Source organism: Ruegeria sp. CL5 (assembly GCF_056536485.1).
In genome coordinates this window covers 336,481-451,823 of sequence record NZ_JBQFPS010000001.1, presented here as the reverse complement: position 1 = coordinate 451,823, position 115,343 = coordinate 336,481, and the positions used below count along the sequence as shown (strand labels likewise).

Below are 115,343 nucleotides of genomic sequence, written 5' to 3'. Positions count from 1 at the left end.
AAATGGCCGCCAAAGTGGAAAGGCATGAAAGCGACACCGGCACCAACCCTGTTGGTCAGCATCGCCATCACCTTGACCTTGCCACCCTCAGGACCTTCAACCCAGACCTGCGATCCGTCGCGAATGCCAAGGTTGTTGGCATCGCGAGGATTGATCTCGACGAACATGTCCTGCTGCAACTCGGCCAGCCACGGGTTCGACCGTGTCTCATCTCCGCCGCCTTCATATTCGACCAGACGACCAGACGTGAGGATTATCGGGTAATCCTTTGAAAAGTCGTTCTTTTGGATCGAAGCATAAAGCGTGGGCAGGCGATATGCATGCCGGTCCTCGTAGGTCGGATAGTCCGCCACCAGATCGCGACGCGGCGTGTAAAGCGGCTCGCGATGCAGTGGGATCGGATCCGGGAAGGTCCAGACAACCGCGCGGGCTTTGGCATTCCCGAAGGGCGCACAGCCATGGGCAATTGCAACCCGCTGGATGCCGCCGCTAAGGTCGGTCTTCCAGTTGGTTTTCTCACCTGCTACGGCGTCGATGGCCGCGCGTTCTTCTGCGGTCAAATCTCCGTCCCAGCCAAGATCCATCAGCATCTGCATCGTGAACTCAGGGTATCCATCCTGAATTTCCGATCCAGCGCTATAGACCCCTTCGGCCAGCAGGTTGTCGCCGTCACGTTCCACGCCGAATCTGGCGCGGAAGGTCAGGCCGCCTTCGGCCACCGGTTTGGACATGTCATAGAGGTTTGGTGTCCCTGTATGACCCATCTCGGCGGTTCCCCAGCAGGGCCACGGTAGACCGTAATACTCGCCGTCGTTTGGTCCACCAATAGCTTGCAGTGTGGTCCTGTCGAAGGTGTGCTGGTTGGCCATATGGCTTTTCAGACGTTCCGGCGATTGACCGGTATAGCCGATGGTCCAGAGGCCGCTGTTGAACTCACGCGTGATGCTTTCAACATTCGGGGTCTCGGGGTCTTCCATCTCGATATTGCGGAAGAACCGGTCTGCCCAGCCAAACTTGTTGGCGAACTTGGCCATGATGACCTCGTCCGGCAGGCTTTCGAACAACGGATCAACCACCTTGTCGCGCCACTGCAACGACCGGTTCGATGCCGTGACCGAGCCACGGGTTTCGAACTGCGTGCAAGCAGGCAACAGATAGACGCCGTCAGTACGGTCATGCAGAACGGCCGAAACTGTTGGATACGGGTCGATCACGACCAGCATGTCCAGCTTCTCCATCGCCGTCTTCATTTCCGTCATCCGGGTCTGCGAGTTGGGCGCGTGGCCCCACAGAACCATGGCGCGGACATTGTTGTCCTGGTCCATGTTGGCCGGGTCTTCCAGAACACCGTCGATCCAACGAGAGACGGGGATGCCACGCTCATTCTGGAGCGGTTTATCCTTGCCTTCCTTGTCCTTGATCGTGGCGAATTGGCCTGCGAGCCATTCGGGCTCTTCACCCCAGACACGAGCCCAGTGACCCCATGCGCCTTTCGACAGACCATAATAGCCGGGCAGGGTGTGGGACAGAACACCAAGATCCGTCGCGCCTTGCACGTTGTCATGTCCACGGAAGATGTTGGTGCCACCACCCGTGGTGCCCATGTTTCCAAGTGCCAGCTGAAGCACACAGTAGGCGCGGGTGTTGTTGTTGCCGTTGGTGTGCTGAGTACCACCCATGCACCAGACGACTGTACCTGGACGGTTGTTCGCCATTGTGCGGGCAACGCGCTTCAATTGCGATCCCGGAGTTCCAGTAACGCGTTCCACCTCATCCGGGTTCCAATTAGCAACCTCTTCGCGGATCTGGTCCATGCCCCAGACACGGGTGCGGATGAACTCTTTGTCTTCCCAACCGTTGTCGAAGATGTGCCACAGGATTCCCCAGATCAGCGCAACGTCTGTACCGGGGCGGAAGCGGACATACTCATCCGCATGCGCTGCCGTGCGTGTAAAGCGCGGATCGCAGACGATCAGAGGGGCGTTATTCTGCTCTTTCGCGCGCAGAATATGCAGCAGTGAGACAGGGTGTGCCTCGGCCGGGTTGCCGCCGATGATGAAGATCGCCTTGCTATTGTGCATGTCATTGTACGAATTGGTCATGGCGCCATAGCCCCATGTATTCGCAACACCCGCAACAGTGGTTGAGTGGCAGATACGGGCCTGGTGATCCACGTTGTTCGTGCCCCAGTAGGCAGCGAACTTGCGGAACAGATAGGCCTGTTCGTTGTTATGCTTCGCAGAACCCAACCAGTATACGCTATCCGGTCCGGATTCTTCGCGGATGCTCATCATGCCGTCGCCGATCTCGTTGATCGCCTCTTCCCAGCTGATGCGCTTCCACTCGCCGCCTTCCTTTTTCATCGGATACTTGAGGCGGCGCTCGCCATGGGCGTGCTCGCGGACCGAGGCCCCCTTGGCGCAGTGTGCGCCCAGATTGAACGGGCTGTCCCAGCCGGGTTCCTGCCCGATCCAGACGCCGTTCTGTACCTCGGCTACGACCGTGCAGCCCACCGAGCAGTGAGTGCATACGGATTTGATATTCTCAACGGCGGTGTTTGCCGCTGTCTGGGCGCTGGCAGGCGTCACGGTTCCACCCGTGGCGCTGATCGCGGCAAGGCCGCCGATCGTCAGGCCCGAGCCACGCAGGAATGCGCGGCGATCGACGGTTTTCTCGCCGACCTGGGACAGGATACTTGTCCGCTGGGGGCGTCTCGCAACCCCGTTGGTCTTTTTCCTAAGCATTTCTTTCCTCCCTTGCGCGCCGTGTAAGCCACGGCTGGCTTGGTACTGCTGATCCTGACGTCAGGGCCAATCGCAACCGTCTGTCAGGTATGAAAACGTCCAGTCCTAGAACCGGGTGCTTTCGATGTATGCGCGCGTATGCGCGGTATCCTGCATCCGGGTGTCGTCCGTTGGCAGCTCGGCTGCTTCGGCCTGTCCGGTCAGGCTGGCTGCGGCAACAGCAGCAGGGGCTGCGGTTCCGGCCAGTTTCAGGAAGTCGCGGCGGGTTGCGCCTTCTTCCTTTGTCTTGCTCATGGGCTCCTCCTGTCCCAATTGCGGTTTGGCGCTGCAAAGCACCGGCGAGTGGCGGATTAATCCGCCGTCATTCGGAAGGCTTCGCGCTCGATCTCCATGAACACCCGACCGGCGGTGCCGACCGAGGCATAGAGAACCGAGTTCTCAGCGCCTTCCAAATCTGAATAGAAATGTGCGGCCCAAGGGCCGATGTGTTTACTCCAGAACGCCTTCTGGTCTTCCAGCGAGGCAGGCGCGCCGAAACGCCCGACGATCATGCCCGCCATCATCTCCATCAGAGAGGCAATGTTGTCTTCGGGTTCGTAAACATTTTGCGCCCTCGTGATACCGCGTGCTGCCATATCATTGCGAAGCTGGGCCAGCGGTTTTTCGTTCAGAAAACCGGTCAGATAGAAGCTGGCATAAGGCAACAATTCACCACGCCCCAATCCGATGAAAAGCGCATTGAACTCACGCTCGGCAGCGGCGGGCTTAGTGACCTTTGCCACGCGCGCCATCGCCTCTATGGCCTGACCCAGATCAGAGGCGTCACCGCTCAGCCCTGCCATCTGGTCCAGCAGCAACTGATCGGGCGGACCAGCCAGAAGCAAACCCAGAAAATTGTAGAAATCCGCGCGCAGACGATCCTCGGCCGAGATATCAATGGTTTGCGCGTTGTCTGCGGTCATAGAGTTATCCTCCGAATTCAAATTTCATGCGGCGCGGAGCAGGGGGGACTTCAAGCTCCTCTGGTTCTTCCACATTAGCCACGGTCATGGGTTCCGGCGCAGGTTCTTCGGCCTTGGCCGGTTCTTCACGCGCCTCGATCACATCAAGCGTATCTGTCTCTGGATCGCATTCTTGCTCTTCAGCCTCGGCAGCGAGCACTTCGACATGAGCCAACATGCCCTTGCCTACCTGATACGCGGTCTGAAGGTTCTCAATCACGCAGGCTGCGTCGGTGTAGTCCTCGCCGTAGTCGACCAGCCCGTCGACATTGGCCAGAACAGGGTTCAGCCGCCATAGGCGCCGCAAGGCGCGGCGGCGCAGGCGGTCAGGCACGGCTTTGGCCATGAAGCCCGAGACATCATCACCTGCTTGCAGCGTATCGGGATCGGGCAGATCAAACTCGGACAGAATTTCGGCGTCGCTTTTTTCTTCCATCTCAGCTTGCCGCGTTGTGATGATCTGTTCCTTTGCGGCCAAAGCTTCTGCTTCGGTCTCGGCCTGAACGGCGGCCTTGCGGCGGGACCAGAAATCGCGCGCTTGGGTCATTGCAGCACCCGACGCGGTGCGCGGTAGACATCCGTGTCCTGACGGATGCGAGCGTCGCCTTTTCCGTCCTCAACCAAATCTATGCGCTTCTTATCCCGACGGCGCTTTACGAACACTTCGTCCCGATGATGCTGCAGCGTGAAATCGCGCACCCAAGCGATTAGACCTTCTGTCATCGGGATCTTCTCGACAATCTCCTCGCCGGTATCAGCGTAGTCCTGACCTTCAAACGGAGAGGCCGTGACCAGCACTGCATTCAAGGGAGTTTCACCTTTCAACTCATCCCGAAGCACCAGGTAAAGCGAGGGCTGTCCGTCCGACAGGTTCACCATATAGGCCTCTGTTTCGTCAGCCCAGAGTGATAGAGGCAGTGTGGCAGCGTGATATTCGACGGTATCGCCTTCGCGTCGCAGCTCTTGCCAATCCGCAGGTCCGGCGCCAGGCAACAAAGCGACTGCGCGCCAGCTCCAGCGGGCCCAACGTGTGACCCCGGGTGTTTTGCGCACGATGACGCCAACCGGCATTTCAATCTGGCTTGCGGCCTTGGCCACTGGCTCCTCCCCGGAAGGCTCTCCCCTGCCTTCCCTATGATGTACTATGGTACATAAATTGGCGCGGTGCCAAGTCCACTTGCATTGATCAGGTCGTTTTCTTCGATAATTTATTCGTTATTGGCCTGAGCGGCTCGTGGATGGCTTGGGGGTCGATGAAAAATAGTGCACAAATCTGCCATTCTGCCCGGTGCCGCATTGCCACGGTGCGGATTAGGTTTAGTGTGAATTGGGGCAGCCAACAGTTCGGGAGGAGATATGACCAGCAGGCTTTTGTTGTGTGATTGCGAGGGGACGCAATCAATTGACGCGGATCGCATATCCTTGGCCTGTGAACTGAGCTGTTCAAAGGTCCATACTGCGCTTTGTACCCGAGAACTTGGCGTGGTGGCTGAAATGCTTCAGACCGACGATCAGGTCGTGATTGCCTGCGGGCAAGAGACTGTCGTGTTTTCTGACCTTGCAGATGATCTGGGTGTGGATCAGCCGGGATGCGTTGACCTCAGAGACCGTGCTGGCTGGTCGGAGCAGGGCGGAAATGCAGCGCCAAAAATGGCAGCGTTGGCAGCTGAAGCGATGTTGCCGCAGCCGATCACTTCTGCAGTTGATGTTATCAGCGAAGGCACTTGCTGTATCATCGGGTCGGGCGAGATCGCTTATGATCTGGCTGAACAATTATCGGACAGCTTGGCCGTAACGGTTTTGGTCACAGATGAGGTTCAACCGCTGAGCCGTGCTTTTGATGTTATTCGTGCCAAGGTGCGGAACCTGTCGGGCGCACTGGGTGGGTTCACGTGGCATCTGGATCAAGTGCAGCAACTAGAACCCGGCGGGCGTGGTGACTTTGCGTGGAGCGCGCCGAGGGATCGGGCCACATCGCGCTGTGATATTGTCGTTGATCTGACTGGAGGTACGGCTTTAGTTGCGGCCCCGGATAAGCGCGAAGGCTACCTGCGCGCCGATCCTCGTGATGCGGTGGCAGTTGCGCACCTGGCCTTCGATGCGCTGCAACTGGTCGGTACCTTTGAAAAGCCTCTTTACGTGCGACTGGATGAAGCGCTTTGTGCCCATTCACGCGCAGGACAGACCGGGTGTTCGAACTGTTTGGACATATGTCCGACCGGTGCCATCACATCAGCGACAGATCATGTGGCAATCGACCCCATGATTTGCGCCGGGTGTGGTGAGTGTTCTGCCCTATGTCCGTCTACAGCCATTACTTACGAGGACCCACCGGTATCTGCCATCCTCTCTAGGATGCACATACTAGCGCGAACTTTTCGTCGGGCAGGGGGTACTGCGCCGCGTTTGCTGGTGCACGATGCCCACGGGGCGCAGATGATCCGAATGGTTGCCCGGTTTGGCCGAGGTCTTCCAGCGGATGTCATTCCACTAGAATTGCACGTGGTTTCAGGTTTTGGTCATGCCGAGATGCTGGCCGGGTTGGCACACGGATTCGCCCGCGTCGACGTCCTGTTGGGGCCCAAAGTCGAACGGGACGCGCTGGATCGGGAACTGGACTTGGCGCAGGCCATCGCGGGGCAGGGTGCCCTGAGCCTGATTGACGAAGTTGACCCGGATGCGTTTGCTGATCTGCTTTATGCGCAAGAGGTGCCGCTACCATTGACCGATCCGGTTCTTCCATTGGGGAACCGGCGACAAATCACCCGTCTGGCGGCGCAAGCGCTGAATGCCAAGACCGAAGCACCGTTGGCCTTGCCAGATGGCGCTCCATATGGCGCCGTTGTAGTAAACACTGACACCTGCACCTTGTGCCTCAGTTGTGTATCATTGTGCCCCTCAGGTGCGCTGATCGACAATCCAGACAAGCCGCAGTTGAACTTTCAGCAGGATGCCTGCCTGCAATGCGGTATCTGTCGCACGATCTGTCCTGAACACGCCATTGATCTGGTGCCGCAGCTTGACCTAAGCGACAAGGCCCTGTCGCAGCAGGTTCTTAATGAGGAAGAGCCGTTCGAATGCATCGAATGTGGTGCGGCCTTTGGTGTCAGGTCGACGGTCGAGCGCATAATGGACAAACTGTCCGGAACACATCCGATGTTTGCAACTTCGGATCAGGCAAGGCTGATCCAGATGTGTGATGATTGCAGGGTAAATGCTCAGTTCCACAGCACCGACAATCCGTTCCAGTCATCTCCCAGACCCCGTGTCGTGACGACGGATGACTATTTTTCAAAGCGTAAGGATCACTGAAGTTGCAGCGGTGCGCCCAGATCGGCGGCGCTGATGGCGGCGACAAAGGCCAAAATGGCTTCGAGATCATCCAGACTTATTTCCACCGGATGGATCGGCGATGGACGCTCGGGCGGGAAGGGCTCGGTTACGCCCTCAATCTGGGTGAAGGCGGGATGCGGGTTCAGGGCAAAAAAAGCCTGAAACCGCTCGGACCAATCAGGCATCGCGCGCAAGACGGCGAAAGACGGCGTGGAACCCAATCCGTTCATGCGGTTTTGCGGCCCGATCACATGGCACCGGCCGCAGTGAGTAAACGACAAATCCTGACCCAAAGCAGCATCTCCGTCGATTTTAGCGTCTTCGACAACATCTGCGATTTCGAAGTTCGCGTTAAATGGCCCACCTTCAGCGGGAACAAAGCTTTCGATCGTACGTTTCCCAATGTCGGACAACAGCCAGTCTCGGAACTTGATTTCCTTTGCGCTGGCATTAATGCGCAGGTGATAGACTGTTTCGTCACGGGCAAAAACCGGATCGCCAGGAGGTGCCGGAGCAAGAGCCATTACACCATCATTGTCTGCGACAACGCGAACCCCGGACTTGAGAGAGAAGCGCGGAAGGATATGTTGCAGAAGACCCGAGTTTGAAATCTCATCTGGCGCTGCGAGTCCAATTGCCTCTTGTGACCAAGAGGGGGTGGCGGTGAGCGTCAGGCTCAGGCACAACAGGACAAAGCGCATGGCCAAACTTAGCGGTGTCAGGCCAATTGCGTCAAATGAACGAAAAGAGACGGAGTATCATGCAATGAGCGGCGACCGCAATCAGTCGACACGCAAGGCCCTAATCGAAGGGTGGATAACGGAGGTGGTAGCATGAGCATCCGTGACGCCGTACTGGCGAACCTAAAGAAGATCACTGATCCTGTTTCCGGGCAGGATATTGTCAGCGCAGGTATTGTGCGCGCACTGAATGTCGAGGGGGATACGGTGCGCTTTGTACTTGAGATCGATCCCAAACAGGCCGAGAAAATGGAGCCCGTGCGCGCCACAGCCGAGAAAGCGGCGCAGATGGTGGACGGCGTGTCCAACGTCTCGGCCATGATGACCGCGCATTCGGACAAGGCCCCACCCGATTTGAAGCCCAAGCCTAAGCCTTCGCAAACCGGACCGCAGGCGGTGCCGGGTGTGGACCGGATCATCGCGGTGGCGTCTGGTAAAGGGGGCGTCGGCAAGTCCACCGTGTCGGCCAACCTTGCCTGCGCGCTAGCCGCAGAAGGACGTCGCGTGGGTCTTTTGGATGCAGATGTCTACGGGCCGTCGCAACCCCGGATGCTGGGCGTCTCGGGTCGTCCGGCCAGCCCTGATGGCAAGACGATTCTGCCTTTGCGCAATCACGGTGTTACCATGATGTCGATGGGGTTGATGACCAACGAAGGACAGGCGGTTGTCTGGCGTGGCCCGATGCTGATGGGCGCATTGCAGCAGATGATGGGTCAGGTACAATGGGGCGCGCTCGATGTGCTGATCGTTGACCTGCCTCCTGGCACGGGTGATGTGCAGCTTACGTTGAGCCAGAAGTTTAAGGTGGATGGCGCCATCGTTGTTTCAACCCCACAAGACGTGGCTTTGATCGATGCTCGCAAGGGGATCGACATGTTTAATCAGCTCAAAACACCCATCGTTGGGATGATTGAAAATATGTCGACTCATATCTGTTCGAATTGTGGACACGAAGAGCACGTATTCGGTCATGGCGGTGTGGCGTCAGAAGCCGAGGCATTGGGAGTGCCACTGCTGGGTGAGATACCACTGCATCTGGATATCCGCGTGGCAGCAGACGGGGGGGCGCCGATCGTAGTCAGCAAACCCGACAGCCCACAAGCAGAAGCCTTCCGCAAGATCGCTCGCGACATGATTGCCAAGGGGAATGCATGAGCCACCCGGTCTTTCCCCCATTGCTCAGCGGGCATCCTGCCAAGGCCGGAGAGGATCCGTTCGAAAAGGCTCAGGCCATGGCGGCGCTAGGCTGTGATGGGGGAACCGTGGTCTATAGTATTCAGGCGGATCGTCTGCGCGTTGCCATCGTCTTTGCCCCCGAGGTGCCGCTGCAGGATGCAATAGCAATGTTGCCGCTATGTGCCGTCGGTTTCCAGAACGCCCTGGGCGCACTGGCTCCTCCAGAAGTTGCTGTGCATCTAGGCTGGGACGGCGTAATCTGCGTGAATGGCGCAACATGCGGGACGATGAAGGTTGCGGCCTCGTCTGCCGAGGCAGGCGAGATTCCTAATTGGCTTGTCGTCGGTTGGGAGCTTGCATTGCTGTCGACCAGCGACGCCCCCGGGGAAACGCCGGATGTAACTGCGCTTTATGATGAAGGTTGTGCTGACGTGTCGGCGACGCAACTGGTCGAAAGCTGGTCGCGCCACATGCTGACATGGCTCAACCGCTGGCAAGAAGAGGGCAACGCGCCGCTCCATGCCGAATGGATGGGGCTACTGCGAGGGGTTGGAGAACCCATCGCGGACTCCGGTGTATTTCTCGGCACCGACGAACGGTTTGGCATGCTGATCCGCGAGGGCGCAGACACCCAAATACGCCCGCTGACAGAACTGTTGGAGACCGTCTGATGAATCTCGCCCGAGCAATCCATTTTGATGAAAGCGACATGAACGTGTTCCATTCACCAGCACGAACCGGTGAGTGGTGCATCCCGGGTGGTTTCGAGTTTTCGAATTGGGGAGAGGCCGACTTAGAAGGCAAGGCACGTCAGGCCTTTGCCAATGGTTGGCTGGGGCTTGAGACGTTTGGGCGCGTGACATTCGTTGCGGTTACGCAAATTGAGCAGGCCGAAATAGACCAACTGACACAGAATCTGGCTGAGCATTTTGTGCAGTTATACGGTGCACCATCGGTCGAGGCGGCGATGGATGTCGCGCAGACCGAAATCGCGCACATGACCGAGATGTGCGAGGATCATGCCCCGAACACGTTGCTGACAGTGGCCCGGGAATTGACAGGGGCAGGGGTGCACGAGGCGTTTCGCGTGATCACGCCGCAAGAAACGCAGCTTGAAGCATTGGCCGTCCACGGATCGCTGGACGACTAGATCAAATCTGCGAAACCACCAAACTGGCCGCGTTTAAAGATCAATCCTTGACCGGGGCGGTGCATGACTTTCTCGACATGGCCAACAAGAATCAGGTGATCACCTGCCGCGTGACGCGCCGACAAGCGACAGTCGAAGCGGGCCAGACATTCAGCAAGACGGGGACGCCCTGCATCATCTTCCTGCCAGTCGGCATGAGAAAAATCGAACCCGTTACGCGCAAATTGTAGGGCCTGATCGTGCTGGTCCTGCGCCATCACATGTATCGCGTAATGCTCGCAGGTGCTGAAGGCGTCATACCGGTTCGAGTTCCGGTCGAGGCACCATAAAACCAAAGGTGGGTCCAGAGATACGGATGCGAACGAGTTCACCGTGATCGCGGCGGGTCCTTCGGCGGTGCTGGTAGTGACAACGGTGACTCCGGTGCCGAAACAGCCCAACGCCTCGCGAAAGGCAAGATTGTCCTCAGGGCCAGGAATGAATGTTTTTTCCGTCATCACGCGCTCGTTCAAGGGGCCTGTCTCAGGTGCCATGTGGCGCAGGGATTGTCCACGAAAAGCTGCGGTGAATTGAGGATTTTCCGGCTAGTTCAGATCCTCCAGCAACCGCCCGTGTTTACGGGTTTCCGCGATTACGTCGCCAAAGGTTGTCATGCCGCGTGCCTTAAGCATTGGCAACATTCGGACCAGAGCCTCGGCAGTGGCAACCGCATCGCCCAGAGCAGTATGGCGTAGGGTTTCAGGTATGGTTACACCCAGCCGATCACAAACCGCATCCAGTGTGTGGGTTTCGCTTGCTCCGAACAGAACAGCCGACAGCAGAACCGTGTCAAGAATGGGGTGGGACCAGTCTACCTCCATACGGCCAGCATGACGGCGTAGGAAAGCCATGTCGAATGGTGCGTTATGGGCGACAATCACAGCGTCACGGGCGAATTGGTGAAAGCTTTGCCCGGCCCCGGCGATGTCGGGCGCACCCTGCACCATCCTGTCGTTAACCTTATGGACTTTGGTCGAGGCTGGCGGGATCGGTATACCCGGATCGACAAGTGTGTCGAACTTCTCACCCTCGACAATCTTGCCCTTTACCACCCGCACGGCTCCAATCTGAACGATCTCGTCTTTATGAGGCAACAAGCCGGTCGTTTCAGTGTCAAAGACCACGAAACACAGGTCCGACAGGCTGCGTTCCTCAAAGACGTCATCCCCGGGCGTGTCGAGCAGCTCGAAATCATAGACCAGAGGGCGGGCATCCTCGGGCGGAATGCGGGCAACGCTGCCTTCAAAGACCAGCATATAACCCGGAGCGTCACCCAGCGGTTTCATCCGCGCGGTATAGGTTTGCCGCCCATCAACGCTGGACAAAGTGCAATAGACATCCATGCCGGTCTTGCACATCTCTTTGTAGGCATCGGTGAGGCCAGTGCTTTCAAGATAGTCAAACAAAGATGCGTTCAGGCGGGGGTGGGCGATCTGGGCCAGTACCCCGGCGGCCTGCGCGTCATACAGAACGATCTGATGCTTGGGGCTTGCCAGAAGCATGGCGACGGGTATCTCGGTCAGCAGGGCGGTGAGGCGTTTTTTCTCAGCCGCCAGATGGGCGGTTTCCGCTGCGACGGCCTGGGCGGTGGTCATGGCGTTTTCGGCCAGCTGTTCTGCTAGCCCCGCGGCCGCTGGGGCAAGATCACCCAGATACCGCGCAGCTTCCAAATCGAGATCTGTGCTGACCCCTGCATGGGCGCGGGCCCGAAGTTGCGCGGAAAGACGTTCGATCGGTTTAGCCACGTTATCATCGAACAACAGCCAGACACCTGCGACCAGTCCGAGCAAACCGAAGGCGATCAACGCATCCGCGAAGATAAATGCATTGATCAGTGCCGGGTCGGCCGCACGTTCATAGCTAATCCACAAGACCACTGTGCTAACAAGTATCCCGCCCAAGGCCAGCAGACAAAAAAACAGGAAGATGCGCAGGCGTAGGCTTAGCTTGTGCAGCATGGTCAGACTCCGCAAGTCGCCTCGATGATCGGATCTCCGGTCTCGGCCTTGAACCATGTTGCGTTTGTCAGGCTGCCATCGGTTGCAAATTCTGCACCGTCAACCAAATTGGCGCGACTATTCTCGGCACAATTGACTGCAATCGGCAGTTTTGAAACCGGTGCCCAGCGGCCGAAGAAGTAGAGATCCACAAGACGTTGATCAGGGACACTTTCGTTTGTGCGAACAGATACGGTATCGATGGCTGCGAAGCGATCGACGAAGGGCACCGCATATGTCCAAGGTCTATAAATCGCGCGGCTTTCGATCTCTTCGACAATTGCTAGCCCATCGGGCAGTTGACCACGCGTGCGATCATACCAGGAATATTCGCTTGAGATCGTCATGGCGATCATCCCAACGCCTGCCGCGACCGGAGCGACCCATTTTGGCAACCGGCCACCGGTTAGTTTGTTCAGCACCATGACAACGCCGGCAAAGGCAAAACCTGCAAAGACCGTGCCTATCAATTCCAGAAACATATTGTCTCTCCGTTATTCAGGCCTGAATTAGCCCAGCATACCTTTGCCATGACCAACCGCCGATTGCATCGTTTTTACCACGACGAAGGCATCGCGAAGATGACTTCGCTCAAAGTCCGAAAGGGCGGTTGGGGGCAGATAATTGTCCGGCGCGTCACCGGATTTCACTAATCTGACCTGATGTTCCAGCCGCGTCTCGGCAATCAGATCATAGGCGTCCAAAAGATCGCGCGCACCGGATGCACTCAGGACATCTGCTGCCTGGGCAGCACTCAGACGGGCGCGTGTGTTGGCCTCGGATAACTGACCCTGAAGGCTGTAGATGCGTGCCAGATCAACCACAGGCACGACGCCATTGTGCTTGAGGTCCAGCGTATTGCGGTGTTCACCCGACCGGATCGTTGCAAAACCGCGCAGCAGCCCCAATGGTGGCGTGTGTTTCAGCGAATTCGAGATCATGTGCGCCACGAAGATCGAGTTTGCGCTGGCATTGGCCAAAGTCTCGGACTGCAGATCAGTGAATAGGTCGAAATTGCCCCCGATTGGGCGCAGATCGAACATGACTGAGGCCAGCATCTGTGCCTCAGGGTTCGGCCTGTCAATCCATCCTTTGAAGTAATCGCGCCAGACCCTGACTGGTTGGCACCAACGCGGATTTGTCGCCATCATGTCGCCGGGGCAATAGAAATACCCGCAGGTGTCCAGCCCGTCCGATACGAACTTGGCCAGATCTGCGAAGTACGCCATGTCGTCTTCGGTTACGCTGTCATCCAGCATCAGGCAATTGTCTTGATCCGAAACACCGGTCTGCTCCTGCCGTCCTTGCGAGCCGCAGGCCAGCCACAGGTATGGCACGGGAGGTGCCCCAAGCTCGGCCTCGGCCAGTGCCAGCAAGCGCCGTGTTGCGGTGTCAGCAATGTCGGTGATCAGTCGTGTCACGATCTCGTGCCGGTTGCCGCCTGCAACGAGTTGAACTAGCAGTTGGGGTATCTCGGCAGTGACTGTAGCCATCTCATCAGCAGTATTGGCGCGGGCGATCCGGCCCACCAACTCGGCAGAATTGACCGCCTGATAACGGGTGAGGTCGGTTTGAGTGACAATGCCAACCAACCGCCCGGCCTCGGAAATTGGGATATGCCCGATACCACGTTCCATCATCACATGCAGCACGTCCGAGCCGATATCGGTTGGGGATAGCGTGATCGGGTTGGTGGTCATGATGGCTGAAACCGCAGTGTCTGCTGGCATCGACTCGGCGACGAATTTGCCCGAGATATCGCGCAGGGTCGCTATGCCCAGCAACTTTTCACCCTCGGTCACGCAGAGTGATGAGATATGTCGGTCGCGCATGATCTGCGCGGCGTTTTGAACCGGAGTATCGGGCGGGCAGGTGGCAGGGTCGCGCGCCATCAAAATGTCAATTGCACTGGTGGCCAGGCTTTGCGGCCCGCTGCGTCCACCGCGTGTGCGGTTGAAGAATTTGGACACCACGTCGTGCCCGTCGATCAGGTTTTTCACCAAATCTGGTGGCAGCACGATCAGCACCGTCGGCGTGTGGGCCCGCGCATGGGTTGCGGCCTTGCCATCCTTCAGCAATCCGCGCTCACCAAAAGAATTGCGCAGTCCCAGATGCGAGACGACAGCGCCATTCTCATCTGTAATCTCCACCTGTCCTTCGTAGATCACAAAAACGCCGGGCAGAGCATTGCCCAACTGGTAAATACTGCCATCGGCATCGACCTCGCGCACTTCGATCTGCTGGGCCAACTCGTCCAGCGCATCGTGGGGCAGGGCGTCATAGGGGTGCACAGATTTCAGAAACCGGGTGATTTCGTCAAGGGACAGGGGCATTTACGCTCTCCGGAGTTCCGAATAAAAATCCCGCCCGGTGGTGTGCCGGGCGGGAACAGTAAGTCGAAAGACGCGATCGAAGACAAGAGCCACCGACCGCATCACACTCAGTGATCCTGAGCTGCGCCCGCACCACGGGGAATGCGAATGCTTTCGACCATATCTTTGATCTCCTGCGGAGTCTCTTTGGTTGCGCCTGCTACAAAGTAGGCGACCGCAAAGTTGATCATCGCACCGATGGCGCCGAACGAGGTCGACTTGATCGGACCCAGAAGCGGGTCAGCATCGGTGAACGAGTTGGTGCCCGGAATGAACAGCCAGCCCTTATGCAGGAAGATGTAGACCAGAGTTACGGTAAGACCAGCCAGCATACCCGCAACCGCGCCGGTGTTGTTGATGCGGGTCGAGAAGATCCCCATCATCAGCGCCGGGAAGATCGAGGCAGCCGCCAGACCGAAAGCCAATGCAACCGTCTGCGCCGCAAAGCCCGGAGGGTTGAGACCCAGATAGGTTGCAACAACGATGGCTACAGCCATGGCAATCCGCGCCGCCAGAAGTTCACCCTTTTCAGAGATCGACGGGTTGATTGCGCCTTTGACGAGGTCGTGGGACACGGCCGACGAGATCGCCAGCAGCAGACCCGCAGCGGTAGACAGAGCAGCCGCAAGACCACCGGCAGCGACCAGACCGATCACCCAACCTGGAAGGTTGGCGATTTCGGGGTTGGCCAGAACCAGGATGTCGCGGTTGAACTTGGTCAGCTCGTTTCCGACCCAGCCTTTTTCCTCGGCAAGCGCCTGCATGTCGGCATTCTTGTCGTTGTAGTACTGAATCTTGCCGTCGCCGTTCTTGTCTTCCCAATCCAACAGACCGGTTTTCTGCCAAGTAGCCATCCAATCATAGCGCGGATCGTTGTCGATATCTTCGACCGAGACAGCGCCACCTTCGATGCCGCCATTGGGCCACATCATGTCACTGATGTTCAGACGCGCCATGGCACCAACCGCAGGGGCGGTCAGGTACAGCAGAGCGATGAAGACCAATGCCCAGCCAGCCGACCAACGTGCGTCAGATACCTTAGGAACGGTGAAGAAGCGCATGATGACGTGCGGCAGACCCGCTGTACCGATCATCAGCGATAGGGTGAACAGCACCATGTTCAGCGTGTTCGAGTGGTGGGCCGTGTACTCATTGAAGCCCAGCTCGGTCACGATAGCGTCCAGCTTGGTCAGCAAGGGTTCACCGCTTGCGGTGTCACCAAACAGACCCAGCGCCGGAACCGGCGTACCGGTCAGCTGCAACGAGATGAAGATGGCCGGGATAGTATAGGCGGTGATCAGCACGCAGTACTGAGCGACCTGAGTGTAGGTCACGCCCTTCATCCCGCCAAACACTGCGTAGGCAAACACAACAGCGGCACCGATTAGCAGACCCGATGTGTTGGACACTTCGAGGAAGCGGCCGAAGGCCACGCCCACGCCAGTCATCTGACCAATCACATAGGTCACCGAGGCAACGATCAGGCAAATCACGGCAACGATGCGAGCTGTCTGGCTGTAGAAGCGGTCGCCGATGAATTCCGACACGGTGTATTTGCCGAACTTACGCAGATAAGGCGCAAGCAGCAGAGCCAGCAGCACGTAGCCACCGGTCCAACCCATCAGAAAGGTTGAGTTGTCATAGCCGGTAAAGGCAATCAGACCCGCCATCGAGATGAACGAGGCCGCAGACATCCAGTCTGCCGCTGTCGCCATACCGTTGGTGACCGGGTGAATGCCGCGACCGGCGGCATAGAATTCGGATGTGGAACCCGCACGGGCCCAGATTGCGATGCCGATGTAAAGCGCAAAGGACGCGCCCACAAACAGCAGGTTGATGGTAAACTGATCCATGGCTCTTACTCCTCGTCCACGCCGTGTTCAGCGTCGAGCTTGTTCATGCGCCAGGCGTAGTTGAAGATCAGCACCAGAAAGACCAGGATCGATCCTTGCTGAGCGAACCAAAAGCCCAGATCTGTACCGCCAACAGCGATGCCAGACAGCAGCGGACGCAGCAGAATGCCGAATCCAAACGACACCAGCGCCCAAATCGCGAGGCTGATGTAGATGAGGCGCAGGTTGGCCTGCCAATAGCCCTTGTCGGCTTCGGCAGTCTGCGCGGAGTTTGTTGAATGATCCGCCATCGCGGGTTCCTCCTTCGCTTCCCTCATTGGCGGCCCGTTGCCCAACTCCTCCAGTGCCGTGGGCCGCTTCTCGAAATTGCCAGATGCCGGATGGCGTCAGGCATAGCTTCTCCGGTCTGCCGAGGCAGTTCCATTGAAGTATTCTGTTTTTGGATCAAGGCCCTAGGGCTTATCTGCTCCCCTTAGTCCATGACTTCGCCGACAATCCCGTGAAGGTTTCGCGCGATGTCGTCGATCTGACCCATGGCATCGATGCCTTTCAGCACGCCCTGGGCTAGATAGTAGTCAATCAATGGTGCGGTTTGCGCGTGATAGGCGGTGAGCCGCGAGGCGACCGTCTCGGCATTGTCATCAGCGCGGCGCTTGAATTCGGTGTGGCCGCACTTGTCACATTTGTCGTCTTCGACGGGTTGTTTGTACGTGTCGTGATAGCCTTCACCGCATCCGGCGCACGTGTATCGACCCGAAATCCGGGTAACCATTTCGGCGTCTTCAACCTCAAGGCTGATGGCCGCGTTGATCTTCTGATCTGACGACGCGAGTAAACCATCAAGCGCTTCGGCCTGAACCGTAGTGCGCGGGAACCCATCAAGAATGACGCCCTTGGAGCAGTCCGGTTCCGCCATGCGGTCGCGCAGGATCGCGATGACGATCCCGTCGCTGACAAGATCACCGGCCTCCATTACCGCTTTGGCCGCATTTCCGGCATCGGTGCCTCCCGCAACCGCGTCGCGCAGCAGATCACCGGTGCTGAGCTGCACCAGTCCGAACTTGTCTTCCAGCATGCGTGCCTGCGTTCCCTTCCCGGCGCCCGGAGGGCCGAGAAGGATCAGAACAGCGGGGGTCGTGGTAGTGGCAACGTCCATCACACCCTCACTTATTCGCACGGTTTTCAATCAGGTCTTCGACAACCGACGGATCGGCCAGCGTAGACGTATCGCCCAGCGAGCCGAAATCGTTCTCGGCAATCTTGCGCAGGATACGACGCATGATCTTGCCCGAGCGGGTCTTGGGCAGCCCCGGTGCCCACTGGATCACATCCGGGGATGCAATCGGGCCGATCTCGGTCCGGACCCATGTGCGCAGCTCTTTCAGCAGATCATCCGAAGGTTCGCGATCATTCATCAAAGTGACATAGCAATAGATGCCTTGCCCTTTGATTTCATGGGGATATCCCACAACGGCGGCCTCGGCGACAGCTGCATGGGCAACCAGCGCGCTTTCCACCTCGGCGGTACCCATCCGGTGACCCGAGACGTTGATCACGTCATCCACACGGCCCGTGATCCAGTAGTCGCCATCCTCATCCCGACGGCAACCGTCGCCGGTGAAGTAGTAACCTTTGTAGTCCGAGAAATAGGTCTTTTCGAACCGCTCATGATCGCCCCAGACCGTGCGCATCTGACCGGGCCAGCTGTCTTTGATGCACAGAACGCCTTCGACACCATTGCCTTCGATCTCAACACCGGACTGAGGGTCCAGAACCACGGGCTGAATGCCGAAGAAGGGTTTCATCGCCGAGCCGGGCTTCATCGCGTGAGCACCTGGCAGGGGGGTCATCAAGTGACCGCCAGTTTCGGTCTGCCACCAGGTGTCAACGATCGGGCAACGTCCACCGCCGACCACTTCGTTGTACCAGTTCCAGGCCTCCGGATTGATCGGCTCGCCGACCGTGCCCAACGTGCGCAGGTCGCTCAGGTCGCACTTCTCGACCCACTCGTTGCCTTGCCCCATCAGAGCGCGCAACGCAGTTGGGGCGGTATAGAACTGGTTCACCTTGTGCTTTGCGCAAACTTGCCAGAAGCGTGAAGCATCCGGGTAGGTGGGTACACCTTCGAACATCAGCGTGGTCGCACCGTTGGCCAATGGGCCATAGACGATATAGCTGTGGCCAGTGACCCAGCCCACATCCGCAGTGCACCAGTAAATGTCGCCTTCGTGATAATCGAACGTGATCTCATGCGTCATGGCCGCATAGACCAAATAGCCACCGGTCGTATGAACAACGCCCTTGGGCTGACCTGTCGAACCGGAGGTATAGAGGATGAACAGCGGGTCTTCCGCGTTCATCTCAGCGGGTGCACAATAGTCGTCCGCCTCAAGCGCCATTTCGTTGTAATCGTAGTCACGACCGTCAATCCACGTGGTTTGCCCGCCAGTGCGTTTAACAACCAAGCATTTCACTGTGTCCTTACAGTGCAGCAATGCAGCGTCTGCGTTCGACTTCAGCGGGGTCTTGCGGCCACCACGGGGTGCCTCGTCGGCAGTGATGACGACTTTGGCGTCGCAGCCGTTGATACGTGCCGCCAACGCATCGGGTGAAAATCCGGCAAATACAATCGAATGAATCGCTCCGATCCGTGCACAAGCCAGCATCGCGTAAGCAGCTTCGGGGATCATTGGTAGATAGATGACAACGCGGTCGCCTTTGCGGACACCCATCGACTCAAGGATGTTGGCCATCCGGCAAGTGCGGCGATGCAGTTCGGCATAAGTAATATACTGAGCCGTGTCGTTCGGATCATCTGGCTCCCAGATAATGGCTGTCTGATCGCCACGCGTCTTCAAATGACGGTCCAAGCAGTTGGCCGAGACGTTCAGCGTACCGTCCGCATACCAATTTATGCCAACCGAACCAAATTCATAGCTGACGTCTTTGACCTGAGTGTAGGGCTTGATCCAGTCAACGCGCTTGCCTTGCTCATCCCAAAACGCCTCTGGGTTGTTGATCGACGCAGCATACATATCTGCGTATTTGTCGGCGTCGACATGGGCGCGGGCGACGGTTTCTGCGGATGGCGGATATGTCTTGGCATCTGCCTGGGCAGCGGTGGTCATTTTTGAGGCTCCTCCCTCTGGACTGGATTGCATGGGACCGATATTGCCAGCCGATCAGACAATGTCGATCCATTTCCTCCCCGAGTTGAATAATACGGAGATCAGAAAAGAAATAAATAAATTGCGATAATCCTTGAACTTCTTTGTAAATAAGTTTCAGAATAATCGCGTTACTTGTAAACAAATATGAAATTACTAGTAATTGTATAATAATAACAATAATGTATCTGTAACATACAAAATGCTCACCGGATCGGTTCTGGAATATTAGTGTATCGCCCCATTTTGTTGAGCTGAATTGATTGCGGTAACACCGCTTATCCAAGCAGGGGTTGGCAGATTCCAGACTAGGCGCTAGCTTCTCTTTCAAGCGCCTCGATAGGGAGCGCATCTATGGGAGAGATCACAATGAATAAGATACTGAGTGGCGCGGCCTTTGCCGCCCTGAGCGTGGCGTTTGTCACCGAGGCAGCCGCGACCGAATGGAATGCCTCGGTCTGGGGTAAACGTCGTGCCTTTACCGAACATGTTGAAAAACTGGCTGAACTGGTGAACGAGAAAACCGGCGGCGATTTCACCATCAATGTCAGCTATGGTGGCCTGTCGAAGCCCAAGGAAAATCTGGATGGGATCGAGATTGGTGCGTTTGAGATGGCGCAGTTCTGCGCGGGCTACCACCGCGACAAGAACCGCGCGATCACTGTTCTGGAACTGCCCTTCCTGGGTGTGAACACACTGGATGAAGAGGTGGCCGTCAGCCACGCGGTTTATGATCATCCGGCGGTCAAGGATGAGATGGCGCAATGGAACGCGCGTATCATCATGACCTCGCCGATGCCTCAATATAACCTTGTTGGCACCGGTGACCCTCGTGATGAACTTGCCGAATTCGACGGGATGCGTGTTCGTGCCACCGGTGGTTTGGGGCAAGCATTTGAAGCGGTTGGCGGAGTACCTACGTCCGTGCCCGCGACAGAAGCTTACAATGCGATGGAATCGGGCGTAGTCGATACAGTGGCCTTCGCTCAGCATGCACATCTGTCGTTTGGAACCATCAACGAAGCCGACTGGTGGACAGCGAACCTCAATCCGGGAACCGTGAATTGCCCAGTTGTGGTAAATATAGACGCCTATGAAGCCCTGCCAGCGGAACACCGTGAGGCGTTTGATAGCTCGATTGATGAGGCGATCGCACATTATTTAGCCAACTACGGTGGACTGCTTGAAAAGTGGGACGGCGTTCTGGAAGAAAAGGGCGTTGAAAAGGTCGAGATTGACGGCGCAGTTCTTGAAGAGTTCCGCGCTAAGGCCGCCGATCCAATCCGCGCAAAATGGATTGAAGACATGACGGCTCAGGGTTTGCCAGCGCAGGACCTGTACGATCTAGTGCAGGCAACACTGCAACAGCAACGCGGCGGTAATTAATCGCCCTTCGCCGGGTGTCATTGGGCACCCGGCCTTTCCTACAATCAAAGGATTGCTGAGATGGCAGGACATGCCACGGTGCTTGAGGATGGCAGTCTTCTAAGTCGGCTGGATCATCGATTGTTGCGATTGGAGCGCTTTATGGCGCTGATCAGTGGATTTGCGGTCTTCGGACTGATGGTGCTGGCTGTTGTGTCAGTCAGCGGCCGAAACGCCTTGAACGCGCCGTTGCCTGGCTATGTTGACTGGATCGAACAGGCGATGCCCCTGATCGCATTTCTGGGCATTTCGTTTGTGCAACGCGATGGCGGGCACATTCGAATGGATATCGTGATCTCGCGCCTGAAAGGGCGGGCGCTGTGGTTGTTCGAACTGATCTCGGTCCTGTTGATCCTTCTGCTGATGCTGGCGCTGGTTTGGGGCAGTTGGTCCCATTTCGACCGCTCCTTTGATTTTGGCGTCCCGATGTGGAGCCGCGATAGCTCGATTGACATCGGGATTCCTATTTGGCCAGCCAAGCTGTTGGCGCCCGTTGCTTTTTTGGTTCTTTGTGCCCGGCTGATCTTGCAGGTCTGGGGCTATGGACGCGCGTTTATGCTGGGGCTCGAAACTCCGGTGGCCGTACCGCTGATACAGGATGCCGCTGCACAGGCTGCAGCCGAGGCCGAACAATTCGAAGGACGTAACTGACCCATGGATACGATTGATATCGGCCTTTGGGTCACTGCTGGTCTGCTGATTCTGGTCGTCACGGGCATGCGGGTGGCATTCGCCGCTGGTTTGGCAGGCTTGATTGGCCTTATTTGGATATTCTGGGCCAAGTTTGGCTATGATCCCGGGCGATTTGGCAAAGCGCTGACGGTCGCAGTCAAAACAGCCGGGCAGGTGCCGCACTCTAAGGTGGCATCTCATACACTCAGCCTGATCCCAACATTCATACTGATTGGCTATCTTGCCTATTACGCCGGGCTGACGCGCGCCCTGTTCGAGGCGGCAAAACGCTGGGTGGCTTGGGTGCCGGGCGGGCTGGCCGTTTCAACAATCTTTGCGACCGCCGGTTTTGCAGCGGTCTCAGGTGCCTCGGTCGCCACATCGGCTGTCTTTGCGCGCATCGCCATCCCCGAGATGCTGGCCGTAGGCTACAACAAGCGTTTCGCCGCCGGAGTGGTGGCCGCTGGTGGGACCTTAGCTTCGCTCATCCCTCCATCCGCGATTCTTGTGATTTATGCAATCATCGTCGAGCAGGATGTAGGAAAACTGCTGCTTGCGGGATTCATACCCGGTGCGTTCTCGGCGGTGATTTATGGGTTGTTGATCGTTGGCATCGCCGTGATTTTCAAATCCGTCGGGCCGCCTGTGACAGGATTTACCTGGAAACAACGATTTGCGGCGCTTCCGGGCGCATTGCCCATCGTGGCGGTGATCCTCATCATAATCTGCTTTGTTTACAACCCTTTCGGCGACAAGGCCTGGGGCACCCCGACCGAGGGCGGAGCCATCGGTGCCTTCATCGTGTTCTGCTTTGCCCTGATCCACGGGATGCGCTGGCCAGAGTTCAAGTCGGCCTTGCTTGAAACCGCCAAACTAACCGCCATGATCTTCGCAATCATCTGGGGCGTGCTGATCTATGTGCGGTTTCTGGGATTTGCTGATCTGCCCGGAGCGTTTTCCGACTGGATCACCTCGCTCGAGATGTCGCCGATGCTGATCCTCATCTGTATTTTGCTGGCCTACGCCGTGCTGGGCATGTTCATGGATGCAATCGGCATGCTGCTTTTGACACTGCCGGTCGTGTATCCCGCCGTTATGGCCCTGAACGGGGGCGAGGCTGTCAGCGCGGCAGACAGCGCCTTTGGTATGTCCGGACCAATGTGTGCAATCTGGTTTGGTATATTGGTGGTGAAAATGGCCGAGTTCTGCCTGATCACACCACCCATTGGCCTGAATTGCTTTGTCGTTGCCGGGGTGCGGCCTGACCTTAGTGTTCAGGATGTGTTCAAGGGTGTGACGCCTTTCTTCATTGCAGATGCTCTGACCATCGCGCTGCTGGTGGCTTTTCCGGGGATCGTTCTATACTTGCCATCGCTGGCCGGATAAGAAAAAGCCCCGGCCAAAGGCCGGGGCACAGTTATTGATGTGCGGGTTCTTTATCCTGCCCGCATCAACATCCCAAACAAGTCCCTTGGGTCGTCAGGGTCTGCGAGCATATCCAATGCTTCATAGAAATCAGTGCCTTCAATTGCACTTTTGATGTATCGTAGTGCCGAAAAATCTTCGATTGCGAAACCTACACTGTCAAACAACGTGATCTGTCGATCGTCGGTGCGGCCTTTGGCCTGTCCGGTCATCACTTCCCACATCTCGGTGACCGGGTGATCATCCTCCAGAGCCTGTATTTCACCTTCGACCCGCGTTTGCTCGGGGTATTCTACAAAGATATCCGAGCGCAGAAGGATATCGCGGTGCAGTTCGGTTTTGCCGGGGCAATCGCCTCCAATCGCGTTGATGTGGACGCCGGGGCCGACCATATTGTCTGTCAGGATGGTGGCGTATTTCTTGTCAGCGGTGCAGGTCGTTATGATCTGAGCGCCTTCGATCGCCTCTTCTGGCGTTTTGCAGGGCACGATTGTCAGCCCTTTGCCCTGCAGATTGGCAGCACATTTCGCCGTCGCGTTCGTATCGGTGTCGTAGAGCCGGACAGTATCGATCCCGCACATGGCTTTGAATGCGAGACACTGGAACTCGGATTGCGCTCCGTTTCCGATCATCGCCATCGTCGTCGCCGATTTGGGTGCGAGGTACTTGCCAACCAGCGCCGAGGTTGCCGCCGTCCGCAGTGCGGTCAGCATAGTCATTTCGGTCAATAATGTCGGGTAACCGGTATAAACATCAGCCAGCAGGCCAAACGCTGTAACGGTTTGCAGGCCCTCAGACGTGTTCTTGGGGTGACCGTTTACGTATTTGAACCCGTAAGCCTCACCATCCGAGGTTGGCATCAATTCAATTACGCCGTGCGGTGAGTGAGCCGGGATGCGGGGCGTTTTATCAAAACTCTCCCAGCGTTTGAAATCAGCTTCGATCTGCGTAGCAATCTGTGTGATCATCTGTTCGACCCCGACGTGGTGAACCAGACGCATCATGTTGTCGACGGATACAAACGGCACGAGGGCCTTATCAGAGGGTTGCATCAAAGACTCCTATCGGCGGGAAAGATGGATACCAGCGATCATACAACGTACGGATCCACCGGCTGTTTCAATTGTGGGAACCGAGAGCGGCAGCGGAGTTGCGCTTGCTTCGATAACCGCGACTTGAGCGGGCGTAAGAGCCTTTAGCGCACGGCTGGACAGCGCCAGAACAAGACCATCGTTGCCGCTAAGCTCAATCGCGTTTCCTGCAAAATCTGCGATCTGTTCATGAGACAGATCGATGACAGTACGACCAGACTCCTCAAGCCGTGCCCGAACTGTTGCCCGACGTTCTGGGTCGGAAATCATGTCCAAACAGATCAGCGCGTAGTGCGTCCCGATCCCCATCAGAACATTGGTGTGATAGACATCGCGTCCTTCGGCATCCTTTGCATCGAACGCGATCGGCTCATAGTTGAAATGCGTACAGAAACGTTCCAACAACACCGGATCAGCGCGATTGGATCGAACGGTGTAGGCAATACGGCCCACGTGATCCAGAACCATTGCGCCCGTACCCTCAAGCGCCAGGTCGTCCTGTTCGAGGCCGGAATAATCGATGACGTCCTGCACTCGATATTCCCGCTTCAGCAACTCGATTACATCTGAGCGTCTCTCGCGTCGACGCGATGGTACGAACATCGGATATACGGCGACATGACCGCCGGGGTGGGTCGAAAACCAGTTGTTCGGGAACACGCTGTCGGGTGTATCGCGCTCACCTTCATCGTCAAACACATGAACGGTCACACCAGCAGCGTGAAGCTTTTCTACTGCTTTGTCATGCTCATCCCGCGCAGCCGCTGAAGTCGCTGCGGCAGATCGATTTGCCAGCGTTTGAAACGCATTGTCGTCTCGGGTTTCTGGATTCGACGCGAATGCATGGGGGCGCACCATCACTACAACCGAAGGAGATTGAAGAGATATCATCAGAAGCTCCGGGTTGGGCGATCGAAGATGCGACGCCCCATAAGCGAGGCTGCAAGATCGACCATCAGTTTTGCGGTCCGGCCGCGCTCATCAAGGAACGGGTTCAACTCGACGAGGTCCAGCGAACAAACGAGGCCGCTTTCGTGCAGGAGTTCCATGACCAGATGCGCCTCACGCTCGGTCGCGCCTCCGGGGACTGTGGTGCCAACTGCTGGTGCGATCGAGGGGTCAAGGAAATCCACATCCAACGAGACATGCAGGATGCCGTTGGCCTCGCGTACTTTGTCGAGAAAGGCCAGAAGTGGGGTCTTGATGCCGTGTTCATCGATGCTGCGCATATCGGCCAGCATCGCGTCATCCTTTTCCAGCGCCGCGCGTTCGGCTGGATCAACCGAGCGCAATCCTATCATCCCAACGCGATTGGTTGGGATTGGAGTGGTTACAGGAGGAAAGGGCTCAAACCCCGGTTGACCGGTGAAATAGGCGACGGGTGTTCCATGTAAATTGCCGCTATCTGTGCTGCGCGGTGTATGAAAATCACTGTGTGCATCCAACCAAAGAACAAAGAGCGGGCGCCCGATTTTATCCGCATGTGCCGCCATCCCTGTCACCGTCCCCATCGACAGCGCGTGATCGCCGCCCATGAAGATCGGCAAACCTTGCTCTGCGACTTCATTCGCAGTCCGGCTCAACGCCTGTGTCCAGCCCACGCATTCCGGAAGCGAGAACAGATGGGCGTCTTCTGGCACATCTACCTGATCCGGGTGAGTATCGCCGATGTCGGTCACGGTATGTCCCAGGTCAGACAGCGCTTGTTCAAGCCCGGCAACACGGTAGGCGTCGGGCCCCATTCGGCAGCCCTGACGATGTTTGCCAGCATCCATCGGAACCCCGGCGAGAATGATGTTCTGTTTGCTCATAAGTCTATCTATCGATACGATATGAGTTGAGAGAAGAGGGCAAATTGATCAAACTGGATCAACAAAATTCTATTTGGTAAATACGTATGGACGAACTGGATAATAGGTTGCTGAATGCCCTGCATAGGGACGCACGCGCATCGCTGTCAGAGTTGGCCGAAATGCTTGGCGTAACCCGAACGACTGTGCGCAGCCGGCTGCAGCGTCTCAAGCAATCTGGCGAAATCGTGGGGTTCACTGTGGTGACCCGGCAGGGTGTGTCGGAAAGCCCCGTACGTGGATTGATGATGCTTGGAATCGAAGGTCGCGGGACCGAGCGGATCCGGTCCCGGCTGGCTGCGATGCGGCAAGTTCGGGCAGTACACTCGACCAATGGCAGTTGGGATCTTATAGCCGAGATCGGCACAGATACTCTGGACGAGCTTGATGAAGTGTTGTTCCAGATCAGGCGGATGGAAGGCATCACGCGGTCCGAGACAAACCTGTTGCTTTCTACGCGCAAGGGCCGTTCGTAACTGGCTGTTCAAGCCACTTTGACGGATTCGAGAATCGTGCAAAGCTTTGAATTAACACTGATCTGAAGATCATAGGGCAGGGACGTACAGTATGACCACAGAGGCGAGCACCAATGAGACGCGCGTGGCAAATTTAGCCGAGCGCGTAACAGGGTTGTTGGAAAAGCCATTGGTCAAGATTGCGGTTCCGCTACTGATCACCGGAATAGCACTCGCGGTTCTGCACGACCTGTCTGCACATGTGAAATGGTCAGATATCCAAAGTGATATCGCGGCGAAGCCTGGGAAGTTCATGTTCTTCGCGCTGTGTTGGACGGCGTTCAGTTTTCTGTCTCTATCATTCTATGATGTCCTTGCCGTGCAGAGCGTGGCTGGTGGAAAGGTGCCTTTGCCCGTTGCCGGAATGGCTGGGGCGAGCGGTTACGCGGTGTCGAATTGCCTTGGATTCTCTTACATCACCGGCACCGCGATCCGATATCGGATCTATGCCTCGCTCGGGCTGGATTTGGGGCGCGTTGCGGGGGTGATCGCGACCTCGTGGGTGGCGTTCTGGATGGGGCTGGTTCTGCTTCTGGGCCTGCTGCTGACCATCCATCCTGACGGTATTTCCAAGGTCCTGCCCATCAGTGAGACAATGGAAACTGTGATAGGCCTCTGCATGCTTGCGGGGCTGATTGTTCTGTTTGTTTGGCTTTCAAGCGGTGGGCGGCGATTGGCGTATGGCGGCTTTGGGTTCAACCTGCCGGGTGGTAAGCTGGCCAGCTTGCTGACAGTCGCCGCAGTTGGCGATCTGTTCGGCGCGTCCATGGCGCTTTGGGTATTGATGCCTGACGATTTGGGTGTTGGCTATCCATATTTCTTCGCGGTCTATATCGGTGCGATCGCGGTGGGTATCCTCAGCCATGCACCGGGTGGGATAGGCGTGTTCGAAGCGACCCTGATTGCAGGCCTCGGGGCATCGGGCCGGTCTGATGTCATTGCTGCACTTCTGCTGTACCGGCTGATCTATACTTTTTTGCCATTTGCCATTGCCAGCCTGTCGATTGCGGTCGCATCGGCAATGACTCAGCGCCAACGCATCGGGGGCGCGATGACCTGGGTTTATCGCGCAATCCGCCCCATTGTCCCGATGGTGGCTGCAGGCGTTGCGGCAGTGGCTGGGGTGATCTTGCTGGTCTCGGGTGCCTTACCCTCCAGTTCCCAAAACCTTGGCGTACTGCGTGCAGTGCTACCTTTGTCGTTTGTCGAGGCCTCACACCTCGCAGGCAGCGCAGTGGGCGTTTTACTGCTGTTGGTATCGCGTGGACTATTCCGCAAACTCTATCGCGCATGGGTGGTGGCCATGTTGTTGATGGCGGCTGGTTTCTTTGCCTCGCTCGCCAAGGGGCTGGATACACACGAAGCCCTGTCCTTGCTGTTTACGATTGGCCTTCTGGCGATGTTTCGGGGGGCTTTCTACCGGGTTAGTGGTGCGTCGATCTTTCGGCTGAATATCCCATGGCTGGTCAGCGTAGTTGCATTGCTGGCAGTCATTTTCTGGATCGGGTTGTTCGCTTATTCCCATGTTGAATACGAGAACGCCTTGTGGTGGGATTTTGCCTGGAGCGGCGATGCCTCACGTTTCCTACGCTCAAGCCTTGTTGTCGCTGTGATCCTTGGCATTGTGGCGGTGAACTCTCTGTTTGGGAGAGAAATTCCGGCTCCGGTTCGCACTGAAATTCCCGAAGTCGTTGAACGGCTTGTGATGGAAAGCGAAGACACCGAGTCTCAGATTTCGCTTACGGGCGACAAGCAATTCCTGATTTCACCCGACGAAACCGCATTCCTCGCTTATGCCGATACTGGCAACGCGCTCATCACCAAGGGTGAGCCGGTGGGAGATGAAAAGGCAGGGCAACAACTGATCTGGCAATTGCGAGAAATGGCCGATCGCGAAGGCAAGCTTTGTGCCTTTTACAGTGTCTCGACCAAGTATTTGCCGACGTTCCTGGACCTCGGTCTGTCGATTTTGAAGATCGGAGAAGTGGCCCGCGTGCCGCTGCAGGATTTCTCTCTGGATGGAAAGTCGCGCAAACGGTTCCGGCAGGCCAAGAACAGGGCTGAACGTGAAGGGTACAAGTTTGAAATCATCCCCAAGGAACAGCTTGCTCCGGTGTTGCCCGAGCTTCGTCAGATCTCGGACGACTGGTTGGCGCAGAAGGCGGGTGAAGAAAAGGGCTTTGCCTTGGGTGGGTTCGACGATGACTATTTGTCTTATTTTGACCACGCCGTTCTGCGGGATGTGACAGGCAAGATCATGGCTTTCGCCAACCTATTTCAAGGCGGAAACAAATCCGAATTGTCTCTGGACCTGATGCGTTACGAACCGGACAGCCCTAGCTTCGTCATGGACGCACTGTTCGCCGAGATGATGGTCTGGGGTTCCGAGCAGGGATTCCACTGGTTCTCGCTGGGCGCTGCTCCGTTCTCAGGGATTGAGAACCGGCAGTTGGCCTCGCTTTGGAATCGGATCGGTGGGTTCGTTTATGAACATGGCGAGCAGTTCTACCACTTCGAAGGCCTGCGCGCCTTCAAGCAGAAATTCGATCCGGAATGGAGCCCCAACTATCTGGCCAGCCCCGGCGGATTGGCGGCGCCACGTATCCTCTACGAAGTTAACATCCTGATCTCGGGTGGCCTGCGCGGGTTGACGAAATAGCGTTTAGTTCAGGCTGGCGCGTGTTGGCGCTTTCTCAAGCAGATCACCCCAATCGGTGCGATAGGCCATTTCGGCCAGAACAGTCTCGGGTAGGAACTCCTGATTCTGACGGATCTGCCAGCCGCCACCCAAACCTTTGTAGATCGCGACCAGATTGGACGAGACTTCTTGCCGCGCCTCGATCAAGTTTGCTTGTGAACGGAGCAGGGCAGTCTGTGTATTCAAGATACGGGAATAGCTGGCGATGCCATCGCGGTATTGATCAACGGCTATGTCAGCAGCTTTGCGCGATGCTTCAACGCTACGCTGATAAAAGGTGACCTGTTTGCGCGCCTGTGCATAGGCGACCATCGCACTTTCAACCTCTGAATAGGCGGTCAGCACAGTGTTCTGGTAATTTGCGATCAACGCCTGATAAGCCGCATCCTGAGCGCGGACGTTGTTCTTGATGCGGCCATAGTTCAGGACATTCCAGACAACGCCTGCACTGGCCAATCCCGTGGCACTATTGGTACTGAACAGATCGCGCCCGCCCGACGCTTGTAAGCCGATCGAACCAGACAGGATGAATTGCGGATAGAGATCAGCCAAAGCGATCCCCACCTGCGCCGACTGGGTGGCTGCCGCAAGTTCGGCGGCGCGGACGTCGGGCCGCCGCCGTAGCAATTCGGCAGGGACTCCCACAGCTACGTTGCTGCGCCCTGTTGGAATGCGGCCCGAATTTCCAATCAGGCCCGCCATCTGGGAAGGGGTTTTGCCCAAAAGAACTGCCAGCGCGTTCTTGGCCTGTTGGATATCGCTTTCCAGCTCGGGCACTAGCGCCTTCGTGTTGTTGAGCAGAGCAGTTGATTCCTGCACATCCAGCTCGGTCGTCACGCCGTTGTTAAAGCGTAACTGGGTGAGGTCTGCCGATTCCTGCTGGATCGTGATGTTCTCCTGCGCGATGCGCAGAGCCTCCTGCAACGAACGGATGTTGATATAGAGCGCTGCAACGTCCCCGGTAAGCGTGACTAGAGCGTCGTCATAATTGGCGACCTGTAGTGCAAGGTTAGACCGTGCGGCCTGTACGCCGCGACGTTGTTGGCCCCAAACGTCCAGTTCCCATTGCGCATCAAAACCGACTTGCGAGGTTGAGAATTCGGTGTCCAAAGGGATGATACGCCGTATATCCGAAATCGGCCCAAGGCTGTCGCTGATCTGTCGGCGTTGCAGCGAACCGCCCACGGCCTGCGACTGCGGGTACAGCTCTCCAAATGCGATACCAAGTTGCGCACGAGCCTGAAGTACTCGGGCGCCCGCAACCTGCAAGGTCAGGTTTTGCGCATAGGCTTCGGCGATTAGTTTGTTCAGCGTCGGATCGTTGAATGTCTCCCACCAGCGCGCAACGGGGGCGCTGCGCGAGGTCAGGCCGCTTTGACCCGCGCTGGGGTTGTTGACCTCCATCCATTGCTTCACCACTGGAGAGTTGGGACGCACGAAATCGGGCCCCACCGGCGTACAGGCGGCGAGAGTGGCAGCGCAAAGGGCGGTGCCCAACAACCGGCGGAGAGTCATCTTACGCATCCTCAGATATCCAGCGGCCGGATGAAGTTGGCAAAGGAATAGAGGCGGATATTGATGCGCCTCAGAAACTCAAAACTTTGACCCATGCCCGTGTAGATTGCTACGGCCGCATGGCCACCAGCGGGGAAGGTGTGCCCCTCAGGCACATCGACTGAGATTTGAACAGCGATCCGACCGGGAAGCTTCGGCAGCTCAAAGCCGGGCAGGCGGCCTGAGGGCAGGTATTGGCCTTGACGTGTGGCCCACCAGACGGCTTCGACCTTGCCGGTCAGAATTTCTCCGGGGTAAAGGTCCAGCGCAACTTCTACCGGTTGGCCGACCTCAACGAATTTCAGGTTCTGCTGGCGGAAGGTGGCTAGAATATAGGGGTCTTCTTCGGTGACAAAGCTGGCAATGGCACCCAGACGAATTTCCCCCACGACCATACCAGGACGCGCCTGTTGTGAAACGATCATGCCATTTTCGGGGGCATAGATCGTTGTGTTGTCCAGAAAATACTCGGCTTCGGCCAGCTGTGCCTCAGCCTCCAAAATGCCGGTATTCACCCCGTCGATCTGTGAATCCAGCGCGAGGTTGGCCTTTTCCAGATTGGCCTGAGCCTCTTTGATTTTAGCCTGATCTTCCGCGACCTGTTCGTTCCAGCGGTCTAGTTCGTCCTGACGTGCCCCACCAGCCGGAACGAGGTTTTCGTAACGCGCCTGTTCCGTTTGGGCATACGCCAATTGCGCATTTGCACGCTCAACCGCTTCGCTTGCAGCGATGACGTCCTGTTCGAGAATTTTCGCGTTTTGCTGTGCCGCCACCAACTGGGCATTTGCCTTGTCCACGGCCAGCGAGAACACCGTGTCGTCGAACTTATACAGCGGATCGCCCTTCGTGACCCATGTGTTGGGCTCGACCAGAACCTCGGACAGGATTGTGGGCTGTGTCAGGCGCGGAACGATCTGGATCGTGGACCGCACAACGTGGCTGTCGACTGAGAAGGGCTGAAAGAACCGCAGCGCGACCAAAAAGATCAGCAGCAGATGAGCGCCGACCCAGAACGAGACGATCCCCCACATGATGTTGAATTTCAGCCATTCCATCTTGAAAAAGATGAACCAGACAAAAATGATGTAGAACAGCGTGATGCCAAGGGCGACAAACATGAGTGCTGAATTCCTTTGGCGTTAGGCTTGCTTGGTTTCGTCGGTGTCCAGCGGGTCTTGGTATTCCGGTTTAACGGTGCCGCCCAGACGCTTGATCTCATCCCGGATCGCTTTGCGTTCTTCATCAGGGCCACGGCGCATGTCGACTGTCACCCCGTCATGGAACGCCCAGATAAAGGCATGCACCCACGGGACTATAGCCAAAAAACCCATCCATCCCATGATCTTGACGGCTTCGGCATGCGGGTGATTGCGTTTGATCGCTATTCGCCCCGGCAGACCCATGAGAAACAGAAACAACGCCATCACCGCTGCCAACAGCAGAATAAGCGCCACGAATGTCAAATAGTCATAGTAGCCTAGCGGCTGCCCCAAAAGTCCCATGCTCGCGCCTCCTGTTGGGAAGGTTGTGCCATCCTCAGTTGTTGTTGCCCAGTTCGTCAATCAATTTGTAACTGGTCGGCGGGTCCGCACAAATGGTTGGGCCGCATTCGATCAGGGTCGAGATCGCGTTTAGCCCCGCCAGAGCCAACAACGCGAAAAATGCAGCCTTGGCCAACCCGCTTCCCCCGAAACGCGGGCCTTGCTGCGCGTCACTGACATATTGCCTGTCAAACATCAGCATGATCGCCGTTCCCAGAAGGACCAGAAAAAAGCAGATGGCGGCCCAGGTGTAGTAGTGCAGTCCTAGAACGGGAGAGCCATAGTGGCCCGTGCCTGGTACGATATGCAGCAGGATTTGACGGATCGAAACGCTGCCTCCGTAAAGTGCGGCAAGCAGCATCAGCGCATAGTGACGCGCGCGCGCTCCGTAAAGCAGGTTCAGCCCAAGTCCAACGCCGACGGCGACAAAGCCGACCCTCTGCAACAAACAAAGCGGGCAGGGCAACTCGTTCAGCGAAAACTGATAGGCGTAGGCCAATACCAGTACGAGGCTGACAGCAAATGCGCCAACGGCATTCAGGGTGCGAGACAGTTCAGGTGTCATTGAATCGCTCCCTACAACTGAATGGTCAATGTGCTGGTGGCGTGGAATTTCAGCCAATAGACGCTCAACGTCAGAGTGATCAGAAACAGGGCCATTCCGGCGTTTGTCCGGCCAAAGTAATTTAATCCCATTGTGACTGTAAGTAACGAAAATAAAAGCGCGATCATGGTCCGCTGCCGCCCCCCCCTTGCGCCAATTGCAATTGATCACGACTTTGTCATCTGGATTGTGGTCTGGCAAGCAAAGACAACCGAAAGGCGCAGTAGAGGGCTATTTGCATTCCATAATTTGCGTTTGCCAGTCATTGCATTTCCGGGCCAGCGTTTCAGGGAAGTCAGAATCTGTATAAACCGTATCAATATCCGCCAATGACGCTATGCGCGCAGGTGCGGTTCTGCGGAATTTGGAGTTGTCAGCGACGAGGCTGATCTGCCGTGCCTGTTCAATGATTGTTTGGCTGACCAGTACTTCCTGTAGGTCAAAATCCATCAAATCTCCGTCCAAATCTAAGGCCGAGCATCCAATTATGGCGTGATCAAATTTGAATTGCCGGATGGTTGAAACTGCCAGATTGCCTACCAGCCCGCTATCCGATCGGCGCAGAACACCACCTGCAACGACAATCTGACAATCCGGGTTCTCTATAAGGATATTGGCCACGTTCATGTTGTTGGTTACGACCATCAGATTCTTGTGGTCGAGCAACTGTCGTGCGACGGCCTCGGTCGAGGTGCCGATATTCATAAAGATCGAGCTGCCTTCCGGAATATCTGCTGCGCAACGTTCGGCGATGCGAATCTTGGCCTCATGGTTCAGGGCACGCCGGTCTTCGTAACCAATATTGGACACGCCCGAACGCAGAACGGCCCCTCCGTGCACCCTGTCCAGTTTTCCTGCATCTGATAACTCGGACAGGTCGCGGCGGATGGTCTGAACCGTCACCTGAAAGCGTTCGGCCAGCCCGTCGACGGTAACGCGACCTTCGACATTGGCGATTTCAAGAATGTCTGATTGACGGAAGGATAGTGACATAGATCAGCTCTGCGCTTGGGATAGTTCGTTTTTGTTCTATTTTTTGAAACTGACAAGACTTATTGTGCAGTTATTGCAAAAATTTCGAGAATTTTGATTGCAACCGAACATTTACGAAAAGTTATGTTGACGATACGAAGTGTTGTGATGCTAATGCCATCGAAACTGCCACTTTTGGGGAATCGTTTGGATATGTCATCAGACAGCAGTCAGGTAACCGATCTTTTCATAATCGGTGGCGGCATCAACGGGTGCGGAATTGCAAGGGACGCTGCGGGGCGGGGATTGTCTGTCACTTTGGCAGAGATGAACGATCTGGCGTCTGCCACCTCCTCGGCGTCGACCAAACTGTTCCATGGTGGGCTAAGGTATTTGGAATTTTTTGAGTTCCGTTTGGTCCGCGAAGCTCTGATAGAGCGGGAAACGCTGCTGCGCGCGATGCCGCATATCAGTTGGCCGATGCGTTTCGTGTTACCGTATCACGCCGATATGCGTTTTGATTCTGAGACGCCAACCTCGCGATTGCTGAGTACGGTGATGCCATGGATGCGTGGGCGACGCCCGGCCTGGCTGATCCGGTTGGGTTTGTTTTTGTACGATAATCTTGGCGGCCGCAAAATCCTGCCGGGAACGCGCGCGTTGAACCTGCGCTCTGTGCCTGAGGGCGCGCCTTTGCAAGACAAGTTCGAAACAGCCTACGAATACTCGGATTGCTGGGTCGAAGATTCTCGGCTGGTGGTTCTGAACGCCCGTGACGCTGAGGCAAGGGGCGCGAAGATCAGGGTTCGGACCGAAGTTCTTGCGGCCAGGCGTGTTGATGACATGTGGCATATCACGATCCGTGATCAGCAGAGCGGTGAGACTGAGACAATTCTGGCAAAGATGTTGATCAATGCAGGTGGCCCGTGGGTGGGCGATATCATTCAGACCAAGATCCACATAAATTCACGCGAAGGGGTCCGGTTGGTGCGGGGCAGTCATATCGTGACGCCCAAACTGTTTGATCACGACAAATGCTACTTCTTTCAGGGTGAGGATGGGCGCATCATCTTTGCCATTCCTTACGAGCAGGATTTTACCCTGATTGGCACCACAGATCAGGATCATTCTGATCCATCGGAGCGGCCAGTTTGCACCGAGGCCGAGCAGGAGTACTTATGCGCATTTGCCACTAAGTATTTTAAGAAACCGGTGACTCGTGCTGATATCGTCTGGACCTATTCTGGCGTGCGTCCACTTTATGACGACGGCGCAAGCAGTGCCACCGCAGCGACCCGAGACTATACGCTGAAGGTTGATGCCACAGGCGGCGCTCCGGTTCTGAATGTCTTTGGCGGCAAAATCACCACATACCGGCGCCTCGCGGAAAGCGCGCTGGAGAAGATCGGAGAGTACTTCCCAGATCTTGCAGGGCCGTGGACTGCCGGAGTATCGCTGCCCGGAGGAGATTTCCCCGTTTATGGTGCGCCGGATTTAGTTCGGCAGGTGCAAACGGACTATCCTTTCCTTACAGAAGCATGGGCGCATAGGCTGGTCCGGGCCTACGGCACCGAAGCTTGGGACATTCTGGGGGCGGCCAAAGATCAGACCGATTTGGGCGAGGATTTTGGGGCGACCCTGACCGAGACCGAACTTGTTTGGTTGATGGACAAGGAATACGCGCGCACCGCCGAGGACGTTGTATGGCGCCGCAATAAGTTGGGTCTACGACTAAGCCCCGAGCAGATTGATCGGCTCGATGACTGGATGACAAATCGGTAACGCAACAACCAGTCGCTTCACACGAAAAAACGCCCCGCTGTTCTGCGGGGCGTTTTCGTTTTGGTGCCGTTTTTACGCGGTTTCCTCTGACGGTCCTGGATCATTCTTGCTCCCTTTGATCCATTCTCGCATGCTTTGCATAACGGCATAAAGGACGGGAACCAGAATGACGCCGAACAGTGTCGCAGCAAGCATACCGCCAAACACGGCCACACCGATGGCCTTCTGGCTGGCCGCTCCGGCACCGTTCGCTGCCAGCAATGGAACCACGCCCAACAGGAAGGACAATGCGGTCATCATCACGGCGCGGAACCGCTGGAAAGCAGCCTCGACCGCGGCGTCTTTGACGGACAGCCCCTTGGCCCTTTGTTCCATCGCAAATTCGACGATGAGAATCCCGTTCTTTGACGCAAGCCCGACCAGCATGATCATCCCGATCTGCGTGTAGAGGTTGATGTCGCTGCCCACGATTGCCACCGCTGCGACGGCACCGAACAAGGCTACGGTCACCGACATCAGGATCGAAACGGGCATCGTCCAACTTTCATATTGGCCGACAAGGAACAGGTATCCGAACAAGATCGCCAGCCCGAGGATCACGACAACCAAGTTGCCCGACGCCAGCTGCTGCTGCGCGGTCCCTGTCCATTCAAAGGCGTAACCGGGGGGCAGGGCGGTCGCCGATTCTTCGGTCATAGCGGTGATGGCGTCACCGGTTGACAGTCCGGCCGCTGGAACTGCGGTCACAGTCGCAGAACGGAACAGATTGTGCCGTTTCAGCAGAACCGGGCCCAGTACGTTCTCGACGTCGATCAATGTGCCCAACGGCACCATCTCGCCTTTGGTGGAACGTACATAGAGGTCCGAGATATCCTCAACCTTGTTCCGGTACGAGCCTTCGGCCTGGATCATGACGCGGTAAACACGACCAAACAGGTTAAAGTCGTTAACGTAATATGAACCAAGCTGCGCCTGCATGGTCTGGAAGATCTCGGCCACCGAGACCTGCAGCGTCTTGGCCTTTTCCCGGTCCAGATCAACGAAAAGCTGCGGGACGTTTGCGCGGAAAGTGGTGTAGGCCTGTGCGATTTCAGGCCTCTGGTTCGCGGCATAGACATATGAGCCCACTGCTGACGCCAGATCCTGCGGCGATCCACCTCCGGTTTGCTGTACCTCCATTTCGACGCCGGCGGACATGCCCAAGCCCTGAATGGGCGGTGGGTTGAACGCCACAATCGACGCTGCGGATTCCTGGTTTGCAATCGCCAGAACTTTGCCCAGAATGGCATCGGCGCTCAGATCAGGTTCTTGCCGCTCCTCCCAGTTGGTGAGGTTGACGAAAATGGCCGCTCCGTTTGTCGTCGTGCCGTTAAGCAGCGAGAACCCGTTCACCAGAACGGTGCTCGCGACACCGGGGATATCTTGAATCTGCGCATCCAGACGTGCCGAGACAGTTTCGGTGCGTTCCAGCGTTGCGGCGTCGGGCAGTTGGATGTCGACAAACAGATAGCCATTATCCTCAAGCGGAATAAACCCTTTCGAGGTGACACCCATGATGGACCCTGTACCGGCAGCGAAGGCCGCGATGATGCCCAGTGAAATCACCGGCAGGATCAGCAATTTTCGTACGATTGCGGTATATCCGTTGCGCATCGAACCGATGAACCCTTCAAACATAGCCAGCAACCCGGTTGGGGGACCAGAGCGTGCCTTCAGAACCAATCCACACAAGGCCGGAGACAATGTCAGGGCGTTGATCGATGAGATCACGACAGCGGTCGAGATCGTGACCGCGAACTGAGAATAAAGCCGCCCTGAAATACCAGGCATAAAGGTGACGGGTACGAACACTGCCAGCAAAACCAGGGTTGTCGCAATCACCGGACCGGTGATTTGGCCCATCGCTTTGCGTGTCGCTTCGGCAGGAGGCAGCCCCTCATCCGCGATGATACGCTCGACATTTTCAACTACGACAATGGCGTCATCCACCACGATGCCGATGGCTAGCACCAGCGCAAATAGTGAGATCGTGTTGAGCGACATGCCGAATGCCAGAAGGAATGCGAATGTTCCAATCAGTGAGACGGGAATTGCCACCGCGGGAATAATAGTCGCGCGCCAACTGCCAAGGAATATGAACACGACCGTAATCACGAGTATGAATGTCAGGATCAGTGTTGACACCACGTCATTGAGCGATTGTTCCACAAAGTCTGTCGTGTTGAACGGAACGGCATATTCTACATCCGACGGAAAGGCTCGGGACAGACGGTCTAGCTCGGCTTCAACACGTTCGGAAACCGCAAGCGCGTTCGCGCCGGGGGCCTGATAGATACCGATAACCGTTGCCGGAACGCTTTGAAAATAACCCGAAGCTGAATAAAACTGCGCACCAAGCTCTGTGCGAGCGATGTCTTTGACACGTACAATCGCGCCTGCATCCCCGGTGCGGATAACGATATCTCCGAACTCATCAGCAGAGGTCAGGCGGCCTTTGGTCTTGATCGTGTATTGAAAGGTTTGCCCTTCTGGAACAGGCGGTGATCCAATCGATCCAGCCGATACTTCGATATTCTGCTCGCGGATTGCGTTTATGACATCACCCGGAGTGATCGACAGCGCGGCCATCTTATCCGGATCCATCCATATCCGCATCGCGTATTCCAGATTGGTCAGAACATCCGCCTTACCTACGCCCTGAACGCGTGCCAGCGCGTCTTTCAGGTTGATCGAGGCATAGTTCGAAAGAAACACGCTGTCATACGTGCCATTGGGCGAGGTCAGCGTGACCAGCAGCAGCATGTTTGTTGACGCTTTTTGGGTTACCACGCCCGATGAGGTCACTTCGCTCGGCAACGAGGCCATGGCCTGCGCGACGCGGTTCTGCACGTTGACCGATGCAATATCAGGATCGGTGCCAACTTCAAACGTTACATTCAGAGAATAAGAACCGTTATCTGACGAAGTTGACGTCATATAGATCATGTCGTCCACGCCGTTGACCTGCGCCTCGATTGGCGCGGCTACGGTGTTCTCGACAGTTTCGGCATTCGCGCCGGTATAGGTGGCGGTTACACTGACAACCGGAGGCGTGATATCAGGGAATTGCGCAACCGGCAGAACCATATAACCGATCCCGCCCAAGATGGTCAGGACCAGCGAAATTACAAGCGCCAGCTTGGGCCGGCTGATGAACAGGGCAGAGAACATCTGTTATTCTCCTGGCTGCTCAGAGGCGACAACGGCATCGACGGCGACGCCGGGACGAACGCGCTGCAGACCTTCGACGATCACACTTTCGCCCTCACGCAGACCATCCGTTACGATAATGGCCGAGTCGACGGGGTCTCCGGTTGTGATGTAGCGCTGCTCGACCATCTGTTTGTCATTGACGACCAATACGAATTCCCCGCGTTGGTCACGTTGCAGGGCCGCTTGAGGGATCAAGACCTGCAGCGTTGGCTCCAACGCTTCGATCTGGACGTTTACGAACGCGCCATCGACAAGCAGACGTTTGGCATTTTCGAACTGAGCTGTGAGGGTGATCGCACCAGTCAACGGGTCAATGCGGTTATCTACAAAAATGATTTCGCCTGTCTCATCCAGTGCGGTTCCATTCGGCAAGGTCACATGGACGTTTGGACTTTTGTTGCTTTCTGCCAGGGTCGCTGGATCTTCACCAATTTGTTCAAGAACCGAGGTGAACTGTTTCTCGTTCAATGAAAAATTCACGTAGATGGGGGCCTCGCTAACCAGCGTGACGAGGGGTGGATTATTGGGGCCGACGACGTCGCCAACACTAATTTCGACCCGACCGATCCGACCAGAAAATGGCGCGTGAATCTGGGTATAGCTGAGATCAAGCTCGGCCTGCTGGATGGCCGCATTCGCAGCTTTTACCTCGGCTTCCGCAACCAATTCGTTGGCACGTGCGATATCACGTTCGGATTCGGGTGTGGCGTCTCGCTTGTACAGTTCTTCCTTACGTGCCAGATCGACTTTGGCCAGTTCAAGGTTGGCCTCGGCGCGGTCAAGATCAGCTTTGCGCGCTTCCAGAGTTGCTTGGTAAAGGTCTGGTTCGATCGTGAACAGCAAGTCATCTTTAGACACGGGGGCGCCGTCATCTACGTTCTGACTGTCCAGAAACCCGCTGACGCGCGCGACGATGTCGACCTTGTCGATGGCCTCGGCCCGCCCAATAAACGTCGCCTGATCAGTAATCTCTTCTGTATAGGCCGCCGCGATCGAGACCTTTGGCGCGGGGGCGGCTGACTGATCCTGTGCCATAACTGAGTGCGGAAGGATGGACCATGCGATTACACCGAGAGATGCGCCTATTGTCCTGAAATATCCGCGGCGGCGGTATGTGGGCTTTTTAAATGCAAAGGACATGATGGCGCCTCGTTCAAACTAAAGATAATGCGCCCGGGCATCAGATATGCGCGGACGAGTCGAGTGATGTTTCAGGCAGGATGGCGGGTTTGGCGCAGTTTCTCAAGCATGTTGAGACTTCCTGCGAAGTTCAGATGGTAAAAAATTTCTTTCCAATTGGCGGACTTAGCTTGCGTCAACAGCAGATTTGCAGAGGAAAGGGCATCTTTTTAGGGCCGTTGGGTCCCCTGAATAAAACACGACAGAGGATTGCTCAGCCCTCTGCCGCTTCATTCACAGATGAAGATTTGTTGTTACTTACGCGTCCCGGCGAAGCGATTCTGCCAGTCTTCACGTTGCTCATCGGTCACCTTGGCGAACAGCACATCGGGAACCGTGAAGTCGTGGCCTGCGGGTAGGGCACGCAGTGCGGCGTCGACGTCATCAGGCCAGCTGGTGTCCAGCGTGTTCATCGCGCTAAGCATTTTTGCCGAAGTTTCAGGAATAAACGGCGCGCTCAGAACCGCATAGAGTCGGATCAAGTTCAGCCCCAGCCTGACTTGAACCGCAGCCAGCGCCGGGTCTTCCTTGAAAGTTGACCAGGGGGCCGCGGCCTGCAGGTATTCGTTGCCTGCGACCCAGATCGCCCGCAACTCCTGCGCAGATTTACGCACTTCCATTGCTTCCATGTGGCCTTCATAGGCACGGATGCGTCGGGTCAGTTCTGTGATAAGCGTTTGCTCATGCTCACCATATTCACCATCACCCGGAACGGCCTCACCGAACTTGGAGCGGCAGAACTTGGTGATCCGGCTGACAAAGTTGCCCAGAACGTCAGCGAGGTCCTTGTTGACCGATTGCTGGAAGTTTTCCCAGGTGAACTCGCTGTCGCTGCTTTCCGGCGCATGGCTTAGCAGCCACCAGCGCCAGTAGTCGGCAGGCAGTAGCTCCAGCGCCTGATCCATGAACACGCCGCGCCCTTGTGAGGTTGAGAACTGGCCGCCGTCATAGTTCAGATAGTTGAAAGATTTCAGGTGATCGACCATCTTCCACGGCTCGCCTGATCCCAGAATGGTAGCCGGGAAGCTGAGCGTGTGGAACGGCACATTGTCTTTGCCCATGAACTGGACGTACCGCACGTCATCCGCGCCTTTGTCGGTGCGCCACCATCGCTCCCACTCGGCATCGGACTTACCGTTGGCATCTGCCCATTCCTTTGCGCAGGCGATGTATTCGATGGGCGCGTCGAACCAGACGTAGAAGACCTTGCCTTCCATTCCAGGCCAGTCCTGATCGCCTTTCTTAACCGGAACACCCCAATCCAGATCGCGGGTGATCCCGCGGTCCTGCAGACCGTCGCCATCATGCAACCATTTCTTTGCAATCGAGGTGGTCAGGATCGGCCAGTCAGTCTTGCTGTCAATCCACGCATCCAACTGATCCTTCATAGCGGATTGGCGCAGATACAGGTGCTTGGTCTCGCGCACCTCTAAATCAGTCGAACCGGAAATCGCTGAGCGGGGCTCGATCAGGTCGGTCGGGTCCAACTGTTTGGTGCAATTCTCGCACTGATCACCACGCGCGCGATCATAGCCGCAATTGGGGCATGTACCCTCGATATAACGGTCAGGTAGAAACCTGCCGTCGGCGTTTGAATAAACCTGCTTCTCGCTGACCTCGCGGATCAGCCCGGCCTCATCCAGTTTGCCTGCGAAGTGCTGGGTCAGGTTACGGTTCTGATCGCTGGATGAACGGCCAAAGTGGTCAAAACTCAGATCAAAGCGTTTGGCGATGTCTGCCTGCACCGCATACATATCGGCGCAATATTCCGCGACGGGTTTGCCCGCTTTCGCCGCAGCCAGTTCCGCAGGGGTGCCGTGTTCGTCGGTTGCGCACAGGAACATGACCTCATTCCCCCGACCACGCAGATAGCGCGCGTATAGATCGGCGGGCAACTGCGAGCCGATCAGATTGCCGAGGTGTTTGATCCCGTTGATATAAGGGATCGCCGAGGTGATGAGAATCCGAGCCATTTTGCGTTTCCAGATAACTGTCTGCGCGCCCGTCTACAGTATGTCGGCGGTTAGCAAAAGGCCGGGTTTTGCGACTCTGTGTAATTCACACTGAAATCGCGTTTAGTACTTCTCACGCGAACCTTTCAGCAATCTGCCAATCGTAAACGAAGTACGCGGCGCATAGACGTAATTTGTCCGTTCGTCGGGCGTTGGGCGCGAGCGCATGCGGGCAAGGCCAAACACGATCAGGAATGCATGACCCAGAGCCACGAAGGCAAATAGGGCGCCAGGGCCGAACTGCTGGATCAACGTGGATGAGATGTATGGTGAGGCAATCGCGCCTAGTGCGTACCAGAACATCAGTGCTGCGGCCAGTTCTACGCGTTGTTCGGTAGTGGCAAAGTCATTCGCATGGGCTGATGAAACCGAGAAGATCGGGAATGTGGTCAGGCCGAAAAAACCGGCTGTCAGCATGACGCCGACAGTGCCGGTTCCGCTGGCCAACATTGTGATGCCGCAACTTAAGACCGCTGCGGCCGATAACCAGATCAACACCCAGCGTCGGTCATATTTGTCGGCCAGCCAGCCCAGCGGGTACTGCGCTAGTGCGCCGCCCAGAACGAATGAGGCCAGAAAGAACGCAATCTGATCGACAGCCAGCCCCACCTCCTGACCGTAAACCGGGCCGACCATTCGAAATGAGGCCGAGCTTAGGGCTGCGACGATCACCCCGGCCACTGCAAGCGGTGAGTTTTGCCACGCCAGCCGGGGCCGTAAGCGTGGTGCGTCCGGGGTTTTGGGTTGGCTCGCGCGTGTTAGCGTCAGAGGCAGTAGCGATGCGCAGCATAAGATGGCCAGAAGATTATATGAAACATAGGATGCCGGAGGCAGAACCGCGATGATCAACTGCGCGCAAAGCGAGGCGCCCAGATCCGCGATGCGATAGCTACCCATCACACGTCCACGAGATTCATTTGTAACCTTTGCATTTAGCCACGCCTCAATCACCGTGTAGCACCCGGCAACGCAAGTGCCCGACGCGATCCGTAGGATGGCCCAGACATAGGGGTTCTCGGTCAGCGTGTGTCCCAACAGACCCATGGCACCCAAGGCGGTGCAAACGGCAAATGCGCGCGAGTGTCCGACGCTTCCCATCAGGCGTGGTGCCCACCAGCAGCCAATGAAAAAGCCGAGGAAATGCGAAGACCCCAACAGACCGATCTGTTCTGTCGAAAAGTTCAGTGTCAGGCCCGAGATCGCATCCAATGGCCCAACACCACCGGTCGACAGTTGCAATAGTATGACCGAAAGAAAAAGTGCGGCAAATGAAATGATAGTACGCATGATGGGGGCAGCTTGTCTTTATTGTCACGAATTGCGCGTGTCTATTCGACACCTTAGCGTCGTTTTTTGGCGTTCCTTGGCTAATCCTGTCGAATGATTTCGGCTCGGATGTTTAAACCAATCATTGGCTGTACCAGATCAGGATAGCCTGAGGCACCAAATTCGTGCCGATTAAGCGCGCCCACCAACTTTATGAACAGGATGTCCAGTTCATCCACTGCGCTGCCTGGTCTTCGATAAAGATCAGCCTTCAGCGTTACGGGACGGGTTACATCACGCACTGTCAGATCCCCCGTTACTGTCGCGCCTTCCGAGATGCGACCCGTGGGTCCAAGTTGAATTTTGGTCGTGACGAACCGAATGGTTGGATGTCGGGCGGCGTTCAACACGCTGCTGCCTAGCATTGGACCGCGCGCAAAGGGCAATTTCGTACGAGCTCGGGCCACGTCCATCACAACATCGACCCTACTGTTTTGAAGGCGTCTCGTGTCGATTAGAATCTGCGCCGTCTGAACTGGCATCGTACCTGTTTGTGCTGTGCCAGACAGAGTGTAGGTAAATTCAACCGAGCTGCGCGCCGTTGCCAGAACGTACGGGGTGAGTGCTGCATGAGCGTCGCGCGCGAACGGTAGAGCCGCAAGGCCAGCGATGAGTGTGCGGCGCGTGAGGTCGGTCATGCCAATGCTGTGTCGCCGCGTGGCCTTGAGCGTTTCAAGAGCATCAGCAGGATGGCGATGTTCATGCCATTCCAAACGATGCCATTGATAAAGGCGAGTTGGTAGTTGCCGGTTACATCGTAGATCCAGCCGGACATCCAGCCGCCCAGTGCCATGCCCAGAATGGTCATCATCAAGACTAAGCCGACGCGCGCGCCGGCCTCTTGTGGCGGCATGTATTCGCGCACAACCAAAGCATAGCTGGGAACGATACCACCCTGCGCCAATCCAAACAGCATGCTGACAACGTATAGCGAAACCATTCCGTCGTAGGGCAGAAACAGGAACAATGCGATACATTGCAGGGTCGAGCCGATCAGCAGCGTGGAAAGTCCACCCAATTGGTCCGCAACCAGCCCCGAGATTATTCGGCTGACCACACCTCCCAGTAGCATCAGTGACAGCATTTCAGCCCCTACCGCTGGGCCGTAGCCGAGGCCGATGCAATAGGACACGATATGGACCTGTGGCATCGACATTGCCACGCAGCAGCCGATACCAGCCAGCCCGAGGATGTATTGCAGGGCGCGGGGTGAAAAGCCGATGCTCTGAGCCTTGATCTGTGCTGCTGCTGCTGCGGTGCTGTGCGCTTCGACCGGAACTTGGCGACGCAAGAGCAGTGACAGGGGTATGACAACGACCAGAGTGATTAGGGCGAGGCTCAGGTAAACCTGTTGCCATCCTTCGCGCTGTAGAATGCCCGATAACAGCGTGGGCCAGATTGCACCTGACAGATAGTTGCCGCTGGCCACCAGCGCCACGGCAATCCCGCGCCTGCGCATGAACCAATGCGAGATATCGGCGATCAGTGGTCCAAACCCGATCGATGTTCCAAGACCCAGCAACAGATGCGCGACTGAAAGGAGGGCAATGTTCGGTGCAAGGGTAGCCAGCAAATAGCTTAATGCGCTTAAGAGGGCGGCCCCGATCAGAGCCTTTGTCACGCCCAGATTATCCACCAGCTTGCCAAGCCACATGTTGCCAAAGGCAAAACCGATCATGGTGAGCGTATAGGGCATCGATGCGGCAGCTCTGCCTGCTCCAAAATCGGCCTCGATGGCGGGCATCACGACAACCACAGCCCACATACCCACATTGACCACCGTTGCGATCGCCAGAGTGATCAGCAGGCGAAGCCAGGAGTATCGGCTGTCATGGATCGGATGTGTCATGCGGGCACGCTAGGGTGCAAGTTCTGCTTTGACCAGTCACAAGTTATGTGAACGTGGGTGCGTCTTCGGTTTTGATCTGTTGTAACTTCAGGCCGAAATGTGGGGCCGTCCGCGTCACGTGCCAACTGGCCGGGGGCAGGGCGCGGGCACGGCGGCGGGTCAGGCGCCAATTGCAGGCCTCGTCCCGATAAGTCGGCTCCATATGCCAGCGCGTCTCGATCCCCTGCGCGCCGCCATCGTCAGGTGTCAGCAACAGTCCCAGAGGGGCCTGACCCGATGTGCCACCCTGTTCGGCGGCCAGATGCAACCGCCGAACAGGGGTCAGACCCGGCGGGCCGGGCAGGTCGCCGATAACCACGGGCGCGGCGCCACTGCGCAAGGCTTCTTCCATGCACCACAATAGGTCTTCGGGTTTATCAGGGCGGATCAGCAGAAACCGGGACGGGTCGGCAAAAGGTAACATGCCTTCGGGATGCAGCTGGGCGACCTCCCACGCCGGGGCAATCCACATTACCGGACCCTGAGTTTGCCTCGCCACCCACAGGGCAAAACTGCGCCGGGCAGGGCCGCAGGCCTCGTGCACACGGGCCAGTTGCAGGCTGATCTGTGGGTGCAGGGCCACCCCGGGCGGGGTGCGCGCGGGCTTGCGGCCAAGAAGATGGGTGGACATGCTTATCAAACTAGCATGTTCCCAATTTGTTCTCAATTGAGGATTGCCGTCAGCGCGACAAAATCAGGCGTCCGTCAGCAAACTGGATATTCGAGAACCGATGCAGATATTCCATCCCCAGCAGGGATTGATCCAGGTCGCCCTCATTGACCGAGGCCGGGATATTGCGATCCGTGATCGGGCCCAGAGACAGGCTGTCCAGCCGAATCGGAGCCGTACGCACGATGCCATTGGCCGTCGAAGCGCGGCCCAGATAGTTCAATTGATCCGTATCGATTCCAATTCGTTCGGCATCTTTCGGACTAATGACGATATTGCTGGCCCCGGTATCGACCAGAAAGGTCACGGCTTTGCCATTCACAAGCATCGGCAAATAGTAGTGTCCATCATACGAGCGGGGCACTTCGATCCTCTGATCGGTCACGGTCAGTTGTGGGGTAGGGCTGACGGTCGAGCGGATGTCATCCCACAGCCCGACTACGGCGATAACGCCGATAAAGATGAACACCCAAGCCGCGACCTGCTGCATGGTTTTGCCCAATGACTGGCGGTTCTGAGTGAAAAACCACATCAACAGGGCGGCTCCCAGCAGAACCAGATAGGTCAATCGCCCAAAATCTTCGCCATCCATTCAATCACCCGAATACAGTTGTCTGATGCCAATATGGTGCCTCAGGAGGCGAAACCAAAGGCTTTAAGGCCATCTAGAATGAACTGAACCGATAGTGCGGCCAGCAGCATACCCAGCAGCCGTGTCAGTACGTTCAACCCGGTTTTGCCCAAGATGCGAGCAATCAGACCTCCGGCCAGAAAGAACACAAAAACAACCAGCATGACGCCCAGCATGACGGCACAGGCGGCTGCGATCCCTTGAATGCCGGGGTTCTGTCCGGCCAACAGAATGATAGTTGCGATCGAGCCTGGTCCGGCGATCAGAGGAATGGCCAACGGGAACACCGACGGGTCAGGATGCTCTTCCTCTTCCGCACGGTTCTCGCGCCGCTTGTTGCGCCGCTCGAACAGCATGTCGAGCGCGGTCAGGAACAACAATGCGCCGCCGGCCACTTTGAACGCAGGCATCGAGATACCAATAAAGCCCAGAACCGCCTCACCAAACGCGGCGAAGACGATCAGGATGAAAACGGCGGTCAAGCAACTGCGAATGGCAATCTTACGGCGCGTTGCGGCATCCATGTCCTGTGTCAAAGCAACAAAGACCGGCGTAGTGCCGAACGGGTCGATCACCACGAACATCGTGGTGAAAGCAGTTATGAAAAAGGCCATGTCGATCATGCTGCGCTCTCTGCCTGTTCCAAGCGTTCTGCGGCGGCAACCCAAAGGGCCTCAGCCTTTTGCATGGCCTCGACCACCTCGGCGAACTTGCGGTTCCAGGTTTCCAGATCGTTGATCCGGTCGTCTTCATAGAGCGCCGGATCCGCCAGCTTGGCCGATAGCTTGTCGTGCATATCCGTGAGTTTCTCGACCCGATCTTCACATTTGCGCAGATCTGCGCGCAGCGCCAATACCGTCTCGCGTGATGCACGTTTGGGTTTGGCGGTCTGTGGCTTCTCTTTTACCGGTTTTTCGCGGGACAACAGAAGGGAGCGATAGGCCTCAAGATCGCCGTCGAAGGGCTTCACGTTGCCATCCGAGACCAGCCATAGCCGGTCAGCGACAAGCGACAGTAGATGCATGTCGTGGCTGACCAAGATAACCGCGCCGGAATAGGCTGTCAGCGCCTCAACCAACGCCTCGCGGCTTTCGATGTCCAAGTGGTTGGTCGGTTCGTCGAGGATCAGCATATGCGGCGCATCTATCGTAGCGATCAGCAGTGACAAACGCGCCTTTTGCCCACCCGACAGACGACCGACCAGCGTTTCCGCCTGATCCGAATTCAACCCGAACCCTGCCAGGCGCGAGCGCCACTTGCCGGGTGCCTCATTCGGGCGCAGGCGGCGCAGGTGATCCAAAGGCGTTTCGTCCACATGCAGCTCATCCACCTGATGCTGTGCGAAATAGCCGATGCGCAGCTTGGAACTGCGGGTCATTTTTCCCGCCATCAGGGGCAGTCGGTCGGACAGCAGTTTCGAAAGGGTCGACTTGCCTTGACCGTTCTTGCCCAGCAAAGCGATGCGATCGTCCTGATCAATGCGTAGGTTCAGTCGTCGCAGAACCTCGGTCTCGCCATAGCCAGTCACACCGCCCTCAAGCTGGATGATCGGGGGCGACAGCTCTTCCGGCTCGGGGAAGGAAAAGGCGCGCAAAGCTGCCTCTTGTGGGGTTGAGACCAGTTGGATGCGTTCGATCATCTTGAGGCGAGATTGGGCCTGAACCGCCTTTGAGGCTTTGTAACGGAAGCGATCCACGAAACTTTGCAGATGTGCGATGCGCGCCTTGGCCTTGGCATTCTCGGATTCTGCCTGCGCCAGACGTTCGGCGCGGCGTTCGGCAAACTTGTCATAGGGAACCGCATAATATGTCAGCTTGCGGTCTTCGAGATGCAGAATTGAGCCCACCGCACGATTTAGAAGCCCACGGTCGTGGCTGATGATGATGACAGTATGTGGGTATTTCGCCAGATAGCTTTCCAGCCACAGCGCACCTTCGAGGTCCAGATAGTTGGTCGGTTCGTCCAGCAGCAGCAGATCTGGCTGCGAAAATAGCACCGCGGCCAGCGCCACCCGCATGCGCCACCCACCCGAGAAATCCGAACAGGGCTTCAGCTGATCTTCATCGTCAAAGCCCAGTCCTTTGAGGATCGAGGCCGCGCGCGCTTCAGCCGACCAAGCGTCGATATCAGTCAGACGTGTTTGAATCTCAGCAATCCGATCCGGGTCGGTCGCGCTGTCAGCTTCGGCCATCAATGAACTTCGTTCGACATCCGCTGCCAGAACGGTGTTGATTAGCGAGACATCCGACGACGGCACCTCCTGCGCCACGCCGCCGATCCGCGCGCGTTTCGGTAACGAGATATTGCCTGATTCCAGCGACAGCTCACCACGGATCAACCGGAAGAGCGTCGTCTTTCCGGTACCATTGCGCCCGACAAGGCCGACCTTGTGGCCGTCGGGAATGGTCGCACTGGCCCCGTCGAACAGGGGACGGCCTTCAACGGCATAATTTATGTTCTCAATCCGTAGCATGACGCGCTCTTATCAGAGCATCCAAGACGCCGCCAGAGGTCGCCATGTTCAAGCCAGAAGCAATGTGTTAGCGCTGTTCCGGTTCGTCTTCCAAACGGTTTCAATATGCGTACGGCTCAATCACCTCCGACCCTGATAACGCTGATCTTTGCAACGGCACTCTCGGTTCTGACACTGAACATGTTCCTGCCGTCGCTGGCGCATATGAGCGAAGATTTTGGTGTGGATTATGGCCTGATGAACGTATCTGTGGCCGGGTATCTATGTGTCTCGGCGGTCTTGCAGTTGATCGTCGGGCCGCTGTCGGATCGTTACGGGCGTCGACCGGTACTGCTGATCGCGATGACAATATTTGTTGTCGCATCAATCGGGTGCGTGCTGGCAGACTCGATCTGGGCATTCCTTGCGTTTCGGATGGTTCAGGCGGCGGTGGTGGCCGGGCCGGTTCTGTCGAGCGCTTCGATCCGCGACCGATACCCCCCAAATGAAGCAGCCAGTAAACTGGGCTATGTCGCGATGGCGATGGCGCTGGCACCGATGCTTGGACCGATGCTGGGCGGTGCGCTGGACATGCTGTTCGGTTGGCGCGCCGGGTTCGTAATGTATTCGTTTCTTGGAGCAGGGGTACTGCTGCTGTTGTGGTTCGACATGGGTGAAACCAACACCAACCGATCCTCAACCTTCGCCGCGCAACTGCGCGAATACCCTCATCTGTTTCGCGCACGCAGGTTCTGGGGCTACGCCTTATGCGCTGCGTTCTCTATCGGCGGTTTTTTCAGTTTCATCACCGGCGCACCGCTAGTCGCTGCGGCCTGGTTTGATCTCAGCCCCGCCATGCTGGGCCTTGGGATCGGGATCATCACGGGCGGTTTTATGGTCGGCAACTTTGTCACCGGGCGCATCGCAAAGCGCACTCAACTCACCACAATGATCCTATTCGGTCGGATCGTGGCGTCGGTTGGGCCGTTCTGCGGATTGCTGCTGTTCATCGGCAACATGGGCTCGGTCTGGGTATTTTTTGGTTCCGCCATCTGCGTTGGTTTCGGAAATGGTCTGACCAATGCAAATGCCTCGGCTGGCGTCATGTCGGTGCGCCCGAAACTGGCAGGCAGTGCTGCCGGCCTGTCAGGCGCACTGATCGTGGCACTGGGTGCAGTCTTGACCATGATGACCGGAACTTTTGTGAGTCCTGAAAACGGGCCTTTTCTTGTATTGAGCATGATGTGCGGCAGCAGCTTTGTTGGATTGCTGGCAGTGCTCTATGTCCGACGGTTGGATCGTACCGACCCACTGCCTGAGGCGATCTGAACGATAAACGATCATAACGCTTTTCATGAGGCAAATACCATGCTAGGCGGCGCGCGATGGATTTCGGCGCAGGTTTTGCGCCCTTAAGTCAAGGAGAGGCCAATATGGCACTGGAACGCACATTCTCGATCATCAAGCCCGATGCAACCCGCCGCAATCTGACTGGCAAGATCAATGCCAAGTTCGAAGAAGCTGGCCTGCGCATCGTTGCGCAAAAGCGCATCCACATGACCAAAGCCCAAGCAGGCAAGTTCTACGACGTCCATGCTGAGCGTCCGTTCTATGACGAACTGTGCGAATTCATGTCGTCGGCACCGGTTGTTGTCCAGGTTCTGGAAGGCGAAGGAGCAATTGCGAAGAACCGTGAAGTTATGGGTGCGACCAACCCCGCTGACGCTGCACCCGGCACCATCCGCGCCGAGTTCGCCGAGTCGGTTGGCGAAAACTCGGTTCACGGTTCGGACGCTCCGGAAACTGCTGCGGTTGAGATCGCCTACTTCTTCTCGGGCATCGAGCTGGTCGGCTAATCTGTCGTCAGATCAAAGTTTTAGGCCGTGCCCTTGTTGGGCGCGGCCTTTTTTGTTCTTAGACAGGTTTGAGGTCACTTGCCGATACACGCACGCCAACGGCATCCAGATCTGAAATCAACTGGCTTTCAGGCGCCCGACTGGTGCTGGACTTGATCGCATCGAACCGTTCACGCAACGCCTTCTTTTCCTCGCCTCTACAGTCATTCCATGGGCGCCCTTGCAAGCCCATGACTAAGACATAATAGCCGATGAAATGCGGGCGGGTTCCGGCCTGCAACAGGCGAGCATATGCCTCATCAGCACCAAGATCGCGTAACTGCTGAGCTGTCATAATTCCCACCCGTGCGCAGGCCTGTTCGAACGCTGGGCCAAGATTGCGGATTGATGAAATCGGGTCAGACATGCCTTGTCTTATCCGGTCCGACGTGGCCTGTCATCCGACAAGGTTGTTTGCTGCAGTCTATTCCGCTACCCAAACGTCAGGGGGGCGAAGCATGAACGACATAAGTCTAGAGAGTATTGCGCAAAATCTGGACCTGACAAACCCACCTGAGGGGTTTGTCGATGACCCATTTCCCTTTTACGATGCTTTGCTCGAATACGCACCGATACTGCGTCAACCAGATGGTTCCGTACTGTTGTCTCGTCATGCAGATCTGGATGCGATTTATCGCAACACGACGCTCTACTCTTCGGACAAAGAGGCGGCGTTTGGTCCTAAATTTGGAGTTGGTTCGCCGTTGTTCGAGCATCACACAACGTCGCTGGTGTTCTCTGACCCGCCGCTCCACACACGGGTGCGCAAAATCATGACCTCGGCCCTGACGCCGCGCGCAATTGCGCGGATGGAGCCGGGTTTGATCGAAACTGTTGATGTATTGCTCGACGATATGGAAGGCAAAGCACAGGTGGATCTGATTGAGGATTTTGCATCGACGATTCCGATCCAGATCATTGGTAATCTGCTGGACGTCCCTATGGATGAACGTGCACCGCTAAGGAATTGGTCTTTAGCTATTCTTGGTGCTTTGGAACCCGCTTTGACGGACACTCAGCTGGAAATAGGCCACAGCGCGGTATGTGAGTTCAAAGCCTACCTTCAGGACCTCGTTGCCCGTCGCCGTGCAAAACCGGGTGATCCTGAGATTGATGTTTTGACCCGCCTGATCCGAGGTGAGGGTGCAGATGAAAAATTAAGCGAAATTGAGCTGTTACAGAATTGTATCTTCATCCTAAACGCCGGCCATGAGACCACCACCAATCTGATCGGCAATGGGTTGGCATTGCTGAACGACCACCCGGCACAACGCAAACGCCTGCTGGATAATCCTGACCTGATCGCTTCGACAGTCGAGGAGGTCTTGCGCTTTCGGTCCCCCAATCAGTTTGGCAACAGGGAAACCACGGCTGAGGTTGAGATCGGGGGACATCTGATCGTCAAAGGAACGAACCTGCACCTCTGTATCGGTGCGGCGAACCGCGATCCGGAGGTCTTTGCCGACCCCGTGCGTTTTGACATCACGCGCAAACCGAACCGGCATCTGGCGTTCGCAGGTGGGCCGCATGTTTGCGTTGGCCTGACACTGGCGCGGCTTGAAGGTCGCGTGGCGTTAGGGCGATTGCTGAACCGGTATCCCGATTACCAGGTTCAGGGACCTAGGGTGCATGGTGGGCGCATTCGCTTTCACGGATATGCCTCTCTACCTGCAGTTCTTTAGTTATATATCACAATGACTTGCGGCTTGAAATTCAATTATTAAAACTTGCGTGAAAGCCTCAGAATCGTCTCCAGACCGGGCTTGCGGTTCCGCGCCTGAAAGCTGCCCCCGTGCATATGCGAGATGGCCGCTACAAGTGCGAGACCTAGCCCCGCATTACGCCCAGTCCGTGCGGGATCAAGTGTGACGAAGGGCATCTGCAACCGGGACAGATCGTTTTCCGGTACACCGGGGCCACGATCACGGACGCTAAGCAATGCATAATCCTCATCTTCCCGGATTTCGATGGTGATCGCAGTGCCGGGAGGCGCATAGCGCATCGCGTTTTCGAGCAGGTTTGACAATGCCTGAGAGAGAAGTGGGCGGTGACCCTGGATCGGTTCGGCGTTACCAACAACTTCAAGACGGATATTCTGATCAGAAGCGACAGGTTCATACAATTCAACCACATCACCGACCAGTTGCGGCAAATTAACCGGCTCGAACTGCTCGCGCCCCAAACCGGCTTCTGCCCGCGAGATCTCGGTCAATTGGCTAAGGACGCGCAGCAGATGATCAATTTCCCCAGTCGCACGGGCCAAGTCGATATCACGGTCCTGTTCGCTTTTTCCGGGTTCGGCAAGAGACTCGACGCGCTGACGAAGTCGCGACAGGGGCGAGCGCAGGTCATGGGCGATTGAGTTGGAAGTTGTGCGCAGGTTGCTGATCAGCTCTTCGATGCGATCAAGCATGTTGTTCAAAGTGCCTGCAACTTGGTCGAATTCGTCACCTGTTCCGCGCAAGGGCATGCGCAGGGCCAGATCGCCTGAAACGATATTGTCGGCGGTGTCGGCAATATCCTTTAGCCGCGAGAACACAAGCCGAGTTAGCAACCAACCGGTCAACAGGCTAAGCGCAAGCGCGGTCGCCAGTGCCAGAGCTACCGAGCGAAGAAGAACACGATCAAATTGCTGTCTTGCCAGCGCATCTCGCCCAACCAGCAATCTTTCACCACCCGGCAGTCTGATGGAAGCAGCAGAAATCGGAACGTGTTGATCGGTATCCCCTTTGCGCAACTGCAGATCGACCCACCCACTGCCCGCTGTGATTCCTTCGGGCCAATGAGATAAATTTCCCGCCAGCTTTGTACCCTGCCGACCGGTTAACAGATACAACGCATCGCGCTCGGCCGCTGTTGGCAATCGCCTCTCGATCGCAGTGATCAAACCGATCATGCCGCGCCGTTCATATTCATCCGCCAATCCGGTGAGCTCAGCCGACACGACCGAGCGCGTTTCGCCCGTAATCGTGCGGTTGGCAGTCACATAGACCATCGCAAGCACCGCCGCTGTTAGCAACGTGCTGAGAACCATACTGGCCAGAACCAGCCGCGTACGTGAATTTTTGAGCGACAGGCGCAGGTTATCCATCCGAAACCATGTAACCGGCCCCACGGACCGTTTCAATAATCGGGTCGGCCCCGTCTTCATCGAGTTGGCGGCGAAGCTTCGAGATATGCACGTCGACTACATTGGTGTTCGGATCAAAATGATAATCCCACACCCCTTCTAGCAACATGGTGCGCGAGACGACTCGGTTCTTGCGCCGCAGAAAGAACTCCAGAATCTGAAATTCGCGCGGGGTTAGAGTGATTTCCCGGCCACTGCGCGTGACTTTGCGGGTCAACAAATCCATCTCAAGATCGCGGCAGGCGAGGGAAGGGGTTTCTTCTGACTCTTGTGGACGGCGCAGCAGCGCCTCGATCCGAGCGTGGAGCTCCTGGAACGAAAATGGTTTGACCAAATAGTCGTCAGCGCCAGCACGCAGGCCTTTAACGCGTTCGTCGACCGCGCTCATGGCGGTTAGCATCAGCACAGGTGTTTTTACCCCGGCTGCACGCATTGATTTGATCAGCGACAACCCGTCCAAGCCTGGCAACATTCGATCCAGCACGACTGCGTCAAATCCGCCATCGGTGGCGTGGTACAACCCTTCGCGGCCGTCTGATGCAACTTCGACAACGTACCCTTCTTCGCCAAACCCTTTGGCAATGAAGTCCCGTGTGTCTTGGTCATCTTCAACGATTAACAGGCGTCTACTCATAATCAGGGCTCCTTCACATCGGGATTTAAACACACATACTGTTTGAAAAAAACATGCCGGGTGCGATGCCGCACCCGGCTGTTCCGGCGGCGCGTGGACAATCCGCGTCGGCCAGAAATAAGCGCACCAGATTTCCCCATCATGTGGCGCGCTTAGGTGTGGGGTCAGACGATTTCGACCGCGACAAATATTTGGTTGCCGCCACGGTTGATAAGAACCAACGCTGGATCGGTCTTTTCGCTTTCCAGTGCTTCCTTCAGCGCATCCGGCGAAACCGTATCCAGATTGCCCAGCCGGACGATTACATCGCCGCGTTGCAAACCAGCTTTGGCCGCAGGGCTTTCGGGCTGGAGATCGGTGACAACAACGCCATCGACAGTTTCCGCGACACCGACTTCTGCACGGGCGCTTTCTGTCAGCGGAGCCACGATAACGCCAAGTTTGGTGCCTTCGAATTTGTCTTCCGCCACGCTGTCAGTAGCCGCTGATGCCGCCTGATGTTGGCCGATCGTCAGCTTGATCTGTTCTTCCTTGCCGTTACGCAGAACTGTCAATGTGCTGTCGGTGCCAACTTTGGTGGTTCCAACCAGAACGGGAAGTTCATTACTGGATTCAACGGTATCGTCGTTGAAAGTCAGGATCACGTCGCCTTGCTGCAGCGCGCCATCGGCGGGGCTGTCCGGGACAACATCGGATACCAGGGCGCCGGTAGCGACATCAATTCCCATTGCTGCCGCCAATTCGGGGCTCACATTCTGAATCGAAACACCCAACCACCCGCGGCTGACTTCACCGTCATCCAGCAGATCAGCTGTAATGTGATCGACAATATTGGATGTGACCGCAAAACCCAATCCAACCGAACCTCCGCTTGGCGAATAGATTGCCGAGTTCACCCCGATTACTTCACCTTCCATATTGAACAGCGGTCCACCCGAGTTACCCTTGTTGATGGCGGCATCAGTCTGGATGAATTCGGCGTACGGTCCTTCCGAAATATTGCGGCCCTTCGCCGATACGATGCCAGTCGTAACAGTCGCGTTCAGACCGAACGGGTTGCCGATGGCCACCACGTCTTCGCCGACGCGGATGACATCGCTGTCACCCAGTTCGACGGCCTGCAAGTCTTCACCGGCATCGATCTTGAGTACGGCAATATCCGTTAGCGGATCAGTGCCTATGACTTCAGCTTGGAACGTACGGTCATCGCTCAGGCGGACGGTCACTTCAGTTGCGTTGTCGACAACGTGGTGATTGGTCACGATGTAACCCGCCTCGTCCAGCACGAATCCAGAGCCCAAACCCTGGCTTGGACCGCGCTGTGGCATGTTGAACCCTTCCGGGCCTCCAAAGCGTTCAAAGAATTCACCAAAGGGGTGACCTTCGAAATTGAAGTCCTGCCCCTGCGCCTGTTTTGGCGTTGCGTCTTGTTTGGCGATGATTGTCACCACCGAGGGTGAAACCGTTTCGACCAGATCAGCCAGCGCCTCGTCTGCCATTGCGGGCAGAACGGTTGTGGCCAGCATTGCCGCGCCCAGTGCGCCAGCCCCCATCCAGCTGGATGTGCTTGGTAGAAGCAGTGAGGATTTCCGGATGCTCATTTTGACTCCTGTCTGTGTTTGGCGGTTGATCCCGCGCATTCAGACAGGAGATGCCCCAGCAACCTTGGGATATCCTGAGAGAAAAATTAAGAAACCTTAATTTCGCCACGTTTCGCCGCTTTAATGACTCTGTTCGAAAGGGCTTAACAGCGAGAATCAGCTTGGGAGAATCGGGGCGAATCGGTGGATTGTTGCCGACGAAGTCGATAATTTCGGAAAAGTATTGAATTGAATCATTTTTGTTAACAAAGAAACGGCGCGTGGACGGCCCGTCGAATTTCTCCCCTTAAAGTTGTATCGCGCAATCGATCTAATCTTTGAGTGCGTGTGTAGGTGTCTATGAAATAGGCGCAATGGGCGTATCGATGAACTATTAACGCTGTATTTGTTCCGATTAGAGTTATGGAGTTGCAACCAATGGTAGAGTCTTGAGTGTTGTATTGTTGCGCAAAAGCCAAACCGTCTTCGCTCAAATTTACCATTTCTTCCAATTTTACATTGTTTGAACGCATCTGATCGGCGACATTGGAGATGCCCAAGTGAGGGGGGCCTGAGACACTAGGGGGTGTCAAAGGCACATCTCAGTCTCCACAGCGCTGAGCGGCATGTTAACGAGGGGGTCTTGTTTAGGTTCTGCAGCTCAAAGTCGGACAGCCTGATTGGCGATCTGATAGTGCTTTAGAGATTGGTGAAAGTGGTAGTCCTGTTTTTGGGCATGCGGCCCGGTCGAAAACGACCGGGCCGTGTTTATTTCGGGTGAAGCCCTGAAGGTTGGCGGGCTACCCACTCTGCCCAATCCTCTGGCGTATCTAGATCCAACAGCGCATTTTGGCTGGGCAGGCGATGAAGGTGGACTGCATCCTTGTGACGCCGTACGACAGATTGCGCGCCACTGTCACCGGTCAGGTCTGTCAGTTCTGCAAAGAGAGAGCGATCAAAGATCACCGGGTGCCCAGGGACGCCCTGGTTGGTCGCACCGCGCCAAATTCGATTGGCAGGATGGGTTTTGACCGATTGCAGGACATTGCGTAGATCTGCAGTCGTAAGGTCCGGCAAGTCGGACAAGAGGATCATCACGGCCTTCGCATCGGCTGGGATTGCAGCCATCGCCCCCTTTAGACTGGCATTGATACCTTCCCGTGCGTCCGGGATTTCGACCGGCAGCATATCGAGATCTTTCAACACCGTATAGCGTGGATGAGGCATCGGGGGCAGGGCAACGAAAACAGGACCAACGGCAATCGCTCTTTGCGCGACACGGCGCAGCAGCGGCACGCCACCCACTGGCTGCATCAGCTTATCGGTCCCACCCATACGGCTGGATTGGCCAGCGGCGAGCAGTATGATGGGAATCTCTTTCATCTCGCCACCATGCCGCTAAGGTCAGATTGTGTCATCCCCGCATTCTTGCACCGTCGGCATCAAACAGAGGCGTGGTGATCACACGGGCCGCGCGCATCCTGCCCAGTATCTCAATCGCGACCTCGCAACCTTCGGTTGCTTGTTCGGTTGGCAGGAATCCCATTGCTATCGATTTGCGTGCATAGTGGGAATACCCGCCTGACGTGCAGAAGCCAACAACTGAACCATCAATCCATATCGGTTCATACGCGTTAACATCGGCATCGGCTGCATCGACCTCGAACGCAACCAAACGGCGATTGGTGCCAGCAGCGCGTTCGGCCTCGACAGCTGCGCGGCCAATGAAGTTGCTGTTCTTTGCGAATGAGATGAACCGATCCAGACCGGTTTCCGCGGCGGTATAGTCCGGCGAAAACTCGCGCATCCACGACCCAAAGAACTTGTCCAAACGCAGGCTCATCATCGCACGCATGCCAAATGGTGCGATGCCATGAGGTTGGCCTGCCTGCCATAAGGTCCACCAAAGCTGCCGCTGTGCCATCGGATCACAATAGATCTCATATCCCAGGTCACCGGTATAGCTGACGCGTTGAACGATGCAGTCTGTCATGCCGATGGTCATCTCGCGCACGTCAAGGAACCTAAGTGAACTAACATCATCCCGGGTACAGGCCGACAGGACCTCGGTGGCCTTGGGGCCAGCAATCTGAAAGCCGTTCAGCCGGTCACTGATGTTTTCGATGTTTATGCCTTCGTCCTGATTTTGCAGGAACCAGCGCATGTGAAACGCCTGGCTGCCATATGAGGCCGTGACGCGAAACTCATTTTCGTTCAGACAGGACACGGTGAAATCCCCGATCAATTTGCCATTGGGCGACAACATGGGCGTTAAAGAAACACGACCCGGTTTCGGAATTCGGCCTGCCATGATGCGATCCAGCCATGCCCGGGCACCGGCACCGGTGATGCGGTATTTGCCAAAATTGTGAACCTCGTTGATCCCCACACCTTCGCGCACCGCGCGGACTTCTCGGCCAGTGGCCTCAAAAGCGTTGGAGCGGCGGAAAGAGGGTGTTTCGAAATCTGGTTCATCCCCTTTGGCAAAGTAGTTCGGAACCTCCAACCCGTACTGCTGCCCCCATACGGCACCGAGATCGCTGAAGATGTCATACATCGGCGTGGTTCGGTTTGGGCGTGCGGCATGCAGCTCTTCGTTCGGATATGCGACGCTGAACCGTTTCTGATAGTTCTCAATCACTTTGGGGCGTGTGTAACCGGGGCTGATCCAGTCACCAAACCGGGCTACATCCATCGCAAACACATCGCGTTCAGGTTCGCCTTCGATCATCCATTGTGCGAGGGTCAGGCCAACCCCTCCGCCCTGGCTAAAGCCGGCCATGACACCACAGGCCGACCAGTAGTTCCGCACGCCGGGCACAGGCCCGACCAGGGGATTGCCATCAGGGGCAAAAGTAAACGGCCCGTGGATGACCGATTTGACCCCCGCCGCAGCCAGCACTGGGAAGCGTCGGTATGCAAATTCGATACTGTCGGTGATCTTGTCGAAATCATCAGGCAACAAAACGTGGCCAAACTCCCAAGGGGTTCCGTCAACGGCCCAGGGCTTACAGGGTTGTTCATAAAAACCGATGCACAGCCCGCGCCCTTCCTGCCGCAGATAGCTTTCTCCTGCAGGATCCATCACATGCGGATGCTCGCCACCTGCGTCGATAATGGCCTCGATATCAGGGATGGAGTCGGTAACCAGATATTGGTGCTCCATCGGATGAAGCGGGAAATAGATACCGGCCATGGCGCCGACCTCGCGTGCCCAAAGGCCGCCTGCATTGACGATATGTTCGGCATGGATAGTGCCTTTGTCGGTCACCACATCCCATGTGCCGTCAGGGCGCTGGTTGGTCTCACGCACCATGCAATGGGTTTCGATCGTGGCGCCGCCCATACGCGCGGCCTTGGCATAGGCATGGGTGGTGCCCGAAGGGTCTAAATGCCCGTCCAGGGGGTCATAAAGCGCGCCAAGTATACCATCGGTGTTGGTGATTGGAGCGATCTTCTTGATCTCTTCTGGCCCGACAATCTCGGTCTCAAGGCCCATGAACCGGTGTTTGGCACGCTCGGCCAGTAGCATGTCGAAGCGATCCTGATTGTCGGCCAGAGTGACGCCACCCACATGGTGCAGGCCGCAAGACATGCCCGTGATCTCTTCCAGCTCTTTATACAACCGTATGGTATAGCCCTGCAGGGCGGCCATGTTAGTGTCGCCGTTCAGCGTGTGGAATCCACCTGCCGCGTGCCAGGTCGAGCCGCTGGTGAGCTCGGACCGTTCCAGCAGCATCACATCCGACCAACCAAGTTTGGTCAGATGATAGAGGACCGAACATCCGACGACGCCCCCGCCAATCACTACAACACGGGTGGTGGTTTTCACGATGCATCTCCCTCGGCTTTTGGCCGAGCCTGCCGAGGGCTCTGGCGCAATACTATTCCGTTCGCGACACTGCGCGTCGCTTGTCAATTGCGAACGCTGCCGAACCTAAAGAGGTCGCACTTTGAGGGCCGTGATCCGGTTACCCTCGCGTGCGGTGACTTCGAACCGAAAGCCGTGGAATGAAAACACCTGACCTACGATCGGGATCATCTGTGCTTCGTGAATGACAAGACCAGCCAAAGTGTTGGCTTCTTCGTCCGGCAGGGCCCAGTCGAGGGCGCGATTGACGTCGCGGATGGTCATTGCACCTTCGACGAGGAATTGGCCATCATCGGTGCGGGTGACGGGTACTTCTTCGTCGATGTCGAACTCGTCGGCGATCTCACCCACGATTTCTTCCAGAATATCCTCGAGCGTGATCAACCCGCGCAGCGATCCGTACTCATCCACAACAAGCGCGAAATGGCTGTGCATCCTAAGAAACTCGCGCATCTGGTCGTCCAGAGTGGTGGTTTCAGGAACGAAATAAGGATCGTTGGCCACCTTTGCGATGTCGAAATTCTTAAGCCGCTCCGGATCGCCATCTGCACCGCCGACTTGGGCGTACATCGCGCGAAACAAGTCCTTGGCGTGGACCACACCCACGATGTTTTCCTGTTCCTCCCGGAAAACCGGCAGGCGGGTATGGGGGCTTTCCAGACATTGTTTGAGGATCGCCTCGGGCTCATCATCGGCATCGATCATCTCAATATTCGAGCGATGGAGCATTATCTCTTCCACCGCGCGATCACCAAGATCCAGCGCACCCAGAATACGGTCGCGATCTTCCTTTTCGACAACTCCTTCGGAATGGCCCAGTTGCAGCGCGCCAGCGATTTCTTCCCGCACCGCGAGGATGTTGCTGTCAGGGTCGATCTTTACGCCAAACAAGCGCAGCACTCCGCGCACGAGAAGCCGGACGGCGGCTACGACGGGCGAAAACACCGTCACGACAACACCGATAACAGGCGCGACCCATGCGGCGGCCTTTTCAGCGTTTGTAATAGCGTAGGTCTTGGGCAGCACTTCGGCAAAGATCAACACCAGCAAGGTCATCACCAGCGTCGCCAATGCCACTCCGCTTTCGCCGAATAGCCGCGTAAACAGTGCTGTGGCCAGCGAAGCCGCAAGGATGTTGACAAGGTTATTGCCCAACAGGACCGAGCCGATCAGGCGTTCGTTGTCGTCGGTAATATCCAGCGCCTTCTGCGCCCCGCGTGAACCTTTGTCAGCCTGCGCCCTTAGCTTTCCGCGTGATGACGCAGTCAGGGCGGTTTCCGAGCCAGAGAAAAAGCCCGATAGCACAAGGAGAAGAAGAATGGATCCAGTCGTGATCCAGAATGCACTGTCGAGCAAAGAAGAGGTGGGTTCCATCGGTCCTAGGTTATTCTTGTTGCTGCATCCGTTATGGGGCTGCGACCACGTCCGATCAAGGGGTTAGCCTTGATCTGTGGTGTCATCCTTGGCAAGCGGGTGGTGTTCCAGCACCAGTTCCGACAAGCGTTCATCCAGAACATGAGTATAAATCTCGGTTGTGGCGACATCCGCATGGCCCAGAAGTGTCTGGATCGAGCGTAAATCCGCACCATTGGCCAGCAGATGTGTCGCAAACGCATGGCGCAATGTGTGTGGGGTGACCTTCTGGGGTGAAACGCCGCCCTCGACGGCCAGTTCTTTGACCAGAAGGAAGAAGCGATGCCGCGTCAAATGCCCTGATTTCCCGCGCGAAGGAAACAGAAAACGCGATGCCTGTGCACCTTTTTTTATCGTTTGCTCTTCAGCCGCATCGCGGACCATGAGCCATCCGCTTAACGCTTCGCGGGCGGGAGGGGACAGTGGAACCATCCGCTCTTTGCCGCCTTTGCCAAGAACTAACAGCATCCGGGGATCGCCTCTGGCAGAGCTTACCGGCAACGACACAAGTTCAGTAACCCGCATCCCTGTTGCGTAAAGAAGCTCCATCAAACAGGTGTTGCGTATTCTGTCGGCTTCGGACCGACCCGTTCGGCGTGCTGCGGCAAGCAGGCGGTCAACCTCAGGCACATCCAGCGTTTTGGGCAGTCGTTTCGCACGTCCGGGGCCTTTGATCTGGATCGCGGGGTTGCTGTCACGCCATCCCTCCTCGAACGCAAATCGATACAACTGCTTGATCGCAGACAACCGCCGTGCGCGGGTGGCGCGGGACAGGCCCTGCGCATCGCAGTCGATCAAGTAGCCTTCGATCCTGTCTCGGTCAGCCTCGGCAAAGCCAGACTTTCGTCGTACCAGCCAATCTGAGAAATCCTTAAGGTCGCGTCCGTATGCAAGCAAGGTATTGGTTGCAGCCCCAAGTTCAGCGGCTTGCGCTTCGAGGAAGGTGGAAACCCATAGATCTTGAGACAAGGGTGCGGTCATCCTCAGGCCCCGTTCAGGATCATGAGCTGTAATGCAGCTCGGCGCGCGGTATCTTCGAGCCCGACACGTCGGAACGTGGCAATCGCGGCTGTCAGATCCACCAGATTGCCGCGCGCGCCATGGGCGAACAACTGCATCGTTTCCAGAATGGCCTCGCCCAACTGATCATTGAGCAGCATGGTGTTTATGTCCGAAGGGACAGGTGCAGACCAGGTAAAACCTTGTGAAATGGCATCAGCGAGTGGGGTAGGAGAGGGCGCGCGCTGCGGATCGCCTTGTGCAAGGGCAGACAAAAACTTGTTGGCGTCCGACTCGTCAGGCATTGAGCGTGCCGCGTCTTCATATAGTTCGGACAAAAGCAGAATACGCCAACGGAGGTTTTCTGCAGTCTGATCGGGCAACTTCATCGATGCCAGACGCGGCGCAAACAATTCGGCAAAGGGCACTTCCAGGCCGACCGATTTCATCTGTGCCCAAACAGCTGTTAACGCATTTGAAACTGGCCCTGGCTTGCCAGTTTCGAGCGCGGCTTCGAACTTTTGTATGGCTGAGACACGATCCCATACCGCACCTGAGGCTGCAGGGGAGCGTTCGGTATAAAGGCCAAGCAACTGGTTTGGCGTCAAAGCACCAATCCGCGTCAACCGTTCGGCAGCTTCGATCTGAGCTTTCCACCCCGCCACGTCCCGCAAATCAGCGTTTGCAAAGGCCCGAGGTAGAGATGCCGTGGGCAGGCGTTCACCAATGGCTTCGAACATTCGGAAGGTGAGAGGGTCGGGATCTTCGGGTTGCGGAAGATACTCGGCCCCTTCGAACAATTCCGGGCTGAGAAAGCGATCGAGCAGGGCAAGCTGATCGTCGGGCAATACCTGCAACGCATGTGCGGCTTCAAGTGTAAGCGCTGCCGAGGCCCAATCCCCTCGGCGCGCCTTACAGAATATCTGAGCGGCGTAATTCCTCGATAAATTCGGCTGAGCGATCAGGGCTGTGCAACTTCGATCTTCGTCACCGGTCAGCAACGTGGCATCGAACCAACGTCTAAAGCGGTCTTGCGTATCGGTCGGACCGGCCAGTTGAACCAAGGATTGCACCGGATCGGATGCGCCCAATTGCATAAGACGGTCCAGTCGCGCCATCAGTAATGTATCTTCCGCCTGCCCACCCGCTGGGGCGCGGGCTTCGGACAAGAGCAACGTAAACAACAATCGTTGCATCGCTGGGTTGGACTTGACCTGTACCTTCGAGATCAAATCCGCGAGCCGATCAGCATCGCTGCTGCGCCACAGGTCCACCGGCAGACCAGTGACTGAAGACGCAACCAACCCTAGAGGAGGGGACAGCGCCTCCAACGGGGTGACCTGCACCTCGGGTTGCAGTCCCGTCTGCGTCACAGGGGGTTCCATCAGCACCGTGCCCGGCAGGTTTTCTGGCGGGTCAGTTAGCCAGTCGATGACTGACAATGGCTCTTGCGTTTGCGCCTGTGCGGTTCCGGCCAGAAAAAGCGCCAGTAAGGTGCCTTTAGTCTGCATTCAGGATGACCGGCTCACGAATTTCATTTTGCGGGGCGGAGAAGTCTGCGCCGAAATACGGCCCGATATAGGCATACCCAACCAGCCCGATGAAACACAGGCAAATGAAGTATATCAGGAACTTGATCAAACGGCCCATGGGTGAACGCTGCCTCAATTTTTGCTTTTGGCCAAGTTATAACTAGCATTTTCCCTAAGATCACGTCATTCACGACGAAATGAGCGAAATTAAGCATAACACGGTGCCTTCTGACACAGCGACGCAGTTTCGACTGCACAAAACCGTCGTTTTGGTTGGAATGATGGGGGCAGGCAAAACAGCCGTGGGTCGTGCGCTGGCTGCCCGGCTGGGTGTTCCTTTTCTTGACAGCGATACCGAAATCGAATCGGCAGCCAACATGACCATCCCCGAAATCTTCGCACGGGATGGAGAAGCGTTCTTTCGCAGCAAGGAAAGTCAGATCATCGGGCGGCTTTTGGACGAAGAAAGAGGTATCCTGTCGACAGGTGGTGGTGCGTTCCTTGCCGAAGGTAATCGCAAAATGATCTCGGATCGTGGTGCCTCGGTTTGGTTAAAAGCTGAATTGGATGTGCTGTGGAATCGTGTCAAACACAAGGATACGCGGCCTCTGCTGCGCACAGCGGACCCCTATGCGACGCTGCGCGACTTGTATGAAGCTCGCGTGCCGATCTATGAACAATCTGATCTGGTGGCGGACTCGGATGGTGAGACCGCAATCGAAGATATGGTGGATCGGGTCATCGCCGCCTTGGTGACACGCCCAGATATTTTGGAACGAAATTAATGCATCAAACCGTACATGTAGACTTGGCCGAGCGTTCTTATGATGTTGAAATCGGCCCCGGACTTTTGGCGCAATCCGGGGAACGGATTGCCCCGCTGTTAAAGCGCCCGCGTGTCGCGGTTCTGACCGATGAAACGGTCGCGGGAATGCATCTGGATGCCCTGCGTGATGGATTGACCTCAGCCGGGATCGAGATGACCGCGCTGGCGCTTCCAGCAGGTGAGGCGACCAAAAGCTGGCCGCATTTTGAGCGCGCGGTGGAATGGTTGCTGGCGGAAAAGGTTGAACGGAACGACATTGTCGTTGCGCTTGGTGGCGGGGTGATCGGCGATCTGGCGGGTTTTGCTGCTGCAGTGATGCGGCGCGGAGTGCGCTTTGTTCAGATACCGACCTCGCTACTGGCGCAGGTCGACAGCTCGGTTGGCGGCAAGACCGGGATCAATGCGCCACAGGGTAAAAACCTGATCGGAGCGTTTCACCAGCCGTCACTGGTATTGGCCGATACTGATGTGCTGGGCACGTTACAGACGCGAGACTTTCTCGCTGGATATGGTGAGGTCGTCAAATACGGACTGTTGGGTGATGCCCAGTTCTTTGAGTGGCTAGAAGATAACGGGCCTCTGTTGGCATCCGGCGACATGGCAGCGCGAGTGCAGGCCGTCACGCGTTCGGTTCAGATGAAGGCCGATATCGTGGCACGCGACGAGACCGAGCAGGGCGACCGGGCGCTGCTCAATCTGGGTCATACCTTCTGCCACGCGCTTGAGGCTGCAACGGGCTATTCAAATCGTCTGTTGCACGGCGAAGGTGTCGCCATCGGGTGTGCGCTGGCGTTTGAGACCTCTTCTCGGTTAGGCCTGTGTTCGCAAGAAGACCCGAGCCGCGTCAGGGCGCATTTGCGTGCGATGGGGATGAAGACCGATCTGGCCGATATCCCGGGTGAATTGCCGGATGCAGAAACGCTGGTTGATCTTATGGCACAGGACAAAAAGGTCATGGACGGTCAGTTACGGTTCATTATGGCACGAGGGATCGGGCAAGCTTTCGTCACACCGGATGTGCCCCGCGAGACGGTGGTTTCTGTACTAGAGGACGCGTTGGAGGTGTGATTGAGGCTTAGCGCCCCTGGATCACCATCAACTCGCCGATATTTTCACGCGTGATATAGCCGACCATGTGCCCCGATTTGGTGCATACGGCAATCGCGGGCGCACCTTTGTGTAGGCCATTCAGGACTTTGTCCAATCCGCTGGTCAGCTCAACCTGCGGAATATTAGTATCCATAATCGAGACCGCCGATTCCGAGCGGGGATGGTCACCCGCCAATGCGGTAAACAGGCGATCACGGGTCACGAACCCCATAAGACTGCCGTCTTGTGCCAGTACCGGAAACTCGTGCTGGGTTGTGTGAATGACTGCTTGTGCTGCTGTTGCCAATGTATCGTCCGGCGATAACGCCTTAAACTCGGTGATCATCGCATCCCGAGCCATCACGCGCCGTGCAACTGAACGCAACGCAACGTCCTGATTCTCGGCATTAGCAGCGATGAAAACAAAGACGGCGATCAGGACCAATATTGGATTGCCTGAGGTCAGCCCCAGAAATCCAAGCCCAACAGCAACGATCTGACCACCGAGTGCTGCAATGCGGGTTGCCTTGGCGCGTTCCATTTTCATGCACAGCAAGGCGCGGAAGACGCGTCCTCCATCCATCGGGAAAGCCGGGATCATATTAAAGGCCGCCAACAGCAGGTTCACATAGGCCAAACGGCTGAGCAAGCCGGTTGCGGCCGAGTCAATCTGGTCGAGTGAACCAAGCTGTATGCTTGCCCCCAAGACAACAAGAATTGCCCAAATCGCGATGTTTACGGCGGGTCCAGCGAGGGCGACCCAGACCTCTTGCATCGGTTTTTCTGGCATTCGCTCAAGGCGCGCCAGCCCGCCAATCGGTAACAGAGTGATGTCAGGGGTACGGATGCCATATCTCCGCGCCATCAGCGCGTGGCCGAACTCATGCGCCACAACACAGGCAAACAAGGCGAGTACGAATACGACATTGTCAATCGCCGCAGGCAAGCCGCCGCTGGAATAGGCCGCAAAACCAACCCAGGCGAGCAGCAAAAAGAAGGTGATATGGACCCTCAGTTCCGAGCCGAGTAATCGGCCAAGTGAGAAGGACCATGCCATATTTAGTCTCCGCTTGGTTTAGAACGGAATCTCGTCATCGTCGATTCCGCCAGACGCAGGGGCTGGTGCGCTGGAGGGGCCGCCATATGGGTCGCCATATCCGCCGCCGGCTTGTCCGCCGCCATAGCCGCCTCCACCGCCGCCGCCTTCACCGCGGGCGTCGAGCATTACCAGCGTCGAGCCGAAGCCCTGCAGCACCACCTCGGTCGAATAACGATCCTGACCGGACTGATCCTGCCACTTGCGCGTTTGCAATTGCCCCTCGACGTAAATTTTTGAACCCTTGCGCAGATATTGTTCAGCCACGCGTACAAGTCCTTCGTTGAATATGGCGACCGAGTGCCATTCTGTCCGTTCACGGCGCTCTCCGGTATTGCGGTCCTTCCATGTTTCCGAGGTGGCAATGCGCAGGTTGCATACTTTACCACCGTTTTGAAACGTCCGCACTTCAGGATCGCGGCCCAGATTGCCGACCAGAATGACCTTGTTGACTGAACCCGCCATTTATTCCCTCGTTTTACTCTGACTGGATGGCGCCCGAATCTGGCGCTGTGTTCTGCTGCTGACCCTATACGGGCTGGGACTTGGTTAAAACATGATTGATGCTGCAACGGTGAATGGGAAAATATTAGGCCAACTTTAACCAAGCTTTCATTTCCGGTTGATTTAACTATAATTCGGCTGGTTATTGAGGGTGCAGGATTGGCTTTAATGCGGTTTCTGATCGGTGGTATTTCTGTTTTAGGTGTTTGCCTTGTGTCCTTTTCGGCGCAGGCGGAAACCCTTTCAACAAAGAATCGAAAGGCCCTTTTCCTCAAGCAATCCAAGGTATTGGACGGTCGCGCTGCAAGCCAGTATCGCGATTCAGATCGGCTTAGACCTAAAACTGAGAACGGGAAGTTTGCCAAGCGATACACCGGAAATTATCGGGGCCAATATCTGAATCACGCCCGGAATGCAGCCCGAAAGCATAATGTGCCAGAAGAGTTGTTCTTGCGACTTGTCCAACAGGAAAGCGGATGGAACCCACATGCTGAATCGCACAAGGGTGCTTTGGGTCTTGCGCAATTGATGCCACAGACAGCTAGGTTGCTGGGTGTCAATCCGTATGACCCCATCCAAAACCTGGAAGGGGGCGCGCGTTATCTGTCGTGGCAGTATCGCAAGTTCAAATCTTGGCGACTTGCTTTGGCGGCGTACAATGCTGGCCCCAAAGCGGTCGAAAAGCATGGCGGCATACCACCTTACAAAGAGACCCAAAACTATGTGAAAGTGATCTGGGGCGGCTAAAAACCGGTGCTGCGGCGCAGAGAGGCTGTTTCTTGATCAAGTACAGAGCGCTGCCTTAGTCTGGGTAGATAGCTCTCAGACTTGTGCGGTTTGTAATGATCAAGGATCGACCGGATATACCAGCCGAAACGATGGCCAACTGGCAACGCCTGGTTGATCTAGTTTCACAACTCGCGGACGTGCCAGCGACATTGATCATGAAGACCGAAGCACCCGATCATGCGGTCCTGATCACCTCGGATCATCCGGAAAATCCGTACCCTGTCGGCATGAATTTTCGCCTGAATCCCAAGCTTTATTGCCAGGGTGTCCTTGAACGAGATGGCGAATTTGTTGTCGAAGATGCTACTTGCGATCCAGCCTGGAGTGACAATGAGGACATGGAGCACGGCATGTCCTTTTACATCGGTTTTCCGCTGAAATGGCCGGATGGTTCAGTTTTCGGAACCATCTGCGTTCTGGATCGCCATCGCAATCGCCGCGCTTTGCTTTTCCGTGAGGGTCTGGCGCAGTTTGCACGTATGGTTGAGTCGGATTTGGCTTTGATTCAAGAGGTTTATCTGCGGCGCGCGCTAGAGGAAAAACTGAATGAAACACTGGCCCAGTTGGAAAATCGCGTCGAGTTGAGGACACGTGAGTTACAAGAAACCAACACTGCACTTCGGGTATTGCTGACAAGTCTGGACGACGATCGGAAAGAACGCGATCAGGACATTGTTGAACGGGTTCGTTCGATGGTCTTGCCGTATCTGGACAAGTTGCATGGCCAAATGACCGAAGGCGACGCCTCGCAAGTTTATCTGGAACTGGCATTGAGAAATCTGCAAGACATCACCACGATGATTTCTGACAAACTCTCGGATGCGTTTTCGGTTATGACGCCGACGGAAATCGAAATCGCTCAGTTGGTCATGTCCGGTAAAACCACCAAAGATATAGCCCGGGCCATGTCGCGCGAGACATCAACGATTGATTTCCATCGCAATAATATTCGCCGGAAACTGGGACTCGAAGGACGTGATCAGAACCTCCGCAGCCATCTTTTGTCGATTTCGTGATCTGGGAATATGGGGATTACCCCCGTATTACCCCCAGATTTTTCTGATCTGAGCCTTCCACGTTGACCTTGTTAACCTGATCAGAAGGGTGCGGATACAGCCGCACCCGCTCAATCGGGAGGATCAAGATGGATCGCAAAGATCTAAAGCCGACAATACTGAACGGGGAACGTGACACTCTGGCAACTGGCCTTTCACGCCGGTCATTTTTTATGGCGGCTGGTGCTGCGGGCGTTGGGGCAGGGGCTTCGTTTCTGGGTGGCAAACCAGCCGAAGCACAATCTCAGGCTTGGCTGCAGCCGGGCAACAACAATCATGTGATTGATTTGCAAGGCTCGACTGGGCAAGCCAGCACGGGAACTGTTGGGATCGATTACTACGGTCACTGTGCCATCAAGATCACCTCGCCAAACGGAGCGACCGTGTTATTCGACCCTTGGCGGGATGATCCCTCGGGCGCATGGGGGTTATGGTTCCGCAACGAATTTCCGCAGATCCCTGTTGATATAACCATGTCCACTCATGCTCATTTTGACCATGATGCTATCGAACGGCCTAGCTCCACAATGGTTTTGGACAGGATGGCGGGAAATTTTGAGTTTGCCGACCTGAAGATCACGGGCTTTGCTGACAAACATGCCTGCGTTGCGCCGGGATGGTACGAATGGACCAACGCATTGGCCGAATTTGGTGCCGAAGCTTGCCCGCCCAACAACGTGGGCCACATGGATATGGTGGTCTACCTAGTCGAAACCGGCGGCATTCGCACTTTGATCTGGGGTGACAACCGTCACAATCCGCCTCAGGAGTTCTGGGATGCGATCGGGCAGGTCGATGTACTGACTTTGCCTGTCGATGGGTCGGAACATATCCTAAGCTTCGATCAGGGAAATGATATTGTCGCCAAACTCAAGCCCAAAATCATCATCCCGACACACTACCTCAATGAGGTTACGTCATACACGCTGACGACGCTGCAGGCGGCAGACGATTGGGTCAAAAGCCAGCAGAGTTACAAGATGCTCGACAGCGCCAGCTTAAAGCTGGAAGCCGGAGATGTAGCGGGCATGAATCAGGAGTTCATGCACTTCGGCAACAACGTGATGACGGGTTGATTGCAAACTGAAACTGCCACTCACCCACGACCTGCGTCTCCTGTCCCCCCACCAATCGTGACGCAAATCGAAAGGGCCGGTCGAGGACCGGCCCTTCTTCATTCTTTTACGGGGAATTATTCGGCCGCAATTTTGATGACAGGCTCCATTTTAGCCAGAATATCTTCGGCAAGGTGACATTTGACCTGATGTCCATCCGCAAGCGTCTGAACCGGGGGTACATGGGACTCACACCGCCCATCTGGCACTTCGGACTTCCAGCGGCAGCGTGTCTGGAACGGACAGCCCGGCGGCGGGTTCATGGCAGAAGGGATGTCGCCTTCAAGAACGATATGCTGTTTCTCAACTGACGTGTCCGCGATCGGAACCGCGCTCAACAACGCCTCGGTATAAGGGTGGTATGGTGGAGCAAAGACTTGGTCGGTCGTGCCCAGTTCCACCACATGGCCCAGATACATCACCATTACACGGTCACTGAGGTAACGCACGATTGACAGGTCATGGCTGATGAACAGCAGAGTGGTTTTGTGTTCTCGCTGAATTTCCATCAACAGATCGGTCACCGCTGCTTGTACCGAAACATCCAGCGCCGAAACCGGTTCGTCCGCGACAACGATCCTCGCGTCTCCGGCGAAGGCGCGCGCGATTCCCACGCGTTGCTTCTGACCACCTGACAGCTGGCGCGGCATGCGATCGGCGAAAGCCCTCGGCAGCTTCACGAGATCCAGCAGCTCTAGCATCCGCTTCTTACGCTCGGCTTCCGAGTTGCCAACGCCAAAGATTTCCAACGCGCGAATGATCTGACGCCCGACAGTCATCGACGGGTTCAGCGTATCGAAGGGGTTCTGAAAAACCATTTGAACCTCGCCCACGGTCTTCGCGTCCCGCTCTTCGATAGGCACCTGTTCGATGTTGCGATTGTCCAGCAAAATTTGCCCGTCGGTTGCAGTTTCCAGGCCCATCAAAACCTTTGCAAAAGTGGACTTGCCGCAACCGGATTCGCCAACAATGGCCAGTGTTTCAGATTCATGAGCCTCAAAACTCAGGGTTTCGTTGGCCTTGACCACTTTAGTCTCACCACCACCGAACAAGGCATTCGCAGCCACCTCATAATATTTCTTGAGGTTGTCCATTTTCAGGACAGTCCGGCCAATTTCACCTTTCTCTTTTTGCTCACCTGCTGTGATTGGCGCATTCCAATCAATCTCCTGGAATTTCAGACAACGCGTATGGTGTCTGTCATTTCCCGGCACTGCTTCCATCAGGATGTCTTTGGCATCACAGCGACCTTCTTCGAAATAGTCGCAGCGCGGGCCAAAGTTACAGCCTGGGGGCCGCTCGTGGGGCAGGGGGAAGTTCCCCGGAATCGCCACCAGCGGGCGCGAGTTCTTGTCAGCTCCGGGCAACGGGATCGACCGGAACAGCGCTTGCGTATATGGGTGTTGCATCTCGTCGAAGACATCCTTGATCGAACCACGCTCGACCGCTTCACCGGAATACATCACGCACAGCCGATCGCAGGTTTCCAGCACGAGCCCGAGGTTGTGCGAGATAAACAGCATCGAGGTGCCGTATTTTTTGCCCAGATCCTTGACCAGTTCGACCACTGCGGCCTCTACGGTCACGTCCAAAGCGGTCGTTGGTTCATCCAGGATCAACAACGCCGGTTTCGACATAAGCGCCATCGCAATCACGATCCGCTGCTGCTGGCCACCGGAAAGCTGGTGTGGAAACGAATTCAGCATCCTTTCGGGGTCAGGAAGACGCACGTCTGTTACCACCTCAAGCGCGCGTGAATAAGCTTCTTCCGCACCGACGCCTTCGTGGATCATCGGAACTTCCATTAGTTGCTTGCCGATCTTCATCGCCGGATTCAAAGAGGCCATCGGCTCCTGATAGATCATTGCGATTTCATTGCCGCGAATGTCGCGCAGCTCTTCTGTGGACATTTCGCTCAGATCGCGGCCTTTGAACTTGATCGAACCACCGACTATGCGGCCGTTCTTGCCCAGGTCTTGCATTACGCCCAAGGCAACGGTCGATTTACCGCACCCGGATTCACCAACCAGTCCGACGGCCTCACCAGGTTGCACGCTAACCGAAAAATCCATCACAGCCGGAATTTCCCGCAGACGGGTAAAGAACGAGATCGACAGCTTGTCGATCTCCAGGATGGGCCCGTCATAATCCGCCAGTTTGTTCATCTTGTATCTCCTCGCGAGAGTCCGGGGGATCCCCTTCATCTGGCTAAAAATATCTCGGGGGGTCCGGGGGGCTGGCCCCCCGGCCTCGATCACATCAGTCCTTCAGACTTTCTTCGCGCAGACCATCCGCCAGCAGGTTCAAACCAAGAACCAGCGACAACAGAGCCAGCGCAGGCGGAAGGGCTGGGTGCAGATAGATCGACAAGAGTTTACGCCCCTCGTTGATCGTAGACCCCCAATCCGGGCTTTCCGGCGGAAGACCCAATCCGAAGAAACCCAAGGTCCCCAGAAGGATGGTGGTGTAGCCGATGCGCAGACAGAAATCGACGATCAGCGGGCCGCGTGCGTTGGGTAGGATCTCCCACAGCATGATGTACCACGGGCCTTCGCCGCGGGTCTGGGCCGCAGCCACGTAGTCTCGGGTTTTGATGTCCAGCGCCAAGCCACGTACGATGCGGAACACCGTAGGTGAGTTCACGAAGACCACCGAGACAAACACCACCAGAATACCACCCGGAATATCGAAGAGATCCAGATAGGTCGGCAGTCCCCAGATACGGTAGCTGTCAGTGTTAATGATGTAGCCGCTGGTCGAAATCAGCGAGAGATACAACCAGAGCGCAACGCCCAGAACCCCAATCAGCAATGGCGTCCTGAAGTTTGGGCGCGTGTAGTACCGCGAATTCAGCAGAACACCCAGGAAGATAATTGGGAATACGAACAATACGGCGGCCATATAATTAGGAACGCCGGTCGCAACGATCTCGGGTGTGACCAGCAGGTAGAATAGCAGGATCACTGGGAAGGCCAGGATCAGGTTCGCAAGAAACGACAGAAGCGTATCCAGCCGCCCGCCATAGTAACCCGCAGGTAGACCAAGAGTGATGCCGACCATGAAGGCGAACATGGTCGCCAGAGGCGCGATTTGAACAACAATCCAGGCACCCTTGACCATGCGACTGAAGACGTCGCGTGCAAGGTTATCGCCACCCAGTAGGTACCAGGCGTACTGACCCTCTTCCACACTGGCCAGAGGCGTACCCGGCACCTTGTTTTTCATGCCTGAGAGCTGAGCCAACGGGTCATGAGTGACGATCAGATCGAGTGCGCCGAAAATTCCGGTGAAAACCCAGAACATAACAAGGCCAAAGCCGATCATGCCAATAGGGCTGTCGAAAAGTTTGCCGTAAAGTCCAAGCTTGCGTTTGAACGCAATCGACATCGCATAAAGGATGATCAGCGACAGCCAAACTGGCAGGAATTGCTGGGATATGGCGCCAATGATACCGGCGCTGGTGCCCATCAGAATGCCCAACACAATATAAGCAACTGCGAGGCCCACTATAGCTAGAAAACTATAGCGCAGCGCGGCTTGTATCAGATTGCGAAGACCCGAGCTCGAACTCAGCGTTCCGTCTGGATTCACTGTCATTTGGTCTTCGGGCAGAACGATACTTGCCAGCATCCAGACAACGATGGACAAAGCCAAAAGCCCAAGTGCCAGCAACAGTAGCGGGTTGAGGAAGGCGATAGAGCCGGTCCAGGTAAGTGGTTCCATGATCTAACCCTCCTTAAGAAATGCGAATGCGCGGGTTGAGGTAGACATAGCCGATATCCGAAATCAGCTGCGTCACCAGCACCACAAAGACCGACACGACCGAAATCGCCAGCAGCAACTGGATGTCGTTATTGCCTGCCGCCTGCACCAGCGCCCAGCCGAACCCTTTGTAGTTGAACAGGGTCTCGACGATCACCACGCCGTTCAGCAGCCATGGGAACTGCAACATGATGACTGTAAAGGGTGCGATCAGCGCATTGCGCAGCGCATGTTTCATGACGATGTTCGAGAACGATACACCTTTCAGGCGCGCCGTCCGGATATACTGCGCCGTCATTACCTCGGTCATCGAGGCGCGGGTCATCCGGGCGATATAGCCCATTCCGTAAAGCGCAATCGTCAAAACCGGGAGGAAGAAATTCTCGAAAGTTGGGTTCTCCATCGCTTGTGTGGCAGTACCCTTGAACCACTTCAAGCCGACAGCGGACGAAGTGAAAATCGCTATGAAGATAACACCAGAAACATATTCTGGGGTTGCAGTTGTGGTGATGGCAAAGGTCGATAGCGTCCTGTCGGTTGCTGAACCTTCTTTCATTCCGGCCAAAACACCCAGGATCAGTGCCGAAGGGACCATCAGCAACATAACCCAGAACATCAACCGCCCGGTTAATGCCAGCCGGTTGCCAACAACGGTTGAGACCTCATCCTTGAAGACGGTCGAATAACCCCAATACCCCTGCAGGATACCACAGAAACTGGGAGACTCTTCAGCAGTTTTCCCGGGCAGAATGCATCGGCCCTGCACGGTTCCATCTTCGTTCGTATGCCGATACGAAGGCAAGACCCCCAACCATTCACCGTATTTGATCGGAGTGGATTGAAGGTAACCGTTTTTCTGCAGATAGCTTTCAACTTGCTCATCCGACATACGGAAGTTGCCCTGCGTTTTCGCAAGCTTTTCGAGGTTCGGGTAGAGGTTGGTCAAAAAGAAGACCAGGAATGTCAGGCACAGTGCAGTCACCAGCATGATGCCGACGCGCCTTAGAATGAAAAGTCCCATATTAGCCCCTGTTGGTCGGCCAGCATGAATGCCAAACGGCTTCATGCATCGCTGTTATTATGGTCGCCGTGTTCAGGACGAAAAGGCCGCACCAGAGCGGCGCGGCCTTTGTTGTTTGGTTAGGAGATGATGCCGAACTTGTACAACTGCGGCAGGTCGGCGATGTGTTTTTCAACACCCACCATGTTGTCACGATGGTGGCGCATCGCCGTCCGCCAATAGGGCTGGATGGTCACACCCTCGTCAATCATGATCGCCTGCAGTTTGGCCATCACTTCGCGACGTCTGTCGACATCTGCGATCGAGTTTGCCTCGGCCAGCAGAGTATCGAATTCTTCATTGGCAAAACCGGATTCATTCCACGCGACGCCTGACTTATAGGCCAGTGCCAGAACCTGAGTGCCCAACGGGCGGTGGTTCCAGTTGGTCGACGAGAAGGCGTATTTCGTCCAGTCGTTCCAGAAGGTCGAGCCCGGCAGAACCGTATGCTTGGCCTTGATGCCCGCGTCGTTCAACTGCGCGACCACCGCAGCGGTGGTGTTACGACGCCAGTCATCGTCAATCGACTGAACTTCGTGTTCGAAATCACCCATTCCGGCTTCGTCCATCAGGGCCTTCGCCCCCGCTGGATCATACGGAATGCGTGTCACAGCTGAATCATACTCCGGATGCATCGGGCCGACATGACAGTTATCGGCGGGGATGCCGTAGCCTGACATGCCCAGTTCCAAGCACACTTCGTTATCAACAGCCATAGCCAGAGCCTGACGCACACGCTTGTCGCCATAGATCTTGTTGCCATTCGCATCTTCAGCCAACTGGTTCGGGCGGATAACGATGGTAAAGCCTGATGGAATTTCCGAGCGGACGAGGCCGATGCCGTCGAAGATGTCGACAAACTCGCCGACCGACTCCCAGTTCATGTCGATCTCTTCGGCCTCATAGGCTGCCAGGAAGGCTGCCGGGTCGGTGCCGTAGTCGATGAACTCGATCCGGTCGATATAGCCGCCCTTGCCGGCCTCATAGCCCCACCAGTCAAAGCCTTCGTTGCGAACCAATACACCCTTAACACCCACTTCGTGGCTTTCCGGGATCATGAAGCCCGTACCAACGGGGTTGGAGAGCATGTCGTTCGCGTCAAAACTGCTGTGAACGATGGCGCCCGGATAGTCGGCCATGCCGGGGATGATTGTGATGTCGGGCGCGTTGCATTTCAGTTTTACGGTGTGCGAGTCAACAACGGTGATGGCGCCGTCGGCTGCCTTCTGCGTTGACTCGTCGACCAGTGACGCCATGCGCGATGCCATCGAGTTACCCTCGAGCGACGAGTCACACCAGCCAGCGATGTTGCGCGCCACGTCTTCGGCTGTGAAGTCGTCTCCGTTGTTCCACTTCACACCTTTGCGGACGTTCAGCGTGTATTCTGTGGCGTCATCATTGGCTTCCCAGCTTTCCAGCAACATCGGCTTGAACGAACCGTCGTTGTTATATTCGACAAGGTATTCAAGCCAGCCCGCAGTGAAGGTCGCAATTTGCGTCCAGTCATAGGTGCGAGGATCTTTCAATGCGCGCACTTCCATCTGGTAGCGAATGGTGCCGCCTTTCTGGGGCTCCTGCGCTGCAGCAGGTGATTGTAGACCGATCATGCCATATGCCGCCGGAACGGCGACGCCAAGTGCGGTTACCCGCGCCATGAACTCGCGCCGACTCAGATTGCCGTCGCGATACTCTTGAGCATGCATCTCTGCCGCCCAGTGCATCGGCTTTCCATTGATTGTCTGGTTTTTCATAGATGTCTCCCTGTGACACTAGTTATTAGGTAAAGTTCGCGTTCTGATTGATTGAAACGGGCGCTACGGCCAACGAATTGGATCGATTGACCGGGCCGCAGGCTTGTTTTCTTGACTATTGAACATCCCCATGACCTCCATTCGGCACCAGTTTCACTGCGGCGTCAATGTCGGAAATCGTCATTGATGGTATAAAAACGACATCAGGCAGAAAAGTAAGCCATTCAGGATTATTTCGTGGTGCGTTCGCACAACTAGCCGAAAGCACCGCGGATAGAATTGACAGTCACGCTGCAACACATTCGGTCGTTTTTTTGGGGAGAAAACTAAGAAATCCAACTGCTTCCAATGCCCGAGGAATGCCCCTTACTGATGAGACGCGGCATCAATGTGGTGCCAGGATTTCATGCGGGCGCGAAACCAAGTTCGTTGTCGTTTGGCAAATTGACGTGTAGCTATTGTTGCCCGATCCCTGGCTTCTTCCTGAGACATGCGGCCTTCTAGGCATGCCATCAATTCAGGCACGCCAATGGCCTTGAAGGCTGGTAGAGAAGGGTCAAATCGGTTCTGCATCGCGGCCACTTCGGCCATGGCGCCTTGATCCAACATCTGATCGAAACGACGATTAATACGATCCAGTAACCAGCTTTTTTCGACGTCGAATACAATCGGAACTGTACTCCCCAGATCCAGAAACGGGGCGGGTGTATCAGCCTGCCAATCAGCAAGCGAGCGGCCGGTTGCGGTCTGAACCTCCCACGCGCGTTGAACACGGGCTCGATTCTGGGTGTCGATCTTCTGCAGCGTTTGAAGATCAAGACCTTCGATCAGCTTTCTTAGTGATAATGCGTCCGCCTCGGCCCGAATTTCAGGAGGGGTTGCAGGTATCTCGGCCATCCCTTCGGTCAGCGCAGTGAAATACAGACCTGTACCCCCCACAATGATAGGGCGCTGTTTTTGTCTAAGCAAAGGCGTGACGTCGCGAAGCCAATGTCCGGTGGAATAGGTCTGATCATATGCGACATGCCCGTACAGCAGATGTGGGGCACATTTTTCTTCTTCGATCGAGGGACGTGCAGATATGATGCGCCAGCAATCATAGACCTGACTTGCGTCGGCATTGACGATCACACCACCGCAGCGCTCCGCGACCAAAAGCGCCAGCGCTGACTTTCCCGAAGCCGTAGGCCCAGCGATCAGCACCGGTTTGTCATCAGGAATCGGAGGCAACTGCGCCCAAAGCCGGTTCTCATTTGTATCGGCCATCGCTGATTGCCTCATCCCTGACTATCCGTATTGAACCTGCGGAGGTTTTGCTTCATTTTGCGCCGGAAAATAAACCCGTGCCAGCCCGGAGCGCAACATGAGCCTTTCCCCTTCTGACGAGACCACTGAGACCCCGAAAACAACGTATGACCGCGTCATGTTGAAGATTTCGGGCGAGGCCCTGATGGGGGATCAGGGATTCGGACTTCATCCGCCAACCGTCCAGCGCATCGCACAAGAGGTGAAATCGGTACACGATCTGGGTGTCGAAATCTGTATGGTCATCGGTGGTGGCAACATCTTCCGGGGGCTTTCCGGCTCGGCACAGGGGATGGAGCGTACGACCGCCGATTACATGGGCATGCTGGCAACGGTCATGAACGCGCTCGCGATGCAATCCGCGCTTGAGGCGGCCGGGGTCTTCACCCGTGTCATTTCGGCCATTCGGATGGACGAAGTGTGTGAGCCATATATTCGCCGCCGCGCTGTACGCCACCTTGAGAAAAAACGGGTCTGCATCTTTGCGGCGGGAACCGGGAACCCCTATTTCACCACTGACACCGCCGCCACATTGCGTGCGAACGAGATGGCCTGCCAAGCGATCTTCATGGGTAAGAATGGTGTCGATGGCGTTTATGACAAGGACCCCAAAGAACACTCGGACGCGGTACGTTATGACAATGTTTCGTATGACGATGTGCTGGCTAAACGTCTGCGAGTGATGGATGCATCAGCCATCGCCTTGGCACGTGACAACAATTTGCCGCTGATCGTTTTTGGTCTGGATGAGCCCGGCGGGTTCCGCGGTATTTTGGCGGGTGAGGGCACCTATACCAAAGTCCAGGGATAGCGCATCAATTAGCACATAGACCGGGTCTAGCAGCCCGGTTCTTTTTTGGTGCTAGATATGAAAAATGTTATCAGCACAGTGACTTGACCTAATCTTTTCCGTCTGACTATCTGTTCCTGTTTGTTTGCAGCAAGCTGCCATCAGAAGGACTGCTGCCATAGCATGTCCTCTGATGGGGATGGCGGCCGGACAGTAATGCCTTGGTTGTTTTGGAAGTGCCCAGACCTTGCGCGGGTGGATTTCCGAAATGAGGCATGCGATCAGGGAGAGACGTGTGATGGGCACACTTGATATCGATTTCGTTAGGGCGCAATTCCCGGCCTTTTCTGAACCCAGTCTGAACGGGCAGGCCTTCTTTGAAAACGCTGGTGGATCTTACACCTGTAAGCCGGTGATTGATCGCCTGAACCGGTTTTATACACAGCGCAAGGTCCAACCTTATGCGCCATACGAAGCCAGCCGTCTGGGCGGCGAAGAAATGGATGAAGCGCGGATGCGGTTGGCCGCGATCATGGGCGTGGATACGGATGAGCTGAGCTTTGGCCCCTCAACGACTCAGAATACCTATGTTCTGTCGCAGGCCTTTCGTCAGTGGATGCGGCAGGGTGATGCCATCGTTGTGACCAATCAGGACCACGAGGCCAATACCGGCCCCTGGCGTCGATTGGAAGAAGACGGTATCGAAATCCGCGAATGGCAGATTGATCCGGACAGTGGATCGCTAAACCCACAGGATCTGGAAAACCTGTTGGACGAGAAAGTCCGCCTCGTTTGCTTCCCACATTGCTCAAATGTCGTCGGCGAGATTAATCCAGTGACCGAAATCACGGCGATAGCGCATGCCGCGGGTGCGTTTGTCTGTGTCGACGGAGTTTCTTATGCGCCACATGGCCTGCCGAACGTCGGTGATCTCGGGCCCGACATCTATTTGTTCTCAGCCTACAAGACCTATGGCCCGCACCAAGGCTGCATGGTTATTCGACGCCCTTTGGGTGAGATGCTTCCGAACCAGGCCCACTATTTCAACGGTGGCACGCTCTATAAGCGGTTTACACCTGCCGGCCCTGATCATGCACAGATCGCCGCGAGTGCTGGCATGGCCGATTACATAGATTTGCTTTGTGATCATCACGGCGGGCCGGAAACCGGGGCGTCTGCGCGCGGTGGATTTGTTCATGACCTTATGCGCCAACACGAAATTGCGTTGCTGCAGCCACTGCTCGATGCAGTCAAAGATAGAAACACTTTGCGTTTGATTGGGCCGTCCAAGGCCGAACAGCGCGCACCGACGGTCGCGTTAAGCCTAAACAAAAAAGCCGAGGCTGTTGCAGCTGAGCTTTCCCAACACGGGATCATGGCAGGTGGTGGCGATTTCTATGCGCATCGCCCTCTGCAGGCCATGGGTGTTGATCCAGATCAGGGGGTTCTGCGGCTCAGCTTCACGCACTATACAAGTCATCAGGAAATTGATCAGCTTTTGCAGGCGCTTGACCGCGTTTTGTGATCCAATATTCGTACCGGTTCGTATTCTTCTAAAAACAAGAGGCGGATATGGATTCCGGGCGTTCTCCGATCATTTTATGGTTCAGGCGCGATCTGCGATTAAGTGATCATCCGGCGTTGACGGCGGCGGTGCGGTCGGGTCGCCCGATTGTACCCGTATTTATTCTGGGCGATCAGGTTCAAGCATTGGGCGCAGCGCCCAAATGGCGTCTGGGTTTGGGTCTTGAGGCTTTTGCAATGACCCTTGATCAGATCGGCAGCAATCTGATCCTGCGCCGGGGGACTGCGCTGAAAGTCCTGCAAGGTCTGATACACGAAACCGGAGCAGGAGCTGTATTTTGGTCGCGAGAGTATGACCCGAAGGCGATCAACAGGGACATGCATATCAAGGCGAGCTTGAACGAACAGGGGATCGAGGTGCGATCCTTTGCAGGGCATCTTTTGTTCGAACCTTGGACGATTGCGACCAAAGCGGGGCAACCGTTTCGTGTATTTACTCCGATGTGGAGGTCGGTGAGCGGACGAGATGTTGCGATGCCAGCACCGACTGCTGCACGAATTGCCAAGCCAGATCTTTGGCCTGCTTCTGATCGGCTGTCCGATTGGAATCTGGATCAGGAGATGCAGCGTGGCGCGACGATCGTACGACCGTTTGTCCGTCCTGGAGAGGCTGCGGCTTTGGATCAGTTGGATAGGTTTCTGGAAAATATTGATCAATATCAGGAAGCGCGAGATCGATTGGATCAGGTTGGTACGTCTGATCTTTCAGAATACCTCTCGTTAGGCGAAATCGGGCCGCGCACAATATGGCACCGGGTGCAAAACGCGGATCGCACTGGTTCGCGCGGGGGTGAGGCCTTTCTACGGCAGCTTGTGTGGCGTGAGTTCGCTTATCACCTGATGTACCATTGGCCGCATCTCCTGACCGACAATTGGAAACCTGAATGGGATGCGTTTCCGTGGAATACTGATCCCGACACGCCTGAAGTCCGCGCGTGGAAGTTGGCCAGAACTGGGGTGCCACTTGTCGATGCGGGGCTAAGGCAGATGTACGTGACCGGGCGGATGCATAATCGTGCACGGATGATTGTGGCGAGTTATCTAACCAAGCATCTGATGACGCACTGGAAAATTGGTGCTGATTGGTTTGCCGATTGCCTGATTGATTGGGACCCAGCCGCAAACGCGATGGGATGGCAGTGGGTGGCGGGTTCCGGGCCAGACGCAGCCCCGTATTTCCGTATCTTCAACCCAGAAACACAGCGCGAGCGATTTGATCCACATTCGGATTATCTGAATCGTTGGATTGCTGAGGGTCGGTCTGACCCGTCCCCAACCGCACGCGCCTATTTTAGTGCCATACCGCGGTCTTGGGGGCATTCTCACGAAGACAGCTACAGCGCTCCAGTGGTAGGGCTGAAAGAAGGTCGCATCCGAGCATTGGACGCGTATGAAACCAGAAAAGTTCCGGTAAGGAACTGAAAACTTGCCATAAACCGAATCCCGTCCTAGCTTTATTCTGCAACCGCAGAGGGGAGAGCGGATGTTCCTGACGAGCACCGAAGGGCAGGAGGACCTGCCAAGATATTTTGCACAAGTCTTCAAGATGCTGAGCCGCATGGAAAGCGGTCGCCTTGATATCGCTCTGCCGGATGGTCGGGTGTTTCGGGCGGATGCACCTAAAGCCGGTCCGGTTGCCCATGTGGATATCCATGATCCCGACGTATTTGCCAGGCTGCTACGAGAAGGAGAACTGGGGTTTTCGGACGGCTATCTGGAAGGCGACTGGAGCACACCTGATCTGCGCAGCTTTATGGACCTGGTACATTTGGGAACTGAAACCGTTTATGACGATTTCACGGGCAAGTTCCTGGTTCGCGCCTATGAGCGTCTGAGGTTCTGGTTGCACCGCAATAACCGGTCGCAGGCGAAGAAGAACATCTCGTATCACTATGATCTTGGAAATGATTTCTATGGTATGTGGCTGGATGACACGATGACTTATTCCAGCGCCATTTTTGAGACCGGGCAGGAAAGCCTCGAGAATGCGCAGACCGCGAAATATGCCAGTTTGGTGGATGAATTGGGGGCCAAACCTGGGGATCATATCCTTGAGATCGGGTGCGGTTGGGGCGGCTTCGCCGAATATGCCGCCAAAGAGCGCGGGCTCCGAGTCACTGGATTGACGATCAGTCAGGAACAGTTGAAGTTCGCGAAGGAACGCATTGAAAAGGCTGGGCTATCGGATCTTGTAGATTTTAAATTACAGGATTATCGTGATGAACAGGGACAATATGACGGTATTGCATCAATCGAGATGTTCGAAGCGGTTGGTCGGAAATATTGGCCAGCATATTTTAACACTGTTCGTGACCGGTTGAAGCCCGGTGCGCAAGCGACATTACAGATCATAACAGTCGCGGATCACCGCTGGGAAGTTTACAAGAATGGTGTTGATTTCATACAGAAATACATATTTCCGGGTGGCATGCTTCCCGCACCGTCGATCCTGAAAGAGCAGATCGATCAGGCCGGACTTCAAGTAGTACGCTCAAAGGAATTTGGCCAAAGCTATGATCTGACACTGCGCCGCTGGTACGACACCTTCAACGCCAAGTGGGACCAGATCTCAGAGCTAGGGTTTGATGAGCGTTTTCGCCGCATGTGGAATTATTATTTAACTGCATGCGGCGCAGCCTTTGACACCGGCAATTGTGATGTGACACAGATCACTATAGCTAAGCCAAGTTGAAGAACGGAACTACGAATGCCTACAGCTTCCCGCCTCGTCGCCGCGTTGTGTCTGCTGGTCATTGCCTTCCTTGTTTCAAGTATGATCATCAACAATGGTGAAGAGGGCAAAAGCTATGGCTGGTTCACATATGTGAACATGTTGTTAGCGGTGGCCTGTGGTTGGGTTATCATGGGCAAGCGGGCAGGCCGGGGTTGGACGGCTGCAGTTAACAATGGTCTGACTGGTGTTGCCGCGCTGGTTTTCTGGGGATTGTTCGTTCAAGGCACCTACGAGATGTTCAGCCAGGCGATGCGCCATCGGTATGGCGGCCCATTTGAAGCCTTGCTGGAAATCTTCAAGATCGGAGTGGCCTATGGTGAACAACTGCTGCCCAGTGAAATTTTGATTACGCTTGGTATTGGTGCGGTGGTCAGTGGGATACTTACCGAAATCGCCTTTCGACGCTGGCGTTAAAACGGATCTGCCAAGTCAGGGCTCCTACTTTGTCTAACCTGTTTTTCTACGGCACTTTGCGCCATGCGCCTTTGCTGGAACTCGTGATGGGTCAATCTGCGGACGAATTGTCGGCGAAACCGGCAATCTTAGCTGATCACGCGGTGTATTCAGTAAAGGGCCAGCCTTTTCCCATGATCGTTGCTGAAAAAGGCGCAACGGCAGATGGCGTATTGGTGCAAGGATTGGGCAACGACGAGCTTGCCCGATTGGCCTTTTATGAAGGCGGCTTTGAATATGATCTGCGCCAGCAAACGATCGAAGCCAGCGCAGATGGGAATCATCAGGCATTGGTGTTCTTCCCCGACTCTGAGGCATGGAAGACCGAGACACTCTGGGATTTTGAGGCATGGAAAAACGATTGGAGCGCTTTGTCGATGCTGGCGGCGCAAGAGGTTATGGCCCAGTATGGGTGTGTTGATGCCTCGACGATTGCAAATAGTTTCCCTGCGATCCGCACACGGGCATGGGCCAGACTCGCAGCGCGTCAGCGAAACACCGGAGATGCCCGGGACACCAACCATGATGTCGTAATCCACCAACGCAATCACCCTTATGTCAACTATTTCGGTATCGATGAGATAGAGCTGCAGCACCGTCAGTATGATGGCAAGATGGGGCCTGTATTGCACCGCAGCGGCTTGATGCAAGGATCTGCAGTCATCGTCCTGCCTTACGACCCCAGGCGCGATACGGTTTTGCTGGTCGAGCAGTTTCGCGCACCTGTGTTCTTGATCGACGACCCCGAACCATGGATGTGGGAACCGGTCGCCGGTATGATTGACCCCGGAGAAACACCCGAGCAGGCAGCGTATCGTGAGACACAGGAAGAGGCGCATGTTTCTCTGTCTCGGCTGGAATATGCAGGTGGTGCCTATACATCCAGTGGATCGTCAACCGAATACGTCTACCTCTACGTCGGGCTGGGTGACCTGACGACGACTGTTGAAAGTGGTGGTCTTGCCACGGAAGGGGAAGATATTCGGAGTACAATTCTGCCGTTTGACGAATTCATGAACATGGTTGATTCACATGTTTTCAAGGATTTACCGCTTCTTTCTCTGGCACATTGGCTGGCACGAAATCGCGAACGTCTGCGCGCATAACTATCCCGGCTTGTGATCAAGTCAGGGCGCCTGTAAATCTGCTGCAATACCATATGACAAGAGGACGCCATGCGCATTGCGAAAGACCTTGCCGACGCGGTCGGTAAAACACCCTTGATCCGGTTGCGTCGCGTCAGCGAAGAGACAGGCTGCGAAATCCTCGGCAAAGCCGAGTTCATGAATCCGGGTCAATCCGTCAAAGACCGTGCGGCGTTGTTCATTATCCGCGATGCAATTGCGCGCGGAGACCTAAAGCCCGGCGGCACAATTGTCGAGGGTACGGCGGGTAATACTGGCATTGGTCTGGCATTGGTCGGGGCCTCAATGGGTTTCAAGACGGTGATCGTCATTCCTGAGACTCAATCGGAAGAGAAGAAGGACATGCTCCGACTTGCCGGAGCTCAGCTTGTGCAGGTGCCTGCTGCGCCTTACCGCAATCCCAACAATTTTGTGCACTATTCCCGCCGCTTGGCTGAGGAACTTGCCCAGACCGAGCCCAATGGTGCCATCTGGGCGAACCAGTTCGACAATGTCGCCAACCGGCAGGCGCATGTGGAAACCACCGGCCCTGAAATCTGGGACCAAACCGGTGGCAAAGTTGATGGCTTCGTCAGTGCGGTCGGTTCGGGTGGGACCCTGGCGGGTGTCGCCGAGGTTTTGCAGCCCAAAGGCGTAAAAATCGGACTGGCTGATCCGATGGGGGCGGGACTTTATTCTTATTACACTACAGGTGAGATCGCGATGGAGGGCGGCTCCATCGCTGAAGGCATCGGACAGGTTCGGATAACGAAGAACCTAGAGGGGTTCACCCCTGATCATACCTGGCAGATCACCGATAATGAGGCGTTGCCCTATATCTTTGATCTGCTTCGCGAAGAAGGTCTGGTGATGGGTGGATCAACCGCGATCAATATCGCGGGCGCTGTACGTCTCGCGAAAGAGATGGGGCCGGGGCACACCATCGTGACCGTATTGTGTGACTTTGGAACGCGCTACCAATCCAAATTGTTCAATCCTGACTTCCTGCGGGAAAAGGAACTGCCTGTTCCGGATTGGATGACCGAAGCACCGCGCAGCATTCCCGGCGTATTCGAGGACGTGTGATGCTGCGACAGGTCCGCCTGTTTCTGTTTCTAAGTTTATTCTGCCTGATCGGGCTGGGTGGGATCGCATCTGCCCAGCTCACTGACCGGCAGAGTGAATATTACCAGGGCTGGGTCAGCACGGCGGATCGGGCGGAATCTGTGATTCGCGCGAACCGGGCATCGAATGCCGCGTTAGAGAATTTGCGCTCAGAAATAAACGGTTACCGCGAAGACTTTAACATGGCGCGCGGCGCAAACACGGATCGTATTCAGACGCTTGAGGGCCAGCTTAAGGCGCTTGGCGCGAAGCCGGCAGATGGCGAGACCGAGCCTGAAGATATTGCAAAGCTACGCACACATCTTGAAGAGCAACTTAACAGTTTGCGGGTGCCGCGCATAATCTCGGAAGAGGCTTTCAGCCGAGCCAACGGGTTAATCAGCGAAATCGACCGAATCATTCGCGACCGTCAGAAAAAAGAGATGCTGGAACGCGGGCCATCGCCTTTCAATCCCGTTTACTGGGGCCCAGCCTGGATCGACGTCAAGGAAGCGACGCAGAGCCTGATCAATGAAACCGTCACGAATATGCGGTCTGACATCGTTCACGAGCGCATTCGTGAGCGCGGTCTCGGCATTTTCGTTCTGTTGGCCATATCTGCGGTATTGCTGCTATTTGGGCGCAAATGGTCCGAAAAAGGGGGCGTTTTTCTGCGTTCTCTGGGGGGGCGCGGAAGTGGAGTCTGGACCTTCGTCGTTTCACTGCTGCGCATACTGCTGCCTTGGTTGGGCGTTCTGGCATTGGTCACGGCGATCGTGCAGACTGGGGTTCTGGGCTTGCGCGGCACGTTGCTGATTCAGAATATCCCTTATTGGGCTGCCATCATCTTCTACTTTGACTGGATCGGTCGACAGGTCTACCTGATGGGGGCCTCTCAGAATTTCAAACGATTGTCGGCAGGCAGAATTCGAGAACTGCGGGTCTATATCGATCTACTGGCCGTCATGCTTATTTTGCATGATCTGGTTTTGCTATTTGAGCAAATTGAGAATATTTCGGACCCAACACGAGCGGTTGTTGGATTCCCGATCGTATTGGTTACGGCGCTGCTGCTGCTACGTGTGCGTCAGGTCCGTCAATCAGAACCACAGGAAGAGCAAGCCGATTTAGAAACGTCTCGCAGAGCGGCTGGTTTTAGTCAGTTGGTTGAATTGCTGCGGCGCGCTCTGTTCATACTTGGGATTGCGACACCAATACTGGCGGCATTGGGGTATATCAATGCCGCCGAAGCAATCGTCTTCCCAGCCGTGAAAACACTGGTTCTGATCGCGGCGCTTGTGATCATACGACGGTTTATCACCACGATTTACGGTTGGTTATCGGGGCAGGGGGAGGCCGCGCGCGATTCTCTGTTTTCGGTTCTTGTTGGGTTTGCGCTGGCGATATTGTCGCTGCCTATTCTGGCACTGTATTGGGGCGCACGCAAGACAGACCTGCTCGAGGCCTGGTCGCGATTGCTGCTGGGATTCGATATCGGCGGCGTCACGATTTCACCCAGTAATTTCCTCACCTTCGTCGCAGTTTTTGCCATCGGATACACATTGACCCGCCTTCTGCAAAGCGGGTTGCGCAACTCATTGCTGCCAAAAACCAGTATCGATCCCGGCGGGCAGAATGCCATCGTTTCGGGAACCGGCTATGTCGGAATATTCCTGGCGGCGTTGGTCGCCATTGTTGTTGCTGGATTTGATCTTTCCTCCTTGGCGATCGTGGCTGGTGCCTTGTCGGTTGGTATCGGTTTCGGTCTGCAAACCATCGTGTCGAACTTTGTTTCAGGGATCATCCTGCTGGTCGAACGCCCGATCTCAAAAGGCGACTGGATCGATGTCAACGGCATGATGGGATATGTTCGTGATATCTCGGTCAGGTCCACGCGGATCGAGACGTTTGATCGGACGGATGTGATCGTCCCCAACTCTGACCTGATCAGCGGAGTGGTCACCAACTATACCCGCGGCAACACCATTGGCCGGGTGATCGTTCCTGTCGGCGTGGCCTACGGTACTGACACCCGAAAAGTCGAAACCATTTTGGGTGAGATCGCCAATGGGCATCCGATGGTTCTGGCCAACCCAGCGCCGAGTGTCGTGTTTCAAGGATTTGGTGCGGATTCTCTGGATTTTGAAATCCGGGCAATACTGCGCGATGTGAACTGGGTGCTATCGGTCAAATCCGACATGAACCATGAGATCAACCGCAGATTTGTTAAAGAGGGTATCGAGATTCCGTTTGCTCAACGCGATCTGTGGCTGCGAAATCCTGAGGTGCTGACGGGCCATTCTGAGGAGGCTAAGCCCGACGAAGACCTATCTCCTACTGCCCCTTCCGCGAAGCCTGCCGATTTGACAGCTGATGATTTGGACTCTGCCGGAGACGCAGATGCAGACGCGGATGGCGACGGTCGCTAAACGCGACACATCAAGCATTTCTCCCAAGTGATTATCGGATTGTTACATTTCGATGTAGTCTGAATTTTATTTGAAGGAGGAATTTCGATGGTAACTTTCTCACACGGTCTCGTGCGTATCGCGGTTTGGAACCTTGCGGGTTTCAACCCGTTTAACACAAGTCTGGGCATACCCGCCAATAGTGAGCGGGTCATCAACCAGATTGAAGGCTTGGCCCTGCTTGATGCCGAGTTGATCACGCTGGTCGAGGTTAGCCCTATAGAACATATCAACCGGTTGGCAGCGGGTTTGGCGGACAAGGGCTTGGATTATCAGGTCAAGATCCTGCAGCAACCCAACGGCAACATCCACATTGGATTTCTCCACAAACCAGGGGTTTCGGTGACGGAGCTGGAGTTGATTGACGGTTCGGAAGGTGATGATTCCGGCGGGCGTCAGGCCCTTATCGCCGATGTGCAGGTCGGCAAGTTCAAAGCCAAACTGATCGCGGTGCACCTGAAATCCGGCCGTGACCGGCCTGAACAACAGATACGTGATAGCCAATGTAAGATCATCGGTGCCAAGATCGCCGAAATCCGAGCGACACCGGGCCTGACTCAGCGCACGATCCTGCTGATGGGCGATTTCAACATGATCCCCGGTCAGGACGTCAGCAATTTCCACCATCTTGGTGGGGATGACATGATGGACTTTGTTTCGTGCTGGGATTTGCAAGACCGGTTCTCGCATATTTTGGAAAAGGGTCGCGCCAACCTGCTGGACGGGTTCGCTGTTTCGCGAACCTATTCCACCGACTATGTCCGCGGCAGCCTGCGGTTATTTCCGATGCACTGGACGATGAATATGGGGCGCGAGGCGTTCAAAGACGAAGTGTCTGACCATCTGCCATTTGTCGCCAGCTTTCGTATATTTTGAGCCACCTGTTTTTACGAATGGGGCCTTGCGCTCGGTTCAGAAATTCGCATAAGTCACCTCTACCGGAGAGGTGGCCGAGTGGTCGAAGGCGCACGCCTGGAAAGTGTGTAGGCGGGAAACCGTCTCCAGGGTTCGAATCCCTGTCTCTCCGCCACTATTTCAAGCTAAAATTTAGCGGGTGCTTAGCTGCCCAGTTGGTCTTCATTAGTTTGATAACAACGCAACGACTTGACTTGTTTCAGATCTTTGTCGCGTCTTCGAAGGCAATGAAACAATAAGAGATCGACCTGTCGGACAAGAGCGCGAATGCGCAAGCAGAAGCGTTTTGGATTCCAGTGCGTCTTCGATCAGACACAGATGCCCCATCAGCAAACCAGCCGATGCTTTGGCTTCTTCTACAGCAAGGCTATATAGCGAGAACTGCGGGCCGCTTGCGTAAATTTGCAAATCAAAGCCCACATTTCGGGACCACGTGAACCAATCGTCGTTCCAGGTCTGGTCGTGCAAAATCGGTATCTCTCGAAAATCGTTTGAACAGTGCGCGCGGTCCAGAAGTGTAGGGGCGCAAACTGGCGCGATTACGTCTTTTGCCAAGGCAATTTGGTTTGACGAGCCGTCAGGAACTGCGAAAAATATCGACAGATCAAACATCTCTCGCGAGAGACTGGGCGGAGTTTCCATAGCGGTGACAGAGAAATTGATCTCCGGCAATTCTTTTCGGATCCGTCGCAATCGTTTTGGAAGCCAGAGCTGGGCAACGGCGGGCAGGGCAGCGATATGAAAATCAGCGTTTGGTTTGAGGTCACGCAGGGCACGGGCTGCATCAGCCATTTGATCAAAGGCAGCGGAGAAAACCGGGACAAGCGATTGCCCCTCAGGCGTGAGTTCAACTCCTTGCGCGTTGCGTCGAAACAGCGGTGTACCGGCCCAGCCTTCCAGTGCCTTGATATGCTGCGAGATCGCCCCGGGCGTGACGTTCAATTCTTCAGCTGCAGCAACAAAGCTGACGTTTCTAGCCGCCGCTTCAAAGGCCCGCATCGCATTCAATGGAGGGCCTTTGGGGCGCTTGGGGGCAACACTCATTGCACTAGCCTTAGTTTTTCTACACCAAGAAATATCATTTCTGCTTTGCGATGTCACGCGACTGCCGCCAAAGTGGCAAAAACTAGGAGGATGTCAGATGACACTTGCACAAAGAGACTGGGTGCCCACCGCAAGCGAAGCACTGGTTCAAGATATCGCAAAAAAGGCGGAATCGGCATCTTCAGATGACCTGATGGTGCGGATCGAGCATCTTGCAGAGGAAAACCGCCGCATACACGAGCAAGAGTGCTTTAACCTGAACCCTGCCACAAATGTCATGAACCCAAAGGCCGAGGCGCTTTTGTCTTCGGGGATTGGGTCGCGGCCCTCGTTGGGCTATCCCGGTGACAAATATGAAATGGGTCTGGAAGCAATCGAACAGATCGAGGTTATCGCGGCAGAGCTTTGCGCCGAGGTTTTTGATACTCGGTTCGCTGAGGTCCGGGTGCCCTCTGGGGCGATTGCCAACCTCTATGGCTTTATGGCGACCTGCAAAGCTGGCGACACTATCATAGCTCCACCTGGATCAATTGGGGGGCATGTGACACATCATCTGGCGGGTTGCGCGGGTCTCTTTGGCCTGCGTACCGTCGAAGCTCCTGTTTACGCTGATGGCTATACCGTCGATCTGGATCAGTTGAGAGCGTTGGCAAAAACCGAACGACCAAGGCTGATTACCATCGGCGGCAGTCTTAACCTGTTTGAACATCCCGTCGCCGAAGTGCGTGCGATAGCTGATGAAATCGGTGCCAAGGTTATGTTCGATGCGGCCCATCAATGCGGCATCATCGCGGGGCGCGCTTGGTCCAACCCGTTGAAAGAGGGTGCACATTTCATGACCATGAGCACTTACAAAAGCCTCGGAGGACCGGCTGGGGGCCTGATCGTAACGGATGACGAAGAAATCGCAAAGGCGCTGGATGCAATCGCTTTCCCTGGTATGACGGCCAACTTCGATGTGGCCAAAACTGCGGCGCTTGCTGTCACGATGTTGGATTGGAAAGCGTATGGTTCTGCCTATGCGATTGAGATGATTTCGATGGCCAAAGCTCTCTCCAACGCATTGGATACAAAGGGTGTTCCCGTCTTTTCCGGATCACAGGGCTTCACCAACTCTCACCAGTTCGCGGTATTGGCTACCCCATATGGAGGAGGTCAGGCAGCATCTAAGCTGCTTCGCAAATGCGGGTTCCTCGCTTGCGGTATTGGATTGCCGGTGGAGTTAGTGGAAGGCGATAGGAACGGTCTTCGTATCGGCACACCAGAACTGGTGCGGTGGGGCATGACCTCTGGGGATGCCGAGCGTTTGGCTAATTTGATAATGCGTGGCCTGGGCGGGGAACAAATCCAGTCAGAGGTATCCGCATGGCGGCGTGAATTTGACACGCTGCATTTTGTGAACTGAAAACAGGATGGCCGACCAAGTCGCTGAACATTGTCGGCCCTACCAACCTTCGTTGGTTGAGCCAATGCAAACTGCCTATCGCAGATCAAAAACGGTAGGTAGCACCCAACAGCGGACCGGATTGATCAAACTTAAAGTCGTTACCATCGATGTCGTGGTCAAATGAGATATAGCGATACCCACCCCGGATCAGCCAACGGTCATTGATTGCGTAGTCGGCAGTTAGAAGAACTTGCCATGTTTCGCTCCCGCTCCGGAAACCGCCATAATCAACAAACCCGGTGCCAGACCATTTGTCCGAGAACCTGATGCGTGCGCGGGCACCAATCACAGGATCAGTCCAGCTTGCATCGACCGTTGTTCGGCGCCCAGGAGCAGCACCGGGTTGCAGGTCGAATTCAGTTTCAGTGCTGAACCACCTAAAGCCGCCGACGATATCAACATATGCGTCTTGATCGTCATAGACCCGATATCCTGCATATCCGCTCAGAAACTGAGTGGTGAAAGAGGTGTCCAAGCCCGAGCTCGCCGGGCCAGGTGTGTCGCTGCTGAAAGACAGGTCTGTATAATTGTAGTCTGCCAGGAATGACCAACGCCCATTGGTCGCTCCGAATGCAGCCATAAAGGCAAAGTCCAAATTCTCCAACGCGTCGGAAAAGCTTAGCGTGCCATCTAATGTGCCCAGCGGGGTATCCAGCGACGTTTCTGTTTCCGGCATGAACAGGTAGATTGAGGCCTCGTATGACCAGTCGGACTGTTGGGCCGAGGCCATTGACGCCATTGCGCCCGCCAATGAGATTCCAAGGAGTGGTCCTCTCCAATTTCGTGTCGCACCCATTATTGCTCTCCCATCAAAGATCTTGTTTCCAATTTTCGTTACTGTGCAGCGAAAATCCGCGCAGTTTTGACTTGCGGTCAGGCTGCTTCATCCTCGGTTTTGCCAGAACCAACGCCAACACGATTGATATCAGTGCTGGGAAAGAACTCGGACCAGACATGCCAGAATATGCCTGCACGTAGAGTTTCGACCCGCTGCAGTTGCCCTTGATCAGACATTCCCCAAAAGTCGCATTTGGTCACGGGTTGCCCACTGTCATTGTACCAGACGCCTAAACTTTCAAATTTGGGATCAAGGCTGACGACGACATCCCGACCTCCGACCGTTGCGTTGACGATCCAATCGTTGTCGACGACGAAATCATCGGTCCAGCAGGTGGCATCCTGCCCAATGGTAATCCCCCAGACATAGGTTTTATTCGGCAACCGATCGTCTGAACGATCCATGTTGTCCATCACCGGAGCGTCTTCCTGATGTTGACGGCCAATCCCCCACCCAAAGGTGATTTCGGTCATCATATCAAGCAGGCGCAGCAATGGGTTTGGGGAAGGTTCATTCAGGAAAACCTCTCCATCCGGGTAGGCTTTCTGAAAGCCGCGAAATGTCATCCGGTAGGTAGGCCACGGTTTCATCCGGGCCTCGGGCCGGAGAGGGCATGCGAGGCCATCTGTGTTTGGATTCTGGTCCGCTTCACGAAAGCCATATATCTGCTGAATCGGCTCGCCGCTTTCGTTGTCGCGCAGGATCAGGTTATTGCCGTGCTGGGCGAGAACCTCGAGATTCAGGCGCTTACCCTCTATTCTTGGAGTGTACCCCTGACCAAGATTGGCCATGGCACAATACGTCATGACGACGTCTTCTCCACCAAGCCCTTTTTCATTACCGGCAAGATGCGGTCGCATGATCTGCGCGTCGGGGTGTGCACGAGCGTGGCTGTTGTTGTCGATCACCATCACGGGCGCGGTCGGCCCTACGTATTTACGGGCCTCGTCAATAGGGAAGTACTGCGCGGTATTTAGTTGGTTTCTCAGCCCCAGATGAACCCAGACGTAGGGGAATCCATAGAAGAAAAGGACCAGCACTGCCGACACCAGCCACAGCCAGAACGGACCTGCACCAAGTATGAAATGTACAAGAGTTGCGACAACAAATGCCCCCAACCCAATGGCGATCAGGCGATATTCATGACGGATGAAGCGCACCATGTTCTCGCGCTTCACCTTCAGCAGCATCTGGGACACATCGCCAAGATCTCGGAAATAGATGAACCCGATTCCGAGTGATCCGATCAAACCCAGTGCAAACAGAAGTAGTCCAATCATGTCATGATCCTAAAGTCTTGAGCGCGTGATTTCCGTTGCACGGTGTTATTGCTGAGGGGATTGGCGTTTGATCAGGAAAGCCTCGACCGCTTGCTGGGTTTCGGGGCGGATGTTCTCGATCCCTTCATATGGCACACCATAAGCTGGCGCGGTGTCGGGAAATTTCTCTTTGCGGGCCATGTGGCGGCCAAGAATGCGTGCGAATTCCTGCCCTCCCCAGGCGCCAACCTCGGTCGAAACTGAATATTCCTCGCGTGTATCTCGGTAGAGATCAAAGAACTTTGCCAGAATAGCGCTTTCGCCAGGTCCCGGCAGTTTCAGCTTAAGCTGGTCCTTCACGATCGCCTCGGGTTTGTTCACGGAATAGACGATGACGTGATCGCGTCGGGCCTTGGATTCGTCGGCAAACAACAGGGCGGCAGATTGGTCCACGCCATCCACCAGACGATCCCGCGGAATGTACTGATCTGCCCCAGCAAAACGCGACAGCGTTGTATAGAGGTCCGAGACGTGGATGATGCTGTTGAGCAACCCGTCAGCCTCGATCATGCCGGGCCAGCGGATAAAGGCGTCAACGCGGATACCTCCCTCGGTCGTGTCGCCTTTGCCGCCCGCATAGATCAGCGGGGTGAACCCGGATTGCGGCGCGTATTTGGTGAAGTGGCCGTTATCCCCCATGACCACAACCACGGTGTTTTCCGTTAAGCCCAGTTCTTCGATGCGCGCAAACAAGTCGCCCAGCCACTGATCCAGTAACTGCATCTTGTCGACATACAGACCACCATTCACGCTCTCTGGTCCGGAACGTCCGGCCCGGGTGTTGTCCAGCGGGATCATCGGCCAGTATTGCAGGAAAAACGGGTCTTCCCCACTTGCGAGGCGATCCAGTTCTTCCATCGTCTTGTCTTGAAACGCCTGGTTCATCTCATCGTATTTTGCAGCGTTCCAGCGCTCTCCGGTTTCCATGCGAATTTCGCGGATCGGCCCGCCGGTTTCCCCTTCGATGACTGTCATCATCGCGGCCGAGTCCGGCCGGAACCAACCGTCCAGCGTGTATTTGTCGTCATAGTCCTGGATTGCGACCGAGACCTGTTCTTTGATCGCATCATCATTGAAGATCGTTAGCTGGCCCTGTTGGTGGATGGCGTGCTGGGCATAGTCAAATCCCTGATTCATCGCCCAACTTTCGGCGATATCACCCATGTGCCATTTGCCTACATGGCTGGTCGCGTAACCCGCCTGTTTCAGAATCTCGGCCAGGGTGACCTCGTTTTCCGGCAAGCCAAACCCGGCAATGTCAACCGTTGTATCGCCCATACCCATGCGTACAGGCAACCGTCCGGTCATCTGCGCCACGCGGGTCGGCGTACACGAAGGTTCGGTATACATACGCACCATTCGCATGGCCTGATCCGAAAAGTCGTTGATATTCGGCGTCTCATAACCTCGCACCGCGTTGAGTTCGGGTATGCCCATATCGCCGAAGCCCATATCGTCGATCAGAACGCTGATTATGTTCGGGGGCTGCCCATTGTTACGGCCACGAAAAGCGGTCAGAGCATCATCAACAGCGGTATCATCCTGCACCCATTGTTCTGCGTGTTGTGCTTGCAGAATGTAAAACTCGGCATCGTGTTGGATTGGATTGTCTTGTGCCGACGCGGCCTGCGCTGCAAGGCTGACAAACAAAGCCAATACCCCTGAAATCTTCATCCCATATCCCCCGGTCATCTGCTTGGTGGAAGGCAAACGCTTTTGCAGCGGCCGTCACATTTAAACATTATCATATGTAAACAAGATTTTCTGTAGATTTCAATTCTGCCAGCCCATGAACACATCGCGGGTCAGTTCGGATTCCGGGCGCAGGTTGTCGATACCCTCATAAGGGATGCCTCGCCCGATCTCGGAATGCGGATGTTTGGCGATCATTTTCTGATGGCGTTTGATCATGTCCTGAAACGAAGCTCCGGCCCACAGCGAGTACCCAACCAACGGGTGCAGTTCACGTGGGTCGCGATAGATGTTGAAGGTCGGGGCTGCCGCACCGGGTTGGCCGGGCGCGGGCAGGTGCATCTTGAATTCCTGTTTGACCACCGAGCGCAGAACAGGGCCTTCGTAGACATATACATAGTCGCGTCGACCATGACCTTCTCCATTCAGCAACAGCGCTGTCTGATCGATCCCGTCGATAATGCGGTCACGTGGGATATGATCAGTCGCACCTGCAATCCGCGCCATGGTGGTGTAGATATCCGACACGTGAAAGATATCACCGGCTGCGCTGTCCGCTTCGATCACGCCGGGCCAGCGTATGAAAGCGTCCGTGCGTACGCCGCCTTCCAGATGTTGGGTCTTACCACCGCGATAGATCAGCTGATTAAGGCCTGAGGTTCCCTCGTAGTGGTACATCAGCCCATTGTCGGCCATCAGTACCACAATCGTATTGTCGGCTTCTCCAGTCTGTTCAAGCTTGGTCAGAAGATCACCAATCCATCCATCCAGCAGCTGCAGTTTGTCGGCGTGAAAGCCACCATTGCGAGAGAGCGCCTTATCCGCATAGACAAAATTAAGGGGGTAGAGAGGCCAATATTGCAGGAAAAACGGTTCTTCTTCGGCTGCAGCACGTTCTAGCTGCTCAAGGGCCTGACGTTGATAGCGTTCGTTCATCTCTTCGTATTTGGCTTGGGTCCAAACCTCGCCCGGTGACATGTCCACCTCACGGGCAGTGCCGCCTACCACGGCCTCAACCCCGGTCACCAAACCGTATGGCTTGAAACGTTCGTCCAGAAGAAACTGGTTGTTTTGCCCTTCGGGTACGTATCCGAGCATGTTATTTGCGCGCATCGCCTCGGGGGTCATAAGGCTTAGTTGAACCTGTTGATGCAGGGGAAACGCTGCCCAGTCGAAGCCCTGATTGTGCGGGTAGGCCTGTTCGATATCGCCTTGATGCCATTTGCCAACATGTACTGTGTTGTAGCCAACTTCCTTCAATATCTCGGGCAGGGTTACTTCACTGGCAGGCAGGCCTTCGCCCACCAACGCAACTTTGACTTCTGATACCCCGGCGCGGACAGGGTGGCGACCTGTAAGCATGGCAGTCCGCGTCGGTGTGCAGGATGGCTCGGTATACATGCGCATCAACGATAGGCCTTCGGTGGCGAACTGGTTGATACTGGGTGTCTCGATGCCCATCACGTAGTTCATCTTGCGGTCACCCATTTGACCAAAACTGATGTCATCGATCAGAATGTACAGAAAATTGGGTGGATTACCGCCATTCGCCTCGCGAATTTCAGCTAGCTTTGCGTCAATCTCGGCATCCTGCGCGTCCCATGCATCGCCAAATTGGGCGCGCAGAAAATTGAACTCGCCGTCGTGAATGATCGGAGACTGCTGGGCGAATGCCGCTCCGGTGGTCAGAATTAACGAAGACAGGATGGGTATTAGTTTCATTTTAATCTCCGGGTTTGCCAAAATTCTGAGGCATGTTTTGAGCTTCAACTATTCTGGTTTCGATACTGCAGCGCAGATCGGCGAGGGTTTCGGCCAAATCGGCCAGGAACCGAGTTTGCTGAGGCGTGTTTGAGGGCTGCAAAAGAGCGATTTCAGTAAAGATCTCTTGGTAATCCAGACATATCCGGTCAAATTCACTGTCCTCGGTGCGTAAACTTTGCAGAAGATTAGCGTGTTCAGGGAACTGATCCTCAATGAAATCACTATCGACCATCGGCAGGACTTTCGAAGCTGGTTGCTCGGTCAGCATGCGCTCCGCAGGAATTTTCTTGAACGTTATAAGCCGCATGCTACGGTAGCAACATGTCCACAAGTCCTTATTGTGAAAGGATAGTTCTTGACCGGCATGGGGGATGGGAAGCAAGACGACAATAAGCGTAACTTCTCTGCTGAAGATGTACGTGCTGCGCTTGAGCGTGTTTTAGACTCGGCAGGATTTAAGGGATCGGCCCGGATGCGGTCTTTCTTGACGTATGTCGTCGACGAGGCTCTTGCCGGACGGACCGATGAAATTCGCGCAAAAACGATCGCGATGGATGTTTATGGCTACAGCGCTGACGAGCTGACAAAACGAGAAGGCGTTGTGCGGGTAGATGCTGGTCGGATGCGACGAAAGTTGAAGGCCTATTACGGTGGAGCCGGCGCGTCTGATCCGATCATGATATCGCTGCCCGTTGGTCGTTATGCACCAGAGTTCAGACCGGGGACGCGCCAGCACCGAAAGTTAACAAATCTGTGGCGTATAAGTGTGATGTCGGCGATGGCTATCACCCTTGTTGCGCTGGGTGGCGTCGGAGGCACCGTCCTTACAAAGCAATGGCCATCGAGCGATGTAAAAGCCGAGCAGTCCGCGATCTATGACGTGTCTCCGGCGCGGGTCGAGGCGATGAATCTGTGTAGTGCCGGACAGGATGTGATGTTTCCGGTTGTTAACTTGCCGCGCCTGAAACCCGCGTTATTGATCTTTAAAACCGCGATTGAGCGTGATCCGCTATATTTCTGCGGGTACGCGGGGGCCGCTCAGGTCGAAACCATGCTTGCCATTCTTCAGTCTACCGATCCTGCAGCCACTGATATGCTTGCTGTGGCAGACGAAAACAGTGCTCATGCGCTGGAAATCGAGCCGGATGCGGCATGGGCACTTTCATCGCGCGCCTGGTTGGAATTCGGGTTGGGTAACTACGACAAGGCTACGGCGTTGTCCCGCAGGGCGGTCGATCTTGCACCAACAGATCCACATATAGCTGAATTTGATGCGCTAATCTCGCTCTACACAATGAACTTTACGTATATCATTTCGCAATCAGAGCGATATGAAAAACTGGCGGAAAGCAGCGGTGCGCTTGTGTTCGGGAATGTGCTCGGGTCAGCTCAATTTCATTCTGGTGATTTTACGGCCGCGATTCGAAGCTACGAAGATACTATCGCGCGTGGTGGCCCCTTCGGCCCGATTTCCGCGGCATATCTGATGGCGGCGCGCTGGAACAACGGAGAGCAGACTGAGGCGCGTCGGCTCGCAAGTGTTTACCAAAAGACCTGGCCCGATTTTCCACTGGAAACCTTAAAACGGCGGGTTTTCCAACAGCCACAACCGGTCGACGCACTTGTCGAAGCGATGAAAGCCGCTGGTGTAGTTATGGAGCGGGACAATGCGCCCCTGACAGCAGATTGACATGCTCTGGAATTGGCAATCCTGTTAGTCGTCCTGCGCGACCAGCCCCAAACCGCGTAGGTAGATACCGATCCCACTTTCGAGCAGGTCTTCAGGAGGGAAGGGAGAGCTTGCACCGGTATTGCGCGCATAAAGTTCAACGACACCGTGACTCATCGCCCAAATGTGAGCACTGAACATCGAAGCAGGGGGTCTTTTCTCTGGCGGTATGTGTTGAGACAAATCGCCAGCAGCTTTTTCCAGCACATTTTTTGCGCGATTGGCGGCGAGGGCCAATTCGGGCGTTCGGTTCAGGGATATACCGCTTTCGAACATCGCGATGTAGTGGCCTGGGTGCTTGCGCGCAAAGGCTAGATAGGCGCGCCCAGTGGCTTCAAATGCTGCCAGTGCCGACGGTTGCCCCTTGTCATAGGCAAATTGCATCAGATCAGCGAACATCTCAAAGCCTTGTCGCGCGGCCTCAGCAATCAGATCTTCGCGCCCTTCATAATGTCGATAGACCGCTGCGGGCGTCACCCCAGCCGTCTTGGCGGCCTCGGACAGGGTAAATCCGGTCGGACCTTTTTGTTCAATCAGAGACAAGGCAGCCTCGATCAGGGCCTGCTTCAGATTTCCGTGGTGATATCCGCGCTTTGTCATCCCGTCCTCAAGTGCTTATACGGGTATATATGCACAGGTCATGACCTAATCCAGCGCAGTTCGTGTATTGCCCCATACCAAGTTCAGGCATCCCAGATTTCCGGTCCACCACTGATCGTTTTGTCTGGCTCGCCAACCACGTCGGCATCTTTGCCATCATAATCCAACCCGCTGAGCACTGTGCGAATGGCGGCCAGGCGAGCGCGTTTTTTGTCATCGGACCGTATGATCGTCCAGGGGCAATCTTCGGAATGGCTGCGGGTCAGCGTTTCGGAAATTGATTGGCTGTATTCGTCCCACTTGTGCAGGCCAGCTATGTCGATTGGGCTGAGTTTCCACTGCTTCAAAGGGTCGGTCTCGCGGGCTAGAAAGCGGTTCAGTTGTTCTGAGCGACCTACATTCAGCCAGAACTTGAACATGTGGATCCCGTCATTCTTGAACCCCATTTCCAGAGGCAGAACCTGTCTGAAGAACCGCTCACGCTCATCTGTCGTGCAAAAACCAAAGACGTTTTCAACAACGCCCCGGTTATACCAGCTGCGATCAAAGAACACGATTTCTCCGGCAGAGGGTAGGTGTGAAATATAGCGTTGAAAATACCACTGGCTGCGTTCAGCATCTGATGGTTTGCTAAGCGCAACATTGCGCGCACCCCGTGGATTAAGGTTTTCCCGGAACCTTTTGATTGTTCCACCTTTCCCCGCTGCATCGCGTCCTTCGAACAGGATGGCGACGCGCTGATCAGTGTTCTTGACCCACCGCTGCATCTTGACCAGCTCGATCTGCAAACCCTGCATCTGCTCGTCATATTCCTTGCCCTTCATCTTTTTCGGGTAAGGGTAGGTCGGGTTTAGAATTTCCCCTTTTTTGGCCTGCTCAATGACCGATTGAACAGTCTTGGGCGCGTCATTGCGAAAATAGCTCTCGATAGCGCCATGTTCTGATTTGGTCATGTGCGGCCTCGCCATAAAATCCATAACTTACTATGGATTACGGATGGGGTTAACGCAAACCCGCACGTGCGGCGGCACGGTCGATTGCGGCTGCGACCTCCGGTGCGGCAACTACCTGAGGCATGTGACCGATACCGTTCAGTTCGACCAACTCCGCACTTGGTATTTGCTCTATCAGGCGCTCAGAATGCCAATCCAGCCCAACGGTCGTATCGGCGGTGCCGTGGACTATTTCAGTTGGAACCGTAATCTCGTTATAGCGAGGTTGAAGTTCGGTGATTTCGTCCAGCAGATTTGCTCGCTGTTTGGCATTAGCATGCATCGATGCGCGGCGCATGGTCAGACCGGGGCCGAAATGTTCCGCATAACCTTCGGGGGCTACTTGCGGCGCAAAAACCTGATCCAGTGCTTTCGAAACGAACCAGTCAGGAACGAAGGCGCTGACCAACGGCAGGCCAAGTGCGTTGCCGATGGTTGTTGCGCCCATTGTGTTGAATGCGTCCAATGGCGTCTCCCAAGGGATAGCTGCAGGAGCGATCAAAACGAGAGCGGCGATATTGTCAGGCCGTGTGACTGCCCAGGCAAGTGCGACTGACCCGCCATAGCTTTGCCCAGCAACAACGGGTTTTTCAGCACCAAGTTCTGAGGCAGCTTTCTGTAGGATTTCTGCTTGTTCAACAATGGTTTCTCCGTCTGGGTTAAAGCTTTCAGAATAACCCAGTCCGGGGCGATCGAATACGATGACACGATAGCTTTCTGCTAAGATCGGTGCCAACGCAAATGTCATGTCGCGCGTATTCCCGCTGGAACCGTGGATCAGCACGACATCCGGACCTTCGCCCATGACGACGGCATGTACAGAGATACCATCGACATCCAGGATCTGACCTTCAGCAGGAAACGAAGCTTCGGCACTGCTTTCGCGTTGCGTACCACGCCAGGCAGTGACTATGGCAACGGCTGTCAGCGCAATGCCAATTGTTATCAATAGTTTACTGGCCAATTTTTTCCAAATCAAAGGGGGTTGTCTGATAGATGGAATTGATCCAGTTGCCATAAAGCAGGTGCGCATGGCTGCGCCAGCGGTTCTGCGGATTCTGGCTTGGATCATCGTCAGGGTAGTAATTTATAGGGACATTGATCGGTGTACCGTTGGCAACGTCCCGGTCATATTCCTGCTTGAGCGTGTCGCTGTCATACTCGAAATGGTTGAAGATATAGAGTGCCCGATGTGCTGGATCTTCGATCAGGCAGGGGCCCACATCATCGCTGCCAAGCAGTGTGATCAGATCAGGTACTGCGTCGATTTCATACTGCCGCATCTCGGTCCAGCGGCTTACTGGGATCACGCAATCGTCAGAAAAACCACGTAAAAACGGCGATGCTGGCGCAAGATTTCGATGCCGGAAACACCCGAAGGCCTTTGCATCCAGCATATGTTTTTTGACATCGTGAAAATGGTTGATCATGGCCATGCCACCCCAACAGACGCCGAAGGTGGAATGCACATTGGTTTGCGTCCACTCGAACACTTCACGGATTTCGTCCCAATAGGTGACATCAGCGAAATCAAGGTGCTCGATTGGGGCACCCGTAATGATCAACCCATCAAATTTCTGGTCCTTTACCTCCTGAAAAGGATGGTAGAATTCGGCCATATGCTCGGCAGCGGTGTTTTTGGTCTGATGCTCGGTCATACGGATCAGCGAAAGTTCGATCTGCAAAGGTGTCGCCCCGATCAGACGCGCAAATTGGTTTTCGGTCTGAATTTTCTTGGGCATCAGATTCAACAGGCCGATCCGCAAGGGGCGAATATCCTGCCGTGCGGCCTGATCTTCGGCCATGACCATGACGCCCTCATTGGTCAGGACGTCAAAGGCGGGCAGGTCGGAAGGAATTTTGATCGGCATTTGGTCACGCTGTTGAATCTGCGAAAGAAGTCTGGAACTTAGGCGGGGTTGGCGCGGGTCTCAAGGGTGCGTTCGATCAACTCATCGAAATCACTGCTGTCGCGGACCTTGGCGATATCGTCGGCGGCGATTGTGACGCCCCAGTTTCGCGCCATCGCTTCATATCTCGGTTGTCGGTGCGCCAGCGCTTGCGCATAGGTCCAGCGTATGAACGCGTCCGGATCGACCGCGGATCCTTGGCAGTCGTTAAGGGCAAGGTATTCATCCCAGACCCGCTGCAGGAACTCGGCTTGGTAAGACATGGGCTTTGGGGCCTTGTCGAAACGTTTTACCAATTCCTCAGTATGGGCCTCATCGCCCTTGATCCAGATCATCAGCGTCTGGCGCGATAGCTCGGACAGGACCTGGTCGTTCGGATCTTCGGGCTCGACCCACTCGCAGATAGAGCCACCGGTATCGCAGATAAAATGCGGATAGCTGTACAGGCGCTCGGCTCGGTCGATAAAATACTTGGTATCCAACAGGGCGTGAATCTCTGCCAGTCGGAACTGTTCCTGGCGAAGCCGGTATTCCGAGATTTCAAGACCGCCAAGCCCGGGATTGCCGGGTTTGCCCAGATAGGCGGAGACGGGGGTCAGGTTTTCGAACGTGATGTTCGATCCGATATAGATCGAATCCGATAGCAGAAGATCGCGCAGAAAGGGCACTTTCATCGCTTCGGCCTTGGCGTTGTCGGCGATGTATTCGCCCATGTAGCGTGTCCCGATCCGGTAATCGATCGAGTAGTGGAACCAATCACCTGCATCCCGAAGAGTGTTCGAGACATAGGATTTCCCCAACCCGGACATACCGAAGAACAGTACTTTCTTTCGCGCAGCGTCGCGCCAGTCCTTTGCCGAGTTGTAGATCATGCGCCACCATCCCTTGTTTTGCATTAGCTAAATCGGGCTGATCGCGGCGTCAATTGTGCTGCTGTGTTCCGTAATGAAAAGAAGGCGTGTAAATGGAAAAGCCCCACCATACCAAGGCGGGGCTTTCCGATGTGTTTGCTGCCGCTGGGATCAATCCAGGGCGTATGTCACCTGAATACCAACGCTCCATGCACTGTTGCCGGTGAAAGTGGCGCGGTTGTCGGGACCGGTGCCGTTTGCCGTGGCATCGCCGATGTCAGTATAGCGCACACCGCCGGAGATTTTGGCTTTCTCAAGCGAATAGGTGCCACCCAGACCTATGCTCCAGAAACCATCTGTCGGGCCGAGGTTGGAAACCGAGTTCCCTTGCGAACTTTCGTAGCCGAGAGTTACGGCGCCCGAGAATTCGTCGGTGAATTGGTAGCCCAGACCAAGCGAATAGGTCCAAGTTGCTTCTTCATAATCGACGAGGTTTATACCTGTCAGGCCGGTATAAACGGGTGGTGCGTAAACGGTTTGTGGCCAGTCAACCCAGCGCACCGAGCCGAACAGCAGTGTTTTAGGCGCGACACCTGTCTGGAAGTCCAGATTGACGGATTGAGGTGTTATGACTTCGGTCGATGAGTCAGCGCTTACACGACCTACAGTTGGGATGCCCGGTGGAAAGATGAACCCATTTATTACGTCGTTCGATTCAGTCTGTGAAAGATCGTGAGTAATCTTCGAGTTGTAAGTCAGAGCTACGCGCGCGGCGATATCCGGACGCTCCCAAGCGACGCCAACAACATATCCAAAGTCAATCTCTGCGTCTGTTTCAACACGGTATGCACCAGCTGTGGGCGTGGCACCTGCGCCAGCGATTGGTACTGAAACGCTTGCTTTCAGGCGCTGTGCCCTCACGCCACCAATTACGCTAAAACCATTGTCCAATTTGTAACGCAGCAGCGCTGTAATCGCGTCTGTATCAGCCTCGGCGCGAAGAACGTCGGTGGTGGTGCCGGGAAGACCCGCAAGCGCCAATACGTTCTGGGATAGCGGATAATCCGCCGAATAATCGATATCTGCACCGAAGGGCTGATCATAGACCAAAGCGAAGTCGAGTTTCTCGGTTAACGAAGTCTTGTAGGCCAGATGTGGCGTGAAGAAGCTGTTCGAGACATTGCCAGAGTCGACTTGTTGACCAAATGTAGGGCTGCCTGGGATCTGGTCTTCCATTGAGCCACTGACATCAGGCTTGGTATAGCCCAGTCGAAACTGAACGGCAGATCCTTCTTCAAACAGAATGTTAACGCCCTGACCGCTACGATCTAGGCCACCTGCCTGCACACTGGTTGCCCCGATGCACAACGCGCATGCGTGAAACAACGATCGTTTCATATACTTCTCCCTACACTGTCCTGCGGCCTGTAATGCTCATCCCATCAAACGCACCCGGCCTTGTTACCGGCTTTTACTGTCTTAAACTTTAAATTTTGGTCAATTGGTGACGGAACGTTACTCGGTGTGCGCACGCTGCACGGGTGTTGCGGATTTGTTACGATTTTCTGACCAGACGTTCAGAAAAATCCCCGCAAAGATGACTGCTGCACCCAGGAGCGTCCACTGGTCCAGCGGTTCATGATAAAGGATCATTCCCACTATCGCGATGGTCGGAAGGCGTGCAAAATCAAAGGGTACCACGATTGTTGCTGGAGCGATCGCGAGAGCATTGGTGATACAATAATGCGCAAATAGACCAGCCACGCCGACCAGCAGAAGAAACGGCGCTGTATTTACGCTAGGTAATGAGATCTGTCCGTCATAGGTCGATGCAATGAATCCAAGGCCCGCCTGAATCAGAGTCAGCCAAAACATGATGCAACCGATGCTCGCGAACCGAGTAAGGGTTTTCGTCGATATCGTCGTCAGAGCAAAGAACAAAGCGGACAATGCTGCGGCAATCACTCCTGGGCTGATCGAGGCCGCGCCAGGACGTGCCACAATGAGTATTCCGGCAAATCCGATTAGTGCTGAGGTCAACCGAAGCGCAGTCAACCTTTCTTTCAACAGCAATGGTGAGAGGAGTATCACCCAGATCGGTTGGGTAAACTCCAGCGCGAAGACCTGCGCAAGAGGAATGACCGTCACCGCATAGAACCAGAGGTTTTGCCCCGTAAAATGCAGTACATTTCGAACGCCATGCAAATCTAATCGCCGTGTCGAGACTTGATGCCATTTGCGCGATATCGTCAGAAAAAAAGCGACTATGCAGATCCCGACGAGGCTGCGATAGAACATAATCTCAAAAGTATCATGAGTTACGCTAAGTTCGCGTCCGGCAATTGCCATCGATGAAAACGAGGCGATTGCTCCGGTCATCCAGAGCGCGGCCTTGCCGATCTGCATTGAGTTGCTGCTCATGATTTATTGCTTGCGTCCCGACAATTGTCAGGACGACTAAATGGCGTTTTCTACGGCAATGCAATCAATAGTGGTCTTGCCAAAGCTCCAGTGTGTTTTGTCGCAATGCAAATTTTCCAAATTGTAATATGAAGATCGATCACGACATATTAAACTTCCAAGGAAATTTCCTGATCCAGAACAGTTTTCCAACAAAAGCAGGTCTTAAGTGCGCTAAACAACTGGTTTTAGTTTTCTCAACATATCACCTTCTAGCACATATCGATCCCCACTATAAGGGCAATCGATCTCGCAGTTCCCGGACAGAGGTAGATCGAGTTGCTCGCCGTGCTCGCTCATCCAACCGATTTGCTTTGCGGCAACTCCAACCATCAGCGCATAGGGCTTGACGTCGGCGTTAACGACGGCACCTGCGCCAATAAACGCAAACTTTCCAATAGTTAAGCCGCAGATAATGGTTGAGTTTGCGCCCAGGGTGGCACCTTTCTTAACCAGAGTATCGCGGTACTCGCTTTTTCTTTCAATAAGCGAGCGGGGATTGTAGACGTTGGTAAACACCATACTCGGTCCACAGAACACACCTTCTTCCAAAGTGATATTGTCATAGATCGAGACGTTATTCTGCACCTTGCAATTGTCTCCGATGACGACTTTGTTGCCTATAAATACGTTCTGACCGAGCGAAATATTTGATCCCAGCTTTGCTCCGCCGCAGACATGCACCCAATGCCAAATTCTGCAACCAGCGCCAATTTGTGCACCGTCATCGATAATTGCCGTTTCGTGTACCGAATAGTTGCTCATCGATCTATTCCTCACATGTAAAATATCACGCCTTTTCAACACTATAAGTGTGGGCGTCTATTCCCACTCGATGGTTCCGGGCGGTTTCGAAGTGATGTCGTACGTGCATCGGTTGATGCCTTTGACTTCGTTGATAATGCGTGTTGCCGTTTCACCCAGGAACTCGTGGCTGAACGGATAGTAATCAGCGGTCATGCCGTCGACCGATGTCACCGCGCGCAGTGCACAGGCATAATCATATGTCCGTCCATCACCCATCACGCCGACTGTTCGCACCGGAAGAATGGCGACAAAGGCCTGCCATATATCATCGTACAGCCCATGTTTGCGGATTTGATCGATATAGATCGCGTCGGCTTCACGCAAAATCTCAAGCTTCTCCCGTGTAATCTCACCGGGGCAACGAATTGCAAGACCGGGGCCTGGGAAGGGGTGGCGACCGATGAAACTGTCGGGCAGACCCAACTCGCGACCCAAGGCGCGAACTTCATCTTTGAACAGTTCTCGTAGGGGTTCGACAAGCTTCAGGCCCATTTTCTCGGGCAACCCGCCCACATTGTGGTGCGATTTAATAGTGACCGAGGGACCACCTGAGAACGAAACAGATTCAATCACATCGGGATACAGGGTGCCTTGTGCCAGAAACTCGGCACCATCAATGGTGTCAGCGTGTTTCTGAAAAACATCGATGAACAGTTTGCCGATGATTTTCCGTTTGGTTTCAGGATCGCTTTGCCCGTCCAGCTCACCCAGAAACAACTCGCTCTCGTCAGCATGGATCAGCTGGATATTGTAATTGTCGCGGAACATTCCGACGACCTCGGTCGCTTCGTTCTTGCGCAAAAGGCCATGGTCAACGAAGACACAAGTCAACTGATCACCGATTGCCTCGTGGATCAGGATTGCCGCGACCGAACTGTCGACGCCACCTGAGAGGCCGCAAATGACTTTTTTGTCTCCGACCTGCTCGCGGATTTTCGCGATCATTTGCTCGCGATATGCGCCCATGGTCCAGTCACCCGAGAATCCTGCCAGTTTGACGAAATTCTCATATAGTTTGGCACCCTTGGGAGTGTGGTGCACTTCCGGGTGGAATTGCACGGCATAGAAATGACGCGACGGGTCTGCCGTTATGGCAAAGGGCGCGTTGGGTGAGGTGCCAAAGACTTCAAAGCCCGGCGCGATTTCACTGACGTGGTCACCGTGGCTCATCCAAACCTGTTCGTCCCCTTCTGCAAACCAGTCATCGAGAATGTCCAACTGATTTTTCGGTGTCACGAAAGCGCGCCCGAATTCGGCGGTGCCGTGACCGCTTTCGACCTGGCCGCCCAGTTGCTGCATCATCACCTGCTGGCCATAGCAGATGCCCAGGATCGGCACGCCATAGTCAAAAATTTCCTGTGGCGCACGGGGCGAACCCTCTCGTGTAACGCTGTCCGGACCGCCCGAGAAAATGACGGCTTTGGGGGCCATCTGTCGGACAAAGTCCATCGTGACTTTCTGATAAGGATGAATTTCGCAATAGACATTCAGTTCGCGCAGGCGACGGGCGATTAGCTGCGTCACCTGGCTGCCGAAGTCGATAATCAGAAGGCGGTCGTGGGATGCTTGGGTCATGACTGGCTATTAGGTTGCAAGCCTTGCTTGTGCAAGCGCAATGACGTCAATTGGTGGCGGAGGCGCTCAGATGACGGACCTAATTCTCAGAACTGCGGAACCAGGCGACGTAAATGCGATAGAAATCTGTATTACAAGCGCCTACGCCGATGCGATCAGAAAAATTGCCGACATCCCGGATGTGGCCAGCGGAATCGAGGGTGATATTGCCAACCAAAATGTCCTTGTCGCAGAAGAAGGTGGGCAACTTTTGGGTGTCATTATCTATGGTCTGAAGGCTGGCGTGATGATGGTCTTCAATCTTGCCGTTGTGCCGCAAGCTCAGGGGCGGGGACTCGCAAGAAAATTGCTTGCTGCTGCTGAAGCCGATGCGCGGACGGCGGGGTTGTCCGAGCTTTGCCTAAGAACGCATCGACTTATGGGGGCAACCCGCGCCATGTATACACATCTTGGCTGGCACGAGATCGAGGTGACCGGGAACTCGGTCATGATGCAGAAGAGAGTGACGTGACGTGCAAATGTGTCTGAAATAGCGATGCTGCCAGTTCATGTCGCTTTTACCTCTATTGCGCCGTAAACTACCTCTGGCATCGTGGCTCGTTGATGTAACACACTTGTCGAACCAACCAATAAACGGGATTTTCTCATGACAGAGGCAAGCACCCGGCGCAGAGCACGAGGTGGCGGTGGCGCCGCCCGCCGGGCCGAGCGCACGGCGGTAAAGATCGAAACCGCAAAATACATCGAACGTAACATTCCCAATTTCGAAGTTCTCAATGAAGAAGCGCTTGAGATCATCGAAACCAACGCGGAAACTGTGCTGGCCGAGATCGGTGTCAATTTTGTTGACAATCCGGCGGCATTGGAACGTTGGCGCGAGGCTGGTGCCGATGTCGATGGTGAACGCGTGCGTCTGCCGCGCGGACTGGCGCGTGAATTGATCAAATCCGCACCCAGCGAATTTACTCAACATGCGCGCAACCCTGAGAAATCAGTCGTCATTGGCGGTCGGAATCTTGTTCTGGCCCCGGTATATGGCCCTCCGTTCGTGCGCGATGCGCAAGGCGGCCGTCGCTATGCGACCATGGACGATTTTAACAAGTTCGTGAAATTGGCCTATATGTCCAAATGGCTGCACCACTCGGGCGGCACCGTGTGTGAGCCGACGGATATTCCGGTGAACAAGCGTCACCTGGACATGTTGATGGCCCACATGACCTTGTCGGACAAACCGTTCATGGGCTCGGTCACCGATCCTTCGCGAGCGCAGGATTCGGTTGAAATGTGCGAGATTCTCTTTGGCAAAGAGTTCGTGCAGAACAACACGGTTATGACCTCGCTAACCAACATCAATTCGCCGATGACATTTGACGATGTGATGATGGGTTCGCTTGAGGTTTACGCTGCTAACAACCAAGCCTGCATTATCTCGCCCTTCATCGTCGGTGGCGCAATGGCTCCGGTATCAGTCGCTGGAACGCTGACGCAGGTTCTGGCAGAAGTTATGGCCGGGGTGGCATATAGCCAGATCATTCGTCCGGGGGCTCCGGCAATTTTTGGGGCTTTTGTTTCATCGATCGACATGAACTCGGGCGCGCCAACTTTTGGCACCCCTGAAGCATCGCACGTAACCTATGGTGCGGGTCAGCTAGCGCGTCGCTTGGGGCTGCCGTTCCGGTCTGCAGGTTCTTTCTGCGGCTCGAAGCTGCCCGATGCGCAGGCAGCATACGAGACCGCAAATTCACTGAATATGGGTCTGATGTCAGGCGTGAACTTTATGCTTCACTCCTGCGGCTGGCTTGAAGGCGGTTTGGTTGCAGACTTCGAAAAGTTCGTCATGGATGCCGATCAGTTGGGTGTTCTGCACGGACTGGCTAAAGGCGTTGCATATGACGAAAATGCTCAGGCTATGGATGCGATCCGCGAAGTTGGTCCGGGAGGGCACTACCTTGGGTGCGCACACACGCAGGCAAACTTCAAGGAAGCGTTTTGGAAAACCGATTTGCTGGACTACAAGCCGTTCGAAACCTGGGAAGAAGAAGGCGCGCGTGACACACGGACGCTGGCATCGGCACGGGTTGAACATCTTTTGGCCAATTATCAGCAGCCACAACTTGATCCTGAGATTAATGCGGCGCTGGACGCATACGTTGCCGAAAAGAAAGCATCCATGCCGGATGCCTTCACCTAATCACTGAAATTGCGCGGCGCGACTGGTTTGATACAGTTGCGCCTCGCCATTCAATGCGATCAGCAAATCCAGATGACGCACCAAAGAATAGGCCGCGTCTTCTTCTATCCGCTGTGCATTCACTTCGCGTTCCAGCTCTAGCAGGCGCATCAACGCAGCGCCCGGTCCCGGAATCGATCCATAACCCAGAAGACGTTGCAGATGACGGTCGCGATTATAGTCCTGCGCCCCGATCTTGGCAGCACGGGCCAGCAGTCGCGGGCGGCGGAGTGAAGTAATCAAGGTCATCAGGTCCTGCACGGCAGTATCCTTTTCGTTCAGTTTCACTGTCTGAAATGTGACACAACCTGAGCGGGTGTTGCCTTGGTGTAGTTCGCCCCGAACTATGGTTTCACCACTGTTTATCTTTTTGAATCAATTCTGCTCTGAGCCGTCGGTGATTAACGAACGAGTAACGAAAGCACCTCTAGTTAGATTTGGTTAACTAAGAATCCGACGGCTAAAACTGTCAGTTTGTTTTGTCGACAAGGGCGAAGAAATATGGAAAACAGCGTGGCTTTCACCGTTCCGGCATGGGTTCCCGAAGGAGCACAACGATATCTTGACCATACAGAATCTGGGCGGTCGATACGGGATATCGCGCGGTCGGCTGGATGCCATGCCTCGACCATATCGCGACAGATCCGCAAGGTCGAGATGCGTCGCGATGATCCTTTGGTGGACGCCGCGCTACAATCACTGGCCCAATCGCATTTTTCACCCACGGAATTCAAAAAGCCTGCGTTTGCAGTCGTAACATCCGGAGAGAACCGACCAGAATCTCAAAACGCAGAGTTCGAACGAGAAGCGCTGCGGGTTCTGAGACGTTTGTGTGAATCCGGGGCTGTGCTTGCAGTGGCCGAAGACATGGATAAGGCCGTAGTGGTTCGGGACAACGGTGAAGGCGGGACAACCAAAACAGCAGTTGTGGATTGCCGAACAGCGCAGGCGCTGGCGTTAAATGACTGGATATCGTGCGACAATCCCGGTCGGATTTCACGCTATCGTATTTCAAGTGCAGGACGCACGGCATTGAGTCACTTGATTGCCGAAGCGGAAAACCGGGCGCGCACTCAGAATGAATTTGGCATGGCCGAATCTCAGACTTCATTCACGCGCGCAAACTCGGGTACATATACCTCAAATCAACCCAAGGTTCGTTATAACACGGTCGAAAGCCCCCTGATCGCATTGGCGCGTCGACGGGACAAGAGTGGTAAGCCGTTCCTTGATGAGACATTGGTCGGCGCGGGTGAGCGTTTGCGTGAGGATTTTGAACTTGCACAGATAGGCCCTCAGATCACGCAGAACTGGGATCGCTTTTTAACCTGTGGAGGGCGCAGAGATTTCGTTTCAGATGCCCATATTGGGCAAGGCCATTCCAGTGCCAGGGACCGTGTGACAAAGGCGCTTTCAGATTTAGGGCCGGGTTTGAGCGACGTTGCCTTGCGTTGTTGCTGCTACCTTGAAGGGTTGGAGTTGGCGGAAAAGCGCATGGGCTGGTCGGCGCGGTCGGGCAAGATCGTTCTGCGTATCGCTTTGCAGCGGCTAAAGCGACACTATCAGGATCACGCCGAGCAAGACCGCATGATCGGCTGATGTCCTATTAGGATGGTCTTGAGTAACGGGCTGCAAATGATAGTCAGAGACTATGAATTTTACCATTCGACAATTGCAGTATTTCCGGGCTGTCGCGGAACAACGAAACTTTGGTCGCGGTGCGCAGGTCTGCAATGTATCGCAGCCTGCGCTGTCCGTTCAGATCAAGGCACTGGAAGACGCGATGGGCGGGCCACTGTTCGAACGGCAGGCGCGGGATATTTTGCTGACCCCACTTGGGCGAGATGTTCTGGAATACACAAAGGATGTACTGAATGCGGCAGCGCGTCTGGATCAATTCGCGCGTGATCAATCTGGCGGGCATCGTTCCCTATCGATTGGAATAATTCCGACCGTTGCCCCGTACCTTCTGCCGGGGGTGCTGGCTGGGTTGCGCGCGTCAGATGTCTCGTTAAAAGTGCAAATTCGCGAGGCCCGCACTGAGCGACTTCTTTCAATGCTGCGCTCAGGTGAAATTGATGCGGCTATACTAGCGCTTCCGTTAGGCAGCGAAGCCTTTCACGAAGAACCATTATTCGAAGACCGCTTCTTGCTTGCAGGAAGTCAAGCCCGGCTGGACCGGCTAACGATCAGCCCCGAGGCGTTGCGGCCGGTGGACCTTAAGGCGGCTCAGTTGATGCTGCTTGAAGACGGGCATTGCTTGACTGATCAGGCACTTGAAGTTTGTGGGCAGGATCGCACCAGCGGTCAGATAAATATGGGCGCGTCATCGCTTGCGACATTGTCTCGGTTGGTCGCGGAAGGATTCGGTATGACCTTGATGCCAGAACTCGCAGCGCAGGCCGAGACAGACGCTGTGCCTGGCCTGCGGTTGCTCCGGTTTGGCGCCCCTCAACCAGCCAGAACCATCGGTTTGGTGCGTCGCGTGTCGACTGGTGCGGAGGAGTGGTTCAATCGGTTGGCGCGGGTGATCCGTGAGGTTGGGGAAGACGTGGTTTCGGGAACTCGTACCTGAAAAAAGGCCCGCCGAAATGGCGAGCCTGGTAGCGGTTTAACTGATCGGATTATGCCAGCGCTGGTTCGCGGGCCTCGTCCAGATGTTTCATCAGATTCTCTGGCGACGACACGCCATAAGGGTCTTCGGGGCAGTTATCCATCAGGCCGGGCTCTTCAAACCATGCCTCAACCACACCGTCATTGACGATGGCCGCATAGCGCCACGAGCGCATACCAAAGCCCAGATTGTCCTTATCGACCAACATACCCATCTTGCGGGTGAATTCTCCGGATCCGTCAGGAATGACTTTGACATTTTCCAGACCCTGATCCGCAGCCCATTTGTTCATGACAAAGCTGTCGTTGACGGACATGCAGAAGATTGCGTCGACGCCTTTGGCTGCGAAATCAGCATGACCTTTTTCAAAACCGGGCAACTGATAGGTCGAGCAGGTCGGGGTGAATGCACCCGGCAGCGAGAACAGGATGACGCGCTTGCCTGCAAAATAATCTGCGGTTGTCTTGTCTTCCCAGCGGAAGGGATTTGGGCCTTCTATCGCTTCGTCGCGGACGCGGGTGTGGAAAGTTACGTCAGGCAGTTTTGCACCGGTTTTCATCATCAAACTCCTGTGATTCACATGTGATTAACGTGAGGGTTAGAACGATTCCAGAGCGGCTTCAACATTAGATATGCTGCACTTGCGATATATCTTATTCACATGCAAATTGATTGAAAATAGATAATAATATGTGATTTATTTGAGGCTTTTGCTGCAGTCGCGAATGCGGTCTGCATAGCGGCTATGCGCCGCTGGTGTAACCAACAAAGTCAGTTTATGTTAAGCACCAAGCAAATTGACCCGAAGTCAGGAAAGCCAGCCGTGCGTGATCTGAAAATACCCGAACAAAGACACCCCGAAAAAGCGCATCGGCCTGATAATGCAGCGCCGCGCAAACCTGCGTGGATTCGTGTCAAAGCGCCTGGTGGCAAAGGGTATGCTGAAACGCACAAGATCATGCGTGACAACAATCTGGTCACTGTTTGTGAAGAGGCTGGTTGCCCGAACGTGGGCGAATGTTGGAGCCAGGGCCACGCCACCATGATGATCATGGGTGAGATTTGTACGCGTGGTTGTACCTTCTGTAATATTGCGACGGGTAAGCCGGATACGCTGGATGCATTCGAGCCAGGGCGCGTGGCGCACGCGGTGCAAAAGCTGGGCTTGAATCATGTTGTTATCACGTCGGTCGATCGGGATGACCTGCTCGATGGCGGCGCAGACCACTTTGCACAGACCATCCGCGCGGTGCGACACCGGTCACCCAAGACAACAATCGAGATTCTAACGCCGGATTTCCTGAAATGTGATCCTACGGTTTTAGAGGTCGTCGTCGAAGCCAAGCCGGATGTGTTCAACCACAACCTCGAAACCGTACCAGGGCTATACCCTGAAGTTCGTCCCGGTGCGCGTTATTTCCATTCATTGCGCTTGCTGCAGCGGGTGAAAGAGATGGATCCGTCGATTTTCACCAAATCCGGCATCATGGTCGGGCTGGGTGAGGACGAGCAACAGGTCCGTCAGGTCATGGATGACATGCGCGCAGCAGATATCGATTTTCTGACAATTGGCCAGTATCTGCAGCCAACGCCCAAGCACCATGGCATTGATCGTTTTGTCACACCCGAAGAATTCGCGGCCTATGAAAAGGCTGCTTTTGGCAAGGGCTTCCTGATGGTTTCGGCAACCCCTTTGACCCGGTCGTCATACCATGCGGGTGATGATTTTGCTCGCTTGCGTGAGGCCCGGCAAAAGAAGTTGAATCAGGTGTGAAACCCGAG

General features: G+C 55.5%; 102 protein-coding genes and 1 tRNA gene (2 of these 103 only partly in view). 36 read left to right on the top strand and 67 right to left on the bottom strand.

Annotated features, from left to right (window positions below):
- The 5 genes from ACR0IU_RS02215 to ACR0IU_RS02195 all read right to left on the bottom strand — a co-directional run.
- Positions 1-2,744, bottom strand: partial view of a formate dehydrogenase subunit alpha gene (locus ACR0IU_RS02215; RefSeq protein ID WP_480715091.1) — the 5' portion only. It extends 151 nt beyond the left edge of the window; only the first 2,744 of its 2,895 coding nucleotides appear in the window; its start codon is at positions 2,742-2,744; its stop codon lies beyond the left edge, outside the window.
- A gap of 105 nt (positions 2,745-2,849) precedes the next feature.
- Positions 2,850-3,038, bottom strand: coding sequence for a ubiquinol-cytochrome c reductase iron-sulfur subunit N-terminal domain-containing protein (locus ACR0IU_RS02210; RefSeq protein WP_010439477.1), 189 nt, complete (start codon positions 3,036-3,038; stop codon positions 2,850-2,852).
- A 56-nt stretch (positions 3,039-3,094) separates the two neighbouring features.
- Positions 3,095-3,706, bottom strand: a complete 612-nt coding sequence (locus tag ACR0IU_RS02205; protein ID WP_170469535.1) for a TorD/DmsD family molecular chaperone — start codon at positions 3,704-3,706, stop codon at positions 3,095-3,097.
- Between the two features lie 4 nt (positions 3,707-3,710).
- Positions 3,711-4,292 carry a DUF3306 domain-containing protein gene (locus ACR0IU_RS02200; protein WP_480715090.1) on the bottom strand — a complete coding sequence of 194 codons (582 nt, stop codon included), beginning with the start codon at positions 4,290-4,292 and terminating at the stop codon, positions 3,711-3,713.
- The gene (locus tag ACR0IU_RS02195; RefSeq protein WP_480715089.1) at positions 4,289-4,843 is read right to left on the bottom strand and encodes a DUF3305 domain-containing protein; all 555 of its coding nucleotides are present in this window, start codon (positions 4,841-4,843) and stop codon (positions 4,289-4,291) included. Before ACR0IU_RS02195 ends, ACR0IU_RS02200 begins: the two co-directional genes overlap by 4 nt.
- 258 nt (positions 4,844-5,101) lie before the next feature.
- On the opposite strand from ACR0IU_RS02195, the gene ACR0IU_RS02190 reads away from it, so the two are divergent.
- A complete protein-coding gene (locus tag ACR0IU_RS02190; RefSeq protein ID WP_480715088.1) occupies positions 5,102-7,057 on the top strand; it encodes a 4Fe-4S binding protein in 1,956 nt (651 codons plus the stop codon).
- Here ACR0IU_RS02190 and ACR0IU_RS02185 read toward each other — a convergent pair.
- Positions 7,051-7,779 carry a hypothetical protein gene (locus ACR0IU_RS02185; protein WP_480454707.1) on the bottom strand — a complete coding sequence of 243 codons (729 nt, stop codon included), beginning with the start codon at positions 7,777-7,779 and terminating at the stop codon, positions 7,051-7,053. The two genes, ACR0IU_RS02190 and ACR0IU_RS02185, sit on opposite strands and share 7 nt — an antisense overlap.
- Positions 7,780-7,911: 132 nt before the next feature.
- Between ACR0IU_RS02185 and ACR0IU_RS02180 the strand changes: the two genes are divergently transcribed.
- From ACR0IU_RS02180 to ACR0IU_RS02170, 3 genes are read left to right on the top strand one after another with little or no spacing between them, the layout of a single operon-like run.
- A complete protein-coding gene (locus ACR0IU_RS02180) occupies positions 7,912-8,973 on the top strand; it encodes an Mrp/NBP35 family ATP-binding protein (protein WP_170539185.1) in 1,062 nt (353 codons plus the stop codon).
- Positions 8,970-9,665 (top strand): DUF4444 domain-containing protein, encoded by a 696-nt coding sequence (locus ACR0IU_RS02175; RefSeq protein WP_170469554.1) that lies wholly within the window; start codon positions 8,970-8,972, stop codon positions 9,663-9,665. The genes ACR0IU_RS02180 and ACR0IU_RS02175 overlap by 4 nt, the downstream gene beginning before the upstream one ends.
- Positions 9,665-10,144 (top strand): DUF6505 family protein, encoded by a 480-nt coding sequence (locus tag ACR0IU_RS02170; protein ID WP_170770517.1) that lies wholly within the window; start codon positions 9,665-9,667, stop codon positions 10,142-10,144. The genes ACR0IU_RS02175 and ACR0IU_RS02170 overlap by 1 nt, the downstream gene beginning before the upstream one ends.
- Here the strand turns inward: ACR0IU_RS02170 and ACR0IU_RS02165 are convergent.
- The 8 genes from ACR0IU_RS02165 to acs all read right to left on the bottom strand — a co-directional run bounded on the left by ACR0IU_RS02165 (position 10,141) and on the right by acs (position 19,533).
- The gene (locus tag ACR0IU_RS02165; RefSeq protein ID WP_170469560.1) at positions 10,141-10,641 is read right to left on the bottom strand and encodes a flavin reductase family protein; all 501 of its coding nucleotides are present in this window, start codon (positions 10,639-10,641) and stop codon (positions 10,141-10,143) included. The genes ACR0IU_RS02170 and ACR0IU_RS02165 overlap by 4 nt on opposite strands.
- 87 nt (positions 10,642-10,728) lie before the next feature.
- A complete protein-coding gene (locus ACR0IU_RS02160) occupies positions 10,729-12,141 on the bottom strand; it encodes a 3'-5' exonuclease (protein ID WP_480715087.1) in 1,413 nt (470 codons plus the stop codon).
- 2 nt (positions 12,142-12,143) lie between these two features.
- Entirely contained in the window at positions 12,144-12,662 is a 519-nt protein-coding gene (locus tag ACR0IU_RS02155) for a hypothetical protein (RefSeq protein ID WP_480715086.1), read from the bottom strand.
- Between the two features lie 27 nt (positions 12,663-12,689).
- The gene (locus ACR0IU_RS02150; protein WP_480715085.1) at positions 12,690-14,513 is read right to left on the bottom strand and encodes a DUF294 nucleotidyltransferase-like domain-containing protein; all 1,824 of its coding nucleotides are present in this window, start codon (positions 14,511-14,513) and stop codon (positions 12,690-12,692) included.
- A 107-nt stretch (positions 14,514-14,620) separates the two neighbouring features.
- Positions 14,621-16,405: a sodium:solute symporter family protein gene (locus ACR0IU_RS02145; protein WP_010439509.1), complete on the bottom strand. Its 1,785-nt coding sequence runs from the start codon at positions 16,403-16,405 to the stop codon at positions 14,621-14,623.
- A gap of 5 nt (positions 16,406-16,410) precedes the next feature.
- A complete protein-coding gene (locus ACR0IU_RS02140) occupies positions 16,411-16,695 on the bottom strand; it encodes a DUF4212 domain-containing protein (RefSeq protein WP_010439512.1) in 285 nt (94 codons plus the stop codon).
- A gap of 182 nt (positions 16,696-16,877) precedes the next feature.
- The gene (locus ACR0IU_RS02135) at positions 16,878-17,561 is read right to left on the bottom strand and encodes an adenylate kinase (RefSeq protein ID WP_480715084.1); all 684 of its coding nucleotides are present in this window, start codon (positions 17,559-17,561) and stop codon (positions 16,878-16,880) included.
- 7 nt (positions 17,562-17,568) lie between these two features.
- Positions 17,569-19,533, bottom strand: a complete 1,965-nt coding sequence (gene acs / locus ACR0IU_RS02130; protein WP_480715083.1) for an acetate--CoA ligase — start codon at positions 19,531-19,533, stop codon at positions 17,569-17,571.
- Between the two features lie 408 nt (positions 19,534-19,941).
- On the opposite strand from acs, the gene ACR0IU_RS02125 reads away from it, so the two are divergent.
- The 3 genes from ACR0IU_RS02125 to ACR0IU_RS02115 are packed head-to-tail and all read left to right on the top strand — an operon-like array spanning position 19,942 to position 23,055.
- A complete protein-coding gene (locus tag ACR0IU_RS02125) occupies positions 19,942-20,958 on the top strand; it encodes a C4-dicarboxylate TRAP transporter substrate-binding protein (RefSeq protein ID WP_480715082.1) in 1,017 nt (338 codons plus the stop codon).
- Positions 20,959-21,018: 60 nt separating this feature from the next.
- Positions 21,019-21,648 (top strand): TRAP transporter small permease subunit, encoded by a 630-nt coding sequence (locus ACR0IU_RS02120; protein WP_480715081.1) that lies wholly within the window; start codon positions 21,019-21,021, stop codon positions 21,646-21,648.
- 3 nt (positions 21,649-21,651) lie between these two features.
- Positions 21,652-23,055, top strand: coding sequence for a TRAP transporter large permease (locus ACR0IU_RS02115; protein WP_170469580.1), 1,404 nt, complete (start codon positions 21,652-21,654; stop codon positions 23,053-23,055).
- Between the two features lie 50 nt (positions 23,056-23,105).
- On the opposite strand, the gene ACR0IU_RS02110 is transcribed toward ACR0IU_RS02115, so the two are convergent.
- Genes ACR0IU_RS02110 through rocF form a run of 3 tightly spaced genes read right to left on the bottom strand, consistent with a single transcriptional unit; the run spans position 23,106 to position 25,996 of the window.
- On the bottom strand, positions 23,106-24,149 hold the full coding sequence (locus ACR0IU_RS02110; protein ID WP_480715080.1) for an ornithine cyclodeaminase: 1,044 nt from the start codon (positions 24,147-24,149) through the stop codon (positions 23,106-23,108).
- Positions 24,150-24,155: 6 nt separating this feature from the next.
- Positions 24,156-25,076: a citrulline utilization hydrolase CtlX gene (gene ctlX, locus ACR0IU_RS02105; RefSeq protein ID WP_170778930.1), complete on the bottom strand. Its 921-nt coding sequence runs from the start codon at positions 25,074-25,076 to the stop codon at positions 24,156-24,158.
- Positions 25,076-25,996, bottom strand: coding sequence for an arginase (gene rocF, locus ACR0IU_RS02100; RefSeq protein ID WP_480454719.1), 921 nt, complete (start codon positions 25,994-25,996; stop codon positions 25,076-25,078). Before rocF ends, ctlX begins: the two co-directional genes overlap by 1 nt.
- An 86-nt stretch (positions 25,997-26,082) precedes the next feature.
- Between rocF and ACR0IU_RS02095 the strand changes: the two genes are divergently transcribed.
- Positions 26,083-26,511 (top strand): Lrp/AsnC family transcriptional regulator, encoded by a 429-nt coding sequence (locus ACR0IU_RS02095; protein WP_170778927.1) that lies wholly within the window; start codon positions 26,083-26,085, stop codon positions 26,509-26,511.
- Between the two features lie 91 nt (positions 26,512-26,602).
- Positions 26,603-29,209 carry a bifunctional lysylphosphatidylglycerol flippase/synthetase MprF gene (mprF, locus tag ACR0IU_RS02090; RefSeq protein WP_480715079.1) on the top strand — a complete coding sequence of 869 codons (2,607 nt, stop codon included), beginning with the start codon at positions 26,603-26,605 and terminating at the stop codon, positions 29,207-29,209.
- A 3-nt stretch (positions 29,210-29,212) separates the two neighbouring features.
- Here the strand turns inward: mprF and ACR0IU_RS02085 are convergent, their stop codons facing one another.
- From ACR0IU_RS02085 to ACR0IU_RS02060, 6 genes are all read right to left on the bottom strand, one after another.
- Positions 29,213-30,763 carry an efflux transporter outer membrane subunit gene (locus tag ACR0IU_RS02085; protein ID WP_480715078.1) on the bottom strand — a complete coding sequence of 517 codons (1,551 nt, stop codon included), beginning with the start codon at positions 30,761-30,763 and terminating at the stop codon, positions 29,213-29,215.
- Between the two features lie 11 nt (positions 30,764-30,774).
- Positions 30,775-31,920 carry an HlyD family secretion protein gene (locus ACR0IU_RS02080; protein WP_170770539.1) on the bottom strand — a complete coding sequence of 382 codons (1,146 nt, stop codon included), beginning with the start codon at positions 31,918-31,920 and terminating at the stop codon, positions 30,775-30,777.
- 21 nt (positions 31,921-31,941) lie between these two features.
- Entirely contained in the window at positions 31,942-32,304 is a 363-nt protein-coding gene (locus tag ACR0IU_RS02075; protein WP_170421206.1) for a DUF3302 domain-containing protein, read from the bottom strand.
- Positions 32,305-32,338: 34 nt separating this feature from the next.
- Positions 32,339-32,908: a disulfide bond formation protein B gene (locus ACR0IU_RS02070; RefSeq protein ID WP_480715077.1), complete on the bottom strand. Its 570-nt coding sequence runs from the start codon at positions 32,906-32,908 to the stop codon at positions 32,339-32,341.
- Positions 32,909-32,919: 11 nt separating this feature from the next.
- Complete coding sequence (locus ACR0IU_RS02065) at positions 32,920-33,075, bottom strand: DUF5993 family protein (protein ID WP_480715076.1); 156 nt, start codon at positions 33,073-33,075, stop codon at positions 32,920-32,922.
- A 103-nt stretch (positions 33,076-33,178) separates the two neighbouring features.
- Positions 33,179-33,940, bottom strand: coding sequence for a DeoR/GlpR family DNA-binding transcription regulator (locus tag ACR0IU_RS02060; RefSeq protein ID WP_480715075.1), 762 nt, complete (start codon positions 33,938-33,940; stop codon positions 33,179-33,181).
- Positions 33,941-34,132: 192 nt separating this feature from the next.
- Between ACR0IU_RS02060 and glpD the strand changes: the two genes are divergently transcribed.
- A complete protein-coding gene (gene glpD / locus ACR0IU_RS02055) occupies positions 34,133-35,701 on the top strand; it encodes a glycerol-3-phosphate dehydrogenase (RefSeq protein ID WP_480715074.1) in 1,569 nt (522 codons plus the stop codon).
- Between the two features lie 72 nt (positions 35,702-35,773).
- Here the strand turns inward: glpD and ACR0IU_RS02050 are convergent, their stop codons facing one another.
- The 10 genes from ACR0IU_RS02050 to ACR0IU_RS02005 form a co-directional block, all read right to left on the bottom strand.
- Positions 35,774-38,911, bottom strand: coding sequence for an efflux RND transporter permease subunit (locus ACR0IU_RS02050; RefSeq protein ID WP_170778915.1), 3,138 nt, complete (start codon positions 38,909-38,911; stop codon positions 35,774-35,776).
- 3 nt (positions 38,912-38,914) lie between these two features.
- Complete coding sequence (locus tag ACR0IU_RS02045; protein ID WP_480715073.1) at positions 38,915-39,988, bottom strand: efflux RND transporter periplasmic adaptor subunit; 1,074 nt, start codon at positions 39,986-39,988, stop codon at positions 38,915-38,917.
- Between the two features lie 398 nt (positions 39,989-40,386).
- Complete coding sequence (metG, locus tag ACR0IU_RS02040) at positions 40,387-42,105, bottom strand: methionine--tRNA ligase (protein WP_480715072.1); 1,719 nt, start codon at positions 42,103-42,105, stop codon at positions 40,387-40,389.
- A gap of 102 nt (positions 42,106-42,207) precedes the next feature.
- Positions 42,208-43,431, bottom strand: a complete 1,224-nt coding sequence (locus ACR0IU_RS02035) for an MFS transporter (RefSeq protein ID WP_480715071.1) — start codon at positions 43,429-43,431, stop codon at positions 42,208-42,210.
- 80 nt (positions 43,432-43,511) lie between these two features.
- Positions 43,512-44,108, bottom strand: coding sequence for a YceI family protein (locus ACR0IU_RS02030; protein WP_480715070.1), 597 nt, complete (start codon positions 44,106-44,108; stop codon positions 43,512-43,514).
- Positions 44,105-45,319: an MFS transporter gene (locus tag ACR0IU_RS02025; RefSeq protein WP_480715069.1), complete on the bottom strand. Its 1,215-nt coding sequence runs from the start codon at positions 45,317-45,319 to the stop codon at positions 44,105-44,107. Before ACR0IU_RS02025 ends, ACR0IU_RS02030 begins: the two co-directional genes overlap by 4 nt.
- 43 nt (positions 45,320-45,362) lie before the next feature.
- The gene (locus ACR0IU_RS02020) at positions 45,363-45,989 is read right to left on the bottom strand and encodes an ImuA family protein (protein ID WP_480715068.1); all 627 of its coding nucleotides are present in this window, start codon (positions 45,987-45,989) and stop codon (positions 45,363-45,365) included.
- 49 nt (positions 45,990-46,038) lie between these two features.
- A complete protein-coding gene (locus ACR0IU_RS02015; protein WP_170469630.1) occupies positions 46,039-46,620 on the bottom strand; it encodes a TIGR02281 family clan AA aspartic protease in 582 nt (193 codons plus the stop codon).
- 41 nt (positions 46,621-46,661) lie between these two features.
- Positions 46,662-47,282 carry a MarC family protein gene (locus tag ACR0IU_RS02010; protein WP_170770555.1) on the bottom strand — a complete coding sequence of 207 codons (621 nt, stop codon included), beginning with the start codon at positions 47,280-47,282 and terminating at the stop codon, positions 46,662-46,664.
- Positions 47,279-49,132 carry an ABC-F family ATP-binding cassette domain-containing protein gene (locus ACR0IU_RS02005; RefSeq protein WP_480715067.1) on the bottom strand — a complete coding sequence of 618 codons (1,854 nt, stop codon included), beginning with the start codon at positions 49,130-49,132 and terminating at the stop codon, positions 47,279-47,281. Before ACR0IU_RS02005 ends, ACR0IU_RS02010 begins: the two co-directional genes overlap by 4 nt.
- Positions 49,133-49,237: 105 nt before the next feature.
- On the opposite strand from ACR0IU_RS02005, the gene ACR0IU_RS02000 reads away from it, so the two are divergent.
- Positions 49,238-50,440, top strand: coding sequence for a multidrug effflux MFS transporter (locus tag ACR0IU_RS02000; RefSeq protein ID WP_480715066.1), 1,203 nt, complete (start codon positions 49,238-49,240; stop codon positions 50,438-50,440).
- 104 nt (positions 50,441-50,544) lie between these two features.
- Positions 50,545-50,967: a nucleoside-diphosphate kinase gene (ndk, locus tag ACR0IU_RS01995; RefSeq protein ID WP_008757405.1), complete on the top strand. Its 423-nt coding sequence runs from the start codon at positions 50,545-50,547 to the stop codon at positions 50,965-50,967.
- A 58-nt stretch (positions 50,968-51,025) separates the two neighbouring features.
- On the opposite strand, the gene ACR0IU_RS01990 is transcribed toward ndk, so the two are convergent.
- A complete protein-coding gene (locus ACR0IU_RS01990) occupies positions 51,026-51,373 on the bottom strand; it encodes a TfoX/Sxy family protein (protein ID WP_480715065.1) in 348 nt (115 codons plus the stop codon).
- 91 nt (positions 51,374-51,464) lie between these two features.
- Between ACR0IU_RS01990 and ACR0IU_RS01985 the strand changes: the two genes are divergently transcribed.
- On the top strand, positions 51,465-52,688 hold the full coding sequence (locus tag ACR0IU_RS01985; protein WP_480715064.1) for a cytochrome P450: 1,224 nt from the start codon (positions 51,465-51,467) through the stop codon (positions 52,686-52,688).
- A 38-nt stretch (positions 52,689-52,726) separates the two neighbouring features.
- On the opposite strand, the gene ACR0IU_RS01980 is transcribed toward ACR0IU_RS01985, so the two are convergent.
- The 9 genes from ACR0IU_RS01980 to ACR0IU_RS01940 all read right to left on the bottom strand — a co-directional run bounded on the left by ACR0IU_RS01980 (position 52,727) and on the right by ACR0IU_RS01940 (position 64,283).
- Positions 52,727-54,097 (bottom strand): sensor histidine kinase, encoded by a 1,371-nt coding sequence (locus tag ACR0IU_RS01980; protein ID WP_480715063.1) that lies wholly within the window; start codon positions 54,095-54,097, stop codon positions 52,727-52,729.
- Positions 54,090-54,770 (bottom strand): response regulator transcription factor, encoded by a 681-nt coding sequence (locus tag ACR0IU_RS01975; protein WP_010439589.1) that lies wholly within the window; start codon positions 54,768-54,770, stop codon positions 54,090-54,092. The genes ACR0IU_RS01980 and ACR0IU_RS01975 overlap by 8 nt, the downstream gene beginning before the upstream one ends.
- Before the next feature lie 164 nt (positions 54,771-54,934).
- Positions 54,935-56,371, bottom strand: coding sequence for a Do family serine endopeptidase (locus tag ACR0IU_RS01970; RefSeq protein WP_480715062.1), 1,437 nt, complete (start codon positions 56,369-56,371; stop codon positions 54,935-54,937).
- 747 nt (positions 56,372-57,118) lie between these two features.
- Positions 57,119-57,733, bottom strand: coding sequence for a nucleotidyltransferase family protein (locus tag ACR0IU_RS01965; protein WP_480715061.1), 615 nt, complete (start codon positions 57,731-57,733; stop codon positions 57,119-57,121).
- 31 nt (positions 57,734-57,764) lie between these two features.
- The gene (locus ACR0IU_RS01960) at positions 57,765-60,182 is read right to left on the bottom strand and encodes a GcvT family protein (RefSeq protein WP_480715060.1); all 2,418 of its coding nucleotides are present in this window, start codon (positions 60,180-60,182) and stop codon (positions 57,765-57,767) included.
- A 105-nt stretch (positions 60,183-60,287) separates the two neighbouring features.
- The gene (locus tag ACR0IU_RS01955; protein ID WP_170778892.1) at positions 60,288-61,595 is read right to left on the bottom strand and encodes an HlyC/CorC family transporter; all 1,308 of its coding nucleotides are present in this window, start codon (positions 61,593-61,595) and stop codon (positions 60,288-60,290) included.
- 63 nt (positions 61,596-61,658) lie between these two features.
- Positions 61,659-62,615 carry a tyrosine recombinase gene (locus ACR0IU_RS01950; protein ID WP_480715059.1) on the bottom strand — a complete coding sequence of 319 codons (957 nt, stop codon included), beginning with the start codon at positions 62,613-62,615 and terminating at the stop codon, positions 61,659-61,661.
- 2 nt (positions 62,616-62,617) lie between these two features.
- Positions 62,618-64,144 (bottom strand): hypothetical protein, encoded by a 1,527-nt coding sequence (locus ACR0IU_RS01945; protein WP_480715058.1) that lies wholly within the window; start codon positions 64,142-64,144, stop codon positions 62,618-62,620.
- Entirely contained in the window at positions 64,134-64,283 is a 150-nt protein-coding gene (locus ACR0IU_RS01940; RefSeq protein WP_480715057.1) for a hypothetical protein, read from the bottom strand. The genes ACR0IU_RS01945 and ACR0IU_RS01940 overlap by 11 nt, the downstream gene beginning before the upstream one ends.
- Before the next feature lie 79 nt (positions 64,284-64,362).
- Here ACR0IU_RS01940 and ACR0IU_RS01935 point away from each other — a divergent pair, with 79 nt between their 5' ends.
- Positions 64,363-64,950, top strand: coding sequence for a shikimate kinase (locus tag ACR0IU_RS01935; protein ID WP_480715056.1), 588 nt, complete (start codon positions 64,363-64,365; stop codon positions 64,948-64,950).
- Positions 64,950-66,059 carry a 3-dehydroquinate synthase gene (aroB, locus tag ACR0IU_RS01930; protein WP_480715055.1) on the top strand — a complete coding sequence of 370 codons (1,110 nt, stop codon included), beginning with the start codon at positions 64,950-64,952 and terminating at the stop codon, positions 66,057-66,059. Before ACR0IU_RS01935 ends, aroB begins: the two co-directional genes overlap by 1 nt.
- Positions 66,060-66,066: 7 nt before the next feature.
- On the opposite strand, the gene ACR0IU_RS01925 is transcribed toward aroB, so the two are convergent.
- Positions 66,067-67,137, bottom strand: a complete 1,071-nt coding sequence (locus ACR0IU_RS01925) for a site-2 protease family protein (RefSeq protein WP_480715054.1) — start codon at positions 67,135-67,137, stop codon at positions 66,067-66,069.
- Between the two features lie 18 nt (positions 67,138-67,155).
- Complete coding sequence (ssb, locus tag ACR0IU_RS01920; protein ID WP_010439606.1) at positions 67,156-67,641, bottom strand: single-stranded DNA-binding protein; 486 nt, start codon at positions 67,639-67,641, stop codon at positions 67,156-67,158.
- Positions 67,642-67,848: 207 nt separating this feature from the next.
- Between ssb and ACR0IU_RS01915 the strand changes: the two genes are divergently transcribed.
- The 3 genes from ACR0IU_RS01915 to ACR0IU_RS01905 all read left to right on the top strand — a co-directional run bounded on the left by ACR0IU_RS01915 (position 67,849) and on the right by ACR0IU_RS01905 (position 70,600).
- Positions 67,849-68,427 carry a lytic transglycosylase domain-containing protein gene (locus ACR0IU_RS01915; RefSeq protein WP_010439608.1) on the top strand — a complete coding sequence of 193 codons (579 nt, stop codon included), beginning with the start codon at positions 67,849-67,851 and terminating at the stop codon, positions 68,425-68,427.
- A gap of 95 nt (positions 68,428-68,522) precedes the next feature.
- On the top strand, positions 68,523-69,485 hold the full coding sequence (locus ACR0IU_RS01910; RefSeq protein WP_480715053.1) for a LuxR C-terminal-related transcriptional regulator: 963 nt from the start codon (positions 68,523-68,525) through the stop codon (positions 69,483-69,485).
- Positions 69,486-69,613: 128 nt separating this feature from the next.
- The gene (locus ACR0IU_RS01905) at positions 69,614-70,600 is read left to right on the top strand and encodes an MBL fold metallo-hydrolase (protein ID WP_260025853.1); all 987 of its coding nucleotides are present in this window, start codon (positions 69,614-69,616) and stop codon (positions 70,598-70,600) included.
- Positions 70,601-70,716: 116 nt separating this feature from the next.
- Here the strand turns inward: ACR0IU_RS01905 and ACR0IU_RS01900 are convergent, their stop codons facing one another.
- From ACR0IU_RS01900 to miaA, 5 genes are all read right to left on the bottom strand, one after another.
- A complete protein-coding gene (locus ACR0IU_RS01900; protein ID WP_480715052.1) occupies positions 70,717-72,804 on the bottom strand; it encodes a dipeptide ABC transporter ATP-binding protein in 2,088 nt (695 codons plus the stop codon).
- A 94-nt stretch (positions 72,805-72,898) separates the two neighbouring features.
- A complete protein-coding gene (locus ACR0IU_RS01895; protein WP_170539278.1) occupies positions 72,899-74,362 on the bottom strand; it encodes an ABC transporter permease in 1,464 nt (487 codons plus the stop codon).
- 13 nt (positions 74,363-74,375) lie between these two features.
- The gene (locus ACR0IU_RS01890) at positions 74,376-75,422 is read right to left on the bottom strand and encodes an ABC transporter permease (RefSeq protein WP_170469685.1); all 1,047 of its coding nucleotides are present in this window, start codon (positions 75,420-75,422) and stop codon (positions 74,376-74,378) included.
- Between the two features lie 119 nt (positions 75,423-75,541).
- Entirely contained in the window at positions 75,542-77,212 is a 1,671-nt protein-coding gene (locus tag ACR0IU_RS01885; protein WP_170703268.1) for an ABC transporter substrate-binding protein, read from the bottom strand.
- A 366-nt stretch (positions 77,213-77,578) separates the two neighbouring features.
- Complete coding sequence (gene miaA / locus ACR0IU_RS01880; protein ID WP_480715051.1) at positions 77,579-78,478, bottom strand: tRNA (adenosine(37)-N6)-dimethylallyltransferase MiaA; 900 nt, start codon at positions 78,476-78,478, stop codon at positions 77,579-77,581.
- Between the two features lie 97 nt (positions 78,479-78,575).
- On the opposite strand from miaA, the gene pyrH reads away from it, so the two are divergent.
- From pyrH to ACR0IU_RS01830, 10 genes are all read left to right on the top strand, one after another.
- Entirely contained in the window at positions 78,576-79,328 is a 753-nt protein-coding gene (gene pyrH / locus ACR0IU_RS01875) for a UMP kinase (RefSeq protein WP_010439624.1), read from the top strand.
- A 277-nt stretch (positions 79,329-79,605) separates the two neighbouring features.
- Entirely contained in the window at positions 79,606-80,832 is a 1,227-nt protein-coding gene (locus tag ACR0IU_RS01870; RefSeq protein ID WP_480715050.1) for an aminotransferase class V-fold PLP-dependent enzyme, read from the top strand.
- Between the two features lie 47 nt (positions 80,833-80,879).
- Positions 80,880-82,313 (top strand): cryptochrome/photolyase family protein, encoded by a 1,434-nt coding sequence (locus tag ACR0IU_RS01865; protein WP_480715049.1) that lies wholly within the window; start codon positions 80,880-80,882, stop codon positions 82,311-82,313.
- Between the two features lie 61 nt (positions 82,314-82,374).
- Positions 82,375-83,583, top strand: a complete 1,209-nt coding sequence (locus ACR0IU_RS01860; protein WP_480715048.1) for a class I SAM-dependent methyltransferase — start codon at positions 82,375-82,377, stop codon at positions 83,581-83,583.
- Between the two features lie 15 nt (positions 83,584-83,598).
- Positions 83,599-84,039: a TrgA family protein gene (locus ACR0IU_RS01855; RefSeq protein ID WP_170539292.1), complete on the top strand. Its 441-nt coding sequence runs from the start codon at positions 83,599-83,601 to the stop codon at positions 84,037-84,039.
- A 29-nt stretch (positions 84,040-84,068) separates the two neighbouring features.
- Positions 84,069-85,184 (top strand): NUDIX domain-containing protein, encoded by a 1,116-nt coding sequence (locus ACR0IU_RS01850; protein ID WP_480715047.1) that lies wholly within the window; start codon positions 84,069-84,071, stop codon positions 85,182-85,184.
- Between the two features lie 69 nt (positions 85,185-85,253).
- Positions 85,254-86,288: a cysteine synthase A gene (locus ACR0IU_RS01845; protein WP_480650960.1), complete on the top strand. Its 1,035-nt coding sequence runs from the start codon at positions 85,254-85,256 to the stop codon at positions 86,286-86,288.
- On the top strand, positions 86,288-88,735 hold the full coding sequence (locus ACR0IU_RS01840; protein WP_480715046.1) for a DUF3772 domain-containing protein: 2,448 nt from the start codon (positions 86,288-86,290) through the stop codon (positions 88,733-88,735). The genes ACR0IU_RS01845 and ACR0IU_RS01840 overlap by 1 nt, the downstream gene beginning before the upstream one ends.
- An 87-nt stretch (positions 88,736-88,822) precedes the next feature.
- On the top strand, positions 88,823-89,650 hold the full coding sequence (locus ACR0IU_RS01835; RefSeq protein WP_480715045.1) for an endonuclease/exonuclease/phosphatase family protein: 828 nt from the start codon (positions 88,823-88,825) through the stop codon (positions 89,648-89,650).
- A gap of 64 nt (positions 89,651-89,714) precedes the next feature.
- Positions 89,715-89,804: transfer RNA gene (locus ACR0IU_RS01830), tRNA-Ser, on the top strand.
- A gap of 50 nt (positions 89,805-89,854) precedes the next feature.
- Here the strand turns inward: ACR0IU_RS01830 and ACR0IU_RS01825 are convergent.
- On the bottom strand, positions 89,855-90,733 hold the full coding sequence (locus tag ACR0IU_RS01825; protein ID WP_480715044.1) for a LysR family transcriptional regulator: 879 nt from the start codon (positions 90,731-90,733) through the stop codon (positions 89,855-89,857).
- Positions 90,734-90,830: 97 nt separating this feature from the next.
- Between ACR0IU_RS01825 and ACR0IU_RS01820 the strand changes: the two genes are divergently transcribed.
- Complete coding sequence (locus tag ACR0IU_RS01820; RefSeq protein WP_480715043.1) at positions 90,831-92,138, top strand: aminotransferase class I/II-fold pyridoxal phosphate-dependent enzyme; 1,308 nt, start codon at positions 90,831-90,833, stop codon at positions 92,136-92,138.
- Positions 92,139-92,223: 85 nt separating this feature from the next.
- Here ACR0IU_RS01820 and ACR0IU_RS01815 read toward each other — a convergent pair whose 3' ends face one another.
- From ACR0IU_RS01815 to ACR0IU_RS01795, 5 genes are all read right to left on the bottom strand, one after another.
- Positions 92,224-92,976 (bottom strand): outer membrane protein, encoded by a 753-nt coding sequence (locus ACR0IU_RS01815; RefSeq protein ID WP_480715042.1) that lies wholly within the window; start codon positions 92,974-92,976, stop codon positions 92,224-92,226.
- Positions 92,977-93,053: 77 nt separating this feature from the next.
- Positions 93,054-94,298 (bottom strand): DUF3179 domain-containing (seleno)protein, encoded by a 1,245-nt coding sequence (locus tag ACR0IU_RS01810; protein ID WP_480715041.1) that lies wholly within the window; start codon positions 94,296-94,298, stop codon positions 93,054-93,056.
- Positions 94,299-94,343: 45 nt separating this feature from the next.
- Entirely contained in the window at positions 94,344-96,011 is a 1,668-nt protein-coding gene (locus ACR0IU_RS01805) for a sulfatase-like hydrolase/transferase (protein WP_480715040.1), read from the bottom strand.
- Between the two features lie 99 nt (positions 96,012-96,110).
- Positions 96,111-97,751, bottom strand: a complete 1,641-nt coding sequence (locus ACR0IU_RS01800) for a sulfatase-like hydrolase/transferase (RefSeq protein WP_480715039.1) — start codon at positions 97,749-97,751, stop codon at positions 96,111-96,113.
- Position 97,752: 1 nt separating this feature from the next.
- Positions 97,753-98,061 carry a hypothetical protein gene (locus ACR0IU_RS01795; RefSeq protein WP_480715038.1) on the bottom strand — a complete coding sequence of 103 codons (309 nt, stop codon included), beginning with the start codon at positions 98,059-98,061 and terminating at the stop codon, positions 97,753-97,755.
- Positions 98,062-98,157: 96 nt separating this feature from the next.
- On the opposite strand from ACR0IU_RS01795, the gene ACR0IU_RS01790 reads away from it, so the two are divergent.
- A complete protein-coding gene (locus tag ACR0IU_RS01790; protein ID WP_480715037.1) occupies positions 98,158-99,483 on the top strand; it encodes a tetratricopeptide repeat protein in 1,326 nt (441 codons plus the stop codon).
- A 24-nt stretch (positions 99,484-99,507) separates the two neighbouring features.
- Here ACR0IU_RS01790 and ACR0IU_RS01785 read toward each other — a convergent pair whose 3' ends face one another.
- From ACR0IU_RS01785 to guaA, 9 genes are all read right to left on the bottom strand, one after another.
- Positions 99,508-100,122 (bottom strand): TetR/AcrR family transcriptional regulator, encoded by a 615-nt coding sequence (locus ACR0IU_RS01785; RefSeq protein ID WP_170778851.1) that lies wholly within the window; start codon positions 100,120-100,122, stop codon positions 99,508-99,510.
- Positions 100,123-100,205: 83 nt separating this feature from the next.
- Positions 100,206-101,075 carry a polyphosphate kinase 2 gene (gene ppk2, locus ACR0IU_RS01780; RefSeq protein WP_480715036.1) on the bottom strand — a complete coding sequence of 290 codons (870 nt, stop codon included), beginning with the start codon at positions 101,073-101,075 and terminating at the stop codon, positions 100,206-100,208.
- Between the two features lie 49 nt (positions 101,076-101,124).
- The gene (locus tag ACR0IU_RS01775; RefSeq protein ID WP_480715035.1) at positions 101,125-102,078 is read right to left on the bottom strand and encodes an alpha/beta fold hydrolase; all 954 of its coding nucleotides are present in this window, start codon (positions 102,076-102,078) and stop codon (positions 101,125-101,127) included.
- Entirely contained in the window at positions 102,068-102,985 is a 918-nt protein-coding gene (gene metA, locus ACR0IU_RS01770) for a homoserine O-acetyltransferase MetA (RefSeq protein ID WP_319547038.1), read from the bottom strand. Before metA ends, ACR0IU_RS01775 begins: the two co-directional genes overlap by 11 nt.
- 38 nt (positions 102,986-103,023) lie before the next feature.
- On the bottom strand, positions 103,024-103,896 hold the full coding sequence (locus tag ACR0IU_RS01765) for an ATPase (RefSeq protein WP_170778844.1): 873 nt from the start codon (positions 103,894-103,896) through the stop codon (positions 103,024-103,026).
- Positions 103,897-104,046: 150 nt separating this feature from the next.
- Positions 104,047-105,273 carry an outer membrane protein transport protein gene (locus ACR0IU_RS01760; RefSeq protein WP_170539326.1) on the bottom strand — a complete coding sequence of 409 codons (1,227 nt, stop codon included), beginning with the start codon at positions 105,271-105,273 and terminating at the stop codon, positions 104,047-104,049.
- Between the two features lie 117 nt (positions 105,274-105,390).
- On the bottom strand, positions 105,391-106,296 hold the full coding sequence (locus ACR0IU_RS01755) for a DMT family transporter (protein WP_480715034.1): 906 nt from the start codon (positions 106,294-106,296) through the stop codon (positions 105,391-105,393).
- A 213-nt stretch (positions 106,297-106,509) separates the two neighbouring features.
- Positions 106,510-107,100, bottom strand: coding sequence for an acyltransferase (locus ACR0IU_RS01750; protein WP_480715033.1), 591 nt, complete (start codon positions 107,098-107,100; stop codon positions 106,510-106,512).
- Positions 107,101-107,157: 57 nt separating this feature from the next.
- A complete protein-coding gene (guaA, locus tag ACR0IU_RS01745; RefSeq protein ID WP_480715032.1) occupies positions 107,158-108,717 on the bottom strand; it encodes a glutamine-hydrolyzing GMP synthase in 1,560 nt (519 codons plus the stop codon).
- 70 nt (positions 108,718-108,787) lie between these two features.
- On the opposite strand from guaA, the gene ACR0IU_RS01740 reads away from it, so the two are divergent.
- The gene (locus ACR0IU_RS01740) at positions 108,788-109,228 is read left to right on the top strand and encodes a GNAT family N-acetyltransferase (RefSeq protein WP_480715031.1); all 441 of its coding nucleotides are present in this window, start codon (positions 108,788-108,790) and stop codon (positions 109,226-109,228) included.
- A 135-nt stretch (positions 109,229-109,363) separates the two neighbouring features.
- Positions 109,364-110,908: a trimethylamine methyltransferase family protein gene (locus ACR0IU_RS01735; RefSeq protein WP_170469757.1), complete on the top strand. Its 1,545-nt coding sequence runs from the start codon at positions 109,364-109,366 to the stop codon at positions 110,906-110,908.
- Here ACR0IU_RS01735 and ACR0IU_RS01730 read toward each other — a convergent pair whose 3' ends face one another.
- Entirely contained in the window at positions 110,909-111,208 is a 300-nt protein-coding gene (locus ACR0IU_RS01730; protein WP_260025892.1) for a DUF6477 family protein, read from the bottom strand.
- A gap of 240 nt (positions 111,209-111,448) precedes the next feature.
- On the opposite strand from ACR0IU_RS01730, the gene ACR0IU_RS01725 reads away from it, so the two are divergent.
- Positions 111,449-112,546, top strand: a complete 1,098-nt coding sequence (locus ACR0IU_RS01725; protein WP_480715030.1) for a DUF6456 domain-containing protein — start codon at positions 111,449-111,451, stop codon at positions 112,544-112,546.
- Positions 112,547-112,598: 52 nt separating this feature from the next.
- Positions 112,599-113,522: a hydrogen peroxide-inducible genes activator gene (locus ACR0IU_RS01720; RefSeq protein ID WP_480715029.1), complete on the top strand. Its 924-nt coding sequence runs from the start codon at positions 112,599-112,601 to the stop codon at positions 113,520-113,522.
- A gap of 49 nt (positions 113,523-113,571) precedes the next feature.
- Here ACR0IU_RS01720 and ACR0IU_RS01715 read toward each other — a convergent pair whose 3' ends face one another.
- Positions 113,572-114,120 (bottom strand): redoxin family protein, encoded by a 549-nt coding sequence (locus tag ACR0IU_RS01715; RefSeq protein WP_480715028.1) that lies wholly within the window; start codon positions 114,118-114,120, stop codon positions 113,572-113,574.
- Between the two features lie 264 nt (positions 114,121-114,384).
- On the opposite strand from ACR0IU_RS01715, the gene lipA reads away from it, so the two are divergent.
- Together lipA and ACR0IU_RS01705 are read left to right on the top strand one after the other, a co-directional pair.
- On the top strand, positions 114,385-115,335 hold the full coding sequence (gene lipA / locus ACR0IU_RS01710; RefSeq protein ID WP_170469770.1) for a lipoyl synthase: 951 nt from the start codon (positions 114,385-114,387) through the stop codon (positions 115,333-115,335).
- On the top strand, positions 115,332-115,343 hold the beginning of the coding sequence (locus ACR0IU_RS01705) for an amidohydrolase (RefSeq protein WP_480715027.1). 1,134 nt of this gene lie beyond the right edge of the window; the window shows 12 of its 1,146 coding nt (coding positions 1-12); its start codon is at positions 115,332-115,334; its stop codon lies off the right edge, out of view. The genes lipA and ACR0IU_RS01705 overlap by 4 nt, the downstream gene beginning before the upstream one ends.

What these genes read in the sequence shown, in the direction of transcription:
- ACR0IU_RS02065 (WP_480715076.1), bottom strand. Translation starts at nt 33,075, where the DNA reads ATGATCGCGCTTTTATTTTCGTTACTTACAGTCACAATGGGATTAAAT.
- ACR0IU_RS01870 (WP_480715050.1), top strand. Translation starts at nt 79,606, where the DNA reads ATGGGCACACTTGATATCGATTTCGTTAGGGCGCAATTCCCGGCCTTT.
- ACR0IU_RS01865 (WP_480715049.1), top strand. Translation starts at nt 80,880, where the DNA reads ATGGATTCCGGGCGTTCTCCGATCATTTTATGGTTCAGGCGCGATCTG.
- ACR0IU_RS02060 (WP_480715075.1), bottom strand. Translation starts at nt 33,940, where the DNA reads ATGTCACTATCCTTCCGTCAATCAGACATTCTTGAAATCGCCAATGTC.
- ACR0IU_RS02120 (WP_480715081.1), top strand. Translation starts at nt 21,019, where the DNA reads ATGGCAGGACATGCCACGGTGCTTGAGGATGGCAGTCTTCTAAGTCGG.
- ACR0IU_RS01750 (WP_480715033.1), bottom strand. Translation starts at nt 107,100, where the DNA reads ATGAGCAACTATTCGGTACACGAAACGGCAATTATCGATGACGGTGCA.
- metG (WP_480715072.1), bottom strand. Translation starts at nt 42,105, where the DNA reads ATGGCTCGGATTCTCATCACCTCGGCGATCCCTTATATCAACGGGATC.
- ACR0IU_RS01785 (WP_170778851.1), bottom strand. Translation starts at nt 100,122, where the DNA reads ATGACAAAGCGCGGATATCACCACGGAAATCTGAAGCAGGCCCTGATC.
- ACR0IU_RS02095 (WP_170778927.1), top strand. Translation starts at nt 26,083, where the DNA reads ATGGACGAACTGGATAATAGGTTGCTGAATGCCCTGCATAGGGACGCA.
- ACR0IU_RS01760 (WP_170539326.1), bottom strand. Translation starts at nt 105,273, where the DNA reads ATGAAACGATCGTTGTTTCACGCATGCGCGTTGTGCATCGGGGCAACC.
- ACR0IU_RS01765 (WP_170778844.1), bottom strand. Translation starts at nt 103,896, where the DNA reads ATGATCTACAACTCGGCAAAGGACTGGCGCGACGCTGCGCGAAAGAAA.
- ACR0IU_RS01900 (WP_480715052.1), bottom strand. Translation starts at nt 72,804, where the DNA reads ATGAACAAACTGGCGGATTATGACGGGCCCATCCTGGAGATCGACAAG.
- ACR0IU_RS02125 (WP_480715082.1), top strand. Translation starts at nt 19,942, where the DNA reads ATGAATAAGATACTGAGTGGCGCGGCCTTTGCCGCCCTGAGCGTGGCG.
- ACR0IU_RS01825 (WP_480715044.1), bottom strand. Translation starts at nt 90,733, where the DNA reads ATGAGTGTTGCCCCCAAGCGCCCCAAAGGCCCTCCATTGAATGCGATG.
- ACR0IU_RS01980 (WP_480715063.1), bottom strand. Translation starts at nt 54,097, where the DNA reads ATGGATAACCTGCGCCTGTCGCTCAAAAATTCACGTACGCGGCTGGTT.
- ACR0IU_RS01810 (WP_480715041.1), bottom strand. Translation starts at nt 94,298, where the DNA reads ATGATTGGACTACTTCTGTTTGCACTGGGTTTGATCGGATCACTCGGA.
- ACR0IU_RS02070 (WP_480715077.1), bottom strand. Translation starts at nt 32,908, where the DNA reads ATGACACCTGAACTGTCTCGCACCCTGAATGCCGTTGGCGCATTTGCT.
- ACR0IU_RS01740 (WP_480715031.1), top strand. Translation starts at nt 108,788, where the DNA reads ATGACGGACCTAATTCTCAGAACTGCGGAACCAGGCGACGTAAATGCG.
- ACR0IU_RS01915 (WP_010439608.1), top strand. Translation starts at nt 67,849, where the DNA reads ATGCGGTTTCTGATCGGTGGTATTTCTGTTTTAGGTGTTTGCCTTGTG.
- ctlX (WP_170778930.1), bottom strand. Translation starts at nt 25,076, where the DNA reads ATGATATCTCTTCAATCTCCTTCGGTTGTAGTGATGGTGCGCCCCCAT.
- ACR0IU_RS02020 (WP_480715068.1), bottom strand. Translation starts at nt 45,989, where the DNA reads ATGTCCACCCATCTTCTTGGCCGCAAGCCCGCGCGCACCCCGCCCGGG.
- ACR0IU_RS02140 (WP_010439512.1), bottom strand. Translation starts at nt 16,695, where the DNA reads ATGGCGGATCATTCAACAAACTCCGCGCAGACTGCCGAAGCCGACAAG.
- ACR0IU_RS02075 (WP_170421206.1), bottom strand. Translation starts at nt 32,304, where the DNA reads ATGGGACTTTTGGGGCAGCCGCTAGGCTACTATGACTATTTGACATTC.
- ACR0IU_RS01755 (WP_480715034.1), bottom strand. Translation starts at nt 106,296, where the DNA reads ATGAGCAGCAACTCAATGCAGATCGGCAAGGCCGCGCTCTGGATGACC.
- pyrH (WP_010439624.1), top strand. Translation starts at nt 78,576, where the DNA reads ATGAGCCTTTCCCCTTCTGACGAGACCACTGAGACCCCGAAAACAACG.
- ACR0IU_RS02210 (WP_010439477.1), bottom strand. Translation starts at nt 3,038, where the DNA reads ATGAGCAAGACAAAGGAAGAAGGCGCAACCCGCCGCGACTTCCTGAAA.
- ACR0IU_RS01860 (WP_480715048.1), top strand. Translation starts at nt 82,375, where the DNA reads ATGTTCCTGACGAGCACCGAAGGGCAGGAGGACCTGCCAAGATATTTT.
- ACR0IU_RS02145 (WP_010439509.1), bottom strand. Translation starts at nt 16,405, where the DNA reads ATGGATCAGTTTACCATCAACCTGCTGTTTGTGGGCGCGTCCTTTGCG.
- ACR0IU_RS01905 (WP_260025853.1), top strand. Translation starts at nt 69,614, where the DNA reads ATGGATCGCAAAGATCTAAAGCCGACAATACTGAACGGGGAACGTGAC.
- ACR0IU_RS01955 (WP_170778892.1), bottom strand. Translation starts at nt 61,595, where the DNA reads ATGGAACCCACCTCTTCTTTGCTCGACAGTGCATTCTGGATCACGACT.
- guaA (WP_480715032.1), bottom strand. Translation starts at nt 108,717, where the DNA reads ATGACCCAAGCATCCCACGACCGCCTTCTGATTATCGACTTCGGCAGC.
- mprF (WP_480715079.1), top strand. Translation starts at nt 26,603, where the DNA reads ATGACCACAGAGGCGAGCACCAATGAGACGCGCGTGGCAAATTTAGCC.
- ACR0IU_RS01945 (WP_480715058.1), bottom strand. Translation starts at nt 64,144, where the DNA reads ATGCAGACTAAAGGCACCTTACTGGCGCTTTTTCTGGCCGGAACCGCA.
- ACR0IU_RS01910 (WP_480715053.1), top strand. Translation starts at nt 68,523, where the DNA reads ATGATCAAGGATCGACCGGATATACCAGCCGAAACGATGGCCAACTGG.
- aroB (WP_480715055.1), top strand. Translation starts at nt 64,950, where the DNA reads ATGCATCAAACCGTACATGTAGACTTGGCCGAGCGTTCTTATGATGTT.
- glpD (WP_480715074.1), top strand. Translation starts at nt 34,133, where the DNA reads ATGTCATCAGACAGCAGTCAGGTAACCGATCTTTTCATAATCGGTGGC.
- ACR0IU_RS01790 (WP_480715037.1), top strand. Translation starts at nt 98,158, where the DNA reads ATGGGGGATGGGAAGCAAGACGACAATAAGCGTAACTTCTCTGCTGAA.
- ACR0IU_RS02165 (WP_170469560.1), bottom strand. Translation starts at nt 10,641, where the DNA reads ATGACGGAAAAAACATTCATTCCTGGCCCTGAGGACAATCTTGCCTTT.
- acs (WP_480715083.1), bottom strand. Translation starts at nt 19,533, where the DNA reads ATGACCACCGCTGCCCAGGCAGATGCCAAGACATATCCGCCATCCGCA.
- ACR0IU_RS01735 (WP_170469757.1), top strand. Translation starts at nt 109,364, where the DNA reads ATGACAGAGGCAAGCACCCGGCGCAGAGCACGAGGTGGCGGTGGCGCC.
- ACR0IU_RS02160 (WP_480715087.1), bottom strand. Translation starts at nt 12,141, where the DNA reads ATGCTGCACAAGCTAAGCCTACGCCTGCGCATCTTCCTGTTTTTTTGT.
- ACR0IU_RS02025 (WP_480715069.1), bottom strand. Translation starts at nt 45,319, where the DNA reads ATGACACATCCGATCCATGACAGCCGATACTCCTGGCTTCGCCTGCTG.
- ACR0IU_RS02175 (WP_170469554.1), top strand. Translation starts at nt 8,970, where the DNA reads ATGAGCCACCCGGTCTTTCCCCCATTGCTCAGCGGGCATCCTGCCAAG.
- ACR0IU_RS02015 (WP_170469630.1), bottom strand. Translation starts at nt 46,620, where the DNA reads ATGGATGGCGAAGATTTTGGGCGATTGACCTATCTGGTTCTGCTGGGA.
- ACR0IU_RS01885 (WP_170703268.1), bottom strand. Translation starts at nt 77,212, where the DNA reads ATGAAAAACCAGACAATCAATGGAAAGCCGATGCACTGGGCGGCAGAG.
- ACR0IU_RS01890 (WP_170469685.1), bottom strand. Translation starts at nt 75,422, where the DNA reads ATGGGACTTTTCATTCTAAGGCGCGTCGGCATCATGCTGGTGACTGCA.
- ACR0IU_RS01925 (WP_480715054.1), bottom strand. Translation starts at nt 67,137, where the DNA reads ATGGCATGGTCCTTCTCACTTGGCCGATTACTCGGCTCGGAACTGAGG.
- ACR0IU_RS01990 (WP_480715065.1), bottom strand. Translation starts at nt 51,373, where the DNA reads ATGTCTGACCCGATTTCATCAATCCGCAATCTTGGCCCAGCGTTCGAA.
- ACR0IU_RS02010 (WP_170770555.1), bottom strand. Translation starts at nt 47,282, where the DNA reads ATGATCGACATGGCCTTTTTCATAACTGCTTTCACCACGATGTTCGTG.
- ACR0IU_RS02085 (WP_480715078.1), bottom strand. Translation starts at nt 30,763, where the DNA reads ATGACTCTCCGCCGGTTGTTGGGCACCGCCCTTTGCGCTGCCACTCTC.
- ACR0IU_RS01895 (WP_170539278.1), bottom strand. Translation starts at nt 74,362, where the DNA reads ATGGAACCACTTACCTGGACCGGCTCTATCGCCTTCCTCAACCCGCTA.
- ACR0IU_RS02080 (WP_170770539.1), bottom strand. Translation starts at nt 31,920, where the DNA reads ATGTTTGTCGCCCTTGGCATCACGCTGTTCTACATCATTTTTGTCTGG.
- ACR0IU_RS01815 (WP_480715042.1), bottom strand. Translation starts at nt 92,976, where the DNA reads ATGGGTGCGACACGAAATTGGAGAGGACCACTCCTTGGAATCTCATTG.
- ndk (WP_008757405.1), top strand. Translation starts at nt 50,545, where the DNA reads ATGGCACTGGAACGCACATTCTCGATCATCAAGCCCGATGCAACCCGC.
- miaA (WP_480715051.1), bottom strand. Translation starts at nt 78,478, where the DNA reads ATGGCCGATACAAATGAGAACCGGCTTTGGGCGCAGTTGCCTCCGATT.
- ACR0IU_RS02005 (WP_480715067.1), bottom strand. Translation starts at nt 49,132, where the DNA reads ATGCTACGGATTGAGAACATAAATTATGCCGTTGAAGGCCGTCCCCTG.
- ACR0IU_RS02150 (WP_480715085.1), bottom strand. Translation starts at nt 14,513, where the DNA reads ATGCCCCTGTCCCTTGACGAAATCACCCGGTTTCTGAAATCTGTGCAC.
- ACR0IU_RS02185 (WP_480454707.1), bottom strand. Translation starts at nt 7,779, where the DNA reads ATGCGCTTTGTCCTGTTGTGCCTGAGCCTGACGCTCACCGCCACCCCC.
- ACR0IU_RS02035 (WP_480715071.1), bottom strand. Translation starts at nt 43,431, where the DNA reads ATGCGTACTATCATTTCATTTGCCGCACTTTTTCTTTCGGTCATACTA.
- ACR0IU_RS01845 (WP_480650960.1), top strand. Translation starts at nt 85,254, where the DNA reads ATGCGCATTGCGAAAGACCTTGCCGACGCGGTCGGTAAAACACCCTTG.
- ACR0IU_RS02180 (WP_170539185.1), top strand. Translation starts at nt 7,912, where the DNA reads ATGAGCATCCGTGACGCCGTACTGGCGAACCTAAAGAAGATCACTGAT.
- ACR0IU_RS02045 (WP_480715073.1), bottom strand. Translation starts at nt 39,988, where the DNA reads ATGGCACAGGATCAGTCAGCCGCCCCCGCGCCAAAGGTCTCGATCGCG.
- ACR0IU_RS01795 (WP_480715038.1), bottom strand. Translation starts at nt 98,061, where the DNA reads ATGCTGACCGAGCAACCAGCTTCGAAAGTCCTGCCGATGGTCGATAGT.
- ACR0IU_RS01940 (WP_480715057.1), bottom strand. Translation starts at nt 64,283, where the DNA reads ATGGGCCGTTTGATCAAGTTCCTGATATACTTCATTTGCCTGTGTTTC.
- ACR0IU_RS01725 (WP_480715030.1), top strand. Translation starts at nt 111,449, where the DNA reads ATGGAAAACAGCGTGGCTTTCACCGTTCCGGCATGGGTTCCCGAAGGA.
- ACR0IU_RS02155 (WP_480715086.1), bottom strand. Translation starts at nt 12,662, where the DNA reads ATGTTTCTGGAATTGATAGGCACGGTCTTTGCAGGTTTTGCCTTTGCC.
- ACR0IU_RS01975 (WP_010439589.1), bottom strand. Translation starts at nt 54,770, where the DNA reads ATGAGTAGACGCCTGTTAATCGTTGAAGATGACCAAGACACACGGGAC.
- ACR0IU_RS02000 (WP_480715066.1), top strand. Translation starts at nt 49,238, where the DNA reads ATGCGTACGGCTCAATCACCTCCGACCCTGATAACGCTGATCTTTGCA.
- ssb (WP_010439606.1), bottom strand. Translation starts at nt 67,641, where the DNA reads ATGGCGGGTTCAGTCAACAAGGTCATTCTGGTCGGCAATCTGGGCCGC.
- ACR0IU_RS01950 (WP_480715059.1), bottom strand. Translation starts at nt 62,615, where the DNA reads ATGACCGCACCCTTGTCTCAAGATCTATGGGTTTCCACCTTCCTCGAA.
- ACR0IU_RS01820 (WP_480715043.1), top strand. Translation starts at nt 90,831, where the DNA reads ATGACACTTGCACAAAGAGACTGGGTGCCCACCGCAAGCGAAGCACTG.
- ACR0IU_RS01805 (WP_480715040.1), bottom strand. Translation starts at nt 96,011, where the DNA reads ATGAAGATTTCAGGGGTATTGGCTTTGTTTGTCAGCCTTGCAGCGCAG.
- ppk2 (WP_480715036.1), bottom strand. Translation starts at nt 101,075, where the DNA reads ATGACCAAATCAGAACATGGCGCTATCGAGAGCTATTTTCGCAATGAC.
- ACR0IU_RS01985 (WP_480715064.1), top strand. Translation starts at nt 51,465, where the DNA reads ATGAACGACATAAGTCTAGAGAGTATTGCGCAAAATCTGGACCTGACA.
- metA (WP_319547038.1), bottom strand. Translation starts at nt 102,985, where the DNA reads ATGCCGATCAAAATTCCTTCCGACCTGCCCGCCTTTGACGTCCTGACC.
- ACR0IU_RS01840 (WP_480715046.1), top strand. Translation starts at nt 86,288, where the DNA reads ATGCTGCGACAGGTCCGCCTGTTTCTGTTTCTAAGTTTATTCTGCCTG.
- ACR0IU_RS02050 (WP_170778915.1), bottom strand. Translation starts at nt 38,911, where the DNA reads ATGTTCTCTGCCCTGTTCATCAGCCGGCCCAAGCTGGCGCTTGTAATT.
- ACR0IU_RS01965 (WP_480715061.1), bottom strand. Translation starts at nt 57,733, where the DNA reads ATGAAAGAGATTCCCATCATACTGCTCGCCGCTGGCCAATCCAGCCGT.
- ACR0IU_RS01855 (WP_170539292.1), top strand. Translation starts at nt 83,599, where the DNA reads ATGCCTACAGCTTCCCGCCTCGTCGCCGCGTTGTGTCTGCTGGTCATT.
- ACR0IU_RS01970 (WP_480715062.1), bottom strand. Translation starts at nt 56,371, where the DNA reads ATGAGCATCCGGAAATCCTCACTGCTTCTACCAAGCACATCCAGCTGG.
- ACR0IU_RS01935 (WP_480715056.1), top strand. Translation starts at nt 64,363, where the DNA reads ATGAGCGAAATTAAGCATAACACGGTGCCTTCTGACACAGCGACGCAG.
- rocF (WP_480454719.1), bottom strand. Translation starts at nt 25,996, where the DNA reads ATGAGCAAACAGAACATCATTCTCGCCGGGGTTCCGATGGATGCTGGC.
- ACR0IU_RS02135 (WP_480715084.1), bottom strand. Translation starts at nt 17,561, where the DNA reads ATGGACGTTGCCACTACCACGACCCCCGCTGTTCTGATCCTTCTCGGC.
- ACR0IU_RS01835 (WP_480715045.1), top strand. Translation starts at nt 88,823, where the DNA reads ATGGTAACTTTCTCACACGGTCTCGTGCGTATCGCGGTTTGGAACCTT.
- ACR0IU_RS02190 (WP_480715088.1), top strand. Translation starts at nt 5,102, where the DNA reads ATGACCAGCAGGCTTTTGTTGTGTGATTGCGAGGGGACGCAATCAATT.
- ACR0IU_RS01800 (WP_480715039.1), bottom strand. Translation starts at nt 97,751, where the DNA reads ATGAAACTAATACCCATCCTGTCTTCGTTAATTCTGACCACCGGAGCG.
- ACR0IU_RS02170 (WP_170770517.1), top strand. Translation starts at nt 9,665, where the DNA reads ATGAATCTCGCCCGAGCAATCCATTTTGATGAAAGCGACATGAACGTG.
- ACR0IU_RS02205 (WP_170469535.1), bottom strand. Translation starts at nt 3,706, where the DNA reads ATGACCGCAGACAACGCGCAAACCATTGATATCTCGGCCGAGGATCGT.
- ACR0IU_RS02200 (WP_480715090.1), bottom strand. Translation starts at nt 4,292, where the DNA reads ATGACCCAAGCGCGCGATTTCTGGTCCCGCCGCAAGGCCGCCGTTCAG.
- ACR0IU_RS02030 (WP_480715070.1), bottom strand. Translation starts at nt 44,108, where the DNA reads ATGACCGACCTCACGCGCCGCACACTCATCGCTGGCCTTGCGGCTCTA.
- ACR0IU_RS02115 (WP_170469580.1), top strand. Translation starts at nt 21,652, where the DNA reads ATGGATACGATTGATATCGGCCTTTGGGTCACTGCTGGTCTGCTGATT.
- ACR0IU_RS01715 (WP_480715028.1), bottom strand. Translation starts at nt 114,120, where the DNA reads ATGAAAACCGGTGCAAAACTGCCTGACGTAACTTTCCACACCCGCGTC.
- ACR0IU_RS01720 (WP_480715029.1), top strand. Translation starts at nt 112,599, where the DNA reads ATGAATTTTACCATTCGACAATTGCAGTATTTCCGGGCTGTCGCGGAA.